The organism is Streptomyces sp. NPDC054887, from assembly GCF_053610585.1.
On the sequence record NZ_JBSGYQ010000029.1, the window covers coordinates 4,412 to 90,429 of the forward strand.

General features: G+C 72.8%; 85 protein-coding genes and 1 pseudogene. 49 read left to right on the forward strand and 37 right to left on the reverse strand.

Features of this window, described 5'->3' with window-relative positions; translation table 11 throughout:
* Together ACWGH0_RS17950 and ACWGH0_RS17955 are read left to right on the forward strand one after the other, a co-directional pair.
* A partial coding sequence (locus ACWGH0_RS17950) for a peptide-N4-asparagine amidase (RefSeq protein WP_453405113.1) occupies window positions 1-1,359 on the forward strand: 1,359 nt, incomplete at its 5' end.
* A 62-nt stretch (window positions 1,360-1,421) separates the two neighbouring features.
* Entirely contained in the window at window positions 1,422-3,068 is a 1,647-nt protein-coding gene (locus ACWGH0_RS17955; protein WP_453405114.1) for a GMC oxidoreductase, read from the forward strand.
* 74 nt (window positions 3,069-3,142) lie between these two features.
* On the opposite strand, the gene ACWGH0_RS17960 is transcribed toward ACWGH0_RS17955, so the two are convergent.
* The 4 genes from ACWGH0_RS17960 to ACWGH0_RS17975 all read right to left on the reverse strand — a co-directional run bounded on the left by ACWGH0_RS17960 (window position 3,143) and on the right by ACWGH0_RS17975 (window position 8,173).
* Window positions 3,143-3,622 (reverse strand): carboxymuconolactone decarboxylase family protein, encoded by a 480-nt coding sequence (locus tag ACWGH0_RS17960; protein WP_453405115.1) that lies wholly within the window; start codon window positions 3,620-3,622, stop codon window positions 3,143-3,145.
* The gene (locus ACWGH0_RS17965; RefSeq protein WP_453405116.1) at window positions 3,619-4,698 is read right to left on the reverse strand and encodes an NAD(P)H-dependent amine dehydrogenase family protein; all 1,080 of its coding nucleotides are present in this window, start codon (window positions 4,696-4,698) and stop codon (window positions 3,619-3,621) included. The genes ACWGH0_RS17960 and ACWGH0_RS17965 overlap by 4 nt, the downstream gene beginning before the upstream one ends.
* 76 nt (window positions 4,699-4,774) lie before the next feature.
* Window positions 4,775-7,705, reverse strand: a complete 2,931-nt coding sequence (locus ACWGH0_RS17970) for an FAD-binding and (Fe-S)-binding domain-containing protein (protein WP_453405117.1) — start codon at window positions 7,703-7,705, stop codon at window positions 4,775-4,777.
* A 15-nt stretch (window positions 7,706-7,720) separates the two neighbouring features.
* The gene (locus ACWGH0_RS17975) at window positions 7,721-8,173 is read right to left on the reverse strand and encodes a MarR family winged helix-turn-helix transcriptional regulator (protein ID WP_453405118.1); all 453 of its coding nucleotides are present in this window, start codon (window positions 8,171-8,173) and stop codon (window positions 7,721-7,723) included.
* Between the two features lie 166 nt (window positions 8,174-8,339).
* Here ACWGH0_RS17975 and ACWGH0_RS17980 point away from each other — a divergent pair, with 166 nt between their 5' ends.
* Window positions 8,340-10,151: an ABC transporter ATP-binding protein gene (locus ACWGH0_RS17980; protein ID WP_453405119.1), complete on the forward strand. Its 1,812-nt coding sequence runs from the start codon at window positions 8,340-8,342 to the stop codon at window positions 10,149-10,151.
* Window positions 10,152-10,246: 95 nt separating this feature from the next.
* Window positions 10,247-11,068, forward strand: coding sequence for an endolytic transglycosylase MltG (gene mltG, locus ACWGH0_RS17985; RefSeq protein ID WP_453405120.1), 822 nt, complete (start codon window positions 10,247-10,249; stop codon window positions 11,066-11,068).
* 117 nt (window positions 11,069-11,185) lie between these two features.
* Here mltG and ACWGH0_RS17990 read toward each other — a convergent pair whose 3' ends face one another.
* Complete coding sequence (locus tag ACWGH0_RS17990) at window positions 11,186-12,442, reverse strand: NAD(P)-binding domain-containing protein (protein WP_453405121.1); 1,257 nt, start codon at window positions 12,440-12,442, stop codon at window positions 11,186-11,188.
* Between the two features lie 75 nt (window positions 12,443-12,517).
* On the opposite strand from ACWGH0_RS17990, the gene ACWGH0_RS17995 reads away from it, so the two are divergent.
* From ACWGH0_RS17995 to ACWGH0_RS18005, 3 genes are all read left to right on the forward strand, one after another.
* A complete protein-coding gene (locus ACWGH0_RS17995) occupies window positions 12,518-12,808 on the forward strand; it encodes a hypothetical protein (protein WP_453405122.1) in 291 nt (96 codons plus the stop codon).
* A 155-nt stretch (window positions 12,809-12,963) separates the two neighbouring features.
* Window positions 12,964-13,386 (forward strand): secondary thiamine-phosphate synthase enzyme YjbQ, encoded by a 423-nt coding sequence (locus ACWGH0_RS18000; RefSeq protein ID WP_453405123.1) that lies wholly within the window; start codon window positions 12,964-12,966, stop codon window positions 13,384-13,386.
* A gap of 42 nt (window positions 13,387-13,428) precedes the next feature.
* A complete protein-coding gene (locus tag ACWGH0_RS18005; RefSeq protein WP_453405124.1) occupies window positions 13,429-13,980 on the forward strand; it encodes a DoxX family membrane protein in 552 nt (183 codons plus the stop codon).
* Window positions 13,981-14,154: 174 nt separating this feature from the next.
* Here ACWGH0_RS18005 and ACWGH0_RS18010 read toward each other — a convergent pair whose 3' ends face one another.
* On the reverse strand, window positions 14,155-14,577 hold the full coding sequence (locus ACWGH0_RS18010) for a WhiB family transcriptional regulator (RefSeq protein ID WP_453405125.1): 423 nt from the start codon (window positions 14,575-14,577) through the stop codon (window positions 14,155-14,157).
* On the opposite strand from ACWGH0_RS18010, the gene ACWGH0_RS18015 reads away from it, so the two are divergent.
* The gene (locus tag ACWGH0_RS18015; RefSeq protein WP_453405126.1) at window positions 14,468-15,652 is read left to right on the forward strand and encodes a zinc-dependent alcohol dehydrogenase; all 1,185 of its coding nucleotides are present in this window, start codon (window positions 14,468-14,470) and stop codon (window positions 15,650-15,652) included. The genes ACWGH0_RS18010 and ACWGH0_RS18015 overlap by 110 nt on opposite strands.
* Here the strand turns inward: ACWGH0_RS18015 and ACWGH0_RS18020 are convergent.
* From ACWGH0_RS18020 to ACWGH0_RS18030, 3 genes are all read right to left on the reverse strand, one after another.
* Window positions 15,649-17,262, reverse strand: a complete 1,614-nt coding sequence (locus tag ACWGH0_RS18020; RefSeq protein ID WP_453405127.1) for an alpha-amylase family glycosyl hydrolase — start codon at window positions 17,260-17,262, stop codon at window positions 15,649-15,651. The two genes, ACWGH0_RS18015 and ACWGH0_RS18020, sit on opposite strands and share 4 nt — an antisense overlap.
* Before the next feature lie 115 nt (window positions 17,263-17,377).
* On the reverse strand, window positions 17,378-18,256 hold the full coding sequence (locus ACWGH0_RS18025; protein WP_453405128.1) for a D-alanyl-D-alanine carboxypeptidase family protein: 879 nt from the start codon (window positions 18,254-18,256) through the stop codon (window positions 17,378-17,380).
* A 267-nt stretch (window positions 18,257-18,523) separates the two neighbouring features.
* Window positions 18,524-19,009 carry an Lrp/AsnC family transcriptional regulator gene (locus ACWGH0_RS18030; protein ID WP_453405129.1) on the reverse strand — a complete coding sequence of 162 codons (486 nt, stop codon included), beginning with the start codon at window positions 19,007-19,009 and terminating at the stop codon, window positions 18,524-18,526.
* Window positions 19,010-19,151: 142 nt separating this feature from the next.
* Here ACWGH0_RS18030 and ACWGH0_RS18035 point away from each other — a divergent pair, with 142 nt between their 5' ends.
* The 12 genes from ACWGH0_RS18035 (at window position 19,152) to ACWGH0_RS18090 (ending at window position 28,114) form a co-directional block, all read left to right on the forward strand.
* Window positions 19,152-19,481, forward strand: a complete 330-nt coding sequence (locus ACWGH0_RS18035; RefSeq protein ID WP_453405130.1) for a gas vesicle protein GvpO — start codon at window positions 19,152-19,154, stop codon at window positions 19,479-19,481.
* A gap of 92 nt (window positions 19,482-19,573) precedes the next feature.
* Window positions 19,574-20,017: a gas vesicle structural protein GvpA gene (locus ACWGH0_RS18040; protein ID WP_453405131.1), complete on the forward strand. Its 444-nt coding sequence runs from the start codon at window positions 19,574-19,576 to the stop codon at window positions 20,015-20,017.
* A 3-nt stretch (window positions 20,018-20,020) separates the two neighbouring features.
* Window positions 20,021-20,734: a GvpL/GvpF family gas vesicle protein gene (locus ACWGH0_RS18045; RefSeq protein WP_453405132.1), complete on the forward strand. Its 714-nt coding sequence runs from the start codon at window positions 20,021-20,023 to the stop codon at window positions 20,732-20,734.
* A gap of 25 nt (window positions 20,735-20,759) precedes the next feature.
* Complete coding sequence (locus tag ACWGH0_RS18050) at window positions 20,760-21,008, forward strand: gas vesicle protein GvpG (RefSeq protein WP_453405133.1); 249 nt, start codon at window positions 20,760-20,762, stop codon at window positions 21,006-21,008.
* Complete coding sequence (locus ACWGH0_RS18055) at window positions 21,005-21,601, forward strand: hypothetical protein (protein WP_453405134.1); 597 nt, start codon at window positions 21,005-21,007, stop codon at window positions 21,599-21,601. The genes ACWGH0_RS18050 and ACWGH0_RS18055 overlap by 4 nt, the downstream gene beginning before the upstream one ends.
* On the forward strand, window positions 21,601-22,749 hold the full coding sequence (locus ACWGH0_RS18060) for an SRPBCC family protein (RefSeq protein ID WP_453405135.1): 1,149 nt from the start codon (window positions 21,601-21,603) through the stop codon (window positions 22,747-22,749). Before ACWGH0_RS18055 ends, ACWGH0_RS18060 begins: the two co-directional genes overlap by 1 nt.
* A gap of 27 nt (window positions 22,750-22,776) precedes the next feature.
* Window positions 22,777-23,379: a gas vesicle protein gene (locus ACWGH0_RS18065; RefSeq protein ID WP_453405136.1), complete on the forward strand. Its 603-nt coding sequence runs from the start codon at window positions 22,777-22,779 to the stop codon at window positions 23,377-23,379.
* Window positions 23,376-24,284, forward strand: coding sequence for a GvpL/GvpF family gas vesicle protein (locus ACWGH0_RS18070; RefSeq protein WP_453405137.1), 909 nt, complete (start codon window positions 23,376-23,378; stop codon window positions 24,282-24,284). Before ACWGH0_RS18065 ends, ACWGH0_RS18070 begins: the two co-directional genes overlap by 4 nt.
* Entirely contained in the window at window positions 24,281-24,556 is a 276-nt protein-coding gene (locus tag ACWGH0_RS18075) for a gas vesicle protein (RefSeq protein WP_453405138.1), read from the forward strand. Before ACWGH0_RS18070 ends, ACWGH0_RS18075 begins: the two co-directional genes overlap by 4 nt.
* Entirely contained in the window at window positions 24,553-25,053 is a 501-nt protein-coding gene (locus tag ACWGH0_RS18080; protein ID WP_453405139.1) for a gas vesicle protein K, read from the forward strand. Before ACWGH0_RS18075 ends, ACWGH0_RS18080 begins: the two co-directional genes overlap by 4 nt.
* Before the next feature lie 261 nt (window positions 25,054-25,314).
* A complete protein-coding gene (locus ACWGH0_RS18085) occupies window positions 25,315-26,838 on the forward strand; it encodes an FUSC family protein (RefSeq protein ID WP_453405140.1) in 1,524 nt (507 codons plus the stop codon).
* A 259-nt stretch (window positions 26,839-27,097) separates the two neighbouring features.
* Window positions 27,098-28,114 carry a lactonase family protein gene (locus ACWGH0_RS18090; RefSeq protein ID WP_453405195.1) on the forward strand — a complete coding sequence of 339 codons (1,017 nt, stop codon included), beginning with the start codon at window positions 27,098-27,100 and terminating at the stop codon, window positions 28,112-28,114.
* 131 nt (window positions 28,115-28,245) lie between these two features.
* Here the strand turns inward: ACWGH0_RS18090 and ACWGH0_RS18095 are convergent, their stop codons facing one another.
* Entirely contained in the window at window positions 28,246-29,169 is a 924-nt protein-coding gene (locus ACWGH0_RS18095) for a sirohydrochlorin chelatase (protein WP_453405141.1), read from the reverse strand.
* 95 nt (window positions 29,170-29,264) lie between these two features.
* Window positions 29,265-30,299 carry an N-acetylglucosamine kinase gene (locus ACWGH0_RS18100; RefSeq protein WP_453405142.1) on the reverse strand — a complete coding sequence of 345 codons (1,035 nt, stop codon included), beginning with the start codon at window positions 30,297-30,299 and terminating at the stop codon, window positions 29,265-29,267.
* Window positions 30,300-30,523: 224 nt separating this feature from the next.
* Here ACWGH0_RS18100 and ACWGH0_RS18105 point away from each other — a divergent pair, with 224 nt between their 5' ends.
* Window positions 30,524-31,201, forward strand: a complete 678-nt coding sequence (locus tag ACWGH0_RS18105; RefSeq protein ID WP_453405143.1) for a uracil-DNA glycosylase — start codon at window positions 30,524-30,526, stop codon at window positions 31,199-31,201.
* 80 nt (window positions 31,202-31,281) lie between these two features.
* On the opposite strand, the gene ACWGH0_RS18110 is transcribed toward ACWGH0_RS18105, so the two are convergent.
* Window positions 31,282-32,367: a WD40/YVTN/BNR-like repeat-containing protein gene (locus ACWGH0_RS18110; RefSeq protein WP_453405144.1), complete on the reverse strand. Its 1,086-nt coding sequence runs from the start codon at window positions 32,365-32,367 to the stop codon at window positions 31,282-31,284.
* A 271-nt stretch (window positions 32,368-32,638) separates the two neighbouring features.
* Here ACWGH0_RS18110 and ACWGH0_RS18115 point away from each other — a divergent pair, with 271 nt between their 5' ends.
* The 3 genes from ACWGH0_RS18115 to ACWGH0_RS18125 all read left to right on the forward strand — a co-directional run bounded on the left by ACWGH0_RS18115 (window position 32,639) and on the right by ACWGH0_RS18125 (window position 37,343).
* Window positions 32,639-33,700 carry a hypothetical protein gene (locus tag ACWGH0_RS18115; RefSeq protein WP_453405145.1) on the forward strand — a complete coding sequence of 354 codons (1,062 nt, stop codon included), beginning with the start codon at window positions 32,639-32,641 and terminating at the stop codon, window positions 33,698-33,700.
* A 476-nt stretch (window positions 33,701-34,176) separates the two neighbouring features.
* Entirely contained in the window at window positions 34,177-34,611 is a 435-nt protein-coding gene (locus ACWGH0_RS18120) for a hypothetical protein (protein ID WP_453405146.1), read from the forward strand.
* 122 nt (window positions 34,612-34,733) lie between these two features.
* The gene (locus ACWGH0_RS18125) at window positions 34,734-37,343 is read left to right on the forward strand and encodes an alpha-L-arabinofuranosidase C-terminal domain-containing protein (protein WP_453405147.1); all 2,610 of its coding nucleotides are present in this window, start codon (window positions 34,734-34,736) and stop codon (window positions 37,341-37,343) included.
* Between the two features lie 54 nt (window positions 37,344-37,397).
* On the opposite strand, the gene ACWGH0_RS18130 is transcribed toward ACWGH0_RS18125, so the two are convergent.
* From ACWGH0_RS18130 to ACWGH0_RS18160, 7 genes are all read right to left on the reverse strand, one after another.
* Window positions 37,398-38,558, reverse strand: coding sequence for an aldose epimerase family protein (locus ACWGH0_RS18130; RefSeq protein WP_453405148.1), 1,161 nt, complete (start codon window positions 38,556-38,558; stop codon window positions 37,398-37,400).
* 21 nt (window positions 38,559-38,579) lie between these two features.
* Window positions 38,580-39,818 carry a multiple monosaccharide ABC transporter permease gene (gene mmsB, locus ACWGH0_RS18135; protein ID WP_453405149.1) on the reverse strand — a complete coding sequence of 413 codons (1,239 nt, stop codon included), beginning with the start codon at window positions 39,816-39,818 and terminating at the stop codon, window positions 38,580-38,582.
* A 5-nt stretch (window positions 39,819-39,823) separates the two neighbouring features.
* Window positions 39,824-41,344, reverse strand: a complete 1,521-nt coding sequence (gene mmsA / locus ACWGH0_RS18140; protein WP_453405196.1) for a multiple monosaccharide ABC transporter ATP-binding protein — start codon at window positions 41,342-41,344, stop codon at window positions 39,824-39,826.
* A 35-nt stretch (window positions 41,345-41,379) separates the two neighbouring features.
* Entirely contained in the window at window positions 41,380-42,486 is a 1,107-nt protein-coding gene (gene chvE, locus ACWGH0_RS18145; protein WP_453405150.1) for a multiple monosaccharide ABC transporter substrate-binding protein, read from the reverse strand.
* A gap of 6 nt (window positions 42,487-42,492) precedes the next feature.
* A complete protein-coding gene (locus ACWGH0_RS18150; RefSeq protein ID WP_453405151.1) occupies window positions 42,493-43,494 on the reverse strand; it encodes a hypothetical protein in 1,002 nt (333 codons plus the stop codon).
* Between the two features lie 155 nt (window positions 43,495-43,649).
* Complete coding sequence (locus ACWGH0_RS18155) at window positions 43,650-44,663, reverse strand: zinc-dependent alcohol dehydrogenase (protein WP_453405152.1); 1,014 nt, start codon at window positions 44,661-44,663, stop codon at window positions 43,650-43,652.
* A complete protein-coding gene (locus tag ACWGH0_RS18160; protein WP_453405153.1) occupies window positions 44,660-45,808 on the reverse strand; it encodes a mandelate racemase/muconate lactonizing enzyme family protein in 1,149 nt (382 codons plus the stop codon). The genes ACWGH0_RS18155 and ACWGH0_RS18160 overlap by 4 nt, the downstream gene beginning before the upstream one ends.
* Window positions 45,809-46,011: 203 nt before the next feature.
* Here ACWGH0_RS18160 and ACWGH0_RS18165 point away from each other — a divergent pair, with 203 nt between their 5' ends.
* From ACWGH0_RS18165 to ACWGH0_RS18180, 4 genes are all read left to right on the forward strand, one after another.
* Entirely contained in the window at window positions 46,012-46,782 is a 771-nt protein-coding gene (locus ACWGH0_RS18165) for an IclR family transcriptional regulator (protein WP_453405154.1), read from the forward strand.
* Entirely contained in the window at window positions 46,779-47,627 is an 849-nt protein-coding gene (locus ACWGH0_RS18170) for an SMP-30/gluconolactonase/LRE family protein (RefSeq protein ID WP_453405155.1), read from the forward strand. Before ACWGH0_RS18165 ends, ACWGH0_RS18170 begins: the two co-directional genes overlap by 4 nt.
* A 188-nt stretch (window positions 47,628-47,815) precedes the next feature.
* Entirely contained in the window at window positions 47,816-48,913 is a 1,098-nt protein-coding gene (locus ACWGH0_RS18175) for an NADH:flavin oxidoreductase/NADH oxidase (RefSeq protein WP_453405156.1), read from the forward strand.
* Window positions 48,914-49,110: 197 nt separating this feature from the next.
* A complete protein-coding gene (locus tag ACWGH0_RS18180; protein ID WP_453405157.1) occupies window positions 49,111-49,464 on the forward strand; it encodes an ArsR/SmtB family transcription factor in 354 nt (117 codons plus the stop codon).
* A 92-nt stretch (window positions 49,465-49,556) separates the two neighbouring features.
* Here the strand turns inward: ACWGH0_RS18180 and ACWGH0_RS18185 are convergent, their stop codons facing one another.
* Window positions 49,557-50,918: an FAD-dependent oxidoreductase gene (locus ACWGH0_RS18185; protein ID WP_453405158.1), complete on the reverse strand. Its 1,362-nt coding sequence runs from the start codon at window positions 50,916-50,918 to the stop codon at window positions 49,557-49,559.
* A gap of 135 nt (window positions 50,919-51,053) precedes the next feature.
* Here ACWGH0_RS18185 and ACWGH0_RS18190 point away from each other — a divergent pair, with 135 nt between their 5' ends.
* Window positions 51,054-51,554 carry a DUF6214 family protein gene (locus ACWGH0_RS18190; protein ID WP_453405159.1) on the forward strand — a complete coding sequence of 167 codons (501 nt, stop codon included), beginning with the start codon at window positions 51,054-51,056 and terminating at the stop codon, window positions 51,552-51,554.
* 15 nt (window positions 51,555-51,569) lie between these two features.
* Here ACWGH0_RS18190 and ACWGH0_RS18195 read toward each other — a convergent pair whose 3' ends face one another.
* A complete protein-coding gene (locus ACWGH0_RS18195; protein WP_453405160.1) occupies window positions 51,570-52,253 on the reverse strand; it encodes a DUF305 domain-containing protein in 684 nt (227 codons plus the stop codon).
* A gap of 177 nt (window positions 52,254-52,430) precedes the next feature.
* Between ACWGH0_RS18195 and ACWGH0_RS18200 the strand changes: the two genes are divergently transcribed.
* Window positions 52,431-53,918 (forward strand): LVIVD repeat-containing protein, encoded by a 1,488-nt coding sequence (locus tag ACWGH0_RS18200; RefSeq protein ID WP_453405161.1) that lies wholly within the window; start codon window positions 52,431-52,433, stop codon window positions 53,916-53,918.
* Here ACWGH0_RS18200 and ACWGH0_RS18205 read toward each other — a convergent pair.
* From ACWGH0_RS18205 to ACWGH0_RS18225, 5 genes are all read right to left on the reverse strand, one after another.
* Window positions 53,906-54,547 (reverse strand): TetR/AcrR family transcriptional regulator, encoded by a 642-nt coding sequence (locus ACWGH0_RS18205; RefSeq protein WP_453405162.1) that lies wholly within the window; start codon window positions 54,545-54,547, stop codon window positions 53,906-53,908. The genes ACWGH0_RS18200 and ACWGH0_RS18205 overlap by 13 nt on opposite strands.
* A 199-nt stretch (window positions 54,548-54,746) precedes the next feature.
* Entirely contained in the window at window positions 54,747-55,433 is a 687-nt protein-coding gene (locus ACWGH0_RS18210; RefSeq protein WP_453405163.1) for a phosphatase PAP2 family protein, read from the reverse strand.
* A 78-nt stretch (window positions 55,434-55,511) separates the two neighbouring features.
* Window positions 55,512-56,447: a M56 family metallopeptidase gene (locus tag ACWGH0_RS18215; RefSeq protein ID WP_453405164.1), complete on the reverse strand. Its 936-nt coding sequence runs from the start codon at window positions 56,445-56,447 to the stop codon at window positions 55,512-55,514.
* 84 nt (window positions 56,448-56,531) lie between these two features.
* The gene (locus tag ACWGH0_RS18220) at window positions 56,532-57,098 is read right to left on the reverse strand and encodes a DUF5134 domain-containing protein (RefSeq protein WP_453405165.1); all 567 of its coding nucleotides are present in this window, start codon (window positions 57,096-57,098) and stop codon (window positions 56,532-56,534) included.
* Between the two features lie 96 nt (window positions 57,099-57,194).
* Window positions 57,195-57,581 (reverse strand): VOC family protein, encoded by a 387-nt coding sequence (locus tag ACWGH0_RS18225; RefSeq protein WP_453405166.1) that lies wholly within the window; start codon window positions 57,579-57,581, stop codon window positions 57,195-57,197.
* 71 nt (window positions 57,582-57,652) lie between these two features.
* On the opposite strand from ACWGH0_RS18225, the gene ACWGH0_RS18230 reads away from it, so the two are divergent.
* The gene (locus ACWGH0_RS18230) at window positions 57,653-58,204 is read left to right on the forward strand and encodes a GNAT family N-acetyltransferase (RefSeq protein WP_453405167.1); all 552 of its coding nucleotides are present in this window, start codon (window positions 57,653-57,655) and stop codon (window positions 58,202-58,204) included.
* Window positions 58,205-58,255: 51 nt separating this feature from the next.
* Here the strand turns inward: ACWGH0_RS18230 and ACWGH0_RS18235 are convergent, their stop codons facing one another.
* Together ACWGH0_RS18235 and ACWGH0_RS18240 are read right to left on the reverse strand one after the other, a co-directional pair.
* On the reverse strand, window positions 58,256-58,939 hold the full coding sequence (locus tag ACWGH0_RS18235; protein ID WP_453405168.1) for a glycerophosphodiester phosphodiesterase: 684 nt from the start codon (window positions 58,937-58,939) through the stop codon (window positions 58,256-58,258).
* Window positions 58,940-58,977: 38 nt separating this feature from the next.
* Window positions 58,978-59,103: a hypothetical protein gene (locus tag ACWGH0_RS18240; protein WP_453405169.1), complete on the reverse strand. Its 126-nt coding sequence runs from the start codon at window positions 59,101-59,103 to the stop codon at window positions 58,978-58,980.
* Between the two features lie 294 nt (window positions 59,104-59,397).
* On the opposite strand from ACWGH0_RS18240, the gene ACWGH0_RS18245 reads away from it, so the two are divergent.
* The 4 genes from ACWGH0_RS18245 to ACWGH0_RS18260 all read left to right on the forward strand — a co-directional run bounded on the left by ACWGH0_RS18245 (window position 59,398) and on the right by ACWGH0_RS18260 (window position 63,344).
* Window positions 59,398-60,795: a DUF6421 family protein gene (locus tag ACWGH0_RS18245; RefSeq protein WP_453405170.1), complete on the forward strand. Its 1,398-nt coding sequence runs from the start codon at window positions 59,398-59,400 to the stop codon at window positions 60,793-60,795.
* Window positions 60,796-60,821: 26 nt separating this feature from the next.
* Window positions 60,822-61,589: an SDR family NAD(P)-dependent oxidoreductase gene (locus tag ACWGH0_RS18250; protein ID WP_453405171.1), complete on the forward strand. Its 768-nt coding sequence runs from the start codon at window positions 60,822-60,824 to the stop codon at window positions 61,587-61,589.
* Entirely contained in the window at window positions 61,586-62,671 is a 1,086-nt protein-coding gene (locus tag ACWGH0_RS18255; RefSeq protein ID WP_453405197.1) for a threonine aldolase family protein, read from the forward strand. Before ACWGH0_RS18250 ends, ACWGH0_RS18255 begins: the two co-directional genes overlap by 4 nt.
* A 73-nt stretch (window positions 62,672-62,744) precedes the next feature.
* A complete protein-coding gene (locus ACWGH0_RS18260; RefSeq protein WP_453405172.1) occupies window positions 62,745-63,344 on the forward strand; it encodes a transglutaminase domain-containing protein in 600 nt (199 codons plus the stop codon).
* An 8-nt stretch (window positions 63,345-63,352) separates the two neighbouring features.
* Here ACWGH0_RS18260 and ACWGH0_RS18265 read toward each other — a convergent pair whose 3' ends face one another.
* Window positions 63,353-64,075 (reverse strand): lysophospholipid acyltransferase family protein, encoded by a 723-nt coding sequence (locus ACWGH0_RS18265; RefSeq protein ID WP_453405173.1) that lies wholly within the window; start codon window positions 64,073-64,075, stop codon window positions 63,353-63,355.
* A gap of 239 nt (window positions 64,076-64,314) precedes the next feature.
* Here ACWGH0_RS18265 and ACWGH0_RS18270 point away from each other — a divergent pair, with 239 nt between their 5' ends.
* From ACWGH0_RS18270 to ACWGH0_RS18295, 6 genes are all read left to right on the forward strand, one after another.
* Window positions 64,315-64,641 carry a TlpA family protein disulfide reductase gene (locus tag ACWGH0_RS18270; protein ID WP_453405174.1) on the forward strand — a complete coding sequence of 109 codons (327 nt, stop codon included), beginning with the start codon at window positions 64,315-64,317 and terminating at the stop codon, window positions 64,639-64,641.
* A 204-nt stretch (window positions 64,642-64,845) separates the two neighbouring features.
* Complete coding sequence (locus tag ACWGH0_RS18275) at window positions 64,846-65,388, forward strand: flavin reductase family protein (protein ID WP_453405175.1); 543 nt, start codon at window positions 64,846-64,848, stop codon at window positions 65,386-65,388.
* A 201-nt stretch (window positions 65,389-65,589) separates the two neighbouring features.
* Complete coding sequence (locus tag ACWGH0_RS18280; RefSeq protein ID WP_453405176.1) at window positions 65,590-66,375, forward strand: electron transfer flavoprotein subunit beta/FixA family protein; 786 nt, start codon at window positions 65,590-65,592, stop codon at window positions 66,373-66,375.
* Between the two features lie 57 nt (window positions 66,376-66,432).
* On the forward strand, window positions 66,433-67,395 hold the full coding sequence (locus ACWGH0_RS18285; protein ID WP_453405177.1) for an electron transfer flavoprotein subunit alpha/FixB family protein: 963 nt from the start codon (window positions 66,433-66,435) through the stop codon (window positions 67,393-67,395).
* 163 nt (window positions 67,396-67,558) lie between these two features.
* On the forward strand, window positions 67,559-68,857 hold the full coding sequence (locus ACWGH0_RS18290; RefSeq protein WP_453405178.1) for a DUF6986 family protein: 1,299 nt from the start codon (window positions 67,559-67,561) through the stop codon (window positions 68,855-68,857).
* Window positions 68,858-68,941: 84 nt separating this feature from the next.
* Window positions 68,942-70,771 (forward strand): serine/threonine-protein kinase, encoded by a 1,830-nt coding sequence (locus ACWGH0_RS18295; RefSeq protein WP_453405179.1) that lies wholly within the window; start codon window positions 68,942-68,944, stop codon window positions 70,769-70,771.
* Window positions 70,772-70,916: 145 nt separating this feature from the next.
* Here the strand turns inward: ACWGH0_RS18295 and ACWGH0_RS18300 are convergent, their stop codons facing one another.
* On the reverse strand, window positions 70,917-71,906 hold the full coding sequence (locus ACWGH0_RS18300) for a LacI family DNA-binding transcriptional regulator (protein WP_453405198.1): 990 nt from the start codon (window positions 71,904-71,906) through the stop codon (window positions 70,917-70,919).
* A gap of 201 nt (window positions 71,907-72,107) precedes the next feature.
* Between ACWGH0_RS18300 and ACWGH0_RS18305 the strand changes: the two genes are divergently transcribed.
* Window positions 72,108-73,067 (forward strand): ROK family protein, encoded by a 960-nt coding sequence (locus ACWGH0_RS18305; protein WP_453405180.1) that lies wholly within the window; start codon window positions 72,108-72,110, stop codon window positions 73,065-73,067.
* A gap of 75 nt (window positions 73,068-73,142) precedes the next feature.
* A complete protein-coding gene (locus ACWGH0_RS18310) occupies window positions 73,143-73,661 on the forward strand; it encodes a tetratricopeptide repeat protein (protein ID WP_453405181.1) in 519 nt (172 codons plus the stop codon).
* A gap of 70 nt (window positions 73,662-73,731) precedes the next feature.
* Here ACWGH0_RS18310 and ACWGH0_RS18315 read toward each other — a convergent pair whose 3' ends face one another.
* Entirely contained in the window at window positions 73,732-73,920 is a 189-nt protein-coding gene (locus ACWGH0_RS18315; RefSeq protein WP_453405182.1) for a hypothetical protein, read from the reverse strand.
* Between the two features lie 262 nt (window positions 73,921-74,182).
* Between ACWGH0_RS18315 and ACWGH0_RS18320 the strand changes: the two genes are divergently transcribed.
* Window positions 74,183-75,220, forward strand: a complete 1,038-nt coding sequence (locus tag ACWGH0_RS18320) for an NUDIX domain-containing protein (protein WP_453405183.1) — start codon at window positions 74,183-74,185, stop codon at window positions 75,218-75,220.
* On the opposite strand, the gene ACWGH0_RS18325 is transcribed toward ACWGH0_RS18320, so the two are convergent.
* Both ACWGH0_RS18325 and ACWGH0_RS18330 read right to left on the reverse strand, forming a co-directional pair.
* Window positions 75,179-75,892: an MBL fold metallo-hydrolase gene (locus tag ACWGH0_RS18325; RefSeq protein WP_453405184.1), complete on the reverse strand. Its 714-nt coding sequence runs from the start codon at window positions 75,890-75,892 to the stop codon at window positions 75,179-75,181. The genes ACWGH0_RS18320 and ACWGH0_RS18325 overlap by 42 nt on opposite strands.
* 105 nt (window positions 75,893-75,997) lie before the next feature.
* Window positions 75,998-77,362 (reverse strand): M20/M25/M40 family metallo-hydrolase, encoded by a 1,365-nt coding sequence (locus ACWGH0_RS18330; protein WP_453405185.1) that lies wholly within the window; start codon window positions 77,360-77,362, stop codon window positions 75,998-76,000.
* Window positions 77,363-77,524: 162 nt separating this feature from the next.
* Here ACWGH0_RS18330 and ACWGH0_RS18335 point away from each other — a divergent pair, with 162 nt between their 5' ends.
* Window positions 77,525-78,739, forward strand: coding sequence for a geranylgeranyl reductase family protein (locus ACWGH0_RS18335; protein ID WP_453405186.1), 1,215 nt, complete (start codon window positions 77,525-77,527; stop codon window positions 78,737-78,739).
* 192 nt (window positions 78,740-78,931) lie between these two features.
* On the opposite strand, the gene ACWGH0_RS18340 is transcribed toward ACWGH0_RS18335, so the two are convergent.
* Window positions 78,932-79,381 (reverse strand): nitroreductase family deazaflavin-dependent oxidoreductase, encoded by a 450-nt coding sequence (locus tag ACWGH0_RS18340; protein ID WP_453405187.1) that lies wholly within the window; start codon window positions 79,379-79,381, stop codon window positions 78,932-78,934.
* Between the two features lie 125 nt (window positions 79,382-79,506).
* On the opposite strand from ACWGH0_RS18340, the gene ACWGH0_RS18345 reads away from it, so the two are divergent.
* On the forward strand, window positions 79,507-80,289 hold the full coding sequence (locus tag ACWGH0_RS18345; RefSeq protein ID WP_453405188.1) for a TetR/AcrR family transcriptional regulator: 783 nt from the start codon (window positions 79,507-79,509) through the stop codon (window positions 80,287-80,289).
* Window positions 80,290-80,528: 239 nt separating this feature from the next.
* Window positions 80,529-80,848, forward strand: a pseudogene (locus tag ACWGH0_RS18350) (LuxR C-terminal-related transcriptional regulator); the annotation flags it as partial.
* Here the strand turns inward: ACWGH0_RS18350 and ACWGH0_RS18355 are convergent.
* From ACWGH0_RS18355 to ACWGH0_RS18365, 3 genes are all read right to left on the reverse strand, one after another.
* The gene (locus ACWGH0_RS18355) at window positions 80,809-81,081 is read right to left on the reverse strand and encodes a DUF6332 family protein (RefSeq protein ID WP_453405189.1); all 273 of its coding nucleotides are present in this window, start codon (window positions 81,079-81,081) and stop codon (window positions 80,809-80,811) included. The pseudogene ACWGH0_RS18350 and the gene ACWGH0_RS18355 sit on opposite strands and share 40 nt — an antisense overlap.
* Window positions 81,082-81,190: 109 nt before the next feature.
* A complete protein-coding gene (locus ACWGH0_RS18360; RefSeq protein WP_453405190.1) occupies window positions 81,191-81,940 on the reverse strand; it encodes a maleylpyruvate isomerase family mycothiol-dependent enzyme in 750 nt (249 codons plus the stop codon).
* Window positions 81,941-82,093: 153 nt separating this feature from the next.
* Window positions 82,094-83,356 carry an MFS transporter gene (locus ACWGH0_RS18365; protein ID WP_453405191.1) on the reverse strand — a complete coding sequence of 421 codons (1,263 nt, stop codon included), beginning with the start codon at window positions 83,354-83,356 and terminating at the stop codon, window positions 82,094-82,096.
* 109 nt (window positions 83,357-83,465) lie between these two features.
* Here ACWGH0_RS18365 and ACWGH0_RS18370 point away from each other — a divergent pair, with 109 nt between their 5' ends.
* Together ACWGH0_RS18370 and pip are read left to right on the forward strand one after the other, a co-directional pair.
* Window positions 83,466-84,698, forward strand: a complete 1,233-nt coding sequence (locus tag ACWGH0_RS18370) for an ROK family protein (RefSeq protein ID WP_453405192.1) — start codon at window positions 83,466-83,468, stop codon at window positions 84,696-84,698.
* Window positions 84,695-85,663, forward strand: a complete 969-nt coding sequence (pip, locus tag ACWGH0_RS18375; protein ID WP_453405193.1) for a prolyl aminopeptidase — start codon at window positions 84,695-84,697, stop codon at window positions 85,661-85,663. The genes ACWGH0_RS18370 and pip overlap by 4 nt, the downstream gene beginning before the upstream one ends.
* Window positions 85,664-86,018: the final 355 nt, after the last annotated feature.

Here is an 86,018-nt window from a genome sequence, read left to right on the forward strand (position 1 = left end):
CCCCTGCCCCGCGAGGGTTTGGTCGCGGTAGGCATTACCGCCGGGCGCGCCCACCACACCTCCGGGGGGGTGTTGGGGCGGCGCACCTCCACCCCGCAGCCCTCGCCCGACGGCATCACCTGGTCCGTGGAGAAGGACGTCACGCGCTACAGCGACACCCTGCGCCGGGAGCAGCCGGTCGAGATGCTCATCGGCAACGTGGTCGACGCGACGTACACCGGCGTCATCGACGTCGAGGCGACGCTGACCTTCTACGCCGCTCAGGGCCGTACCCGGCCGGCCGACACCCCCGACCGCGTGCTCACCCTCGACGGCGAGTCCCTCACCACCCCCCGCAACTCCGAACGCGTCCTCGCCGAGGTGTACGCCACGGGCTCGGGCGGCGGCTGCGAGGAGTACTGGTACCTCTCCGCCCCCAAGGAGGCGCCGTACTCCTGCACGACGCCGGACGGCCCCTACCGGGAGGTGCGGATCAAGGTCGACGGGCAGCTCGCGGGCATCGCCGCGCCGTTCCCCACGGTCTGGACCGGCGGCTGGTCCAACCCCTTCCTCTGGTACGTCGTCCCCGGGCCCCGCGCCTTCGACGTCAAGCCGATCCGGTTCGACCTGACTCCCTTCGCCGGGCGGCTCAACGACGGCCGCCCGCACCGCGTGGAGGTCTCCGTCGTCGGCGTCCCCGAGGGGCAGACCGGCTGGAGCACCCCCGTCAACGTGCTGGTGTGGCAGGACAGGGGCAGCGAGGTCGTCACGGGCGGGCTGCTCCGCCACGACGACGGCGCACCGGTCAACTCCTCCGCGTACACCCCGGGTTCCGAGCACCGTGTCGACACCCGGGGAGGTCACCGGCTCACCGTCTCCGGCCGGGTCGACACCTCGCACGGCCGCGTCGTCACGACCGTCGACCGGACCCTCGCCCACACGTCGGTCCACCGCTGGACCGACGGCGAGACGCTCGACGCGCTCAAGGGCACGTGGACGGACCGCGAGACCGTCACCACCGACGGCCGCGGCCCGGCCACCGCCGTGCGCGCCCACCGCACGTACACGATGGACGGCACCACCACGCTCGGGGCGGGTGACCGGCTGCGGACCGTGATGGCGCTCGGCGACCGCGCCGACACCGTCGAGGAGCGCGGCGGGAAACGGGTGTCCTGGTCGCGGCTGGACGACACGTACACGGGCGACGCGACGTACACGGCCGGGGTCCCGCGCGACCAGCGGCACGCGGTCGGCACGTCGAGCGAGCGCTACCGGCTGTACGGGACGGCGGGCTGCTACGACCGCGCCGTCGAGACGGCGCAGGGAACGGTGACGCGGGACCGGCTGCTCTGCGACCGGAGATTACCTGGAGGTATGTAGTGACTTCGCATGCCGACGGCAGTAGAACCTGTTTCCGTTCACCCCTGAGTGAGGAACGTCACATGAGTAACAACCCCCAGTCCGATGCCCGTTCCAAGGGGTTCTCGCGTCGCGGGTTCATCGCTGGAACCAGTTCTATTCTGGGCGCGGTGGCCCTCGGTGGCCGTGCCGCCGCCGCCGAGCCGGGCGCCGCCCCGGCGGCCGCCGCCATCGCCCCCGGGGCCCACGTCCCGGTGCTCGTGGTCGGCACCGGATACGGCGGCTCCGTCGCCGCTCTGCGACTCGCCCAGGCAGGCGTGGACGTGCACATGATCGAGATGGGCATGTCCTGGGACACGCCCGGCCCGGACGGCAAGATCTTCGCCAACACGACCAAGCCGGACTACCGCTCCTTCTGGCTCCGTACCAAGACGAAACAGCCGCTCAGCAACTTCCTCGGCTTCCCGCTGGACAAGGAGATCCCCCGCCACACCGGGATCCTCGACGCCGAGGACTTCAGCGGCATCACCGTCTACCAGGGCCGGGGCGTCGGCGGCGGCTCCCTGGTCAACGGCGGCATGGCGGTCACGCCCAGGCGCGAGAACTTCGGCGGCGTCCTGCCGTCGGTGAACGCCGCCGAGATGTACGACGTCTACTACCCGCGCGCCAACGCCGGGCTCGGCGTCAACCACGTCGACCCCGCCTGGTGGGAGAGCGCCGCCTGCTACCAGTACGCCAGGGTCGGCCGCAAGCACGCCCAGCGTTCCGGCTTCCCGTTCGTCTTCGTGCCCAACGTGTACGACTGGGACTACATGAAGCAGGAAGCCGCCGGAACCGTGCCGAAATCGGCGCTCGACGCCGAGGTCCTCTATGGCAACAACCACGGCAAGAAGACCCTCCAGCAGACATACCTCGGCCGCGCGCGGGCGACCGGCCGGGTCACCGTCTCGGCGCTGCACAAGGTCACCTCCGTCACCCCCGCGTCCGGCGGCGGCTACACGGTCGTCATCGACCAGATCAACACCACCGGCGACACCACCGCCACCAAGAGCGTGACGGCGGACCGGGTGTTCTTCGCGGCCGGCAGCGTCGGCACGAGCAAGCTGCTGACCAAGCTCAAGGCCACCGGCGCGCTGCCCCGGCTGAACGAGGAGATCGGCAAGGGGTGGGGCGACAACGGCAACGTCATGTGCGGCCGCGCCAACCACATGTGGGACGCGACCGGCAGGCTCCAGTCCTCGATGCCCACGGCCGGCATCGACAACTGGGACGCCGGCGGGGCGTTCGCCGAGGTGGCGCCGCTGCCGACGGGGATCGAGACGTACGCCTCGTTCTACCTGTCCATCACCAAGAACCCGCACCGCGCCGAGTTCACCTGGAACGCCGCCGCCGGGAGGGCCGACCTGAACTGGCAGACGGCCTGGAAGCAGCCGTCCATCGACGCCGCCAAGACGATCTTCGACAAGATCAACGCGAAGGAGGGGACGATCTACCGGACGGACCTCTTCGGCCTGTCGAAGATCTGGGGCGACCACCTGACGTACCACCCGCTCGGCGGAGTAGTGCTCGACAGGGCCACCGACAACTACGGCCGTCTGCACGGTCACCCCGGTCTGTACGTCATCGACGGCTCGCTGATCCCGGGCAACGCCAGTGTGAACCCGTTCGTCACCATCACCGCGCTGGCCGAACGCAACATCGAGAGGATCATCGCCGCGGATCTGCGGTGACGTCCCACCGGGGCCGGCCTGACGCACCGGCCGGCCCCGGGTCCCGTCCCGGTCGCGGCCGCGCGCACCCGGTGTCAGTGCCCGGGCAGCACGCACACCGTGTCGAGCCCCAGCACGCGGTTGAGCCGGCCGAACGCCAGCCACGACCCGACGCACATGGTCAGTTCCACGATCTGGGTCTGGTCGTAGTGCGCCGTCATCCGCGTCCAGAACGCGTCGTCGAGGCCGTGGTGGTCCAGGGCGTACCGCTCGGCGTACTCCGCCGCCAGGCGGGTGCGGTCGTCGAACGCGTCGGTCGTGGGCCAGCGCTCCACCGCCCCGGCGAACTCCTCCTCGACCTTCCGCCCGTCCCGTTCGGTCCGCCAGTCGAGGCAGAAGGCGCACCCGTTGATCTGCGCGATCCGCAGCCGCGCCGCCTCGAACTCGCGCAGACCCAGGGTCGTGTGGGCGTACACCGCCAGCGAGAGGTCCGCGGCGGCGGGCCCGATGCCGGGGACCATCTCGCCCCACACGTACGCGATGGCGTCCTTGCCCTCGGGAATGTCGATGTTCATCGCCCGCTCCTCGTGAGCTTGCCGACCGCCGGGCGCAGGGGCACGTCCAGCGCGTCGTAGAGTCCCGGCTCCGCCTGTGCGAGCCAGTCGATCGCGCCCACCAGGCGGCCCACGGCGGTGGCGTTCCCGCCCGCCGACCGGTTCTCGCCCTCGTCGGTGGCCTCCACCGTGACCTCGATGCGGGGGCGGCCCTCGATGACCACCCGATGGGCCCCGGCGCCGTCCGGCGGTGTCGGCCAGTCCGGGGCGCAGGACGGGTGGATGCGGGTGACGTGCTCGATGACGATGCGGGGTTCGCCCGCGACGACGCCCTGCACCTCGAAGCGCACGGCCCCCTGGGTGCCCGCCTCGAACTCGCCCATCGTCCGGGTGGTCACCGTGGTGTCGAGGGGGCGCCGGTCCAGGGTCTCGCGGATCTCGTCCAGTTCGACGCCCAGCGCCCGGGCCATGAGCCGTATCTGCCCGCCCCACACCATCGTCGGAACCGCCGGCGCGAGCATGAGCGGCTCGTAGTCCATCGGCTGCCCCATGCCGACCAGGTGACGGACCGCATCGGGCTGGTCGTAGGTGGAGTAGTCGAAGATCTCCTGGCAGCGGATCACGTCGACCGTGGTGGCGAGTCCGCTGATCAGCAGCGGCAGCACGTCGTTGCCCCAGCCGGGGTCGACTCCCGAGACGAAGAGCGAGCCGCCGCCCTCCGCGACGGCGGCCAGCACGGGCTCGCGCAGCTCCGGGGGTGCGTTGCGCTGGTCGTACAGTGCGTACAGCGAAGGGCTGACGACCACCGCTCCGGCCCGGATCGCCCGCACGATGTCGGCGAGGGCCTCGTCGGGGCGGACGTCGCCGGACGCCGCGTACACCACGGCGCGCGGACGGGTGGCCAGCACCGCGCCGACGTCGTCGGTCGCCACGATCCCCAGCGGGCGGTCGAGCCCGCCGAGTTCGCCCGCGTCGCGGCCGGCCTTGGCGGGATCGTGCACGAGAACGGCCGCGAGCCGCAGCGCCGGATGGGCGTCGACGGCGCGGACAGCGGCGCGGCCGACATTGCCGGTTCCCCAGACCACCGTGTCAATCATGCGGCGGAGGGTAACGCGGTGGCCTGTCACTTCCCAGAGAAGCGACCGCACCGATCGAGCCGAATCTGATGGATCGTCACTTGAGTGGTCGCGTGACCCGCTCCAGCTCCAGCAGCACCGACCGGTAGGCGCGTCCCGTGGCCCGTTCCATGCCCACCTCGCACATCCGGTTCGCGGACAGGTACACGTCGTACGCGCGGGTCCCGACCTCCGCTCCCTCGCGCGCCGTCGCCGAGTCCGTCAGCTCCTTGTGCAGCATCCCCCGGTCACCGGCGAACGCGCAGCACCGTACGTCGTCCGGCACGACGACCTCCTCCGCACACGCTTCCGCGACCCTGCTCAGCGCCGCCTCGTCGCCCAGGTGCCGCATGGAACACGTCGGATGCAGGACGGCGGAGCCGGCCCTGCGCAGCACCCGCAGGCGCGGGAGCAGGTGGTCGGCGGCCCACACCACCGAATCGAGGACGGTCAGCTCGGCGTGCAACTCCCGGTTGGCGTCGGTGAGGTACGGCACCACCTCGTGCGCCAGGCCGAGCGCGCACGACGACGCGTCGACGACCAGGGGCAGCAGGCCGCCCGCCGTCCAGCCCCAGGCGGCCTCGACCACGCGGTTCGCCATGACGGCGTTGCCCGCCTCGTACCCCTTCGAGTGCCAGATCGTCGCGCAGCAGGTCCCCGTGACGTCGCCGGGAATCCACACCGGCCTTCCGGCGCGCTCCGACACGGCGACGACCGCCTGGGGGAGCGTCGGTCCCCGGTGACCCCGCGGCCCACCGAAGACGCGGTTCACACAGGCCGGGAAGTAGACGGCGTGCGCACCCGTGCGAGGGGTGCGGGGGAGGGGCCGGGCGGCGGCGCCGGGAAGCTGCGGCAGCCACTCCGGCACCAGGTCGCGGCGTACGGCCCTGCGGGCGAGGCCCGTGACCGCCCGGGCCTGCCGGTCACCGGCCCGGTCCGCGGCTGCCACGGCGAGACGCGCCGACGCCTCGACCGCCCCGAAGTGCCCGGCGGCCAGCGCGGCGAGGCGCTCCTCGCGCGGCGAGTGCCGGCGGTGGCGGAACTCCCGCATCAGTGCCCCGGTGTCGATGCCGACGGGGCAGGCGAGCATGCAGGTCGAGTCCCCGGCGCAGGTGTCCACCGCGTCGTAGCCGTACGCGTCGAGCAGCCCGGCCAGGACCGGCGACCCCGCTTCCTGGCGCATCATCTCCCGGCGCAGCACGATGCGCTGGCGCGGCGTGGTCGTCAGGTCGGCGCTGGGACACGTCGGTTCGCAGAAGCCGCACTCGATGCACGGGTCGGCCACCGGCTCGATGGCGGGGATCGTCTTCAGGCCGCGCAGGTGCGCCCTCGGGTCGCGGTCGAGTACGACGCGCGGAGCCAGGACGCCGCCGGGGTCGACGACCCGCTTCGTACGCCACATCAGTTCCGTGGCCCTCGGACCCCACTCCAGTTCCAGGAAGGGCGCGATGTTGCGGCCGGTGGCGTGCTCGGCCTTGAGCGAACCGTCGAAGCGCTCGACCGTGAGCCTGCAGAACTCGTCCATGAACGACGCGTAGCGCTCCACGTCCGAGGAGTCGGCGGCGTCGAAGGCCAGCAGGAAGTGCAGATTGCCGTGCGCCGCGTGGCCGGCCACCGCGGCGTCGAACCCGTGCCGTTCCTGGAGCCGCAGCAGCGCCTCGCAGGCCGCGGCGAGCCGCGAAGGGGGCACGGCGAAGTCCTCCGTGATCAGGGTCGTACCGGCGGGGCGCGCTCCGCCGACCGCCGTGACGAACGCCTTGCGGGCCTTCCAGTACCCCGCGATCGTCCGCGCGTCCCGGGTGAACGCGTTGGTCACCGAAGCGACCGGAGCGACGAGTCGAAGCCCGGTCAGCGCCTCGGCCGCCGCCCGCTCGTACGCCCCCAGAGCCGCCGCGTCGGGCGCCCTGAACTCCACCAGCAGCGCCGCCGTCTCCCGGGGCAGCCGCGCCCAGTCGGACGGCACGCCGGCAACGCTCACCGAGGCGCGCAGTGTGTTGCCGTCCATGAGCTCGACCGCGACGGCCCCCGCGTCGCTGAAGCGGGGGACGGCGGCGGCAGCGGCGGACAGCGTCGGGAAGAAGAGCAGCGCCGCCGACGGCACGCGGTCCAGGGGCAGGGTGTCGAAGACGACTTCGGAGAGGAAGCCGAGCGTCCCCTCGGATCCGACCATCAGCCCCCGCAGGATCTGCACGGGCGTCGTGCCGTCGAGGAAGGCGTCGAGCCGGTAGCCGTTGGTGTTCTTGATGGCGTACTTGGCGCGGATACGGGCCGTGAGCTCCGCGTCCGCCTCGATCTCCGCCTTGATCGCCATGAGCCCCGCGCACATCTCCGGCTCCGCGCGGGCCAGTTCCTCGTCGGCCGCCGGGTCCGCCGTGTCGACGACCGTGCCGCTCGGCAGGACGAAGGTGAGGGACGCCACGGTGCGGTAGGAGTCGCGGGCGGTGCCCGCCGTCATGCCCGACGCGTTGTTGGCCACGACGCCGCCGATCGTGCACGCGACGGCGCTCGCCGGATCGGGGCCGAGGACGCGGCCGTGACGGGCCAGGGCCGCGTTGGCCCGCACGACCGTGGTGCCCGGCCGGATCCGGGCGCGCGCGCCGCCGCCCAGGACCTCGACACCCGCCCAGTGACGGCGTACGTCGACGAGGATGTCCTCGCCCTGGGCCTGGCCGTTGAGCGACGTGCCCGCCGCCCGGAAGACGATCTCGCGCCCGTTGTCGCGGGCGTACGCGAGGACCGCCGCGACGTCGTCGACGTCCTCGGCCACCACGACGACCCGCGGTACGAAGCGGTACGGGCTTGCGTCCGACGCGTACCGCACGAGGTCGGAGACCCTCCACAACACCTTGTCCGGCCCCAGGAGCGCGGTCAGCCCGCTCCGCAGCGGCTCGGGCGTGCCGCCGGCCAGCTCGTCCGGCACCCGGTCGGGCGCAGGGGCGGACGGGGCGGAGGGGCGCAGCGCCCCCGGCTCGGGCTCCAGCAGCGGCATCCGGTCCCCCTCGGTTCAGCAGCGGCGCTCCGGCATCCCGTCGACCAGAGCGGACAGCAGGCCGCCGAGCACCTCGCGCTGAGCGGCGTCCAGTGGAGCCAATATGTCCTCCGCCGCGTCGCGGCGCGCGCTGCGCAGCGCGCGGAGCGTCGCACGGCCGGTGTCGGTCAGCTCGATCCTGATGACGCGGCGGTTGGTCGGATCGGGCACGCGGCGCACCCGGCCGCTCGCCTCCAGGCCGTCGACCAGCGTCGTCACGGCCCGGGGGACCACCTCCAGGCGCTTGGCCAGGTCGGCCATACGGGGCGGCTCGTCGTGCAGGTCGTAGTGCGACACCGTGCGCAGCAGGCGCGACTGGGCAGGAGTGATCCCGATCGGCTCCATCTGCTGACGCTGGATCCGGTGAAGCCGGCGCGTCAGCCGGAGGAGCTGCTCGGCCAGCAGGCCGTCGGCGTCTGAGGTGGTCATACCGGGAACGATATCAGGACCACGCTCACTGTGAACAGGGTCATTGTGAGCAGAGGTAACAATGGGCTAGGCTTCCAGAATCCGCCGCCTCTCCGACCCCCTCGCCGCCCACCTGTCCTTCTCACTCCGTCACTCCCTCACACCTCTCACCCTCCCGAAGGAGCCCATGCATCCCGACCGGCCCACGTGGACACCGCCGGCCCGCGATCCCGCGCAGCCGGAGGAGCCCGCGCAGGTGCGCCGCATCCTCAGGCTGTTCAGGCCCTACCGGGGCCGGCTGGCCGTCGTCGGCCTGCTCGTCGCCGCGTCCTCGCTGGTCGCCGTCGCCTCGCCCTTCATGCTCAGGGAGATCCTCGACACCGCGATCCCGCAGGGCCGCACGGGGCTGCTGAGCCTGCTCGCCCTCGGCATGATCCTGACCGCCGTGGTGACGAGCGTCTTCGGCGTGCTCCAGACCCTGATCTCCACGACGGTCGGCCAGCGCGTCATGCACGACCTGCGCACCGCCGTCTACGCCCAGCTCCAGCGCATGCCGCTCGCCTTCTTCACCCGGACCCGCACCGGCGAGGTCCAGTCCCGCATCGCCAACGACATCGGCGGCATGCAGGCGACCGTCACCTCCACCGCCACCTCGCTGGTCTCGAACCTCACCTCCGTCGTGGCCACGGTCGTCGCCATGCTGGCGCTCGACTGGCGGCTGACGGTCGTCTCCCTGCTCCTGCTGCCGGTCTTCGTCTGGATCAGCCGCAGGGTCGGCCGCGAGCGCAAGAAGATCACCACGCAGCGCCAGAAGCAGATGGCCTCGATGGCCGCCACCGTCACGGAGTCGCTTTCGGTCAGCGGCATCCTGCTCGGCCGCACGATGGGCCGCGCGGACTCCCTCACGAAATCATTCGCCGACGAGTCGGAGCGCCTCGTCGACCTCGAAGTGCGCTCGAACATGGCCGGGCGCTGGCGGATGTCCACGATCGGCATCGTCATGGCCGCCATGCCCGCCGTCATCTACTGGGCCGCCGGGCTGACCATGCAGACCGGCGGGGCGGCCGTCTCCCTCGGAACGCTCGTCGCCTTCGTCTCGCTCCAGCAGGGTCTCTTCCGGCCCGCCGTGAGCCTCCTGTCGACCGGTGTGCAGATGCAGACGTCCCTCGCGCTCTTCCAGCGGATCTTCGAGTACCTCGACCTGCCGGTCGACATCACCGAGCCCGAGAAGCCGGTCCGGCTGGATACCATCCGCGGCGAAGTGCGGTTCGAGGACGTCCACTTCGCGTACGACGAGAAGAACGGGCCCACGCTCACCGGCATCGACGTCACCGTCCCGGCGGGCGGCAGCCTGGCGATCGTCGGCGCCACGGGCTCCGGCAAGAGCACGCTCAGCTACCTGGTGCCCCGGCTGTACGACGTGACGGACGGCAGCGTCACCCTCGACGGCGTCGACGTGCGCGACCTGGACTTCGACTCCCTGGCCCGCGCGGTCGGCGTGGTCTCGCAGGAGACGTACCTCTTCCACGCCTCCGTGGCCGACAACCTGCGCTTCGCCAAACCGGACGCGACCGACGAGGAACTGCGCGCGGCCGCGGAGGCCGCGCAGATCCACGACCACATCGCCTCCCTGCCCGACGGGTACGAGACCCTGGTCGGCGAGCGGGGATACCGCTTCTCCGGCGGGGAGAAGCAGCGCCTGGCCATCGCCCGCACCATCCTGCGCGACCCGCCCGTCCTCATCCTCGACGAGGCCACGAGCGCCCTCGACACGCGTACCGAGCACGCCGTGCAGCAGGCCATCGACGCGCTCTCGGCCGGACGTACGACCATCACCATCGCGCACCGGCTCTCCACGGTCAGGGACGCGGACCAGATCGTCGTTCTCGACGGCGGCAGGACCGTCGAGCGCGGTACGCATGAGGAACTGCTCGCCCGGGACGGGCGGTACGCGGCCCTCGTGCGGCGGGACGCCCGGCTCTCGCCCGCCGTGACGTAAGCCTCCCGTCGCCGCCGCCCTTCCCCTGCGCTGGATGGCCGAGCGCGCCCGACGGGCTCCGGGGAACGGCGGCCGGGGCGGGTTAGCGTGCCCGCATGGAGAACGAGCCCGCACCGAAGCGGCCCGCGCCCGGCACCCGTCTCACGCGCCGCGGCCGGCTGCTGCTGATCATCGGCACGGCCGCCGCAGTGGCGACCGCGGCGGTCCTGGTGCCCCTGCTGCTGCTCCGGGACGGGAAGCGCGAGCCGCGGAGCCTGCTCGTCCCGGAGGGCTGGCGGTCCTCCCAGGTGTACGCGGCCGTCGACAAGGCGCTCGGCGTCGCTCCGAAGACCACGGAGAAGGCGGCGGGCGCGGCGCGGCTGAAGCTGCCGCCCGCGGCCGGGGGCAATCCGGAGGGCTTCCTCTTCCCGGCCACGTATCCCGTCGACGAGAAGACGACGCCGGCCGGTCTGCTCGCCTACATGGTCGACACGGCGGGCAAGAACTTCGGTGTCACCCCGGCGGCCTACCGGAACGTCGTCATCGCCAGCATCGTGCAGGCCGAGGCCGACACGGCCGAGGACATGGGGAAGGTGGCACGCGTCATCGACAACCGGCTCGCGCTGGGCATGCCGCTCCAGATGGACTCGACGATCAATTACGCCCTCAAGCGCTCGACCCTCGACACCACCCACGCGGACACGAGGATCAACACCCCGTACAACACCTACGAGCGCGTCGGCCTGCCGCCGACGCCGATCGGCAACCCCGGTCGCGAGGCAATGAACGCGACGCTCAGCCCGCCGCCCGGGAAGTGGCTGTACTTCGTCACCGTCGCGCCCGGGGACACCCGCTTCACCGACAGCTACGCCGAACAGCGCAGGAACGTCGCGGAGTTCAACGCGCACCGCAGAAGCGTCGGCAAGAACGGCGGCTGACCGCTCGCCGTTCCGCCGGGAGGCCGCGCCCTGCGGCCGGGGAGCCCTCGCTGTCCCACCGGGGTCGTGTCACCTCTTCCGCCGGGGGGACGCCCTGCACTCTCGCGGGGGAACCCCTCACCGGCCGACGGCGACCGGCTCCCGCACGGCCGCGGCGGGGTCCGCCGCCGCTTCCCGCCGCACGGCGCCGGAGCCGGGGAGCACGACCCGAGCCACCGGCGCCCCGGGCACCCCCGGCTCCGGTGACGACAAAGCCCCGGCCGCCACCTGTACGCCGCCCTCCGGCGCCTCGGCGCTCCGCGCCGCCAGCCGCTCCAGCAGGCGCATGATCTCCCGTACGGCGGCCCGGCCCGCCCGGTTGGCTCCGATCGTGCTGGCCGACGGGCCGTACCCCACCAGGTGCACCCGCTCGTCGTGCGTGGCCCGCGTGCCCTCCACGCTGATGCCGCCGCCCCGCTCGCGCAGCCCGAGCGGCGCGAGGTGGCCGATCGCGGCGCGGAACCCGGTGGCCCACAGGATGACGTCGGCGTCCACCGTGCGCCCGTCGGCCCAGGCGACCCCGTCCGGCGTAATCCTGTCGAACATCGGCGACCGGTCCAGCACCCCCTGCACGCGGGCCCGGGCGACGGCCTCGGTGACGGGAAGCCCGGTCACCGACACGACGCTCTGCGGCGGCAGACCGCGCCGTACCCGCTCGTCGACGCGCGCGACCGCCGCCCGCCCCTCGTCCTCGCCGAAGGGGCCGTCCCGGAAGACCGGCGGGCGACGCGTCACCCACGTCGTGCCCGCCGCGACGGCGGCGATCTCCATCAGGTGCTGCACGCCGGAGGTTCCCCCGCCCACGACGACCACCCGCTGTCCCGCGAACGCCTGCGGCCCCGGGTAGTCCGCCGTGTGCAGCTGCCGGCCGCGGAAGGTCTCCTGCCCGGGGTAGCGGGGCCAGAACGGCCGGTCCCAGGTGCCCGTCGCGTTGATCAGGGCGCGCGTCGACCAGACGCCCGCCGTCGTCTCGACGCGCAGCCGCCCGCCGTCGCCCTCGCGCACCGCCCGCACGTCCTCGGGCCGCCGTACCCGCAGGCCGAAGGCCCGCTCGTACGCCGCGAAGTACTCCGCCACGACCTCCGACGAGGGGCGGCTCGCGTCCGCGCCGGTCAGCTCCATGCCCGGCAGGGCGTGCATGCCGTGCACCTTGCCGTACGTCAGCGTCGGCCACCGGAACTGCCACGCCCCGCCCGGCCGGGGCGAGTGGTCGAGGACGACGAAGTCGCGTCCGGGCTCCAGGCCCGCGCGCCGCAGGTGATAGGCGCTCGACAGCCCCGCCTGACCGGCGCCCGTGACGACGACGTCCACTTCCCGCACCCCAGATTCGTTCATGTTTCTACTAACGGCGAGGCAAGTGCGGATCTTCCCGCCCCACGTAATCCCCGGGGATGTGGGTACGGTGCCGGAATGACGCCCGTCGCATACGTGTACCGCGTGGACGCCCCAGCCGGAAGCGCCGGATGGCGCCCCCTCGGCGCCCGCTACCGAGGCACCATCACCACGGCCACCCAACCCGAGGACGCCGAGTTCGTGGCAGCGGTGGTGGTGCGTGACCTTGCGACGGAGTGGGATCACGAGGGTTCCGGCGTTCATCACGTGCGCATCTGCGTGTGGCGCGACGCGGAGGGCGTGGGCCCCGAGGACGCCGAATGCACGGTGGAGGTCCAGCCGGACCTGGACACCCTGCCCGGCGCGTAGGCCCGACACTCCCCGCGTACGGCCCGTACGAGTACCCCCGCCCCGCCGCCGCCCGTACGGCGTACCGCCTCCTCCGTACGGCCCACCGCCCGCCGCCGGAACCGCAACCCGTGCCGTCCCGCCGTCCGGGGCGGCCGGTGGGTCATGATGGACGCATGTCCGACGTGTTCACCACCCGCATCCTGAACGTCACCACGGGCTCCGGCGAGACCGTGGCCGATCTGACGCCGCAGTGCGAGGAGTTCCTGCGACAGGCGGCGCGCGGCCGGGACGGCCTGCTCAACGTCTTCGTCCCGCACGCCACGGCCGGCGTCGCGATCCTGGAGACCGGCGCCGGAAGCGACGCCGACCTCCTCGCCACGCTGCACACCCTGCTCCCCGCCGACGACCGCTGGCAGCACCGCCACGGCTCCACCGGCCACGGCCGCGACCACGTACTCCCGGCGCTGGTGCCCCCGCACGCGACCCTGCCGGTCGTGGGCGGCCGACTGGAACTGGGCACCTGGCAGTCCGTCTGCCTGGTGGACACCAACAGGGACAATCCGGACCGTCAGGTACGCCTGAGCTTCCTCGGCTGAGGCGGCAGGCGTGAGCGCGCCGAGTCGGGGCACGCGGTCGGCATGCCTATTCTGAGGAAAGCCGCGCGTCCCCTGCTCGCCTCCGTCTTCGTCTCGGGCGGACTCCGTACCCTGCGCGACCCGCGCTCCGTGGCGCCCGCCGCCGAGCCGGTGGCCCAGCCGGTGGCGGAGCGCGTTCCGCAGCTCCCGGACGACACGGTCCGGCTCGTACAGCTCAACAGCGCCGTCCAGTTGGGGGCGGGGTTCCTGCTCTCCATCGGCCGCTTCCCGCGCGCGTCGGCGTTCGCGCTGGCCGCCTCGCTCGTACCGACGACGATCGATGGCCACGCCTGGTGGAAGACCGAGGACCCCGACGAACGGGACCGTCAGCGGCTGCAGTTCGTCAAGAACATGTCCCTCCTCGGCGGGCTGCTGCTCGCCGCCGCCGACACCCACGGGAAGCCGTCGCTCGCCTACCGGTCGCGGTCGGCCGCCTCTTCCGGCCGCCGCAGCGCCCGCCGCGCCGGGCGGGACGTGGGGTCCGCCGTCTCCGGCGCGGCCCAGAGCGTGCAGTCGGCGGCCGGCTCGGTACGCGACCGGCTCCCCGTCGGCTGACGACAGCCCGCGCGACCGGCGCCGGGCGCGGTTGCGGGCGACGGCGCTCGGCGTGGTCGCCGGCCGCCGCGCCCCGCATCGCGTACGGCGCCGTGGAGCTCCGGCCGACGGCTTGCCGCCGTTGCTTCGGCGTGCGCCGGACGTCGGGCGGCGGCCCGCTCGGCCACCCTCGGCTCAGCCCGCCCTCCGGCCGCCCCTCGCTCGGGCCCGGTGCAGGGGCAGACGTTCCTGTTCGCCCAGGCCGCCCCACACCCCGGAGCGCTGCCCCGAGCGCAGGGCGTAGGCGAGGCACTGACGGGTCACGGGGCAGCGTCCGCAGATCTCCTTGGCCGCGGCCTGCTCGTCCAGCGCGGGTCCCCTGACCCCCCGCGTACGTCGCGCAGCGGACCGGGCTCCGTGTGATCGTAGGGAGTGTGACCGCGTCGAATAACGACGCCCGCAGGGGGGACCCGGAACGTCGTAGAGACCTGGCGACGAGGAGGCGACGATGCGCGCACTGACATGGCAGGGACGGCGGGACGTACGGGTGGAGACGGTGCCCGACCCGCGGATCGAAGAGCCGACCGACGTGATCGTACGCGTCACCTCGACCGGCATCTGCGGTTCCGACCTGCACTTGTACGAGGTCCTCGGCCCTTACCTCGACCCGGGGGACGTCCTCGGCCACGAGCCCATGGGCATCGTCGAGGAAGTGGGCCCGGGGGTGTCCAACCTGACGGCCGGCGACCGTGTGGTGATCCCGTTCAACGTCTCGTGCCAGCACTGCTTCATGTGCGAACAGGGCCTGCACTCGCAGTGCGAGACCACCCAGGTGCGAGAGCGCGGCATGGGCGCCTCGCTCTTCGGATACACCAAGCTGTACGGTCAAGTCCCGGGCGGACAGGCCGAGTTCCTGCGGGTTCCGTTCGGTGACAGTCTGCCGATCAAGGTGCCGCAGGGCCCGCCGGACGAGCGTTTCGTCTACCTCTCCGACGTGCTGCCCACCGCCTGGCAGGCCGTCGAGTACGCCGCGATCCCGCCCGGCGGCACGGTGACCGTGCTCGGCCTCGGCCCCATCGGCGACATGGCCGCCCGCATCGCCCTGCACCGGGGCGCGAGCCTGGTCGTCGGCGTCGACCTGGTGCCGGAACGGCTGAGCCGCGCGGCGGCCCGCGGCGTCAAGGCGCTCGACCTGCGCAGTTACGGCAAGGACCTCCCCGACGCCATCCGCGACCTGACCGGCGGCCGGGGCACCGACTCCGTGATCGACGCCGTCGGCATGGAGGCCCACGGCGCGCCCGTCGCCAAGGCCGCCCAGTGGATGACCGGCCTGCTCCCCGACGCCGTCGGGCGGCGGCTCATGGAGAACGCCGGACTCGACCGCCTGCACGCCCTCTACACCGCGATCGACGTGGTGCGCCGGGGCGGCACCATCTCCCTGTCCGGCGTCTACGGCGGCATGGCGGACCCCATGCCCATGCTGACCCTCTTCGACAAGCAGATCCAGCTGCGGATGGGCCAGGCCAACGTCAAGCGCTGGGTGGACGACATCCTGCCGCTGCTCGACGACGCCGACCCGCTCGGCGTCGAGGGATTCGCGACCCACTCGCTCCCGCTCGCGGACGCCCCGAAGGCGTACGAGACGTTCCAGGCCAAGAAGGACGGCATGGTCAAGACGCTGCTCAAGCCCTAGGCGTGCGGGCCGAGGTCGAAGACCCCGTACCCGAAACCGTCGGCCGTGACGGCGCTCTCGTCGACGCGTACGCCCGAGACCTCCACGGGCCGGGGCAGCACCCCGCCCCGCACAGCGGCGGGCGCGGCGACGGTGGCCGCGTCGCGGCGCGGGTTGACGACGACCAGGTAGCGCCCGCCCCGGAGGTGGACGAACGGGTGGCCGTCGTGCAGGACGGCCACCGTCCCCGCGCTGCCGAGTTCGGGGGCGGCCCGGCGCAGGGCGATGAGGCGGCGCACCAGGTGCAGCAGCGAGCCCTCGTCCCGGCGCTGCGCGGCCACCGTCGGCCGGTCCGGGTCGGGATCGAGCGGCAGGTAGAAGCGCTCGGGCGGGGCGGTCGAGAAACCGGCCCCCGGGCCGGCGTCCCACTGCATGGGGGTACGGGAGCCCGCGCGGTTGTAGCGCGGCCCCAGCACGCTGCCCTCGGTGTCGGGCAGGCCGGGAACGAAGCGCATGCCGATCTCGTCGCCGTAGTAGATGGCGGGCAGGGTCGGCCAGGTGAGCTGGAAGGCGAACGCGGCGGGGAGCTGCTGCGGCGTGCGGGGACCGCAGTTGAGGCGGGCGAAGTCGTGGTTGGAGGTGGGCAGGGCGGCGAAGCCGCGCCCGGCGACGACGTCGGCCGCTTCCCGCCACGCCTGCACGAACGGGCGGGGTGAGCCCTTGCCCTCGGGATCGAAGAAGCAGTCCACCGGGTCCCAGTCGTCGCTGTCCGTGCCGTGCCGGTTGTTCCACAGCGAACGCAGGGGCCGGCCTTCGGTGGGGCCTCCGAACTGGAGGAAGAAGTCGCCGTGGAAGCCCGCGGGTACGGACACCGCCGGGTCGCCCCACTCCGACAGCAGGACCGCCTCGGGGTGCGCGGCGTCCAGCCAGTGGCGCAACCCGGTCCAGATCCGGGACGTCTCCACCTTGCCGGGGTCGTCCTTGACGAGCGAGGCGGCCATGTCGACGCGGAAGCCGGCCAGGCCCAGGCCGAGCCAGTGGTCCATGATCTCGCGCAGGGCGGCACGGTTGGCGCGCGGCCCGGCGGCGTCGACGGGCCGGCGCCACGGTTCGGCCGGATCGGCCCTCGCGTAGCCGAAGTTGAGGGCCGGCTGGGAGTCGAAGAAGTTCGGCAGGTACGCACCGGGGCGGGCGCCGGGGGAGGCGACGAACCCCGGCGGGGGCGGCTGGGTGCCGTCGGTCCAGATGTAGCGGTCGTCGGCGGGGTCGTCGGCGGAGGCGGTGAACCAGGGGTGCTGGTCGGAGGTGTGCCCGGCGACCAGGTCGAGGAGTACGCGGATGCCGAGGCCGCGCGCCTTGTCGACGAGTGCGGCGAGGTCGTCGTCGGTGCCGTAGCGGGGGGCGGGCGCGAAGTAGTCGCTGATGTCGTAGCCGGCGTCCCGGAACGGCGAGGCGAAGCACGGGTTCAGCCAGACGGTGTTGACGCCCAGCCAGGCGAGGTGGTCGAGGCGCCGCGTGATGCCGTTGAAGTCACCGATGCCGTCGCCGTCGGAGTCGGCGAAGGACTGGGGGTAGATCTGGTAGAAGACGGCGTCGGCAAGCCAGGCCGGGGTGGGTCGGAACGCTGTCATGAGCGGGGGTGTCCTTCCCTCGTGGTCAGTGCGCCGCCACCGACCATGACACCGCGACGCCCCGGCCGGGAAGTGCCCGGCCGGGGCATCGGTGGTGCGGGTGAACCCGGGACGGCTAGTCCTGCTGCGCGCCCGCGGGGAGCGTGCGCAGCTTCATCGTGGTGCGCGTGTTGAACGCCCAGTCGAGCATCCTCTTGGCGTCCGTGTAGCGGTTGGCGTCGTTCAGGACGACCCCCACGACCGTCCGGTCGCCCCGCTTCGCGGCGAACACCAGGCAGGGCCCGGCGACGGACCCCGTACCGGTCTTGATGCCGATGGCGCCGCTGTACGAACCGAGCAGCTTGTTCGTGTTGTACCAGGTGTAGACCCGGCCGTTGGTGGCCGTCTGCTTGGTGCTCTTGGCCTTGACGACCGTCCCGAAGGTCGAGCTCGCGAGCGCGCGACGCGCCAGCTTGGCCGAGTCGCGGGGCGTCGTGAGGTTGTTGCCCGCCGCCGAGATGCCGTCGAAGGAGTCGTACTTGGTGTTCGTCATGCCCAGCGAGGCGGCCTTCTTGTTCATCTTGGAGATGAACGACTTCTTCCGGGCCGTCTCGGTGGTGCCCGTGCCGAACGTGTCGGCGAGGGCGTACGCGGCGTCGCAGCCGGACGGCAGCATCAGCCCGTACAGCAGCTGACGCACCGTGAGCTTGTCGCCCCGCTTGAGGTCGGCCGTGCTCGCACCGTTACGGGCGACGTAGTCGCGGTAACTCTGCTTGACGGTGACCAGCTTGTTGAGGTTGACGCCGCTCGTCTCCAGCACCACGACGGCCGTCATGATCTTCGTCGTGCTGGCCATCTGCCGCTTGGTGTCGGCGGACTTGCTCCACAGCGTCCTGTTGGGCTTGCTGTCGAGCAGGAACGCGCCCTTGGCGCTGACGGTGGGACCGGTGACCGCCTGGGCGGTCGCCGTCGGTGTGATCACCGCGAATGCCGCCGTCGACGCGACCAGCGTCATCCCCCACCGGCGGACTGCTGTGCCCCCTGATCTCACGTATCGCTCTCCGTTTCATCAACTGCGCAAACAATGTCGAACGGCATGTTCGCATCAGGTACCGGGCGGGGGAACGGTGGGGTGCGTGTGAAGTTGCGGTGACCGGTCCGCCTCGCCGTGTGCCCGGGGAAGACGCGGGGCGCGCCCGTCCCGGTTCCGGCCGCGGCGGTTCCCGCGCGTCCCAGGGGCCGAACTCGCCCCGCGCGCACGGGACAAGAGAGACGGCCGAGGTCAGCGCTGTGCGGCCGCGGCCGACCGCCCCACCGCTTCGACGAGCGGGAGCAGCCGGTGCGGCACCCGTTCGCGCAGGGCCACCTCGGTGCGCGTCCGTACGACGCCGGGGATCTGGATCAGCCGCTGGATGACGTCCTCCAGGTGTCCGGCGTCCCGCGCGGCCACCCGCGTCAGCAGGTCGCCGCCGCCCGTGATGGAGAACGCCTCGATGATCTCGGGCACGGCCGCCAGCGCGTCACCCACCTCGTCGAGATGCCCCTGGGTGACTTCGACGTGGACGAAGGCGAGCACGGGGTGGCCCAGGGCGGCGGGGGAGAGGGTGGGGCCCGTACCGGTGATCACGCCGTCGCGCTCCAGCCGGTCGAGGCGGGCCTGGAGTGTTCCGCGGGCGATGCCGAGGAGACGGGCGTACTCGCGCACACTCGTGCGCGGCTGCTCGATGAGCAGCCGCAGGATGCGGGTGTCGAGTTCGTCCACTGCCATGTTCCGTCGGTCTCCTTCTGGGCCTGCCGTCCGGCCGTAGACCCTACCGAGCCGAGGACCTCCCACCGAGCGACCGATCCACTGTGTCCGATAGGATGCAAATTAGCGTCATATGTACTACTTCGAGTTGCTTAGGTAGGACATGGCCCGGGAACACGACGAAGACGAAGAGCGGCCCCGCGAGCGCGCCCGCGAAGGGCGTCCCAAACGGCTCTCGGCGCCCCGGGCGATGCGTTCGGCCACGCAGCAGCTGGAGGGCCTGCTGGGCAGAGCCCCCGAATCCGTCTCGGCGGTGCGGCCCACCGAGGACGACGGGTGGGAGGCCGAGGTCGAGGTGCTGGAGCTGGAGCGCATCCCCGAGACGACGAGTGTGATGGCCAGCTACCGGGTCACGCTCGACGCGGACGGCGAACTCATGTCGTACGAGCGGATCCGCCGGTACACGCGCGGTCAGACCGACCGACGGGCCTAGGCGGCCCGGCCGGACGCCGGTGGTGCCGTACAGGTGAACACAGCGGGACAGGGCGTGCGCCGGTTGCGGCGCCGCCCATGAAGGGAGGCGCCATGACTGTGGTGCCGCAAGGCGGCGGAGGCGGCGTGGCCCAGGGCGGTGGCGGCGGCTCCGGGTCGCTGTACGACGTACTGGAACTGATCTTGGACCGCGGACTCGTCATCGACGTCTTCGTCCGGGTCTCACTGGTGGGCATCGAGATCCTGAAGATCGACGCCCGTGTCGTCGTCGCCAGCGTCGACACCTACCTGCGCTTCGCCGAAGCCTGCAACCGCCTCGACCTGGAGACGGGACGCAAGGCGCCGAGCCAGCTCACCGACGTCGTGGGCCAGGTCACCGAGGGCGGGGCCAAGGGCAAGAGCAAGGGCGCGCTCACGGGCGCGGTGGAGGCGTTCACCGACTCCCTCCACCAGGGCCGTGAGGAGGAGCGCGAGCCGGCAGAGGAGCGGGAGAGGTCGCGGCCCTCGCGCCGCCCTTCCCGGCACCGGGAAGAGTGAGCCATGGCGGTCTATGTCTACGCGATCACGGCTGAGGCCCATCCCCAGCGCCTGGACGGCCTGAACGGCGTCGGGAACCCGCCGGAGGAACTGCGTACGGTCGACGGCCGGTCGCTGGTCGCGGTCGTCAGCGACGCGCCCGAGGGGCTGAAGGCCAAGCGGCGTGACGTACTGGCGCACCAGTCCGTGCTGGAGCGGCTGATGGCCGACGGCAGCGTGCTGCCCCTGCGCTTCGGGGCCCTCGCGCCCGACGACGACGCGGTGCGGCAGGTGCTGGACGAGCGGGCCGACGCGTACCTGGAACGGCTGTCGGAGCTGGACGGCTGTGTGGAGTTCCATCTCAAGGCGTCCGTCGCCGAGGAGGCGCTGCTGCGGGACGTCCTGCTCGAGTCGGAGGAGGCACGCCGGCTGAACGAGGACGTCCGGGCCGGCCGGGGCGGTCAGGACATGCGGATGGCGCTCGGTGAACTGGTCGCCGCGGAGGTCCAGCGGCGTCACGAACTGCTCGCGGCGGAGACGGTGGAGGCCCTGCGGCCGGCGGCACGGGACGTCGCGACGTCCGAGCCGACCGGCGACGACTTCGTCAGCGTGTCGTTCCTGGTGGAGCAGGCGCGGCAGAACGAGTTCCTGACGGCGCAGAAGGACCTCGCCGACCGGCGTGGCGAGGACTTCGCCTTCCGCCTCCACGGGCCGCTGCCGCCGTACAGCTTCGTCTAGTCGACTTGTCGCGGGAGATGCGGCCATGGGCTTGCTGACTCAGATCCTGACCTTTCCGCTGGCCCCCGTCCGGGGCGCCGGGTGGGTGGTGGAGCAGGTGGCACGCGCCGCCGAAGAGGAGTTCTACGACCCGGGGCCCGTGATGCGGGAACTCGCCGAACTGGAAGAGGCGCTGACATCCGGCCGGATCGACGAGGAGACCTTCGACCGGCGCGAGGACGAACTGCTGGAGCGGCTCGAGGAGATCCGCCGCTATAGGGAGAACCCACGATGAACAAGGCGACAACAGGCGCGGCGTTGCTCGGCGGTTATCTGCTGGGCCGGACGAAGAACGGGAAGCTCGCCCTGGCCGTCGCGGCCTGGGCGGTCAAGAGAAACGTGGACACCAAGAAGCTCACCTCCGCGCTCGTCGGCTCACCGGTGATGGACGCCGTCGGCGAGCAGGTGCGCAAGGACCTGCTCAACGCGGGCAAGGAGGCGTCTTCCGCCGCCGTGGACGCGGTGACGGGCAAGCTGGCCGACACCCTGCACGAGCGGACGATGGGCCTTCGGGAGGAGACGTCCAAGACCCTGGGGACGGTTACGGGGAAGGACGAGCCGGAGGAGCCCGAGGAGTCGGAGGAACCGGAGGAGCCCGAAGAGCCCGAGGAGTCGGAGGAACCGGAGGAGTCCGGGGAGGAACCGGAGCGGGAGCCCGAGGCCGCAAGGAAGCGGGACACCGCGTCCGAGGACGGGCCGGAGGCGAAGAAGCCCGCCAAGGTGCCGGCCCGCAAGGCCGCCAAGTCGGCGGGCAGAAGGAAGCCGGCGTCCCCCTCCGCGCAGAGCGGTGAACGCACCGGCACCGGCACGAAGAGGAGGTCGGAGTGATGGCCGACACCAAGAAGACGGGTTTCGCCGGCGAGGCGGGCAATCGGCTGATGGAGGAGGTTCAGCAGTACCTCCAGGCGCGGGCCGAGCGGACCGTGGCCTCCATGGGCGAGCGCCTGGGTGAGGCCACCAAGCAGCTGGCCGAACCCGGAGGCTCAGTCGGCAACACCCTCTCCACTCTGGCCAAGGGCGGCAAGCAGCTCAGTGAGGGCAAGTCGCCCGCGCGGGTCGCGGGCGGAATGGGGGTCTCCCACATGGTCGGCGGTCTGAAGGACAAGGTGAAAGGGCTGTTCGGAGGCCACAAGGGCGGCAAGGGCGAGACCCGGACGAAGAGCGTCGTCATCATCGAGGACATCAACGTCGGCGTCCCCGTGCGGCAGGCCTACGACCAGTGGACCCAGTTCCAGCACTTCAGCCGCTTCGCCAAGGGCGCGGTCAATGTGGAACGGTCCGACGACACCACCTCCAACTGGCAGGTGAAGGTCGCCAAGTCCAACCGCAGCTGGAAGGCGAAGATCACCGAACAGGTGCCGGACGAGCGCATCACCTGGACCTCCGAAGGAGCCAAGGGCACGACCAAGGGCGCCGTCACCTTCCACTCGCTCGACGACAACCTCACCAAGGTGCTCGTCGTGGTCGAGTACTTCCCCAAGGGGCTGTTCGAGAAGACCGGCAACATCTGGCGCGCCCAGGGCCGCCGTCTGCGGCTCGACCTCAAGCTGTTCCGCAAGTTCGTCACCATGCAGGACGAGCCGGCCGAGGGCTGGCGCGGCGAGATCCGCGACGGCGAGGTGGTGCGCGGGCACGACGAGAACGTGGAGGAGGAGGAGAAGGACCGCGAGGGGGAGGACGAGGGCGAGGACGGGGAGGACCACCGCGACGAGGCGGACGACGAGGACGCCGACGAGGACGCCGACGAGGACTACGAGGGGGACGAAGAAGGCCACGACGGTCAGTGGGACGAAGGCGGGGACGAGCACGGCGACGAGGAGGACTGGGAGGGCGAGGAGGAGTCCCAGGACGAGCCCGCGAAGGCGCGTGACGAGGACTCCGGCGACGAGCCCTACGACGACGAGGAGGAGCCGTACGACGACGAGGAACCGTCCGAGGACGAACGTCCGCGCCGCCGCACCGCCGGTAGGCGCTGAGCAACGCCGGATCGAGGTCGAACGGCCGTGACCGAACCAGCCACAGGCAACCTCGGCTCCTTCGAGTCGAGGGCGACCCCCGCGCCGTACGGACAGGGCACGTCGGCCAACCTGGCCGACATCCTGGAGCGCGTACTGGACAAGGGCATCGTGATCGCCGGTGACATCCAGATCAACCTGCTCGACATCGAACTGCTCACCGTCAAACTGCGCCTCCTCGTCGTCTCGGTCGACAAGGCCAAGGAGATGGGCATCGACTGGTGGGAACACGACCCGTCCCTGTCCTCCCGCGCCGAGGGCGGCGCCCGCGACCTGGCCGAGGAGAACCGGCTGCTGCGTGAGGAGATCGCCGCCCTGCGCGACGCCCGGGAACTCCCGCCGGCCGACCGGCGGCCCGTCGAGCGGACTGTCCGGCGGCGGCCCGCCGAGCGGGCCCGGGAGAGGGCGCCCGAGCGGCGGCGGCCCGTCGAGCGGGCGGGGGAGGCGGCGCCGGAGCGTGCCACCGAGCGCCGGCCCGAGCGGACGCCGGAGGGCGCGCCGGAACGGACGCCCGAGCGGCCCCGCCGCAAGGCCGCGGGGTCCGAGCCCGCCCGCCCCGCTGAGAAGCGGCCGCCCAGGACCGAGCGATGACCGGCTCCACCGAGGACCGGGCATTGACCGGCTCCACTCCGCCCACCGGATCGGCCGCGACCTCCGCGACCTCGGAGAGCTCCGCGACCTCCGCGACCGTGACCTACGTGTACGGCGTGGCGGCCCCGCGCGACGGTTTGCGCGAGGCGGTGGCGTCCCTGCGGGGCGTGGCCGACGCGCCGGTGCGGCTGGTGACGGGGGAGGCGGGAGGCCCGGCGGCGATCGCCGGCGACGTCCCGGCCCGGGACTTCGAGGCGGCGCCCCTCGCGGCCCATTTCGAGGACCTCACCTGGCTGGAGGCGGTGGCCCGGGCGCACCACGGCGTCATCGACGCCGTGGCGGCCGGCGGCACCGTCCTGCCGCTGCGGCTGGCGACCATCTACCGCGACGACGACCGCGTACGCGCGATGCTCACGGCCGACCGCACCGCGTTCGAGCGCCGCCTCGCCCGCCTGGCCGGCAGCGTGGAATGGGGGGTCAAGGTGTACTTCGCGCCGCCGCCGGAGCCGGCCGCCGCCACGCCGCCCGCCTCCGGGGCGGAACTCAGCCCGGGACGGGCGTACCTGCGCAGCCGCCACCGCGAGCGCGACACCCGCCAGGACGCGATCCGGGCGGCCGCGGAATCCGCCCAGCGCGTCGAGGCCGCCGCGCGGGCCCACGCGGTCGAGCAGGCCCGCCACCGCCCGCAGCAGGGCCCGCTGGCCGGCGGCTCGGGCGACAACATCGTCAACGACGCGTACCTCGTGCCGCGCGAGGGGGCCGAGGACTTCCGGCTCGCGGTCGAACGGGCCGCGGCGGAGTCGGGCGCGATCCGCGTGGAGATCACCGGCCCGTGGGCGCCGTACTCCTTCGCCGCGTCGGGGCTGGACGACAGCGGCGCACAGGGCCCGGAAGTGATCGTGTGACGGCCGCCGACCGCGCCGCGCCCGGCCCCCCGGACCGCCCCCCGCTGCCCGACCGCCAGGTCGCGCTCATCGACCTGCTGGACCGCCTGCTCACCGGAGGCGCCGTCATCACGGGTGACATCACCCTCTCGATCGCCGACATCGACCTCGTACGCATCTCCTTGCGCTCCCTCATCACCTCCATCAGCGCCGAGATGCCGGCGCCGTGGCCACCCGGTGGTGGCCCCGTCACAGCCCTGCCGCCGCCGGACGACGGCATCCGCCCGCCATGACACCCGACGCCCGGGACACGCCCGGCCCCCGTGAGTCGCGCGATTCGCGGGATACGCCCGACCCGCGGGACACCCCCGAGGCCGCGGACGCCCGCAGCCGCTACGACGAAGTGGCCGACGCGGCCGGCCGTGCCTTCCGCCTGTTCCCCGCCGCCCCGCAGGACCTTCCCCGGCCGGGGCACGAGCGCACGCCCCGTACCGGCGCCCGGATCAACGCCGACCCGGACACCGTCGAGCGGGACCTGATGAAACTGGTCCTGACGCTCGTCGAGCTCCTGCGCCAGCTGATGGAACGCCAGGCCATGCACCGCGTGGACGCCGGTGACCTCACCGAGGACCAGGAGGAGCGCCTGGGCATGACGCTGATGCTCCTCCACGACCGCATGACGGACCTCTGCGACCGCTACGGCCTGACCATGCAGGACCTCAACCTGGACCTCGGCCCGCTGGGCACCCTGCTCCCGCCCGCCGAGCCGCCCCCCGGGCCGCCCGGCTGACGGCGTACGGCACCGGGTGCGGCGGGGCCACTCGCGCACCCGTGGTCCGTTGGCCCGCACCGGATCAGTTATCCCCGGTTTCCACTGGGCCAATGGCACAGCGCGCAGGGTCCGACTTGAGCCATGCGGGCGGCAGATGTTCTTATGGGTGGGTCGATGGCGCCGCGGACTCCGTGGCGCCTTTTTCATGTCGGTGCGGCATCGCAGCGATGTCGGGAACGGCATCCGTGCGATGTCAGGGCGAAGGCGGGGCGGAAAGCAGTGCTGAAGAGGATGTTCGTGGTGCCGGACCCGGGTCGGCTGCGGCTGCGCAGCGCCACCCGGTCCGTCCTCGGCGTCGGGTTGGCCGTGGCCGTCTGCGGCCTCACCGGACACACCCTCCCCGCGGTCATCACCGGCGGCCTCGCCGCACTCCTCGCCCTGTTCACGGTCACCGACGCCACGGTCCGCTCCCAGGTGCTGAGCACGGCCCTGCTGCCCACCGTCGGCTTCCCCGTCCTCGCTCTCGCGGCCGGGCTGCACGACACCCCGCTGCTGCGCGACGCGGCGTTCCTCGCGGTCGCCGGGCTCGGGGTGTACGCCCGGCGCTGGGGGCCGCGCGGCCACGCGCTCGGCGTCTTCGCCTTCATGATGTTCTTCGTGGCGCAGTTCCTGCACACGGTCCCCGGCCAGCTGCCCGGCCTGTACTCCGCCGTCGCGCTCGCCCTGCTCGCCTCCTCCGCGGTCCGCTTCGGCCTGTGGTGCTACGAGCGACGCCTGCCGCCGCCGACCGCCCCCGCGCTCCCCGGAGGCACGGGCCTGGCGCGTCCCACGACCCGCCAGGCGGTCCAGGTGGCCGTGGCCGGCGGATTCGCCCTCGTGGTGGGCCAGGTGCTCTCCGAGGGGCGTTGGTACTGGGCCGTCGGCGCCGCCTGGTGGATCTTCGTGAACACCTCGTCGCGCGGCGAGACGCTGCTCCGCGGCTTCCGCCGGGTCCTGGGAACGGTCGTCGGCATCGTCGCCGGCCTGCTCCTCGCCCTGCCGCTGCACGGCGCGGTCGCCCCCACGGCGGCCCTCGTGGCGGTGTGCGTCTTCGGGATCTTCTACACCGCACCGGTGTCGTACAGCTGGATGATGCTCGCGGTCACCCTGATGGTGTCCCTGCTGTACGGGCTGCTGGGCGCCCTGGCGCCGAGCCTGCTCGCCCTGCGGCTCGCGGAGACCGGCGTCGGCGCCCTTGGCGCGGCGCTGGCCGTGACGTTCGTGCTGCCCATCACGACGCACTCCGCCACCCACGCCTGGATCGAGCGGGCCGTGCACAGCGTGCACGACTGCACCACCACCGCGGCCCGCCGGCTGGCCGGGGACCCGGACGCCGACCCCGCGCCGCTGGCCGCCCGGCTCGAGGTCGTGATCGGCCGCGCGCGCCTCTCGCTCGCCCCTCTCGTCCACCCCCTCAACCCGCTGCGCGCCCGCAAGGCCCGTGCCCGCCAGGTCCTCGCCCTGTTGGACGACTGCGCCCGTGAGGTGCGCGGGCTCGCCTCCGTCGCCGCCGACCCGCAGGCGTCGCACGACGCGCGCCTGGCAGCGGCCTGCTGGCGCGTCGAGGCCGCGGTCGAGGCCCTGGTGTCGCCCGGCGGCCGGCCGGCCGCCGCGCCCGGCCCCGAGGCCCGTACGGTCGCGGAGCCGCACGACCACCCGACCGCCGAGGCCGCCCTGCGCCACCTCCACGGCCTGGAGAAGGTGCTCACCGAACTCGCCGCGCCCCTGCACAGCTCCCCGAACTCCCCGCTGGTCGGATCCTGAGCTTCTCCCCGTCCCCGCCGGTCGGCTCCTGAGCTCTTCGGAATCCCCGCTGGTCGGGATCATGAACGGCGGACTTCCCGCCGCCGGCTCCTGACCCGCCGCGCCGCCCGGGAGAATGTCACCGGGCCTCGCGGCCCACGCAGCCCGCACGGCTGTACGCGATCACATGGCGGAAAGGGGCTCCACGGTGAGCAGCAGCAACGAGGCCGAACCGGTTGCCGGACGGGCGCAGGGGTCCGGGTGGCCGGTCCGGGCGTTCATCGGGTCGTTCACCTCGGCGGGCGGCCGCGGCATCACCGCCGCGGACGTCGACCCGGATACGGGCGCGCTGACCCTCCTCGGTTCGACCAGTACCCTCGCGGACCCGTCGTTCCTGGCCCTCGCGCCCGGCGGAACGATTCTGTACGCCGTCAGCGAGACGGACGACGGAGCGGTCGCGGCGTTCGACGTGTCCGCCGGCGGCGCCCCGCTCCCCGTCGGGGACCCGGTCCCCGTGGGCGGCGCGGCGCCCACCCACCTCGCGCTCGCCGCCGGGCACGTGGTGACCGCCAACTACGGTTCGGGCAGCCTCACGGTCCTCCCGATCGGCGCGGAAGGGGCCCCGGAGGCCGCCACCGGCGTACTCCACCACCGGGGCAACGGCCCTGATCAGGACCGCCAGGCCGGGCCGCACGCGCACCAGGTGCTGCCCGATCCCACGGGGCGGTGGGTGCTCAGCGTCGACCTCGGCACCGACTCGGTACGGGTCTGCGCCCTCGCGGCGCCCACCGGCACCCTGCGCGTGCACACCGAGACCACGCTGCCGGCCGGCAGCGGCCCGCGTCACCTCGCCTTCCACCCCGGCGGCGGGCACGCGTACGTCGTGGGCGAGCTGGAGCCGGCCGTCACCGTATGCCGCTGGGACGCGGAGTCCGGAGTCCTCGTGGCGCTCGGTGAGGCCCCTGTGGTGGCGCCGGGCACGCAGGGTCCGACGTACCCCTCGGAGGCCGTCGTCGCCCGCGACGGGCGCTTCCTCTGGGTGGCGAACCGGGGGCACGACAGCATCGCCGTGCTCGCGCTGGCTCCGAGCGGCGCCGTGGCGGACTTCGTGACGACCGTGGACTGCGGCGGGCACTGGCCGCGCGACCTCACCCTCGATCCGTCCGGGCGCAGGCTCTACGCCGCCAACGAGCGCTCCGGCGACGTCACCTGGTTCGACATCGACGAGGAGACGGGCATACCGCGCCGCGCGGGCTCCGTCGAGGCGCCGGCGGCGTCCTGCGTCGTCTTCGGCTGAGAGCGGGCCGCGTCCGCCGGGGCGTCCCTGGACGCGCCCGCACGCGGGCGAGCGGAGGACGAATCACGGGCCAACGGCCGAGGGCCCGCGCCGGACGACCGGTGCGGGCCCTCGGGGTCGCTCGGGGCGGCTCAGTGGGCGGGCATGCCCTGAGCCGGCTGCGGAGCGATGCCCAGCGCCGTCGTGTAGTGCGACAGGGCCAGCTTGCCGATCGCCGGGTAGGCGCCCAGCGGCTCGGCGGTGGCGCAGTCGGCCTCCTTGACGGCCGCGTCCAGGAGGCTGTCGGGCACCTCGGGACCGATCGCGTACGGGGCCAGGGCGAGCAGCGTCGAACCGGAACCGCGCAGCTGCTCGGCCACGGCGGCCACCGATCCCTCCTCGTCGAGCGCGGCGGCGATCACCGGTACGGCGAGTCGCGCGGCCAGCAGCATGCCGGTGATCCCGGCGGCCTGCACGGCCTCGTCGCCGCCCACGGTGGCCAGGATGATGCCGTCGGCCGCCGTCGCCACCGTGAACAGCCTGGCCCGGTCGGCGCGGGAAAGACCGGCCTCCGAGAGGCGCACGTGCAGGGCCTCCGCGAGCAGCGGGTGCGGGCCGAGGACGTCGGTCAGCTCGACGGCGGCGCGGCTGTCCATGACGGCCTGCCGTATCCGGCGCATCAGCGCGTTCTCCGGGCCCGCGAGCAGCGGCACCACGACCGCCGAGGGGCCCTGCGGCTCGGCGGCCTCACGGCCCGCGGCGCGCGCCTGCTCGTAGCGGGCGGTGCGCTCGGCGGCGGTGTGCGCCAACACGCTTTCGAGGGCGGGGTACTCGTCGTTGTCGCCGTCGAGGTACCCGATCCTGGCATCGAGACCGGGCAGCTCGGAACGGGCGATGCTGACGACTTCCTCCGCCAGGCTGCGCGACGCGCTGCCCGGGGTGCCGGGGACGGCGAGGACAAGCGCGGGCGCGCCCTCGGGAGCCACCACGGGTTCCGGCCGGCGGTGCCGTCCGGACTGGCGTGGTCGCGGCATTCGTACAGGCAGGCCGGATGCGGGCCCAGTGGGGGAGCTCATGGCGCCGCATGCTACTGGGTTTGTGTGCTCGGCTGTTCGGGGAGGGGGCGTTGCAGCGGTGTCTGTCCGTATTTATCCCGTGAGTCGCTATGCGTTCAACTGCCCTGCTCTGTCGGCAGGTGCAGCAGCCGCCCGTCGACGGGCAGCCGCAGGCCGTCGGTGGCGAGCGCTGCGGCCACGCGTACCGCTCCCGCCAGCGGATCTCCCGCCGCCGGGACGGCCCGTGCGTGCGGCCGCCGCTCGGCGAGCGCCGCCCGCAGCGGTACGAGCAGTGGCTCGCCCATCTTGAACAGGCCGCCCGTGAGGGCGATCTCGCACTCTCCGTCCGGGCACACGGCGTCGGCGGCGTCGGCGATGTGCCCGGCCGCCTCCCGCAGGATGCGCGCGGCGACCGGATCGGCGGGTGCGGCCGTCGCGCAGCGGGCCACTTCCGGCGCGAACGAGGCCAGCACGGCGGGGCGGTCGGTACGCGGGTAGAGCAGGCCGGGCAGTTCGGCGGCGGGACAGAGCACCGCCTCCAGGCGGGCCAGCAGCGCGGGGGAGCCCCCGCGGCGCCCGTCATGGGCGCGCATCGCCGCTTCCAGTCCCGCGCGGCCGATCCACGCACCGCCACCGCAGTCACCCAGCAGATGCCCCCAGCCGTCCGCCCTGCGCCAGGCGGTCAGGTCCGTGCCCAGAGCGATCATGCCGGTGCCGGCCGCGACCACCGCTCCCGGCCGCAGGCCGAGCGCTCCCGTGTACGCCGTCACCGCGTCGGCGGCCAGCGCGAGACGCCGTACGCCCAGGGCGCCCGCCAGGGCCTCGGGCAGCCGCGCGCGCAGGTCGTCGCCGAGCGTCGCCATGCCGGCCGCGCCGATCGCGACGGCGCCGACCGTGACGGGGGGAGCGGCGGCGTTCCCCTCGCCGGCTTCGCCGAGCAGCGCGCGGGCCATGGGGAGCAACTGCTCCAGCAGATGCGCCGCGTCGATACCGGCGGGGCCGGTGCGCACCGGCTCGCGCGACGAGGTGACCTTGGCGCTCTCCGGTGCGGACGCGTCCGCCAGGGCGACCCGCAGCCCCGAACCGCCGGAGTCGACCCCGAGCACCCAGGGCGTGCCGGCGGGACCGGAGGTGCGGGGACGTAGCGTCATGGACCTACTCCAGGCAGACGAGCAGCGACGACCGCACCCTATCCCCCGGTCACCGCACCGGCCCCGGCCCGGCCCGCCGCCGCACGACCCCGCCGCGCCGCCGCCCGCCGCACCGTCGCGCATCGCGCCGCCGGGGCCCGCGCGGCCGCCGGGCGGCCGGGCACCTGCCCACCGCCACGGACGGGTTGGGGCGTGTGCGGGTCGCACCAGTAGAGTGACGCGCCGTGGCAGCACTACCGTTGAACCAACTTGTCGAGCCCGGCTGGGCGGACGCCCTGCGCCCTGTGGCGGGGCGCATCGCGGCCATGGGCGACTTCCTTCGCGCCGAGATCGCGGCGGGCCGCACCTACCTGCCCGCCGGACCCGACGTCCTGCGCGCGTTCCAGCAGCCCTTCGACGAGGTACGGGTGCTGATCGTGGGTCAGGACCCGTACCCCACGCCGGGCATGGCCATGGGGCACAGCTTCTCGGTCGCGCCGGACGTGCGCCAGTTGCCCGGAAGCCTGGAGAACATCTTCCGAGAGCTGCACACCGACCTCGGACTGCCCCGCCCCTCCAACGGTGACCTGACGCCCTGGACCCGGCAGGGCGTGCTGCTGCTGAACCGCGCGCTGACCACGGCTCCCCGCAAACCCGCGGCCCACCGGGGCAAGGGCTGGGAGGAAGTCACGGAGCAGGCCATCCGCGCCCTGGTGGCGCGCGGGAAGCCGCTGGTGTCCGTGCTGTGGGGCCGGGACGCCCGCAATCTGCGGCCCGTGCTCGGCGACCTCCCGGCCGTCGAGTCCGCGCACCCGTCACCCATGTCGGCCGACCGCGGCTTCTTCGGCTCGCGGCCGTTCAGCCGCACCAACGACCTCCTCGTCCGCCAGGGCGCGCAGCCGGTGGACTGGCAGCTCCCCTGAGCCGGGGACGCGTCCCGAACCACGGTGAGCGGGGGGAACCGCGATGCGCACGGGAAAGGCCCGTGCGCACCCGCGGTGGCTCAGCCGATGACCGCCGCCCGTACGCAGAGCACGTCCGGCAGATGCGATGCGAGCATCCGCCAGCTGTCGCCGTCGTCCGCGCTCGCGAAGAGCTCGCCGTTGCGATTGCCGAAGTAGACACCCGCCGGGTCCGCGTCGTCCGTGCACAGCGCGTCGCGCAGCACCGTCCCGTAGTGCGCCTCCTGCGGCAGCCCGGCCGACAGGGGCTCCCAGCTCGCCCCGGCGTCCGCCGTGCGGTAGACCCGGCAGCGGTTGCCGGCCGGCACCCGGTCGGAGTCCGCGGTGATGGGGAAGACGTACGCCGTGTCGGCGCGGTGCGGATGCGCGGCGGCGGCGAAACCGAAGGTCGAGGGCAGCCCCGCCCCGATGTCCGACCAGTTGGCCCCGGCGTCGTCGCTGCGGAACACCCCCCAGTGGTTCTGGAGGTACAGCCGGTCGGGATCGGCCGCGTCCTGCGCGATCTTGTGCACGCACTGGCCGAACTCCGGGTCGGGGTCGGGCAGGAAGACCGCCGACACCCCCTTGTTCGACGGTGTCCAGCTCGCCCCGCCGTCCACCGAGCGGAACACCCCGGCGGTCGACACGGCCACCGTCACGGCCCGGGCGTTCCGGGGGTCCGTGATGATCGTGTGGAGCCCCTCGCCGCCTCCGCCCGGCACCCACCGCGAGCGCGTGGGGTGCTCCCAGAGCGGCCGGACGAGCTCGAAGGACTCGCCCCGGTCCTCGGACCGGAACAGCGCCGCCGGTTCCGTTCCCGCGTACACCACGTCGGGCGCCTCGGCCCCGGCCGGACGCAGCTGCCAGACCCGCTCCAGCGAGGTGTCCGTGAACTCGGGGAACTTCACAGCGGGTTGCTTCGGCTCGACCCAGGTCGTGCCCAGGTCGTCGGAGTGGAAGACCGACGGGCCCCAGTGCGCGCTGTCCCCGCCGACCAGCAGCCGGGGGACCGGGCCCCGGGTGTCGATGGCGATCGAGTACACGGCCTGCGCGTTGAAGTGGGGTCCGTCGACCTCCCAGTCGCCGCCGCGCCTGCGGCCGATGAACAGACCTTTTCGTGTACCTACCGTGAGCAGTACGTCGGTCATGGCCGACACCTCCAGGACGCCGTTGTCTCAGATACGGGCCAGTGTGCACCCGACCACTGACAGTGGGCCCCAGCAGCGGCGTCACCGCAGGTCGGACGGCACGTTGGACGCTCGAACCCAGTCGGCCGCCATGGCGGAGTACCGTCGCCCGACGGGGCTGGAGAACGCGCCGGCGGCCGGTCGCGCACGAGGAAATGGAACCGCACGGTACGGAACGATCGTTTATAACAGCGGGAGCGATCAGCGGTACCGAAGCGAGGGGAGTGCGCCGGTGACCAACGGTGCGGTACGGATCGACGGGGACAGTCTGCTGCTGCCGGGCGGGGTACGGGTGCGTTTCGTGCGTACGCTGCGCCTGCCCGAGAAGGGAACGCACTCCCTCCCGCCGGGCCTGGGCCACTTCCCGCTGCGCAGGGTCGAGGACTACGCCGCCACGGTGCCGCGGGAGTGGCTGGCCAGAGGCGGCGTGATGCTGCCCGTGTACCTGCGCGAGGCGATGTGGCTGAGCTTCGCCGGCACCGTCGAGCCGGGCGCCCTCCAGGTGGCGGTGGGAAAGGTGTGCGCGGTCTCGGGCAAGCCGTGGAACAGCCGGTTGTCGCGGGGGCCGCAGAACTACCTCGTGCTGCCGCGCCAGCCCTGGCTCGACGGAATCAACTCCGGTACGGGCACGGTGCGGCAGTTCGTCGCGGTGCCGCTCGGACTGGGCGCGACGGTGGAGGGCCAGGTCACGGGCGAGGAGAAGTGGGGCGGACTGCAACTCCAGTCGTGGCCGCTCGCGGAGGGGCCCCTGGCCGCGTGGCGGGAGGAGCAGCGGCGGGCGGCGGAGCGCAGGGCCGCGATGCCGCCGCAGGCGGTGTACGGCGCGCCCGCTCCGGGGGCCCCGATGCCACCCCCGGCCATGATGTCCGCGCCCACCGGCGGCTATGGCGCCGCACCCGCGCCGCGGGCCGCGGCGGCGATGGGGCTGGGCGTGGGCGGTTCCATGCGCCAGGAGGTCTACAAGGACGACCGGCCCGCATCCGACTGGGCCGCCGAGCCGGCGGGCCGGGTCTTCGTCCACCTGGTCACCCCGCCGGAGTGGCGGCGGATCACGGGGGAGGAGCCGCCGCCGTCGCCCGTCGACCGGGCGGCGTACACCCGGGCGGGGCTCCCGTGGTTCGACTACTACGACGCCGACGGCGAGGACCTGGCGCCGACGGACGCGCTGGGCGGCGTGAAGCCGGTGGGTGAGTGGCTGGGCGACGACCACACACCGTGGCAACAGCCGTCCCCCCACCAGATTCACCCACTCGGCGACGCACCGGGCAAGCCGGTGACGGACGGCGACTGGTAGCGCGGCGAAGCGGCCGCGCCGGCGCGGGCGGCCGAGAGCGGGGAGTCCGCCGACGGTTCGGAGTGCCGCTGTCCCGTACTCCGAGCCCTCGGCCCCCCCCGGACCGAGGAACGGCAGAGCCCGTCGAGGCGGCGGCGGGGAGCGCTGCGGTCCGTACTCCGAACCGGCAGCCCGCACCGACATCGGATGCCGCGCGTAACGGGTCGGGCGACGGGTCGGGCGGGGGCGCTGCCTGCGCCACGCCACCGCCCGGCCGTTCACGGCGCCGCCGACCCCCGCGCCGGCGTGTACGCCCGCGGGGTCGCCGGCGGCCCGCCCACGACGCCGCGCCCCCCACCCGCCACCGAGGCGTACCCGGGCCCGCGCCCCCCGCGCCCGTCGTGCCCCCCGAGCCGTACCCGGGGGATCATGGAGGCCGGCCCCGCAGCGGCCATCGGCTCGGTCGCCGTGGGCGCGCGCGTTTGAGGAGAGTGAACATGCCCGACATCCGCCTGCACACGCCGGACGATCCCGCGGCCCTCGTGGAGGTCGCCCCGGGCCCGGCCGGCGACGCGGAGGCGGGGCAGGTCCACATCGGCGTACGGTCCGGTCAGGGCGTACAGGCCGGTCAGGACGTACGGGCCGGCCAGTACGTCCCCCTCGTCGCAGCGCCCGCGCAGGCGCGGGAACTGGCCGCCGCCCTGCTGCGGGCCGCCGACGACGCCGAGGCGCGGCTCAAGGACACCTTCCCCACCGTCAAGGCGGGCGAGCTGCGGCGCGGAGACGTGCGGACGGGGGAGCGCGTGATCACCGTGGAACGCGTCAGGGCCGACGGCGACACCGTCCACGTCACCTGGGCGTCGGACGGCGGACGCCAGTGGACCCAGAGCTACGCGGCGGACACCGACATCGCCCTGCGGCGACGCGCGTAACCCGCACCGCCGAAAATCCCACTCCCGCAGGGGAGTTGACCTGTCATGCGCACCTGCCTATGTTCACGTTCGGGATTGTGGTCAACGCCCGATATTTCGAACGAGCAACACCAGGAGCCCGTATGCGCAGTAACAGAAGGGGCGGACGCCGGCTCGTCGTCGCGTCCGCGGTCCTCACCGGCCTGACGGCCGCGCTCGTCGTCGCACCCACCGAGAAGCCGGCCGCCGCAGCGGTGGAGGCCGCCGTCGGAAGAAAGGCCGCCGAAGCTGAGCCCGTCGACTACTCGATCAGCGTCGACCCGACCCGCACGGGCCCGGCGATCGACGACTCGATGTACGGCGTGTTCTACGAGGACATCAACCACGCGGCGGACGGCGGGCTGTACGCCGAGCTCGTGCAGAATCGTTCCTTCGAGTACGACCCCGCCGACAACCGCGCGTACACCCCGCTCACCTCCTGGCAGGAGACCGCGAGCGGCGGAGCGGCCGGCACGGCTCGCGTCGTGGACGACGGCGAGCGCATGAACCCGCGCAACCGCCGCTATCTGCGGCTCGACCTGTCCGGAAACGGCGGTGGCGGCGCGGCGTTCGGCGTCGCGAACACGGGCTACAACGAGGGGATCGCCGTCCGCGCCGGCAAGAAGTACGACTTCTCGGTCTGGGCCCGCACCGACCGACCCGGCAGCGGCACGCCGCTCGGCGTGGAACTGCGCGCCGGGGACGGCGGCGCCACCCCGCTGGCGAAGCCCCTGCGCATCACCGCACGCGGCGACCGCTGGACGAAGTACACCGGAACGCTCACCGCCCGCACCAGCAGCGGCGCGGGGCGGCTCGCCGTCACCGCCGCCGGCGGCGGCACCGTACGGCTCGACATGGTCTCGCTCTTCCCCCGCGACACCTACAAGGGCCGGCCCAACGGGCTGCGCAAGGACCTCGCCGAGAAGATCGCCGCCCTGGAACCCGGATTCCTGCGTTTCCCGGGCGGCTGCCTGGTGAACACCGGCAGCCACGAGGCGTACGAGGCGCCGGACTTCGAGCGCAGGCGCTCCTACCAGTGGAAGGACACCGTCGGCCCGGTCGAGGAGCGGCCGGTGAACGCCAACTTCTGGGGCTACAACCAGACGTACGGCCTCGGCTACTACGAGTACTTCCAGTACGCCGAGGACATCGGCGCGATGGCCCTGCCCGTGGTCCCCGCCCTCGTCACCGGCTGCGGTCAGAACAGGGCGACCGACGACCCGGCACTGCTCCGCCGCCACATCCGGGACACACTCGACCTCATCGAGTTCGCCAACGGTCCTGTGACCTCCCCGTGGGGCAGGAAGCGCGCGCAGATGGGCCACCCCAAGCCCTTCGGCCTCACCCACCTGGAGGTCGGCAACGAGGAGAACCTCCCCGACGAGTTCTTCGCGCGCTTCACCGCGTTCCGCGAGGCCATCGAGGCCGAGCACCCCGGCATCACCGTCATCAGCAACTCCGGCCCCGACGACAGCGGGACCGTCTTCGACCGCGCCTGGCAGCTGAACCGCGACGCCGGCGTAGCCATGGTCGACGAGCACTACTACAACAGCCCGCAGTGGTTCCTGGAGAACAACGAGCGGTACGACGCCTACGACCGCGAGGGCCCCAAGGTCTTCCTCGGCGAGTACGCGTCGCTCGACAACCGCTTCTCCAACGCCCTGGCCGAAGCCGCCTTCATGACCGGCCTCGAACGCAACGCGGACGTCGTCGAGCTCGCCTCGTACGCCCCGCTCCTCGCCGACACCAACGACACGCAGTGGCGGCCGAACATGATCTGGTTCGACAACACCGCCTCCTGGGGCAGCGCCAGCTACGAGACGCAGAAGCTGTTCATGAACAACGTGGGCGACCAGGTGGTACCGAGCAGGGCGTCCGGCTCCCCCGCCGCGACCGGCCCCATCACCGGAGCCGTGGGCCTGTCCACCTGGGCCACGGCGGCGGCGTACGACGACGTGAGCGTCACGTCGGCGGCCGGGGCCGGACTCTTCGCCGACGACTTCTCCGGCGACGACAGCCGCTGGACCAGGGCTGCCGGCACCGGCTCGTGGTCCGTGCGGGACGGGGCGTACGTCCAGTCCGACGTGTCGGCCGAGAACACCCTCGTCACGGCGGGCGACCCGGCGTGGCACGACTACGACCTGAAGCTCAGGGCCACCAAGCAGTCCGGCAAGGAGGGCTTCCTGATCGCCTTCGGGGTCAAGGACACCGGCAACTACTACTGGTGGAACCTCGGAGGTTGGAACAACACCCGTTCCGTCGTCGAGAAGGCCGTGGGCGGCGCCAAGCAGACCCTCGTGGAGCGCGGTACGACGATCGAGACCGGCCGCGCGTACGACGTCAGGGTCCAGGTACGCGGCCGGCAGGTCACCCTCTTCCTGGACGGCCGGGAGTGGGGGAGCTTCACCGACGACAAGGCGGCCGAACCGTTCCGCCAGGTCGTCACCCGCGACAAGGCCACCGGCGAGCTCGTCGTCAAGGTCGTCAACGCCCAGGACGCGCCCGCCCGTACCAAGATCGACCTCGGCCGGGAGACCACCGTCGTGTCGCCCAGGGCGCGTCTGACCACGCTCCAGGGGGCGCCCGACGCCGTCAACACACCGACCGACCGGCCGATCAAACCGGAGCGCTCCACCCTCGACGGGGTGGACAACACCTTCACGCACACCTTCCCCGCCCACTCGGTCACCTTCATGCGCATCAGGACCGACTGAGACCCCGCGCACGCCAAGGCCCCCTGCCGCCGGCAGGGGGCTTCGGCGCGCGGATCAGCGTGCCGAGAAGGCGTGCACCGTGGTGGAGCGGTACGTCGTTCCCGGGCGCAGCACCGTCGACGGGAACGACGGCTGGTTGGGCGAGTCCGGGAAGTGCTGCGACTCCAGGCACAGCCCGTCGCCCTGCCGGTACAGCCGTCCCGACGTTCCCGCGAGTGTGCCGTCGAGGAAGTTGCCGCTGTAGAACTGCATGCCCGGCTCGGTCGTGTGCATCCTCATCACCCGCCCGGATTCCGGATCGCCGAGGGTCAGCGCGTATCCGGGCTTGGCGGTGCTGCCCTTGTCCAGCACCCAGTTGTGGTCGAGCCCTTGTCCGTACAGCACCTGCTGGTGCGGTACCCGGGCCCGCTCGCCGATCGTCCTCGCCCGCCGGAAGTCGAACGGCGTTCCCGCGACGCGCGCCAGCTCGCCGGTGGGGATGAGCGTCGAGTCGACGGGTGTGTAGCGGGAGGCGGCCAGCTCCAGCGTGTGACCGTCGACGGAGCCGCTCCCCTCGCCCGCGAGGTTGAAGTACGTGTGACTGGTGAGGTTGACGACCGTCGCCCGGTCCGTGGTGGCCTCGTAGTCGATCCGCCAGGCCCCGCGCGCGGTCAGCGTGTACGTGACCTTCACCTTCAGCGTGCCGGGGTAGCCCATCTCGCCGTCCGGACTGGTCCGCCTCAGCACGAGCCCGTGGTCGGCCCCCCTGCTGAAGGGCTCCACGTCCCAGATCTGCTTGTCGAAGCCCTTGTCGCCGCCGTGCAGGCTGTTCGGGCCGTCGTTCAGGGGAAGCTGGTACGTGCGCCCGTCGAGCGTGAAGCGGCCCTTGGCGATGCGGTTGCCGTAGCGCCCGATCAGGGCTCCGAAGTACGGCGACCCGGCGACGTAGTCGTCGAGGTTGTCGAAGCCCAGCGAGATGTTCGCCGCCGCTCCGCGCCGGTCCGGGACCTCCAGCGACTGGACGATCCCGCCGTACGAGAGAACCTTCAGCCGGGTCCCGCCGTTGGCGACGGTCCAGCGGTACACCTTCGTGCCGTCGGCCAGCCGGCCGAAGAGTTCCCGTGCGGCGGGCTGTGCCGATGGGGCCGCGTACGCCGTGCCCGTCGCGGCCAGGCCCGCGGCGGCTGCCGCTCCCGCCGCCGCTCCTGCCAGTACCGTGCGTCTGCTCGTGCTCATCGTGGTGTTCCCTTCGGGGAGTTATGAACCGACCTTGCGCTTGTTCCACACGTCGAACCCGACCGCCGCCAGCAGCACCAGACCCTTGATGACCTGCTGGTAGTCCGTACCGATGCCGACCAGCGACATGCCGTTGTTCAGCACGCCCAGCACCAGCCCGCCGATGATCGCGCCGAAGACCGTGCCGACGCCGCCGCTCATCGACGCGCCGCCGATGAACGCCGCGGCGATCGCCTCCAGTTCGAAGTTGACGCCGGCCTGCGGTACGCCCGCGTTCAGCCGGGCCGCGTACACGACCCCGGCCAGGGCCGCGAGCACGCCCATGTTCACGAAGACCAGGAAGGTGACGCGCTTGTCCTTGACGCCCGACAGCTTCGCCGCCGCCTGGTTGCCGCCCAGCGCGTACACGTGCCGTCCGACGACCGCGTTGCGCATCACGAACCCGAATCCGATCAGCAGCACCGCGAGCAGCAGCAGCACCACGGGTACGCCCCGGTAGCTGGCCAGCGTCAGGGTGAAGGCCAGGACGGCCGCCGCCATGGCCGCGCACTTGGCGAGGAACAGCGACCGCGGCAGCACGTCCAGCTCGTAGTTCAGCTGCCTGCGCCGGTCGCGGACCTCCTGCGCCAGCGCGAAGACGAGCAGCACGAGCCCCAGCAGCAGGGTGAGGTTGTGGTAGTTGGTGTCCGGGCCGAGGGACGGGAGGTAGCCCGTGGAGATCTTCTGGAAGCCCTCGGGGAACGGGCCGATGGAGCGCGAGCCGAGGAAGATCTGCGTACCGCCCCTGAAGAGCAGCATGCCGGCCAGTGTGACGATGAACGACGGGATGCCGACGTACGCGATCCAGAAGCCCTGCCAGGCGCCGGCGACGGCTCCGATGACCAGCGCGATCACGGTCGCGAGCACCCAGGGCACGTCGTGCTCGACCATCATCACCGCGCACGCGGCGGAGACGAACGCGGCTAGCGAGCCGACCGACAGGTCGATGTGGCCCGAGATGATGACGATCATCATGCCGATGCCCAGGACCAGGATGTAGCTGTTCTGGAGGACCAGGTTGGTGACGTTGTTCGGCTGGAGGAGTACGCCGTCGGTCCAGATCGCGAAGAGTACGACGATCAGCGCCAGAGCGATGAGCATGCCGTACTGGCGCATGTTGCGGCGCATGGTTTCCAGCAGCAGCGTGCTGACCGCGGAACCGCGCGGTCCGGGCGGAGCGGTCTGCCGCCCCGGCTTCTCGGTGGTGACCGGGCTGCCCATCGCTCTTACCTCTTGTCCATGGTCATGTGACGCATCAGTACTTCCTGGGTCGCGTCCGCGCGCTCGATCTCGCCGGTCAGCCGGCCGGCGGACATCGTGTAGACGCGGTCGCACATGCCGAGCAGTTCGGGGAGTTCGGAGGAGATGAACACGACGGCCTTGCCTTCGGCGGCCAGGCGGTCGATCACGCTGTAGATCTCGAACTTCGCACCGACGTCGATGCCCCGGGTCGGCTCGTCGAGGATCAGCACCTCCGGCCCCGCGAAGATCCACTTGCTGAGGACGACCTTCTGCTGGTTGCCGCCGGAGAGCCGGCCCACCTGCTCGAAGACGGTCGGCGCCTTGATGTTCATGCTGCGGCGGTACGACTCCGCGACGCGCGTCTCCTCGTGCTCGTCGACGACGCCGCGCCGGGCCACCTTGGGCAGGGCGCTCAGGGTGATGTTGCGGCCGATGGTGTCGATGAGGTTGAGCCCGTAGTGCTTGCGGTCCTCGGTGACGTACGCGATGCCGTGGCCGATCGCCTCCGGGACGGTCCTGGTGCGGATCTCCGCGCCGTCCTTCAGGACGGTGCCGCTGATGTTCCTGCCGTACGACCGTCCGAACACGCTCATCGCGAGTTCGGTGCGCCCTGCCCCCATCAGTCCGGCGATGCCGACGATCTCGCCCCGGCGCACGCTAAGGGAGACGCCGTCGACGACCTTGCGCTGCTGGTCGATGGGGTGGTGCACGGTCCAGTCGCGGACTTCGAGGGCGGGGTGGGCGCCCGGATCCCCCTCGTACGGGGTCCGCTCGGGAAAGCGGTGGTCGAGGTCGCGGCCGACCATGCCGCGGATGATCCGCTCCTCGGTGGTCTCCGGAGCCCTGACGTCCAGCGTCTCGATGGTCCGGCCGTCGCGGAGGATGGTGACCGAGTCGGCCACCTCGGCGATCTCGTTGAGCTTGTGCGAGATGATGATCGAGGTGATGCCCTGTTCCTTCAGCTCCTTGATCAGTCGCAGGAGCTGCGCCGAGTCCGCGTCGTTGAGCGCGGCCGTCGGCTCGTCGAGGATCAGCAGCTTCACCTCCTTGGCCAGCGCCTTCGCGATCTCGACGAGCTGCTGCTTGCCCACCCCGATGTCCGCGACGCGGGTCTGCGGATGCTCGCGCAGGCCCACCCGCCGCAGCAGCGCCGCGGCGTGCTTCAGCGTCTCGTTCCAGCTGATGACCCCCCGGCGGGCGTGCTCGTTGCCGAGGAAGATGTTCTCGGCGAGGGAGAGGTACGGCACCAGGGCGAGCTCCTGATGGATGATCACGATGCCGTGCGCCTCGCTGGCCCGGATGTCCTTGAACGCGCAGTGCTCGCCGTCGAAGAGGATGTCCCCCTCGTAACTGCCGTGCGGATGCACGCCGCTGAGGACCTTCATCAGCGTCGACTTCCCGGCGCCGTTCTCCCCGCAGACCGCGTGCACCTCGCCGCGCGCCACCGTCAGCGTCACGTCGGACAGCGCCTTGACGCCGGGGAACGTCTTGACGATCGAGCGCATCTCCAGGACGGGCGGCGCCGGTGCCGGCCCCGCCGTCACAGGTCGCTCGCCTTGATGTAACCGGAGTCGACGAGAACGGACCGGTAGTTGGTCTTGTCGACGCTCACCGGGTCGAGCAGGAAGGCGGGCACGACCTTCGTCTCGTTGTCGTACGTCTTGGTGTCGTTGACCTCGGGCTTCTTGTCGTTCAGTACGGCGTCGGCCATCTGCACGGCCTGCTTGGCCAGCGCCCGGGTGTCCTTGTAGACGGTCTGCGTCTGCTGCCCGGCGATGATCGACTTCACCGAGGCCACCTCGGCGTCCTGCCCGGTGACGACGGGGTACGGCTTGGCCGCCGTCCCGTAACCGTCCGACTTCAGCGCGGACAGGATGCCGATGGAGATGCCGTCGTACGGGGAGAGGACGGCGTCCACGTCCTGCGATCCGTACGCCTTGGTGAGCAGGTCGTCCATGCGCTTCTGCGCGGTCCCGCCGTCCCAGCGCAGGGTCGTGACCTGGTCGAGCTTGGTCTGGCCGCTCCGCACGACGATCTTCTTGCTGTCGATGTACGGCTTGAGGGTCTTCCACGCGCCCTGGAAGAAGTAGCGGGTGTTGTTGTCGTCGGGCGAGCCGGCGAACAGCTCGACGTTGAACGGCCCCTTCTTGCCGCCGTCCTCGAGCCCCAGCTTGTCGATGATGTACGTCGCCTGGAGGACTCCGACCTTCTCGTTGTCGAAGGAGGCGTAGTAGTCGACGTTCGGGGTGCCGAGGACCAGGCGGTCGTAACTGATGACCTTGACGCCCTGGTCGGCGGCCTGACGCAGGACGTCGCCCAGCGCGCGGCCGTCGATGGCCGCGACCACCAGCACGTCCACGCCCTTGGTGATCATGTTCTCGATCTGTGAGACCTGCTGGTCGACGTCGTCCTCGCCGTACTGGAGGTCCGTCTTGTAGCCGAGCTTCTTGAACTGCTCGACCATGTTGTTGCCGTCGGCGATCCACCGTTCCGAGGACTTCGTCGGCATCGCTATGCCGATCGTGCCGCCCCCGCCGGACTTCTTCTCCTTGCTGCCGCCCTCGGCGTTCTGTCCGCAGGCGGCGAGGGAGAGGGCGAGTGCGGTGGCGGTGAGGGCGGTAGCGGCCCGGGATGTGCGTCGCATCATGACGGATCAGTCCTTCGCGGGGGTGGTGGCGGTGGCGGCGGTCGTGGTGGCGGGGAAGCGGTGGAGGGGGCCGGGCAGCCGGGAGCCGAGCGGCGACATCCCGCCGTCGGCGCCGTGGCGGGCCAGGAGGTCGAGTACGAGACGGCCGCGGCGGACGCGCTCCCGGGCGCCGGCCAGGGCGGTGTCGCGCAGCTGCGCGCCGTACGGGTAGATGCCGGGCGACTTGGACAGGCCGAACTTGAGGTAGAGGGGCGCGCCGCGGCGGATCAGCTCGGCCGTCTCGTACATGCGGACGTAGCCGCCGAGGTCGTCGGGCGCCTCCACGTAGAGGTCCATGGGCGCGCGGCTGGCCCGGCGGATCTCGGTGAAGTGGGCGAGGGCGAGGTCGGAGGGGATGTTGACGGAGTCCGCGCCGAGCCGTTCGTAGACGGCGTACGAGGCGGGGTTGACCGGGCCGATCAGCGCGGACACCTTGAGAGTGGTGTCGGCGGGCAGCAGCCCGTCCGCGCGCATCCGGTGCAGCGTCCACAGCACGCCCTCGTCGGCGACGAGCAGGCACTTCACGCCGAGCGCGGTGGCCCGCAGGGCGTCCTCGACGCACCCGGCGAGCGCGTCGTGGCCACGGGCACGCAGCCCGGCGCCGCCCGAGTCGGTGCGGGTGGCGGCGCCGATGTCCCAGGTGCCCCGCGGCCCGGTGAACAGGCAGAGCTCGATGTCGCGTTCGGCGCAGGACTCCACCATCTCGGTGATGTCGCCGTCGGTGAGCATCCAGACGCCGCTGCCCTGGCTGATCCGGTGGACCGGTACGTCGAGCCGCGCGCTCTCCTCGAGGACGACGGCGAGAGCCTCGGGGCCCTCAACGGACGGGATCTCCGTACGCCAGGTGCCCCCGTCCGGGAAGGCGTGCGGGGAGGTGTCGGCGGGGTTGTCGTCCGGGGCGGCGTGCCCCAGGCGGGCCAGGGCTTCGGCGCCGGGGCGGCGGGGGGTCGACGGGGACGGGGCTGTCACGGGACTCCTTGGTGGCGGTTCGGTATGTCGGACGAGGTTCGGGTGCGTGGGTACGGCGATGCGCGTCCGCTGTGCGGGGCCGGTGCGCTCCCCGTGGGGGAGGCCGGGTTCCGTGTGTCCGGCCGGAACGCGGGACGGGGCAGGAGCGCGCCGTCCTACGGGCGGAGCAGCACCTTCCCGGTCTTCGGGTCGCCGCCGCCGACCAGGGCGACCGCGTCCGTGAACCTCTCCAGGGGGAACTCGTGCGTGATCAGCGGCGCGGGGTCGATCAGACCGGCGCCGAAGGCCCGTACGGCGAACGACCAGGCGGAGGACGGCGCGCCGAAGACGGACCGCACGGTGAGCTGGCTGAGCGACAGGTGCACCGGGTCGATGCCCGCCGCCCCCGGCGCGAACATGCCGGTGAGGACGACCCGGCCGCCCCGCCGGGCCAGCAGGCACGACGACGCCGCGGTGGACGGCGCTCCGGCGGTCTCGATCACCAGGTCGTACCGTCCGGCCCGTTCGGCGGCCTCCTGCGGCGACAGGGCGTCGCTCGCCCCGAACTCCAGGGCCCGTACGCCCCGTTCCTCGCGGGGGTCGACCACGGCCAGCTCGCCGGGGCTCCCGGCGGCCAGCAGCTGGACCGCCAGCAGTCCGAGCGTGCCCGCCCCCACGACCGCCACCCGCTCGCCCGCCTCGGCGCGCCCCGCCCGTACGGCGGCGGCCACCACCGCGGCGGGCTCCAGCAGCGCGGCGGCCCGCAGGTCCGCGTCGTCGGCGAGCGGATGCAGCAGCCGGGCCGGCACGACGACATGGTCCGCGAACGCGCCGGGCCGGGTGAAGCCCGTCTCGTCGTACCCGGCCGTGCACAGTGACGTCTCGCCGCTGCGGCACCGCGCGCACGTGCCGCACGTACGGAACCCCTCGGCCACCGTCCGGCGCCCCACGAGCCCGCCGTCGACTCCCGGACCCGCCGCCTCCACCGTTCCGGACCACTCGTGCCCGGGAACCACCGGATAGCGCACGTACGCCGCGTCGCGACGGCCGTCGTACACCTCCCGGTCGCTCATGCAGATCCCGGCGGCGGCGACCCGCACCAGGACCTCGCCGGGTCCCGGCTCGGGCGGCGGCCCGGTCACCAGCCGGTGCTCCCCGGGCCGCTCGACCACGAGCGAACGGCTGCTCACTTCGGCCGCCTCCGCTCCCAGCCCTCGGCCCACAGGTCGAACCGCGCCTGCTGCTGCGGGAACTCGGCGGCCGCCGCCACGTCGAACTCCACCCCGAGGCCGGGGGCCTCGGACACCGCGAAGTACCCGTCGACGACCTCGGGCGCTCCGCGCACGACCTTCTTGATCTCCGCGTCCGCGAAGTCGTTGAAGTGCTCCAGGATCTTGAAGTTGGGCGTGCAGGCGGCCAGTTGGAGGCTCGCGGCGGTCAGCACGGAACCGCCCACGTTGTGCGGCGCCACCTGCACGTAGTGCGTCTCGGCCGTCGCGGCGAGCTTCCGGGCCTCCAGGATGCCGCCGATGTGGCCGACGTCCGGCTGGATGATGTCGGCCGCCTGCGACTCGAACAGCTCGCGGAACTCGATCCGGTCGTGGATGCGCTCCCCGGTGGCCACCGGCATGTCCACCTTGGCCGCGACCTTCTCCAGCGCCTTGAGGTTCTCCGGCGGAACCGGCTCTTCCAGCCAGGCCGGCCGGAAGGGGGCCAGTTCGTGGGCGAGGCGGACCGCCGTCGCGGGGGAGAAGCGCCCGTGCATCTCCAGCATGAGCTCGGCCTCGGGGCCGATGGCGTCCCGTACGGCTTCGATGAGCGAGACCGCGTAGAGCGTTCCCGCGTGGTCGAGTTCGTAGTGGCCGGTGCCGAACGGGTCGATCTTCAGTGCGCGGTAGCCCCGGTCGACGACCGCCCGCGCGGCCTTGTGGTACGCCTCGGGGGTGCGCTCCGTGGTGTACCACCCGTTGGCGTACGCCTTGACCTTGTCGGTGACCTTGCCGCCCAGCAGCTGCCAGACCGGGACGCCGAGCGCCTTGCCCTTGATGTCCCAGCAGGCCATCTCCACCACGGCGATGCCCGACATGACGATCTCGCCGGCCCGCCCGTAGTCGCCGTACTTCATGCGGCGGACGAGGTCCTCCACGGCGAAGGGGTCGGACCCCGCGATGTGGTTGGCCTCGGCCTCCCGGAGATAGCCGACCAGCGCGTCGGTGTGGCCGAGCATCCTGGTCTCGCCGACGCCCGTGAGGCCTTCGTCCGTGTGGACGACGACATAGGTGAGATTGCGCCAGGGTGTCCCGACGACATGCGTGCTGATTCCCGTAATACGCAAGGCAGTTGCCCCTCGGATCTGTTCGAGATTTCGTCACACGTTCGAAATGCTGGCGTGACCGTAATCAGCACCTCAAGGGGGTGTCAATGGCTTGCGCAGGGTCAGGTGCTGCCCATTGCCGGGCGAACGGGCGTGTGGTTAGCCTGTGTTCGTCATACCGGCCAATGGTCGGGGTTTCGAACGGAAGGGGTGGGTGGCCGATCATGGGACGACTGGTCCCGGCGGTGACGAGGTCGCTGGACATACTGGAGCTGTTCCTGGAGGGGGACGGCACCCTGTCCGCGCCGGACGTCACGCGCAAACTCCAACTGCCCCGCACCACCGTGCACGAGCTGCTCACCACGCTCGCCGCGCGCTCCTACGTGGTGCCCGTCCCCGACCAGCCCGGGCGCTACCGGCTCGGGGTGCGCACGTACCAGCTCGGCAGCCGGTACGCCGAACAGCTCGACCTCGCGGCGGAGGGGCAGCAGGTGGCCCGCGAAGTGGCCGAGACCTGCGACGAGACCGTGCACGTCGCCATCCTGGAGGACGCCGACGTCATCTACATCGCGAAGGTGGACTCCACGCACGCCGTGCGGATGGTCTCGGCCGCCGGCCGCAGGCTGCCCGCGCACTGCACCTCCGTCGGCAAGATGCTGCTCGCCTCGCTGCCGGAGGCGGAACTCGAAGCGCGGGTCGAAGGCCGGTCCTTCGCCGCCATGACGCCCAACAGCATCACCGATCCGGGCGCTCTGCGCTCCGCCCTCGCCGAGATCAGGGAACGCGGCCTCGCGTTCGAGCACCGGGAGTCGAACCCGGACGTGAGCTGTGTGGCCGCGCCGGTGCGCGACAGCGCGGGGCGGGTGGTCGCCGCGCTGTCCATCTCCGTGCCCATGATCCGGTGGAGCGAGGCGCGGGAGGCCGAGCTGGCCGAACTCGCCGCCAAGGGCGCGGCCGACCTGTCGGTCCGCCTGGGGCACCGGGTCCGGCCGTGACGCGGCAGGCCGTACGGGTCGCGGTGCGGGAACGGGCGGCCCTCGGTGAAGGGCCCACCTGGGACGCGGCGGCGGGCCGGCTGATATGGGTGGACATCCTGTCCTCGCGCGTCCACACCTACGACCCGGTGAGCGGCCGCCGTACGGTCATGGCCACCGAGCAGCACGTCGGCGCGGCCAAGCCGCGCGCGGGTGGCGGCCTGGTCGTCAACCTCCGCGACGGAACGGGCCTGTACGGGCCGGACCTGTCCTTCTCGTGGCTGGTGCGCGACCCCGCGCCGGGCCGCCGCGGCAACGACGCGGCCGTCGCCCCCGACGGGGCGCTGTGGGCGGGCACCATGCGGTACGACGAGGCGCCGGGCGGCGGCGGCCTGACCCGGATAGCGCCGGACGGCACGGTGGCGCGGGCCGCGACCGCGGCGGTCAGCAACGGCACGGGCTGGAGTCCCGACGGGCGCCTCATGTACTACGCCGACTCGCCCACCCGCCGCATAGACGTCTTCGACATGGCCGGCGAGCGCGCGGTGAACCGGCGCGCCTGGGTGACGGTCGAGGAGGGAGCGGGTTACCCGGACGGCCTGACCGTCGACGCCCAAGGCTGCGTCTGGGTGGCGCTGTGGGACGGGGCGGCGATCCGCCGCTACACGCCGGACGGGCGGCTCGACCGGGTCTTTCCGCTGCCCGTGCGCCGGCCGACGGCCTGCGCTTTCGGCGGGGCGGGCCTGAGTGACCTGTACGTCACCACGGCAGCCGTCGGCCTGGCCCGCCCCCACCCGCTCTCCGGCTCCCTGCTGGTTCTGCCGAGCGCGGGCCGGGGTCTGCCCGGCACGGCCTTCGGAGGATGAGCCGGAGGGCGACGGGAGTGCGACCGGACTCGTTGTACGAAGGGCTTCGTAATTGGATGGCCGTCGTAGTACGGTGGGTCTCGTAGTACGGCGACTCTCGTAGTACGGCGCGCTTCGTATGACGAAGTGCGGCGTACCCAGCGTACGAGCCGTCGGCCCAGCCGTACCCCGCTGAAACGGAGTCCTTCGTGAGTGCCCTCTTCGAGCCGATGACCCTGCGTTCGCTGACGGTTCCCAACCGCCTCTGGATGGCCCCCATGTGCCAGTACAGTGCGGACGCCTTCGGACCGGACGCCGGAGTCGCGGGCGACTGGCACTTCGCCCACTACGGAGCCCGCGCCGCCGGCGGCACCGGTCTGATCCTCGTGGAGGCCACGGCGGTGAGCCCCGAAGGCCGCATCAGCCCCGCCGACCTCGGTATCTGGAACGACCGCCAGGCCGCGGCGCTCCGCCGCATCACGTCCTTCCTGGAGCAGCAGGGCACGGTCCCGGGCATCCAGCTGGCGCACGCCGGCCGCAAGGCGTCCACGGACCGCCCCTGGCGCGGCGGGGCGCCCCTGATCGACGACCCCGAGGCATGGCAGCCCGTCGCGCCGAGCCCCTTGGCGTACAGCGAGACCCATGCGGTGCCCACCGAGCTCACGACCGACCGGATCGAGGAGCTCGTCGGCCTGTTCGCCGACGCGGCGCGGCGGGCCCTCGCGGCCGGCTTCAAGGTGGCCGAGATCCACGGCGCCCACGGCTACCTGATCGGCGAGTTCCTCTCCCCGCACAGCAACCGCCGCACCGACCGCTACGGCGGTTCCTTCGAGAACCGCACGCGCTTCGCCCTGGAGGTCGTGGACGCCGTGCGGGCCGTGTGGCCCGACGAACTGCCGCTGTTCTTCCGCATCTCGGCCACCGACTGGCTGACCGAGAACCCCGAGGACGAGCGGACCGGCTGGACCGGCGACGACACCGTCCGCTTCGCCCGGGAACTGCGGGCGCACGGCGTCGACCTGCTCGACGTCTCCTCCGGCGGACTCGCGCCCGCCGCGCGGATCCCCGTCGGTCCCGGCTACCAGGTGCCCTTCGCCGAGCGGGTCCGCGCCGAGACCGGTATGCCCGTCGCCGCGGTCGGCCTGATCACCGACCCCGTGCAGGCCGACAAGATCCTCGCCGACGGCCGGGCGGACGCCGTACTGCTCGGCCGGGAGCTGCTGCGCGACCCCTCGTTCGCCCTGCACGCCGCACGTGCGCTGGGCGGCGAGGTGCACGTGCCCGACCAGTACGGCTGGGCGGTCTGAGCGCGGTGCGACGCGGACGGTGCGTGCGTCCCGCCGCACCGTCCCGGCCGTTCCCGGGAACGTCGATACGCGTTCCCCGGCATGTGTCGACGCCGTTCCCGGGAACGCCGGGAAGCGCTCCCCGGCACGTCCAGAAGACGCCCCCGTAACTACGAAGGGCGTCGTACGATAGGTGCCCCGGACGAACTGGAGACGTCGTGACCACCGCCACGAGCACGCGTGAACTCGCGCACCCCACGCGCGACGAGATCCGTCTCGAAGGGGTCCTGCACGCGCTCTCCGACCCGATGCGTCTGCTCATCGTGCGCGAGATGGCGGTGGCCGAGACCGACCTGGCCTGCTCGTACTTCACCCTCCCCGTCACGAAGTCGACGACCACCCACCACTTCCGGGTCCTGCGGGAGAGCGGCGTCATCCGTCAGGCGTACCGGGGCACCGCCAAGCTCAACGGACTGCGCCGCGAAGACCTGGACGCGCTCTTCCCCGGCCTCATCGAGCGGGTCCTGGAGGCGGCCGCCCTGGAGGCGGACCGGCTCGGCACCGACGGCTGACGGCGCCGCGGGCGCGGAGAGCGGCTCGGGCGTGGCGCGGCGGCACGCCGGTTCCGCTCCACCGCCGCCGCCCGGCGCTCTCCGCCCGGCTGTCAGCCGCCGCCGTGCGCGGCGGCCAGCAGGCCCGCCCAGTCGTGGAGCTTCACCGACCGCCGGCCCAACGAGACGCCCAGCGCCGCCTCCGCCGCCTCGATCGCCCGCCAGTCGTCCCACACCACCGGCCGGACGCCCGACTCCCGCAGCGCGGCCAGCGGGTCGTCCGCGACCGGGCGCCCGGCGAGCGCCCCCGCGTCCGCCAGGAGTGAGGCCACCGTCTCCTTGGCGCACGGCCGGTTCGTGCCGATGACGCCGGTCGGGCCCCTCTTGATCCAGCCCGCCACGTACTCGCCCGGCGACGCCGCACCGTCCCGCAGGACGCGTCCCGCGGCGTGCGGCACCGTGCCGTTCCCGGGATCGAACGGCAGCCCGGGAAGCGGCGCTCCCCGGTAGCCCACCGACCGCAGCACGAGCTGCGCCTCGATGTCCTCGTACGTTCCGGTGCCCCGAACGCCGCCGCTTCCGTCGGGCACCGTGCGCTCGAAGCGCACGCCCGCCGTCCGCCCGTTCTCCTCCAGTACCTCCACCGGCCGCAGGAAGAACCGCAGCCGGATGCGGCGCGCCCGCTGCTCGCCGTCACCGGCGGCCCATGCCCTCAGCACCTCCACATTGCGCCGGTTCACGGCCGGCAGGCCGGCCGCGGCGGCCGTCGCGGGATCGGCGTACGCCGGGTCCAGGGCGAGCTCGTGCGGCCGTACGACGACTCCGGCGTCCGGCAGCGTGCCCAGCTCCCGCAGCTCCTTGGTGGTGAACTTCGCCTGCGAAGGCCCGCGCCGCCCCACCATGTGCACGTCGCGCACCCGGCTGTTCGCCAGCGCGTCGAGCGCCGGCTGCGGCACGTCGGTGGCCAGCAGCTCGTGCGCGCTCCGCGCCAGGATCCTGGCCACGTCCACCGCCACGTTCCCCACCCCGACGACGACGGCCGAACGCGCGCCCAGCACGAAGCCGTTCGCGGACGCGTCCGGGTGCGCGCTGTACCAGGAGACGAAGTCGGTGGCGGACCAGCTGCCCGGCAGGTCCTCCCCGGGGATGCCGAGCCTGCGGTCGGTCGCCGCCCCCACGCAGTACACCACCGCGTGGTAGAGCTCCCGCAGCCGTGCGCAGGTGAGGCCCGCCGCGCCCACCTCGGCATGGCCGACGAAGGTGATCCGCTCGTTCTCCAGAACGGTGCGCAGGCTTCCCTGGAGCGACTTGATCTTCTCGTGGTCCGGTGCGACGCCGTAGCGCACCAGTCCGTACGGACACGGCAGCCGGTCCAGGACGTGCACGTGCACGTCGGGCACGGCGTCCTGCTGTACGAGGGCCTGAGCGGCGTAGACCCCGCTGGGGCCCGAGCCGATGACTGCGACGCGAAGCACGGGGGCTCCTTCCCGCAAGGGTCTCCAGCATGGCACCGATCGGCGGGCCGGGGGAGATGCTCTGAGGGAGTGCCTTGCAGCGTCCCGCGTGCGCGCCGTGGCGGGCCCCGCGCGGGGTGGGGTTATCTTCTCACCGTGCTGGAAAGTACCTTTTTTGACGTTAACAACCATTATGAACCGAATGCGGTCGCGCCGGAACGGCCCGCCTGGTTCAACGTCCGCCTCACCTTCGCCGACGGTGCCCGGATCGACGTGCTCGCCGAGATGTCCGAGCGGCGGATCACGGTCGAGGAGGTGCGCGCGGACCTGCCGCTGGACGGCTTCACGGCGTCCGCCGAATGGGTCGAGGGGCCGCTGGGCGGTGGCCGCCGCGTGGTCGACGAGGCTCCCCGGCCGGCCGCGGAGGCGGTGCCCGAGCCCAGGCAGCCGCCCGCCGGCCGGGCCCGCCCGGCCTGGCCCGGCGGCCGGGCCGGCCGCCGCATCGCCGCCGAGGCGTACCGGGCGGCGCAGCAGGCCGGGCAGGATCCGGTGCTCGCCGTGATGTGCGCGACGGGGCGCAGCCGGCGCAGATCGCTGCGGCTCATCGCGGGCGCGCGCGAGGAGGGCAGCCTGCCCCCGCGCCGCCACCGCCGTTAGGGGCCGCGGAGCCGGCTACCGCATGTCGCGCATCCGGCCGATCTCGGAGGTCTGCTGCGCGATCACGTCGGTCGCCATCTCCTCGACCTGGACGTTGTTCCCCTGGGTGAGGACCTCGGTCGCCATCGCGACCGCCCCCTCGTGGTGAACGATCATCAGCTTCAGGAAGAGCCGGTCGAACTCCTCGCCCTCGGCGGCGCGCAACTTCGCGAGCTGGTCGTCCGTGGCCATGCCGGGCATCGACCCGTGGTCGTGCCCGCCCTTGTGCTTCTCACCGCCGTTGTTGGCGAGCCAGCCCCGCATGGCGTCGATCTCCGGGCGCTGGGCGGCGGTGATCCGTTCGGCGAGGCGCTCGACCGGCGCCGACCGGGCCCGCTTCGGGGCGAGTTCCGTCATTTCCAGCGCCTGCGCGTGGTGCTCGATCATCATGCGCGCGTAGCGGAAGTCGGCCCCGTTGGGGGAGCCGTCGGGCAGCGCTTTCGCCGCCTCCTGCGCGGACATCGTTCTGGCGGGCTCACCGGGCCTGCCTGGAGCGACGACCGAAGGGCCGCCGTCCGCCCTGCTCCTGGGCGCGTCCCCGGCGCCGTCCGAGTCGCACGCGCCGAGGCCCAGGACGGCGACCGCCGCCCACACGGCGGGGGCGGCCGCGCGGACGATCCCGGGTCTGCGGACGCGTGTGGTCTGGCGGTGGATCAGCACGGCGACCTCCTGGGGCACACGGGGTGATTGATGTCCGTTCTTAGCACGCTTCCGAACACCGGTGATCAGAAACTTTCATTACGTTGTCGTTGCCATCTGTTGAGATGTGCATGCAAACGACGATACTGCCGGGGTGTATCAACCGTTCAACTGCGAACGGATACAAGGGAGGACGCAGTGACCTCGTTGCACATCACCCGCGTGCGGCGCAGACGCCTGGGCGTGGCGACAGCCGCGGCAGGGCTCATCGCCACGCTGCTGACGGCCGGCCCCGCGGCCGCGATCCCCGACCCGGGGGACGCGCCCGCGAACAAGAAGAGCCTGACGACCTCACAGCAGGCCGAAGCCAGGGCCGCCATCGAGAGCGGCGAGATACCCGGCGTGGACGAGATCGTCCACAGCGAGAACATCGAGCACCTGGTGAACGTCCCCAAGGACGCCATCAAGGGCACCAACTCGGACCTGGCGTTCCAGGGCAAGTACGCCTTCTCCGGAAACTACGACGGCTTCCGCATCTTCGACATCAGCAACCCGAAGGCCCCCAAGACGGTCTCCCAGGTGCTGTGCCCGGGTGCGCAGAACGACATCTCCGTCTCCGGGGACCTGCTCTTCCTCTCCACGGACTCCTCGCGCAACGACAACTCCTGCGCGAGCACCTCGCAGCCGGCGACGGAGAAGTCCTCCTGGGAGGGCATGAAGATCTTCGACATCAGCGACAAGAGCAACCCGCAGTACGTCGCCGCCGTCGAGACCGCCTGCGGCTCGCACACGCACACCCTGGTGCCCGAGCGCCGCAACGTGTACGTGTACGTCTCGTCGTACTCGCCCAGCGACACGTTCCCGGACTGCAAGCCGCCGCACGACGGCATCTCCATCATCAAGGTGCCGCGCGGCGCTCCGGAGAAGTCGGCGATCGTCGACTTCCCGGTGCTCTTCCCGGACGGCGGCAACCCGGGTGCGCCCACCAACCCGGGCGTCTCGAAGACCACCGGCTGCCACGACATCACCGTGCTCCCCTCGGAGGACCTGGCCGCCGGCGCCTGCATGGGCGACGGCATCATCTTCGACATCGAGGACCCGGAGAAGCCGCGGGTCATCGACCGCGTCCAGGACAACGTCAACTTCGCGTTCTGGCACTCGGCGACGTTCAACCAGAAGGCGAACAAGGTCGTCTTCACCGACGAGCTCGGCGGCGGCGTCGGCGCGACCTGCAACGAGGCCACCGGCCCCACGCGCGGCGCGGACGGCATCTACGACATCACCGGCAAGGGCGACCAGCGCAAGCTGGTCTTCCGGAGCTACTTCAAGATCGACCGCCACCAGGCGGCCACCGAGAACTGCGTCGCCCACAACGGCTCGCTGATCCCGGTCAAGGGCAAGGACATCATGGTCCAGGCCTGGTACCAGGGCGGCGTCTCCGTCTGGGACTTCACCGACTCGGCCGAGCCGAAGGAGATCGCCTTCTTCGAGCGCGGCCCGGTCAGCGCCACCTCCTCGGTCACCGCCGGTTCCTGGTCGGCGTACTACTACAACGGCTACATCTACTCGAACGACATGGCGAAGGGCTTCGACGTACTGAAGCTCAACGACAAGCGCACCGACGGCGCCAGGAAGGTCCGGCTGCACGAGCTCAACGTGCAGACGCAGCCCGACTACCGCCGCTGACCCGCGGTCAGCGTCAGCGTGCCGCCCGGCGGTTCTCCGCCCGGCGGCACGCCGAGCTCCCAGTCCAGCCCGTACCGCTGGAACAGCTCGGCGCGCAGGCTGGGCAGCGGCATCGGCGCTCCCGGCAGCAGCAGGGCGAACACCGCGCCCATCAGCAGGGCGCGCAGCAGCGGGTAGTCGGCGTCCACGTCCGCCGAACCGTGGCGGACCACCACGCCCCGCAACAGCTGGGCCAGCCGCTGCTGTTCCGGACACTGCACGAAGCCCTCGGCCTGGAGGATGCCCGCCATGTGCGTGCGCATGAGCACCGGGTGGTCGCGGGCGAGACCCAGTACGGCGTCGATCGCGCGGGCCAGCAGTTCGCCGCCGTCCTCGGTGCGCGGCTCGCGCTCCAGGGCCGCTCCGAGCGTCCGGTGCATCAGGCGGTGGACGGCGGACTGGAGCAACTGCCTCTTGCCGGGGAAGTAGTACGACACCAGTCCGCGTGCCGATCCGGCCCGGTCCGCGATGTCGCCGAGCGTCGTCGCCTCGTAGCCCCGCTCCCCGACGAGCTCCACGGTCGCCTGAAGCAGCCGCTCCCGGGAACGGCGACGCAATTCCTCGTTGACCGATGCGCTGCGCGGGGACATGCTGTAACTCCTGCGTTGACTGGCCCGGAGCCAATATACTCAGTGGTCCCACGACAGGCGCCTCGCCGGGCCTGGTCAGTGGGCTGACCGTCTGTATCCGGCGGCGCGGGGGACCGCCGGATGCAGACGCCTTCGCGTGCCGGCAGCCGTACGCGGCCACCTGGCCGGCGCGCGGCGCGGCCCGGCAGCGCCCCCGGGGTCAGGCCGACGGCTCCTCCCGGGAGGCGGTCACGCGGCCGTGGGCCACCACCGACAGCGCCACCACGGCCGCACCCAGCAGCCAGCCGCCCAGCACGTCGGTCACCCAGTGCACCCCCAGGTACGCCCGGGTGAGACCGACGCCGATCCAGGACACCGTCCCCACCACCAGGACGGCGGTCCGCAACCGGGTGCCGGCGCCCAGCACCCCCAGCAGCCACACCAGCAGCCCGCAGGTGACCATCGCCGTCATCGCGTGGCCGGACGGCCAGGCCGAGAAGTGGGCCGAGTCGACCGGATCCGGCCACACCGGCCGCTCCCGGCCGACCGCCGCCTTCAGGGCCTGTTGCAGGATCGCGCCGACCACACTGGTGACGGCGATCCACAGCGCCAGCAGCCGTTCCCCGCGCCGGAACAGCCACACGCAGACGACGGCGACCAGGGCGCGCATCGTCCACGGGTCCCACACCCAGTCGGACAGGATCCGGTTGGTGCGGGTGACGGCGGGATGGTCGACCGCCGAGTCGTGCAGCGCGTCCCCGACGGCGCGGTCCATCGAAACGAGTGGTCGCCACTCCACGGCGACGAGCAGCAGCAGGGCCGCGGAGAGCGCGGTGAGCACGACGGCGGCGACCACGGCCGTGGAACGGGCGGGACGGGACGGAGGGGCGAGCTGGGAGGAGCGCATGGGAAGATCCTCGCCCACCGCCGTCGCCGGAAACCAGTTCGTACGTCGTCGAGCGGCGCCGTGCGCCCGGCCGGGCGGCTACCCGAGCGCGCTGAGCCCCGGACCGAACGCCACAAGCAGCGGTACGGCCGGCACCAGCGAGGCGGCGGCGGTCAGGCGCAGCCGGCGCCCTGCGGTGAGGCGGGGCGCCGCCGCCAGCAGCCGGTCGACGCGCCGCGGCAGCTCGGCGTGCGGAGTCGGGCACGGGCCGAACACGCCACGGTCCTCGTTCAGTTCGACCAGCGCGAGCGCGATCGTGAGCCGCCCGAAGCGCCGCGAGGCCACGTCGTCGGCGGCCAGCTCCACCAGCCGGTGCATCTCGTCCCGGAACGCCGCGAACACCGGGACCTGCGGGAAGCCGATCGCGAGAGCAGACGCGCAGTGCAGCAGCCAGTCGTGCCGGGCCCGCACATGGCCCTGCTCGTGCGCCAGTACGGCGTCGAGCTGGTGCCCCTTCAAGCGCCGCAACGCGGCCGTCGTGACGACCAGTCGGGGCGTGGCGCCGGGCAGCCACCACGCGTCCAGGCGCTCGCCCTCGAGTACGACGAGCCGGTCGCCGCCGGCTTCCTCGCCGGGCAGCAGTGGGGCGCGCACCAGCATTTCCGCGCGCCGCTGTGCGCGCCGTACGCTCGCCCGGCGGATCTCCCGGGTCAGCATCGCGGCGGTCCACGCCGCGCCGCAGGCCAGCAGTACCGCGATGACCGCCGACCAGGGCCCGTACGCGGCAAGGGCGTACGCCTCCACCACCCCGTGCGGGGCCGGTGCGAAGATCTGGCCCCGTACGGCCTGCCAGGCGGCGGCCGCGCTGAAGGTCATCGACAGGCCGAAGCACAGCAGCACACCGGCCACGACGCACTGCCACACCCACAGGGCCACCACGGGTTCGCGCTCCCGCCAGTCGGCGCGCGACATCAGCCGCGGGGCCGCGACGGCGGCGACGACACCGAGCAGCAGAAGTGCGAAGGCAACCGTCATGGCCGCCAGCCTATGAGCGCGGCCCTACTCCCGGGTATGGTCCCGGACCGCAAGTGACGCAGCACACGCTCGCGCGCGCGTCCCTCAGAGCGTGACCAGCATGGCGATCATGCCCAGCCCCATGGAGAGGCGGCAGGCCAGCGCGAGTTCCGGCCGCGCACCCCAGGCGACCGCCCCGCCGGGTCCCGCCCGCCCCGCCTCGACCGGCAGCAGCCGCACCCCCGAGCGCAGCACGTACGCGACGTAGTACAGCAGCAGCGCGCCGGTCAGCAGCGGGACGCCGCCCGCCGCGTACCCGGCCGCGTGCGCCCGGTGCCCGGCGCCGCCCCCGGGCGCCATCACCAGGGCCATGTAGACCATCGCGAGCGACCCGACCACGTGGTGCGCGTGCACGGCGCCCGTCCGCGCCTGCCACAGCCCCCGCAGGGCGGCCCCGCCGAACACGGCGGCGTACAGCGCCCAGCCCCACGCGGGAGGCGCGAGCACGGCGGCCGGCACCGCCATCGCGGCCATGCCGAACCCCATCAGCGCCTCACCGGCGGCCTCCTCGCGGTGCTGCGCCCCGCCGCTGCGCAGACGCAGCAGGCAGTACGCGCCGGTCGCGGCGCACAGGGCCACCAGCAGCCACCCGGACATCGTCTGTCCGTGCACGGCGTACCTCCCCCATCGACGGTGTCCGTCCCGTCGATTCCCACGCGCGCACCCCTGTACGCGAGCGCACTGGGGTGCGGGGGGCGCGCGCCGGGGTCAGGGGCGGTAGCGCAGGGGGTGGTCCGCGGGCACCTCGACGACCGCGATGCGCACGCCGTCCGGGTCGCTGATCCACATCTCGATCAGCCCCCAGGGCTCCTTCACCGGCGGGCGCAGCACGTCCACGCCGCGCGCCGACAGCTCCTCGTACGCCGCCGCCACGTCCGCGACCTGGAGCCACAGCTGGAGACCGGGGGCGGGCGGTGTGTCGGAGCGGCCGGAGACCTCCAGGAAGCCGCCGCCGAGGAAGTACACCGTGCCGCGCTCCGGGCCCGTGCCGAACTCGCGGTACACCGCGAGGCCCAGCGCCTCTCCGTAGAACGCGCGGGAGCGTTCCGGATCCGTGGGCCGCAACAGCGTTCTGCCGCTCAGTACATGCACCATGCACCCGGACATTAGCGCGGGTTAGGCTCGGGGACGCCCGACCCGACGTACAGATCTGGAGAGCGCCCCTCATGGAGACCACCCCGCGCCCGGCCGCCGCAGAGCTCACCTTCCGCGACGCGACACAGGCCGACGCCGACGCGCTCGTGGCGCTGATCGAGTCGGCGTACCGGGGGGACGCGAGCCGCGCCGGGTGGACCACGGAGGCGGACATCCTCCAGGGGCAGCGGACCGATCCCGAGGGCGTGCTCGATGTGATCAGGTCGCCCGACAGCCGGCTGCTCACGGTCGAGCGGGACGGCGAGCTCGTCGCGTGCTGCCAGCTCGAACACCGGGGCGAGGCCGCGTACTTCGGCATGTTCGCCGTGCGCCCCCACATGCAGGGAGCCGGGCTCGGAAAGGTGATCATCGCCGAGGCGGAACGGACGGTGCGGGAGGTCTGGGGCGCGCGCGAGATGCACATGACGGTGATCTCGGTACGGGAGGACCTCATCGCCTGGTACGAGCGGCGCGGTTACCGCCGTACGGGCCGGATGACCCCCTTCCCGTACGGCGACGAGCGCTTCGGCGTCCCGCAGCGCGACGACCTCCAGTTCGAGCTGCTGGTCAAGGCGCTGGCCTAGGGGCGCCCGCGGCGGGCGGGGGCCCTCGCGCGGGCGCCGCGCCCGCCGGGCCTACGCCGTGAAGCGGCCGGTGCGGCGGATCTCCGGGTAGTCGGTCGTCGCGCCGTCGAGTTCCAGCGCCCGCGCCAGCCGCAGGTGGTCCTGCGTGTTGACCACCCAGCCGATGACCCGCAGCCCCCGGTCGTGGGCGCGCTCCACCGTCTCCAGCGTCAGCCGGCGGATGTTCAGCGCGAGCGTCGCCGCGCCCACCGCCTCGGCGCGGTCCACGACGTCGCTGCCGTAGCGGCTGGCGACGAGGACCGTCCGTACGCCGGGCACGAGCGACGCGATCTCGGCGACCGCCTCGTCGTGGAACGACGACACCTCCACCCGGTCGGCCAGGTCCCGCCGGTGCATCACCTCGGCGAGCGCCCGGGCCGCCGCCACGTCCTTGATCTCCGCCTGGAGCGGCGACCTCACCGTGTCGAGGACCTCCTCGAAGAACGGGACGCGCTCGCCCTGCCCGGCGTCGAGGCCGCGCAGTTCGGCGGCGGTCAGGTCGGCGATCGCGCCCCGGCCGTCGGTCGTGCGGTCCACCTCGGCGTCGTGCATGACCACGAGGGCGCCGTCCTTGCTCAGATGCAGGTCCAGTTCGATGGCGTCCATGCCGGCCTGCTCGGCGCGGACGAAGGAACGGAGGGTGTTCTCGGGCTCGACACCCATGACCCCGCGGTGACCAATGGTGAGGAAACTCAAGGCAGTCTCGCTTCCGTCGACAGCGGCTCCCCGGCAGCCTAACGGCCCGCTTCCAGGAGGGAACCCGTCTCGCGCGGGGAAGCGGACCGCTCCGCCCGGGTGCCGGCGATGCCGAGGATCAGACCGGTGATCAGGGCGGCGACGAGGACTGCGCGGGTGCTCACCCGCCCGTCCTACCGCCCCCGGGCGCTGTTGCGCCAACTCCGTCACCCGCGCGGGGCGGGTCCGGTCGCATGTTGACGCCGTGCCCACCCCCACGCCGCCCCGCCGAGCGCCGCCGGGTGGTGGTCGCGGAGCGCCACTGGCTGGCAGAAGCAGTCGCCCGTACGACGCGAGACAGGAAGATCGGCGGCGATCAAGGGGGCTGGGCAGGATAATTTACTGAGGATGGGCTTGAATGGGAGAGCTGAAGACCTATACGGTGCCTTGACGCGAGGTTCTCCCGTGGAGGAAGTGACATGACGGAAATTCTTGTGCAGGACACAGTCGCCGACGGCATATCCGATGCCCGGCGCGTGGTCGAGCACGATGCCTGGCTCGAGCTCAAGAATGCCGTGGAGGCGATCCGGCCCTGGCAGTCGGCGGACGGGTCCATCGACCTCGACGCCGAGGGCGCCCCGGCACGCGCCACGGCCGAGGCGACCGTCGGCCGCGTGATCGGCGCCGTCGACGCGCTGTCGCCGCTGCTGCCGCACGACGCGGCGTACCACCGCGCGCTCGTCGCCGACCTGCGCAAGTGGGCCGACGGCGGCTTCGCCGTCCCCGACTTCCTGGACTCGCTGCTCGCCTTCCAGCCCGCCCAGCAGCGCGCGGACGGCCTCCAGCACCTCGTCGTCTTCCCCATGTACACGCAGAACGGCAACCCGGACCGCAACTTCGAAGCGGTCGTCCTGCGCATGGTGTGGCCCGAGTGGCTGTCGGAGCTGGAGCGCACGCGCTACGACAACCCGCTGTTCCTCGGCATCACCTTCGAGGACTTCACGCCCGGGTACGACACCCACTCCGCCGTGCTCTTCCCCGAGACGATCGCCGTCCGCGAGGCCCCCGAGCGCTTCACCTGGGGCGGCATCTTCTGCGACCGCGAGGCCGCGCGCTTCCGCCGCGTCACCGAGGCGGCGGTCGACATCCTCGGCCTCGACCTGCCGGAGGACATCCGCGCGATGGTCTCCGACCAGAAGCGCTGCCAGGACGCGTTCGTCCTGTGGGACATGGTCCACGACCGCACCCACAGCCACGGCGACCTGCCGTTCGACCCCTTCATGATCAAGCAGCGCCAGCCGTTCTGGATGTACGGCCTGGAGGAGCTGCGCTGCGACCTCACCGCCTTCAAGGAGGCCGTGAAGCTGGAGGCCGAGGGCAACGCCCACGGCCGTGACGTCCAGTACGCCGTGCTGTTCGACCGTATGTTCCGCTTCCCGGTCAGCGGCGACCGCAACCGCAACTACGACGGTCTCGGCGGCCAGCTCCTCTTCGCGTACCTGCACAAGCACGACGTGGTGCGCTGGACCGACAACACGCTGAAGATCGACTGGGAGCGCGCCCCCCAGGTCACCAACCAGCTCTGCGCCGAGATCGAGGACCTCTACCGGGCCGGCATCGACCGCCCGAAGCTGGTCCACTGGTTCGCCGCGTACGACCTGGTGTCGACGTACCTCGCCCCGCACCCCGGCTCGCGCTGGGCCAAGGGCCCGGACGCCCTGGACCTGTCGCTGCCGCCGCGCAAGCTCGTGGACGATGTGCTTCCGGACGAGTTTCCGCTGAGCATGTTCTATGAGGCCCTTTCCAAGAAGCTCAAGAACGTGATCGCCGCCACCAAGGGGATCACCGCGACGAGTGCCGAGCGGGTGGCCGCGTGAGCCATCGCGACCAGGAGGCGACGACCATGACCAGCAGCATCGGCAACAGCAACGGGGGATCGCTGGAAGGCGCTGTGGTCGCGGTGGCCGGAGCGGGCGGGCCGGCCGGCCGCGCCACGCTGCTCAGGCTGGCCGAGGCGGGCGCGACCGTGGTCGGCGCCGACGCCGATCCGGCGCGCCTGGCGGAGGCGGTCGACGCCGCCCGGTACGCGCACGGCGGCGCCACCGTCACCGGCGACACCGTGGACCTGCTCGACCTCGGCGCCACCCGCGAGTGGGCGGACAAGACCGAGAAGGAATTCGGCCGCATCGACGGCATGGTCCACCTCGTCGGCGGCTGGCGCGGCAGCGCGACCTTCGCCGAGACCGACCTGGCGGACTGGGACCTGCTCGAGAAGCTGCTGATCCGTACGGTCCAGCACACCTCCCTCGCCTTCCAGGCGCCGCTCCTGCGCAGCGACCGAGGCCGCTACCTGCTGATCAGCGCGGCGGGTGCGTCCAAGCCCACCGCCGGCAACGCCGCGTACTCCGCCTCCAAGGCCGCCGCCGAGGCGTGGACCCTGGCGCTCGCGGACGCGTTCCGCAAGGCGGGGGGCGAGGAGGGCCCCCGTACGGCGGCTGCGATCCTGGTCGTCAAGGCACTGGTGCACGACGCGATGCGCGCCGAGCGCCCGAACGCGAAGTTCGCGGGCTTCACGGACGTCAAGGAACTGGCCGAGGCCATTGCCGGGGTCTGGGACCAGCCCGCCAGTGAAGTGAATGGACAGCGTCTGTGGCTGACTCCCAAGCCGTGAACCCGGATCCGACGCACGCGGCGAAGACCGACGCACGCCGGCACCACGACCCGCGGGTGCGCGGCTTCGCGAGCGACAACTACGCCGGCGCGCACCCCGAGGTGCTCGCCGCCGTCGCCCTCGCCAACGGCGGCCACCAGGTCGCCTACGGCGAGGACGACTACACGCAGAACCTCCAGCGGATCATCCGCAGCCACTTCGGCGGACGGGCCGAGGCGTTCCCCGTCTTCAACGGCACCGGCGCGAACGTGGTGGCCCTCCAGGCGGTCACCGACCGCTGGGGCGCGGTCATCGCCGCCGAGTCGGCGCACATCAACGTCGACGAGGGCGGCGCCCCGGAGCGTATGGGCGGGCTGAAGCTGCTGACCGTACCGACGCCGGACGGCAAGCTCACGCCCGAGCTCATCGACCGGCAGGCGTACGGGTGGGAGGACGAGCACCGGGCGATGCCGCAGGTCGTGTCGATCACCCAGAACACGGAACTCGGCACCGTCTACACGCCCGCCGAGATCCGCGCGATCTGCGAGCACGCGCACGCCCACGGGATGAAGGTGCACCTCGACGGGGCCCGGATATCCAACGCGGCGGCCTCGCTCGACGTACCGATGCGGGCCTTCACCAACGCCGTGGGCGTGGACATCATGTCCTTCGGCGGGACGAAGAACGGCATGCTGTTCGGCGAGGCGATCGTCGTCCTGAACCCCGACGCGGTGCGCGCCATGAAGCACCTGCGCAAGCTGTCGATGCAGCTCGCCTCCAAGATGCGCTTCGTGTCGGTGCAGCTGGAGGCGATGCTCGCGCGCGACCTGTGGCTGCGCAACGCCCGCCACGCCAACGCCATGGCGCAGCGCCTGGCCGACGGCGTCCGCCAGGTGGACGGCGTGGAGATCCTCTACCCGGTCCAGGCCAACGCCGTCTTCGCACGCCTGCCCCACGACGTCAGCGAGCGGCTGCAGAAGCTCTACCGCTTCTACTTCTGGGACGAGGCGGAGGGGGACGTCCGCTGGATGTGCTCCTACGACACCACGGAGGACGACGTGGACGGCTTCGTGCAGGCGCTCAAGGAAGAGATGGCCAGGTAGCGAAACTGCATAGATATGCGCCCGACTGGAAAGTCATTGACTTCCGGTCGGGCGCATACCTACGCTCTGACGCATGGAGCTGACCCAGCAACACCCTGAACTTTCCGCCTACTTGGCCGCCGACAACGCCATCGACCACGAGCACCCACGCGTGCGGGAGACGGCCGCACGACTGCGCGCCCAGGCGCCGGGTGCATACGCATACGCCGAGGCGGCGTACACGTTCGTACGCGACACCGTGCCGCACTCCCATGACGCGGACGACCCGCGCGTCACGTGGCGCGCCTCGGACGTGCTCGCGCTGCGCACCGGCATCTGCTACGCCAAGGCCCACGCGCTCGCGGCCCTGCTGCGCGCCGAAGGCATCCCGACCGCCCTGTGCTACCAGCGGCTCACGGACGACGACGGCTCCGCTCCGGCGATCCACGGCCTCGTGGCGGTCAGACTCCCCGGGCGCGCCGACTGGCTGCGCCAGGACCCCCGGGGGAACAAGCCCGGCGTGGACGCGCGATTCTCCGTGGACGGCGAACGGCTGGCCTTCGCGGCCCGTCCGGAGCTCGGCGAAGTGGACTACCCGATGCTGTACGCCGCGCCCCACCCGGCGGTCCTGGGCGCCCTGCGGGCCGCCCCGGACCGGCCGTACCTCTGGCGGACTCTGCCCACCGCCCTCTGACCGTCCGGTCAGCCGGCCTCGCGCACCTGCGCGGGCGTGGGCGCGGAACCGCCGAGGTGGGCCGGGACCCACCAGGTGTCCTCGGCATTCTTCGGGCGCACCGGGTAGGCGCGCTGGGCGGCTTCCAGCAACTCCTGCACCCGGCCGCGCAGCCGGCGCGTGATGGCGCCGGCGAACTCGTCGGTGGGGGCTTCCATCGGCTCGCCGACCCGTATGGTCACCGGGATGTGGTTGCGGCCGAAGTTGCGCGGCCGGCCCTTGGTCCAGATCCGCTGGGTGCCCCACAGCGCCATCGGGATCAGCGGGACGCCGGCCTCCTGGGCCATGCGCGCCGCACCCGACTTGAAGCTCTTGAGCGTGAACGACTCGGAGATCGTCGCCTCCGGGAAGACGCCGATGATCTCGCCGGAGCGCAGCGAGTCGAGGGCGTGCGCGTACGCCGCCTCGCCGCGCTTGCGGTCCACCGGGATGTGCTTCATGCCCCGCATCAGAGGACCGGAGACCTTGTGGCGGAAGACCGAGTCCTTCGCCATGAAGCGCACGAGGCGCTTCTGCGGCAGCGCGCCGAGGCCCGAGAAGATGAAGTCCAGGTAGCTGATGTGGTTGCTCACCAGCACCGCGCCACCGGTACGGGGGATGTTCTCAGAACCCTGCGTGTCGATCTTCAGGTCCAGCGCCTTGAACAAGGTGAGAGCGGCACCGATGACCGGTCGATAGACGAGTTCTGCCATGTCAGGGGGGACCCTTCTGTGCCCGGGGAGGGCTCTCCCGGCGAGGTTACGCGGCCGTAGGTTTAGCCGCGTTGGGCAGATCGTGCCCCATGAAAGGCCGAGTAGCCAGTCCTGACGGCGTTCATGGGCGAGATTCTCGTCACGTGCGGAAACATGGGGAATCGTCGCGCTGCGGTGAGCGCTGCGACCAAAGTGGGGGAACAAGGCAGGAAGAGCGGCGGCGGACAGGGAGGCGGCAGATGCCGGAGCACGACGGCGGCAAGCGGTTGAGCGCCGCTGAACTGGGCGCCGTGACGGGTGCGCGGGCGACGCTCGTGCAGTTCTCCAGCGCGTTCTGCCAGCCCTGCCGCGCCACCCGCAGGACGCTGGCGGAGGTGGCGGACATGGTGGAGGGCGTCGCGCACGTGGAGATCGACGCGGAGGCGCGCCTCGATCTCGTACGCGAACTGGGCATCCTCGCGACCCCCACCGTGCTCGTGCTCGACGCGAGCGGCAGGATCGTGCGCAGAGCCTCCGGGCAGCCGCGCCGGGCCGACGTCATCGCCGCGCTCGGACACGCCGTATGAGGGCCGTGGCCTGGGTCCCATCCCGCGGAGCCGGCTTGACCGCACCGGTCGGTGGTCGTCAATCTGACCGTGTGCCGTCAGAACTCCTCCTTCACAAGCGGGTCCACGTGGACCTGGCCCGCAACGCGAGCGCGCGCTGTCCCGGTGTCTGAGCACGGACGGGCCCGCACGCATCACCCGCAGAAGGACACGAAGGGCATCCCCATGACGGTTTCACCCCACCTCGCCGTGCCGCGCCAGTCGCGGTCCGGGACCCCGCGGCAGCCTCTCGAAGGCTCTCCGGAGCTGCTGCGGTCGGTCTTCCGCCGGCACGCCGCCGGCGTCGCCGTGATCACGGCCCGGGGTGAGGAGCGCCCGGTCGGTTTCACCGCCACCTCGCTCAGCTCCGTGTCCGCCGATCCGCCGATGGTCTCGTTCGGCGTGGGCGCCGGCTCGTCCAGCTGGCCGGTGCTGGCCGAGGCCGGGTACGTCGGCGTCCACATACTCGCCGAGGATCAGATGGAGCTGGCGGCCACCTTCGCCCGCAGCGGCGCCGACCGTTTCGCGCCGCCCACCCGGTGGCGCACGGGGCCCGAGGGGGTGCCCGTACTGGACGGAGTGCTGGCGTGGCTGGTGTGCCGTGTGGTGGCGCGCGTCCCTGCGGGGGATCATCGGATCGTGCTCGGCCAGGTCGTCGCCGGAGACCCGGCGGGAGCCGGCCGGCCGCTGCTGTACCACCAGGGACGCTTCAACGCGCTCAGGGACTGAGAGTTCCCCGTCCGCGCCGATTACTCAGCGTTGGCAAGGTCACAGTTCAAAGCGCTTGCTTACGGGGAACGCTCTGGATGTACTGACGAGTAATATTCCAGTCGGACCGGGGTTGGCCCCGACCGGGATCCGCCCCTTCAGGCGCCTATGCTGCCTGCAACGAGGCAGTCAAGAAATAGACGATGCAGTAGGAGAGCCGGCGTGAGCTTGAGGATCGTTGTCTGTGTGAAGTACGTGCCCGACGCCACCGGCGACCGGCACTTCGCCGATGACCTGACCGTCGACCGCGACGACGTCGACGGCCTGCTGTCGGAGCTCGACGAGTACGCCGTCGAGCAGGCGCTGCAGATCGCCGACGAGGCCGACGACGCGGAGATCACCGTGCTGACCGTCGGCCCCGAGGACGCCAAGGACGCCCTGCGCAAGGCGCTGTCCATGGGCGCCGACAAGGCCGTCCACGTCGAGGACGACGACCTGCACGGCACCGACGTCATGGGCACCTCGCTGGTGCTCGCCAAGGCCATCGAGAAGACCGGTTACGACCTGGTCGTCTGCGGCATGGCGTCGACCGACGGCACCATGGGCGTCCTCCCGGCGATCCTGGCCGAGCGCCTGGGCGTCCCGCAGGTCACGCTGCTCTCCGAGGTCTCCGTCGAGGACGGTGTCGTCAAGGGCCGCCGTGACGGCGACGCCGCGAGCGAGCAGCTCGAGGCCGCGCTGCCGGCCGTCGTCTCCGTGACGGACCAGTCGGGCGAGGCCCGCTACCCGTCCTTCAAGGGCATCATGGCCGCCAAGAAGAAGCCGGTGGAGTCCCTGGAGCTGGACGACCTGGAGATCGACGCCGACGAGGTCGGCCTCGCGGGCTCCTGGACCAAGGTCGAGTCGGCCACCGAGCGCCCGGCGCGCACCGCGGGCACGATCGTCAAGGACGAGGGCGAGGGCGGCAAGCAGCTGGCCGAGTTCCTCGCGGGCCAGAAGTTCATCTAGGCCCGCGCCCCCTCATACGCCCCCAGATTCTTCGCACTCGCAGGAGATTGAAGTCCCATGGCTGAAGTTCTCGTCTACGTCGACCACGTGGACGGCGCCGTCCGCAAGCCCACTCTTGAGCTGCTGACCCTCGCCCGCCGCATCGGCGACCCGGTCGCGGTCGCGCTCGGCAAGGGCGCCGAGGACACCGCCGCGGCGCTCGCCGAGCACGGCGCCGTCAAGGTCCTCACCGCCGACGCCCCCGAGTTCGCCGACTACCTCGTCGTACCCAAGGTGGACGCGCTCCAGGCCGCCTACGACGCCGTCTCCCCGGTCGCCGTGCTCGTGCCGTCCTCCGCCGAGGCCAAGGAGATCGCGGCCCGCCTCGCGGTCCGCATCGGCTCCGGCATCATCACGGACGCCGTCGACCTGGAGGCCGGCGACGAGGGCCCGGTGGCCACGCAGGCCGTGTTCGCCGCCTCGTACACCACCAAGTCCCGTGTCTCCAAGGGCACGCCCGTCATCACCGTCAAGCCGAACTCCGCGCCGGTCGAGGCCGCCCCGGCCGCCGGCGCCGTCGAGGCGCTCTCCGTCTCCTTCGGTGACAGCGCGACCGGCACCAAGGTCGTCTCGCGCACCCCGCGCGAGTCCACCGGCCGCCCCGAGCTGACCGAGGCCGCGATCGTGGTCTCCGGCGGCCGCGGCGTCAACGGCGCCGACAACTTCCACATCATCGAGTCCCTGGCCGACTCGCTCGGTGCCGCCGTCGGCGCCTCGCGCGCCGCCGTGGACGCCGGCTGGTACCCGCACTCCAACCAGGTCGGCCAGACCGGCAAGTCGGTCTCCCCGCAGCTCTACATCGCGTCCGGCATCTCCGGCGCGATCCAGCACCGGGCCGGCATGCAGACGTCGAAGACCATCGTCGCCATCAACAAGGACGCCGAGGCTCCGATCTTCGACCTCGTCGACTACGGCGTGGTCGGCGACCTCTTCGAGGTCGTCCCGCAGCTGACCGAAGAGGTCAACGCCCGCAAGGGCTGACCTGGCCGGCAGCGTGAGCGGTAGCACCCCCCGGGGCCGCGCGGTGATCTTCACCGCGCGGCCCCGGCCGCTTTCAGGAGACCATTGACGCAGGTCACGACCGGCCGTTAACTTCACCATGCGGATTGTTGCTTCCGCGCAGCGGAAAACTGGAGGGTTGGTCATGGGTCAGCAGGAGAAGGTGGCGACAAGCCTCACGGGCGCGGTCAGCGAGGGCATCAGCGCCTCCCTGGTACCGGTCGACGAGGAGCTCGCCCGCCGCTACCCGGGCGACCCCGGCACCCGCCAGCCCGTGCACACCGTCTACGTGCCCGGCGACGTCTTCGCCGCCGACACCGTCCGCTCCTGGGGCGACCAGGCCCTCGCCGCGCTCGACGAGCACGCCCCCGACGCCGCCTCCTTCGCCGCCGTCCTCGGGCTGTCCGACGACCTCGCCGGCCCGGTGTACGACCGCGTACGGGCCAAGCTGGAGCGCGAGCCCGTCGAGGACCTGCGCGTCGACTTCGAGGACGGCTACAGCGGAAAGGGCGGGGCCGAAGAGGACGCGGACGCCGCCCGCGCCGCCCGGCTGATCAGCGAGGCGTACGCGAACGGCACGGCCGCCCCCTACATGGGCATCCGCATGAAGTGCATGGAGGCCGCCGTACGCGACCGCGGCATCCGCACCCTCGACATCTTCCTCACCGGCCTGATGGAGGCCGGCGGGCTGCCCGACGGCCTGGTCCTGACCCTCCCCAAGGTCACGTACCCGGAGCAGGTCACCGCGATGGTGCGCCTGGTCGAGGAGTTCGAGAAGGCGCGGGGCCTGGACGCAGGCCGCATCGGCTTCGAGATCCAGATCGAGACCAGCCAGTCCATCCTCGCCGCCGACGGCACCGCCGCCGTCGCCCGGATGATCGGCGCCGCCGAGGGCCGGGCCACCGGACTGCACTACGGCACGTTCGACTACAGCGCCTGCCTCGGCGTCAGCGCCGCCTACCAGGCCAGCGACCACCCGGCCGCCGACCACGCCAAGGCCATCATGCAGGTCGCCGCGGCCGGCACCGGCGTACGCGTCTCCGACGGCTCCACCAACGTCCTGCCGGTCGGCGCCACCGAGCACGTCCACGAGGCCTGGCGGCTCCACTACGGCCTCACCCGCCGCGCCCTGGCCCGCGCCTACTACCAGGGCTGGGACATGCACCCCGCCCACATCCCGACCCGCTACGCGGCCGTCTTCGCCTTCTACCGCGAGGGCTACGAGCAGGCAGCGGCGCGCCTGGCCGCGTACGTCAACCACGCCGGCGGCGACGTGATGGACGAGCCCGCCACCGCCAAGGCGCTCAGCGGCTACCTGCTGCGCGGCATCGACTGCGGCGCCCTCGACACCGCCGAGGTCGCCCGGCTCACCGGCCTCACCCGCGCGGACCTCGACGGCTTCGCGTCGCCGCGCCGCGGAGACCTCACGGCAACGGCCAAGTAACAGCCCCCGGACGCCGTCCGGCGCCGTCACCGCCGCCCCGTACGCTGTACCCGATCTCAGTCGGAACACAGGAACGGGGCAGCGGTGGCTACGGGGGAGAACGAGCGGTTGGCCGGCCGCTACAGAGTGGTGGAGCAGCTCGGGCGCGGCGGCATGGGCGTCGTGTGGCGCGCCGTCGACGAGGTGCTGGGCCGCGAGGTCGCGGTCAAGGAACTGCGGACGTACAACGACTCGTCGGCGCCCGAACTCGACGGCCTGCGGATCCGGATGCAGCGCGAGGCGCGGGCCGCCGCCCGCGTCCGCCACCCCGGAGTCATCGCCGTCCACGACGTCGCCGAGCACGACGGCCGCCCGGTCATCGTCATGGAGCTCGTCGACGGGCCCTCCCTGGACGACGTCCTGACCGAGCGGGGACTCCTGGAGCCGCGCGAGGCCGCGTCCATCGGCGCCAAGGTGCTCGAAGCGCTGGCCGCCGCCCACCGGGCGGGGGTGCTGCACCGCGACGTGAAGCCGGGCAACGTACTGCTGGACCGCACCAGCGGCCGGGTCGTGCTGACCGACTTCGGCATCGCCGCGATGGACGACCCGGGCGACGGTTCGGCGACGCACCTGACGCGCAGCGGCGAACTGGTCGGCTCCCTCGACTACTTGGCGCCCGAGCGCGCCCAGGGGCAGGAACCGGGGCCCGCGTCCGACGTCTGGGCGCTCGGCGCGACGCTGTACGCCGCGGTGGAGGGCGGTTCTCCGTTCCGCCGTACGTCGACCTGGTCGACGCTGACCGCGATCGTCGCGGACCCGCTGCCCGAGCCGCGCCGCTCCGGGCCGCTCGGCCCCGTACTCCAGCAGTTGATGGACAAGGACCCGGCACGCCGCCCCGACGCCCAGCAGGCCGCCCTGCTCCTCGCCGCCGTGGCCGCCGGTGAGGACACGACGGCCCTGGCGGGCGGTGTCCGGGGCGGTGGTGCGCCGCGCGAGGAGACGGTGTGCGACGTGCTGCCGCACCGGCCGGAGGGCTTCGGCCCCGCGACGCCGGGCGCGCCGCCCGCCCAGCCCGCGCCCCCCGTTCAGCCCGTTCAGTCCGGCGAGCCCGTTGCGGTCGCCGCCCAGGCCGCCGTGACCGGCGCCTCTCGCCGGGGCCGCGGGACGGGGAGCGGCAGGGTGGCCCTGGTCGCGGCCGGCGTGGTGGCGGTCCTGCTGGCCGGCGGCGGCGCGACGTACGTCCTCACCGGCGGTACGGAGCAGCAGGCCGCCGCGCGGGGCCAGGAGGCGGAGGAGAACGCGGCGGGCCGCAGCCTCGACGGCAGTCCGGTGGCGGGCGAGTCGTCCACCGCGAAGAAGCCCGGTGGCACCAAGCAGGCCGGGCAGGCCGCCGACAAGAGCGCGCGGCCGGACGCGAAACCCCCGGCGGACGGTGACGGCGACGGCGGCGGTGCCAAGGACGCCGACGCCGAGGGGGACGACGGCAAGGACTCCACCGGCGGGGACTCCGACGACGGGGCCGCCGGTACGAGCGGCTCCTCCGACGGCTCGGCGAGCACCGGCGGGGCCGGCGACTCGGGCGGCTCCTCGTCCGGCGCGACCGGCAGCGGCGGTTCGACGGCCACGACCGGCGGCGGCGAGGCCGACCCGGAACCCGTCTGCCACGGCATCGGCGGCGGCAAGTACAACTGCACGGTGTGGAAGACCGCGAAGTCGTACACGGCGGCCGGGGCCGAGGCCGGCGTGCTCAACGCGGGCACCAACTACTTCTACTGCCAGCAGAACCTGGGCCGCCGGGAGACCGACGGCCAGTGGACGAACGTCTGGTGGGCCAAGACCGACGACGACAGCGGCAACGCGGGGGTGTTCGTCAGCGACGTCTACATCCAGGGCGGCGCCAACGACGCACCTGTCCCGGGCCTCCCGGTGTGCTGAGGCCGCCCGATGCCTCACGCCCGACGCCTGACGCCCGACGCCCGTTCCTGGGCCGCCGGTGTGCCGGCCCGGCGGCCGTCTCGGGCCGCCGCTGGGCCGGTCCAGGCTGCCGCGCCCCCTCGGCCGGCGTCCGCGGCGTACCGCCTCAGCCCGTCCACGGCGGGATCTCGCCCGATCCGCGCGCGATCAGGCGCGTTGGCAGCTCCACGCGCGCGGGTGCGTCGTCGGCGCCGTCGAGGCGTCGGAACAGGCGGTCCGCCGCGGTGCGGCCCAGGAGCGTGGCGTCCTGCGCGACGACGGTGAGACCGGGCCGCAGCAGGTCGGCGAGTTCGATGTCGTCGAATCCGACGAGGGCCACGGGACGCTCCCGGCCGGCGAGGACCCGTACCACCGTCACCGTCACCCGGTTGTTCCCGGCGAATACGGCGGTGACGGGCTCGGGGCCGTCCAGCATCGCGGTCACCGCGTCCCGCACGCGCTCGGGGGCCGTGCTGCCGAGCGACACCCACGCGTCGTCCGCCGCCAGCCCGGCGTCCTCCATCGCGGCGTAGTAGCCGCGCAGGCGCTCGGCCGCGGTGTGGATGCGCGGCTGGTCGCCGACGAAGCCGATACGGCGATGACCGTGCGCGATCAGGTGGGCCACGCCCTCACGCGCGCCGCCGAAGCTGTCCGACAGCACCACGTCCGCGTCGATCCTGCCCGCCGGGCGGTCCACGAACACGGTGGCCACGCCCGCCGCGATCTCCGGCTCCAGGTAGCGGTGGTCGTCACCGGCGGGGATCACGATCAGCCCGTCGACGCGCCGGGCGCAGAGTGCGAGGACCAGTTCCTGCTCGCGCGCGGGGTCCTCGGCGCTCGATCCGTTGATGAGCAGGGCACCGTGCGCGCGGGCGACCTCCTCGACGGCGCGGTTCAGCGGCCCGTAGAACGGGTCGGCGAGGTCTTCGAGGACCAGGCCGATGCTCGCGGTGCGGCCCTTGCGCAGGACGCGCGCGCTGTCGTTGCGGCGGAATCCCAGCGCCTCGATCGCCTCGTGGACGCGCTTCTCGGTGTCGGGCGTCACGCCCGGTTCGCCGTTCACCACGCGCGAGACCGTCTTCAGGCCGACTCCGGCGCGGGCGGCGACGTCCTTCATGGTCGGCCGGTTGCCGTAACGGAGCTCGGAGCGGCTTTCGGTCTCGGCCACAGTGTGATGTCCTCTTCGTAGTCGGATGCGATCAGTGCGTAAGGGTGTGGCATCGAGCATAGGCCCTGGACAACGTTGTCAACTGGCTGGAGACTGGCTCTGACCTGCCACACCCCTGTCCCGCCCGTCCCGCCTGGAGAACCCACACCGATGCACACCGACCTCGTCGCCGCTCTCGACATCGGCGGCACCAAGATCGCCGGCGCGCTCGTGGACGACGGCGGCCGGATTCTGCTGCGTGCCCAGCGGCCCACGCCCGCCCAGGAGGACGGCGAGAGCGTGATGCGTGCCGTCTCGGAGGTGCTGGACCGGCTGAGCGCGTCCCCGCTGTGGGAGCGCGCCACGGCCGTCGGCGTGGGCAGCGCCGGCCCCGTGGACGCCTCCGCCGGCACCGTCAGCCCCGTCAACGTCCCCGGCTGGCGGGACTTCCCGCTGGCCGACCGGGTGCACCGTACGGCGGGCGGCCGCCCGGTCACCCTCGTCGGCGACGGCGTCGCCATGACGGCCGCCGAACACTGGCAGGGCGCGGCGCGCGGGCACGACAACGCGCTGTGCCTGGTCGTGTCCACCGGCGTCGGCGGGGGTCTCGTCCTCGACGGCCGGCTGCACCCGGGGCCGACGGGCAACGCGGGCCACATCGGCCACATCAGCGTCGACCTCGACGGCGACCCGTGCCCCTGCGGATCGCGCGGCTGCGTCGAACGCATCGCCAGCGGCCCCAACATCGCGCGCCGGGCGCTCGAACAGGGCTGGCGCCCGGGGCCGGACGGGGACGCCACCGCCGTCGCCGTGGCGGCGTCCGCCCGCGCCGGTGATCCCGTCGCCGTGGCGTCGTACGGACGCGCCGCCCAGGCCCTCGCCGCCGGCATCGCCGCCACCGCGACGCTCGTCGAGATCGACATCGCGGTCGTCGGCGGGGGAGTGGCGGGAGCGGGAGACGTGCTCTTCGCACCGCTGCGCCGGGCGCTGCGCACGTACGCCGCGCTCTCGTTCGTGCAGCGCCTCGACGTCGTGCCGGCCCTGACGGGAACGGACGCCGGGCTGGTCGGCGCGGCGGCCGCCGCGGTGCTGGGCGGGAAGCCGGGCGAGGCGGCCACGTGCGTCGGCTGACCGCGCGTCAGGGGGCCGGTCCGCGCCGGCGACCGGACCTTGCCGCGGTCGCCGCCGCCGTGCGAGCGTGGCCCCGTGAACGGTGATCAAGAGCGGGACGCGACCCTGGCCGCGGCCGTACGGCTGCGCGAGGAGGGCCGGGCCGGCGAGGCCCGCGTCCTTCTGGTGGACCTGGCCGAGCGGTTCCCCCGGGACGCCGAGATCGCGTACCAGACCGCGTGGGCGCACGACGTGCTGGGCCTGGAGCGCGAGGCCGTCCCCTTCTACGAACGGGCGCTGGCCGTCCCGGGCCTGCCCGCAGCGGACCGCCACGGCGTCTTCCTCGGGCTCGGCAGCACCTACCGCGTCCTGGGCTCCTACGAACAGGCCCTGCGCACCCTGCGCCTCGGCCTGGCGGAGTTCCCCGGCGATCCGGCTCTGGAGTCCTTCCTGGCCATGGCCCTCTACAACACCGGCCAGGGCCGCGAAGCCGTACGGACGCTGCTCAGGACCCTGGCGGCCACGAGCGGCGACCCGGGCGTGCGGCAGTACCGCCGGGCGATCGAGCAGTACGCCGACGACCTCGACGCGACGGAGGGCGCGCCGCGGGTCTGACCGCCGCGCACCGGCCGAGGCGAAGGGCGTACCCGGCCCGCGGCGCCCGGCGGCGTCCCGGCGCGGTCCGCTAGCCCCGCCCCTGCGAGCCGGCCTCCGACGCGCGCTGCGCCACGACCACCAGGAAGGCGTCCGCCTCCAGGTCCATCACGACCTCCGCGGGACACCCCTCCGCCCGCCGGGCCAGGGCGAATTCCTCGGCCGGCCAGCTGCCCCTGGGGCCGCCGGCCGGGAACTGCTCCAACACCGTGCGACTCATCGCGCACCCCGCTCCCGTGTCTGCCGAACTCCTGCTCCAGTTGCCCCAACGAGACTCCGCGCGCGTGCGTCACGGTCCCGCGTCCCGCCGGGGCGCCCTCTCCCTGTTCGACGCCGCCGGTGCCCCGGACCGTTGCCCCTGGCATGCAACAGCAAGGGCACGGTTGTGTGCCCAAACGGTCGCGGGCACCATGCGGTGACCCCGGGTTTCCGTGGCACGGTGTCGCGGGCAGGCCACAGGGGGCGACGGAAGAGGGGGAACCGTGATCGTCTGGATCAACGGTGCGTTCAGTGCGGGCAAGACCAGCGCCGCGCGCGAACTGATCGATCTGATCCCGAACAGCACCTTCTACGACCCCGGACTGATCGGCGGGGGACTTCGACACCTACTGCCGCAGAAGCGGCTGGCGGAGGTCGGCGACTACCAGGACCTGCCCATCTGGCGCCGGCTGGTCGTGGACACCGCGGCCGCGCTGCTCGCCGAGGTGGGCGGCACCCTCGTGGTGCCGATGACACTTCTGCGCCAGGAGTACCGTGACGAGTTGTTCGGCGGGTTCGCCGCCCGGCGCATCCCCGTCTGCCACGTACTGCTCACGGCGGACGAAACGATCCTCCGCGGACGGATCGCCGCCCGCGAGAAGCTGCCCGACGACCCCGAGGGCAGCGAGCGCGTACGGCAGTGGGCGTACGAGCACATCGAGCCGTACCGCGCCGCGCTCTCCTGGCTGGCCGCCGACGCCCACGTCGTCGACACCAGCGCGCTGACCCCCGCCGAGACGGCCGTACGGATCGCCGAGGCGGTACGGACGGGGGCCGCAGGGAGCTGCGAGATCGTGCAGACGCCCGAGCCGACGGCCGAGACCGTCGCCGCGGGCGTCCTGCTCTTCGACGAGGCGGACCGGGTGCTGCTCGTGGACCCCACCTACAAGCCGGGGTGGGAGTTCCCCGGCGGGATCGTGGAGCGCGGGGAGGCGCCCGCGCGCGCCGGCATGCGGGAGGTCGAGGAGGAGGTGGGGATAGAACTCGCCGATGTGCCGAGGCTGCTGGTCGTCGACTGGGAGCCGCCGAGGCCGCCCGCGTACGGCGGCCTGCGGCTGATCTTCGACGGCGGCAGGCTCGACAGCGCGGCGGCGGGCCGGGTGGTCCTGCCCGGCTCCGAACTGCGCGGCTGGCGCTTCGTCACCGAGGCGGAGGCCGCCGGACTGCTGCCGCCGAACCGCTACGCGCGGCTGCGCTGGGCGCTGCGGGCCCGGGAGCGGTCAGCCGTGCTCAATCTGGAGGCCGGAGTCCCGGTCGGCTGATGCCCGCAGAACGGCGGCCGTGCCGTCCGTCAGGGGGTCTCCGTGGCCGAAGCAGGCGACGGCGGGGTCGAGCGCCGCCAGGCGGCGGAACGACGCCAGGGCCCGTTCGCGGTCCGTGTTGAAGACGCCGAGCATGACCCGGCCGACGCCCGCGACGCAGTCGCCGGTGAACAGCACGCCGTGCCGCGGCAGGTGCACCCCGATGCTCCCGTCCGTGTGCCCCGGAGCGTGCACGACCCGCGCACCGTCGCCGAACCCGAGCAGATCGCCGTCCTCGGCCTCCCGGTCCACCCGGGTGGCCGGGGCCGGCGGCACGGTCAGCCCGTGGGCGTACAGCGGGCGTTCCCAGTCCAGCAGCACGGGCTCGGGCACGGGCTGCTCGCCGCGGATCACGGGGGCGTCCAGCCGGTGCGCGATCACCTCGGCGCCGTACCGGCCGGCCAGCTCACCGGCGGCGCCGACGTGGTCCCGGTGGCAGTGCGTGAGGACGATCCGGCGGATGTCCCGCGGGCGAAGCCCCAGGCTCCGTACCGCCTCCTCGATGCCGGCCGCGGCGTCCTTGTCGCCCGCGTCGATCAGAGTCAGCTCCGCGCCGTCGCGCCAGAGGTACGCCTGGCCGACGCGGAAGCGGAACATGTGCAGGCGGCCGGGGACTACTTCGACGAGATCCATGCGGCGAACGTACGACGGGCCTGCCGTCCGCCGCACGGATCTACGCTGTCGGCGATGTCCGCCCAGCGCTGAAGTGCCGGCCGGTCCGGTGACTGCTGAGAGGGCCTAACCCTTCTGCGAACGCGCGTAGTTGGCGAGGAACAGCGCCTCGGCGACGGACATCCGCTCCAGCTCCCGCGGCGAGACGCTCTCGTTCACCGCGTGGATCTGCGCCTCCGGCTCGCTCAGTCCGACGAGCAGGATCTCGGCCTTCGGGTAGAGCGCCGCGAGCGTGTTGCACAGCGGGATCGAGCCGCCCATCCCGGACGTCTGCATCTCCTCGCCCGGGTACGCCACGCGCATCGCGTCGGCCATCGAGGTGTACGCGGGGCTGGTCACGTCCGCCTTGAACGGCTGGCCCTGGCCCACCTGCTCCACCGAGACCCGCGCACCCCACGGCGTGTGCGCGATCAGGTGCGCCGTGAGCAGCTCCGTCGCCTCGGCGGCGTCGTGCCCCGGCGGCACCCGCAGGCTGATCTGCGCCCGAGCGCTCGCCTGGAGGGACGGGGTCGCGCCGACCACCGGCGGGCAGTCGATGCCGATGACGGTGACGGCGGGGCGCGCCCAGATGCGGTCGGCGACCGTGCCGCTGCCGATCAGACCGACCCCGTCGAGGACCCGCGCGTCCTTGCGGAACTCCTCCTCGGGGTAGTCGAGGCCGTCCCACGAGGAGGCGGCGGTCAGGCCGTCCACAGTCGTGGACCCGTCCTCGTCGCGCAGCGAGGCCAGCAGCTGGATGAGCGCGGCGAGCGCGTCGGGGGCCGCGCCGCCGAACTGGCCCGAGTGCAGGTTGCCTTCGAGGGTGTCCACCCGCACGCGGAGCATGGTCATGCCGCGCAGCGTCGCGGTGACCGTCGGCAGGCCGACGCGGAAGTTGCCGGTGTCGCCGATGACGATCGTGTCGGCGGCGAGCAGCTCGGGGTGCGCCTCGGCGTACTGCTCCAGACCGCCCGTACCCTGCTCCTCCGAGCCCTCCAGGATCACCTTCACCGAGACCGGTACGCCGCCGTTCGCCCCGAGGGCGCGCAGTGCGAGCAGGTGCATGATGAAGCCGCCCTTGCAGTCCGCGGCGCCGCGCCCGTACCAGCGGCCGTCGCGCTCGGTCAGCTCGAAGGGCGGCGAGACCCACGCGGACTCGTCGAGCGGCGGCTGCACGTCGTAGTGCGCGTACAGCAGGACGGTCGGCGCGCCCGCCGGGCCGGGCAGGAATCCGTACACCGACTGGCTGCCGTCGGGGGTGTCGAGGAGAGCGACGTCCTGGAAGCCCTCGGCGCGCAGCGTGTCGGCGCACCAGACGGCGGCCGCCTCGCACTCGCTCCTGGGGAACTGCGCGGGGTCCGCCACCGACCGGAAGGCCACCAGCTCGGCGAGCTCCGTCCGCGCGCGGGGCATCAGCGAGGCGATGGTCTCTGCTATCGGTTCGGCGGTCATGGGCACGCTCCTCGTGAGTGCGACGTTGTAGTGCCGGTATGTGTTCGTACGGGGTGGCCGACAAGCACCGACCGATCCTCCCACAGCGAGATCGGCGGCTCCTGCGCCGTAGGATGCGTCAGCAGTACGGATCACCGGGCGGATCAGGAGCAGAAGCACATCGTGAGCAGCGAGAACGCAGACGCCGGACGTGAGCGCGACGAGCCGGTGTGGGACGTGGTCGTGGTCGGCGCCGGTCCCGCCGGGGCGTCGGCGGCATACGCGGCGGCGGTCGCGGGACGGCGCGTACTCCTTCTGGAGAAGGCGGAGCTCCCCCGCTACAAGACCTGCGGCGGAGGCATCATCGGGCCTTCGCGCGACGCGCTGCCGCCCGGTTTCGAACTGCCGTTCAAGGACCGGGTGCACGCCGTGACGTTCTCGCTGGGCGGCAAACTCTCGCGGACACGCCGGTCGAAGCAGATGCTCTTCGGGCTCATCAACCGGCCGGAGTTCGACGCGGCCCTGGTCGCGGAGGCGCAGAAGGCGGGCGCCGAGGTGCGCACCGGAGTTACGGTGGCGCGCGTCGAGCAGCACGGCGCGGCCGTGCCGGACCGGCGCACGGTCGCCGTCGTCCTGGCGGGCGGCGAGACCGTGCTGGCGCGGGCGGTCGTCGGCGCGGACGGCAGCGCGAGCCGGATAGGGGCACACGTCGGGGTGAAGCTCGACCAGGTGGACCTGGGCCTGGAGGCCGAGATCCCGGTGCCGGAGACGGTCGCCGAGGACTGGGCCGGGCGGGTGCTCATCGACTGGGGCCCGATTCCGGGCAGTTACGGCTGGGTGTTCCCCAAGGGTGAGACGCTGACCGTCGGGGTCATCTCGGCGCGCGGCGACGGGGCCGCCACCAAGCGGTACCTGGAGGACTTCATCGCCCGGCTGGGGCTGGCCGGCTTCGAGCCCGCCGTCTCCTCGGGGCACCTCACGCGGTGCCGCAGCGACGACTCGCCGCTGTCGCGCGGCCGGGTTCTGGTGTGCGGGGACGCGGCGGGACTGCTGGAGCCGTGGACCCGCGAGGGCATCTCCTTCGCGCTGCGGTCCGGGCGGCTGGCGGGGGAGTGGGCGGTGCGGATCGCTGAGGCGCAGGACGCCGTGGACGCCCGCCGGCAGGCGCTGAACTACGCCTTCGCGATCAAGGCCGGCCTCGGCGTGGAGATGGGCGTCGGACGGCGGATGCTCGCGCTGTTCGAGCGGCGGCCGGGGCTGCTGCACGCCGCCATAACCGGATTCCGGCCCGCCTGGAAGATGTTCGCCGGCGTCACGCGCGGGTCGACGACCCTGGGCGAGATCGTACGGACGCGCCCGGTCGTCCAGCGCGCCCTGAGCGCGCTGGACAAGGCGTAGGCGGCTGGGGCGGCGTGGACGGCGCGGCGGGCTCGGAGGCTCAAGGGCCGTCGGGTCGTCGGGCCGTCGGGCCGGTTCGGCCGGCTCAAGAGCCGTCGGACGGTCGGTCGGCCTGCGGCCGGGCGGGCGCCGTAGGCGGTGTGGGCGGCGCGGCGGCTGCGGGACGCCCGAGGAGCGAACTCTCCTCCCTCGTCAGGTACGCACGCTGATGCGGAAGACGGGGTGGTCGGGGGAGATGCGGCGCAGCTCCTCGGCGGAGGACTCCGGGCCCACGCCGCCGAAGAACACGCCGACCTCCGCCTTCCAGCGCTTGAGGTAGGCGCGGAGCAGTTCGGGCTTTTCGTCGTCGGGGACTTCGGTGGCGGTGAAAGTTTCGGCCTTCTTGCCGAGGTGGAGTTCGCCGCCGCCGGCCGCGCGCATGTTGTGCGTCCACTGGACGTGCCCGCGGGCTGCCACGAGGTACGTCGCGCCGTCGACGATCAGCGGATTGACCGGGGTGCGGCGCCATTCGCCGCTCTTGCGGCCCCGCACCGCGAGTTCCTTCGCGCCGCGGATGCTGAGGCCGCGGCGCGTGAGCCAGGCGACGGTGCGGTTCAGGACCTTCACAGTGAACCAGCCGGGCTTCTGTACGTGTGCGGACATGGACTCCCCCTCGTTTCGTGAGCACTGCTCTCGCTTGTGAGCAGTGTGCACGCGATCGCTGATCCAAAGCAAGAGCAGTGCTCTCATTCCCGTGCGGTGCTCTCGTCATGGCACACTGCTCTCCCATGAGCACGATGCGCGGAGCCAGAGAGCGAGCCCGGGCCGAAGTCACGGCCGCCATCAAAGAAGAGGCCCGCAGGCAGGTCGCGGCCGCCGGCGCCGCCGAACTCTCCCTGCGCGCCGTCGCCCGCGCACTCGGCATGGTCTCGTCCGCCCTCTACCGCTACTTCCCCAGCCGCGACGATCTCCTCACCGCCCTGATCGTCGACGCGTACGACGCCGTGGGGGAGGCTGCTGAAACCGCCCTGGTCCGGCAGCCCGCCTCCGCCGCCCACACCGCCCGCTGGACGGCCGTCTGCCACGCCGTACGGCGCTGGGCGCTCGCCCACCCCCACGAGTACGCCCTGATCTACGGCTCGCCCGTCCCCGGCTACACCGCCCCCATGACGACCGTCGGCCCCGCCTCCCGGGTCGGACTGGCCCTCGTCTCCGTCGTCCGTGACGCCCACCGGGACAACGGCCTGGCCGTTCCGCCCCTCGACGCGGCCCTCGGCGCCGAGGCCCGGCGGCTCGCCGCCGATGTGGCGCCCGACCTCCCGCCGTCGGTCGTCGTCGCCCTGGTGGCCGCCTGGTCGCAGCTCTTCGGCCTCGTCTCCTTCGAGGTCTTCGGCCAGTTCAACCGGATCGTCGAGGACCGCGACGCCTTCTTCACGCACGCGGCCGCCACCCTCGCGCACGCCGTGGGCCTGATCACCAGCGGTACCGCACCCAGCGGTACCGCACCCAGCGGTACCGCACCCAGCGGTACCGCACCCAGCGGCACCGCACCCGGCGGCCCGGGCGCCTGACCCGCTACGCGTTGTGTCCTGCCACCGGCGCAGTGCCGTATGGGCGGCAGGGGAAGTGCCCCGCGCGCTGGGTGACGAGGCACCCGCTCGCCCGTGGCGAGGAGGCACCCGCGCGGCTCAATGGCGCAGAGGCACCCGGGCGTGCCCGTGGCGAGACGCCGGCCGCGCGGCTCAGTGCCGCGCGGTTCAGTGGGGCAGAGGTACCGCGACGACCGCCGGGCGACGAGGTGCCGCGCGGGGAGGCCGTGGTCGCCGGGGACGCACTGTTGTCGCCCGGCGTGACGCGCCGACTGATCGCGGAGGTCGCGCCCCGTTCCAGGGAACCGGCCGGGGACGGGGCCGGCCCTGGCCGAGCTGACGGACCGCGAGCGGGGGGTGATGGCGCTGGTGGGCACGGGCCCGTCCAACGAGGAGATCGCCGGCCGTCCGGTGGTCAGCCCGCTCACGGGCGAGGACGCGCGGCAGCCGGACCGTGGTCACGCTCGGGTCCCGCGACCGGACCCAACTGGCCGTACTGGCCTACGCGTCGGGCCTGGTGCGCCCCGGCTGGCTCGGCTGAGTGCCGGGCGCGCCGCGATAACCCCACAGCACGTGCACCACCCGTACGACGAAGACGAGCGCGGCCGCCGCGCCACCGGCCAGCAGCACGGCCCGGCCGGGGCCCGACGAGGCGAGCAGCCACGGGGCGGTGACGGCGGCGAAGGTGGCGGCGGCCAGAACCGCCGCGCTCAGCACGGCGTAACCGATCTCGATCGTCATCGCGTCGCGCTGCGCCTGCGTCCTCGTCCCCATGCGGCCCAGTCTCACAGCGGGCGCGGCCGGCGGGCAAGCCCGCGACGGCCGCCTCCCCGCCTGCTCCGCCGTACCGGTGGACCGATCTGCGGCGCGACGGGCGACCCGGTCAGACGATGTGCGACGTCTCCCGCCACAGGCGGGCGATCGCGTCGTCGCCCGACACCGTGATCGCGGACAGCGGCAGCCGGTTCCACAGCGTCAGGTAGAGCGCCTCTGCGGTGCCGCTCATCTCGCAGTCGGCGGCGCTCTGCGCGGCGTCGTCCGTGGTCCGCTCTGTACGCGGCGGCCCGTCGCCGAGGCGGACCGTCCACACGTCCGCCGAGTCCGTCGGCCGTACGCGCAGGACCCGCGGCTCCCCGGTGCGCACCCGGCTGCGGTCCCGGGCGTGGAAACCGCGCAGCAACTCGTCGATGCCGTCGGCGGAGAACGCGCTCGACAGGGGGGAGAACCCCGCGCCCAGCGCCGACTCGGCGTCCACCCGGTGAACGGCCGTCTCGTGCGCCTGCCGCCGGGCCCAGAAGGCGAGGGGGGACGGGGCGGGCAGGAAGGTCCAGCACTCCGTATCCTCCGGGGCGGCGCGCAACGCGGCCACGAGCGAGGCGTGGCCCTCGCGGAACCAGGCGAACAGCGCGTCGCCGTCCAGGTCCGGTTCGCTCTCCTCGGGACGGAACGTCGTATGCCCCGCCGTGACGAACGCCGCCGCCCAGCGGTGGACCACGCCTGTGTGCCGCAGAAGGTCGCGGACCTGCCAGCCCGGGCAGACCGGCACGTCGGCGTCCGGCCCCGCCTTCTCGGCGGCGGCGGCCAGCAACTGGCCCTCGGTTTCAAGCGATTCGATGAACTCGGCTGTCTCCATACGGGAGATTGTGACAGCGGACCGCGCCGTCGATCACGCGTTCCCCGGACGGGATGTTCGGGCCGGGACGCGGTGGAGAAGCCGCACGAACCACCCGAGCGCGAACGACTGGACGAGCACCGAGAGCGGCAGGACGGTGCAGAAGAGCACGACTCAGCCGTGTCTGTGCGCCGCCGCGTCCCGGGCCGAGTACCCGAGCAGAGCGGCTGCTCCGGCGAGCACCGCCACCGTCGTCAGGGCGACCGGGAGCGAGAACCAGTCGGCGAGGAACCCGATCACGGGCGGGCCGACGAGCATGCCGCCGTAGCCGAGGGTGGACGCCGCCGCGACACCGCTCGGGCCGGCGATCGCGCCCGCCCTCGCGACCGCCACGGGGAAGATGTTCGCGAGGCCGAGCCCGGTGACGGCGAAGCCGAGGAGCGCGAGCCAGGCGGCGGGCGCGAGCGCGCCCAGCAGCATGCCGACGGTCGCGAGCGTTCCGCCCGCTACGAGGGTGCGGGTCTGGCCGAGCCGTTCGAGCTGTGCGGTGCCGCTGAGCCGGCCCGCGGCCATGGCCAGCGCGAAGAGGGAGTACCCGGCAGCGGCGACGCCCGGGTGTGCGTGTAGGTCCTCCTGGAGGTGCAGGGTGCCCCACTCGGCGAGCGCCCCTTCGCCGTACGCCGTGCACAGGGCGATCACACCGAAGAGGGCGACGGCTTTACGGGCCGTTCCCCGGAGCGGCTGCGGCGCGTTCCCGAGTGCGCGCCGCGCACGTTCCGGGGAACGGCCGGCGGAACGTTCCCGGGAACGCGCCGGCCCGGGCACAGGACGGCGCAGCAGAGCGGGCCCCGCAGCGGCGGTGACGACGAGCCCGACGCCCGTGAGAGCCAGCAGATGCGAGGACGCGGACAACTGCCCCGCGACCAGGCCGCCCAGGCCGGCACCCGTCATGCCGCCGAGGCTGAAGGCGGCGTGGAAACTCGGCATGACGGGGCGCCGCAGGGCCACGACGAGGTCCACCGCGGCGCTGTTCATCGCGACGTTGATGCCGCCGTACGCGGCGCCGAACACCAGCAGGACGAGGCCGAGCGCGAGTGTCGAGTGCGTCTGCGCGGGCAGCGCGATGCTCAGCGACAGCAGTACGCCGCAGGCGACCGTCACCAGGTGGCTGCCGAAGCGCCCGCACAGCCGCCCGGTGAGCGTCATCGTCACGACCGCGCCCCCGGAGACGCCGAGCAGGGCGAGACCGAGGTCGCTCGCGGAGGCCCCGGTCTGCTCCTTGATGGCGGGGATGCGGACCACCCACCCGGCGAAGAGGAAGCCGTCGAGGGCGAAGAACACGGTCAGGGCGGTGCGGAGGCGGGACAGGGAGGCGGTTGCGGGGTCGCCGCTCCCGCTTCCCCGTACGGCCGTCCGTAGTTTGTTTAGGTGCGGCACAAACTCAGCATAGGGGTGGCGTCCCGTTTCGGACAACACGAGTGGCCGGCGCGGCCGGCCACCGGAGCCGGGCCCGGACGATCTTCACCGGCATGCGAGACTCGCCCTCATGAACGGGAAGGCGACCACCATCAGAACGCGGCTCGAAAGAGGCCGGAGCGCGCTCGGGCCCGCGCTGGAACTGGTGCACACCGGACGGGCGCCGACCCGCGCCGTCCTCACCGCCGAACTCGGCGTCACCAGGGCCACCGCCGGGGCGGTCGCCGCCGAACTCGAAGCGCTGGGACTGATCCAGGTCGACTCCCGGCCCGGAGCGGCGGCGGGTTCGCAGGGCCGCCCCTCGCACCGCCTGGCGGTCAACGACTCGGGCCCCGTCGTCCTCGCCGCCCAGATCCACGCCGACGGCTACCGCGCCGCGCTCGTCGGCCTCGGCGGCCGCATCGTCGCCACCGCCCCCGGCCGCAAGACGGTGTCCGCCGACCCGGCGCAGGTCCTGGGCGCGGTGGTCGACGCCGGAGCCGCCCTCCTGCGCGAGAGCGGCCGCCGCTGCGTGGGTGCGGGCCTCGCCGTGCCGTCAGCCGTGGCCGAGCCCGAGGGCACGGCGCTCAACCCCCTGCACCTCGCCTGGCCCGCCGGTTCCCCCGTCCGCGACATCTTCGCCGGCCAAGTGCGCGAGGCGGGCATCGTGGGCCCCGCCTTCGCGGGCAACGACGTCAACCTCGCCGCGCTCGCCGAGCACCGGCACGGCGCGGGCCGCGGCGCGCAGCACCTCCTCTGCGTCGCCACGGGCCACCGCGGCGTCGGCGGCGCGCTGGTCGTCGACGGCCGCCTGCACACCGGCAGTTCGGGCCTCGCCCTGGAAGTCGGCCATCTCACCGTCAACCCCGACGGCCGCCCCTGCTACTGCGGCGGCCGGGGCTGCCTCGACGTCGAGACCGATCCGCTGGCCTTCCTCACCGCGGCCGACCGCGCCCCCGGACCCGAGACCTCGCTGCTCCAGCAGTCCCGCGAACTGCTGAGCGGCCAGTACGACGACCCCGCGGTGCGCACGGCGTGCGAGGAACTCATCGACCGGCTGGGGCTCGGCCTCGCCGGACTCGTGAACATCCTCAACCCCGACCGGATCGTCCTCGGCGGCCTCCACCGCGAACTGCTCGACGCCGACCCCCAGCGGCTGCGCGCCGTGGTGGCCGACCGCAGCCTGTGGGGGCGCAGCGGCGGCGTACCCATCCTGCCGTGCACGCTGGACCACAACAGTCTCGTCGGGGCGGCCGAGTTGGCGTGGCAGCCGGTGCTCGACGACCCGCTCGCCGCGCTCGCCGCCTCGCAGGGGCCCGCGTGAGCGCGGCGTACCCGGACATCGGGCCCCACGACCGGGGGATGCTCGACGTCGGCCACGGAAACCTCGTCCACTGGGAGGTCTGCGGCGATCCGGCCGGCAAGCCCGCGCTCGTCGTCCACGGCGGCCCCGGCTCCGGCCTCGCCCCCGGCGCGCGCCGGTACTTCGACCCCGAGCGCTACCGGACCGTCCTCTTCGACCAGCGCGGATGCGGCCGCAGCACCCCCCACGCGAGCGACCCGGCCACCGACCTCACGCACAACACCACGCACCACCTGATCCGCGACATGGAGCGGCTGAGGGAGCACCTGGGGATCGACCGCTGGCTGCTCTTCGGCGGCTCCTGGGGGTCGACGCTGATCCTCGCGTACGCCGAGAGCCACCCGGACCGGGTCTCCGAGATCGTCGTCTCCGGTGTCACCACGACCCGCCGCTCGGAGATCGACTGGCTGTACCGGGGCGTCGCGCGGTTCTTCCCCGAGGCATGGCAGCGCTTCCGTGCGGGCGTTCCCGGGAACGTCCGGGACGGCGACCTGACAGCGGCGTACGCACGGCTCGTCTCGGACCCTGATCCGGCCGTACGCGAGAAGGCCACCCTCGACTGGTGCGCCTGGGAGGACGCGGTGCTCTCCCTCGAACCGAGCGGCGACGCCCACCCGTACGGCGACCGCCCCGACGCCGAACGCGTCGCCCTCGTGCGCCTCGCCTCCCACTACTTCGCCCACGGCGCCTGGCTGGAGGAAGGGCAGCTGCTGCGCGACGCGGGACGACTGGCAGGGATTCCGGGCGTACTGCTGCACGGCCGCCACGACTTGAGCAGCCCCCGCGACACGGCCTGGGAACTCGCCCAGGCATGGCCGGACGCCGAACTCACCGTGGTCGACGACGCGGGACACAAGAGCAGCGAGACGATGCGCGGGCTCGTGATCGGCGCGCTCGACCGGTTCGCCCGCACGGCCGGCCACTGAGGCCCGTACCGGCCCGGTCAAGGGCCCGCCTCGGCCGGCCGGAGCAGCCGCACGGGCCCCGCCCGCGGGGCACGCGCACCCCTCCGGCCGTACGACGACGGGGACCCTCTCCAGGGAGCGACGCTCGGAGTCACAAACAACGAGAGCGCGCCGAGGAGCTGACCGAGATGAACGCCCTGGCTACGAAGGACCCGGCCCCTGGATCGTCCTCGTACCGCTGTTCCGGGCGGCCGCCGCCCTCGGCGTCACCGGCCTGCTGCGCCGCACCGGCCTTCGGCGCGAGCGGTTCGGCCGCGGCGTGTGAAGGACGGCGCCGCACGACAGTGGGCCCGTTCCCCGGCACGTGCCGGGGGAC

Coding starts and splice junctions, on each gene's coding strand:
- ACWGH0_RS18340 (WP_453405187.1), bottom strand. CDS start 79,381: ATGTCCGCACACGTACAGAAGCCCGGCTGGTTCACTGTGAAGGTCCTG.
- ACWGH0_RS18250 (WP_453405171.1), top strand. CDS start 60,822: ATGACCAGCAGCATCGGCAACAGCAACGGGGGATCGCTGGAAGGCGCT.
- ACWGH0_RS18120 (WP_453405146.1), top strand. CDS start 34,177: ATGCCCGACATCCGCCTGCACACGCCGGACGATCCCGCGGCCCTCGTG.
- mltG (WP_453405120.1), top strand. CDS start 10,247: ATGGAGAACGAGCCCGCACCGAAGCGGCCCGCGCCCGGCACCCGTCTC.
- ACWGH0_RS18020 (WP_453405127.1), bottom strand. CDS start 17,262: ATGACAGCGTTCCGACCCACCCCGGCCTGGCTTGCCGACGCCGTCTTC.
- ACWGH0_RS17965 (WP_453405116.1), bottom strand. CDS start 4,698: ATGATTGACACGGTGGTCTGGGGAACCGGCAATGTCGGCCGCGCCGCT.
- ACWGH0_RS17960 (WP_453405115.1), bottom strand. CDS start 3,622: ATGAACATCGACATTCCCGAGGGCAAGGACGCCATCGCGTACGTGTGG.
- ACWGH0_RS18080 (WP_453405139.1), top strand. CDS start 24,553: ATGACACCCGACGCCCGGGACACGCCCGGCCCCCGTGAGTCGCGCGAT.
- ACWGH0_RS18215 (WP_453405164.1), bottom strand. CDS start 56,447: ATGACGGTTGCCTTCGCACTTCTGCTGCTCGGTGTCGTCGCCGCCGTC.
- ACWGH0_RS17955 (WP_453405114.1), top strand. CDS start 1,422: ATGAGTAACAACCCCCAGTCCGATGCCCGTTCCAAGGGGTTCTCGCGT.
- ACWGH0_RS17990 (WP_453405121.1), bottom strand. CDS start 12,442: ATGAACGAATCTGGGGTGCGGGAAGTGGACGTCGTCGTCACGGGCGCC.
- mmsB (WP_453405149.1), bottom strand. CDS start 39,818: ATGGGCAGCCCGGTCACCACCGAGAAGCCGGGGCGGCAGACCGCTCCG.
- ACWGH0_RS18245 (WP_453405170.1), top strand. CDS start 59,398: ATGACGGAAATTCTTGTGCAGGACACAGTCGCCGACGGCATATCCGAT.
- ACWGH0_RS18330 (WP_453405185.1), bottom strand. CDS start 77,362: ATGACCGCCGAACCGATAGCAGAGACCATCGCCTCGCTGATGCCCCGC.
- chvE (WP_453405150.1), bottom strand. CDS start 42,486: ATGATGCGACGCACATCCCGGGCCGCTACCGCCCTCACCGCCACCGCA.
- ACWGH0_RS18000 (WP_453405123.1), top strand. CDS start 12,964: ATGTCCGACGTGTTCACCACCCGCATCCTGAACGTCACCACGGGCTCC.
- ACWGH0_RS18045 (WP_453405132.1), top strand. CDS start 20,021: ATGGCGGTCTATGTCTACGCGATCACGGCTGAGGCCCATCCCCAGCGC.
- ACWGH0_RS18325 (WP_453405184.1), bottom strand. CDS start 75,892: ATGGATCTCGTCGAAGTAGTCCCCGGCCGCCTGCACATGTTCCGCTTC.
- ACWGH0_RS18130 (WP_453405148.1), bottom strand. CDS start 38,558: ATGAGCACGAGCAGACGCACGGTACTGGCAGGAGCGGCGGCGGGAGCG.
- ACWGH0_RS18305 (WP_453405180.1), top strand. CDS start 72,108: ATGCACACCGACCTCGTCGCCGCTCTCGACATCGGCGGCACCAAGATC.
- ACWGH0_RS18165 (WP_453405154.1), top strand. CDS start 46,012: ATGGGACGACTGGTCCCGGCGGTGACGAGGTCGCTGGACATACTGGAG.
- ACWGH0_RS18230 (WP_453405167.1), top strand. CDS start 57,653: ATGGAGACCACCCCGCGCCCGGCCGCCGCAGAGCTCACCTTCCGCGAC.
- ACWGH0_RS18005 (WP_453405124.1), top strand. CDS start 13,429: ATGCCTATTCTGAGGAAAGCCGCGCGTCCCCTGCTCGCCTCCGTCTTC.
- ACWGH0_RS18360 (WP_453405190.1), bottom strand. CDS start 81,940: ATGGAGACAGCCGAGTTCATCGAATCGCTTGAAACCGAGGGCCAGTTG.
- ACWGH0_RS18300 (WP_453405198.1), bottom strand. CDS start 71,906: ATGAAGGACGTCGCCGCCCGCGCCGGAGTCGGCCTGAAGACGGTCTCG.
- ACWGH0_RS18025 (WP_453405128.1), bottom strand. CDS start 18,256: ATGACGCTGGTCGCGTCGACGGCGGCATTCGCGGTGATCACACCGACG.
- ACWGH0_RS18100 (WP_453405142.1), bottom strand. CDS start 30,299: ATGACGCTACGTCCCCGCACCTCCGGTCCCGCCGGCACGCCCTGGGTG.
- ACWGH0_RS17970 (WP_453405117.1), bottom strand. CDS start 7,705: ATGCCGCTGCTGGAGCCCGAGCCGGGGGCGCTGCGCCCCTCCGCCCCG.
- ACWGH0_RS18205 (WP_453405162.1), bottom strand. CDS start 54,547: ATGTCCCCGCGCAGCGCATCGGTCAACGAGGAATTGCGTCGCCGTTCC.
- ACWGH0_RS18225 (WP_453405166.1), bottom strand. CDS start 57,581: ATGGTGCATGTACTGAGCGGCAGAACGCTGTTGCGGCCCACGGATCCG.
- ACWGH0_RS18070 (WP_453405137.1), top strand. CDS start 23,376: ATGACCGGCTCCACCGAGGACCGGGCATTGACCGGCTCCACTCCGCCC.
- ACWGH0_RS17995 (WP_453405122.1), top strand. CDS start 12,518: ATGACGCCCGTCGCATACGTGTACCGCGTGGACGCCCCAGCCGGAAGC.
- ACWGH0_RS18125 (WP_453405147.1), top strand. CDS start 34,734: ATGCGCAGTAACAGAAGGGGCGGACGCCGGCTCGTCGTCGCGTCCGCG.
- ACWGH0_RS18265 (WP_453405173.1), bottom strand. CDS start 64,075: ATGGCAGAACTCGTCTATCGACCGGTCATCGGTGCCGCTCTCACCTTG.
- ACWGH0_RS18355 (WP_453405189.1), bottom strand. CDS start 81,081: ATGGGGACGAGGACGCAGGCGCAGCGCGACGCGATGACGATCGAGATC.
- ACWGH0_RS18315 (WP_453405182.1), bottom strand. CDS start 73,920: ATGAGTCGCACGGTGTTGGAGCAGTTCCCGGCCGGCGGCCCCAGGGGC.
- ACWGH0_RS18270 (WP_453405174.1), top strand. CDS start 64,315: ATGCCGGAGCACGACGGCGGCAAGCGGTTGAGCGCCGCTGAACTGGGC.
- ACWGH0_RS18110 (WP_453405144.1), bottom strand. CDS start 32,367: ATGACCGACGTACTGCTCACGGTAGGTACACGAAAAGGTCTGTTCATC.
- ACWGH0_RS18260 (WP_453405172.1), top strand. CDS start 62,745: ATGGAGCTGACCCAGCAACACCCTGAACTTTCCGCCTACTTGGCCGCC.
- ACWGH0_RS18210 (WP_453405163.1), bottom strand. CDS start 55,433: ATGCGCTCCTCCCAGCTCGCCCCTCCGTCCCGTCCCGCCCGTTCCACG.
- ACWGH0_RS18285 (WP_453405177.1), top strand. CDS start 66,433: ATGGCTGAAGTTCTCGTCTACGTCGACCACGTGGACGGCGCCGTCCGC.
- ACWGH0_RS18055 (WP_453405134.1), top strand. CDS start 21,005: ATGAACAAGGCGACAACAGGCGCGGCGTTGCTCGGCGGTTATCTGCTG.
- ACWGH0_RS18035 (WP_453405130.1), top strand. CDS start 19,152: ATGGCCCGGGAACACGACGAAGACGAAGAGCGGCCCCGCGAGCGCGCC.
- ACWGH0_RS18290 (WP_453405178.1), top strand. CDS start 67,559: ATGGGTCAGCAGGAGAAGGTGGCGACAAGCCTCACGGGCGCGGTCAGC.
- mmsA (WP_453405196.1), bottom strand. CDS start 41,344: ATGCGCTCGATCGTCAAGACGTTCCCCGGCGTCAAGGCGCTGTCCGAC.
- ACWGH0_RS17980 (WP_453405119.1), top strand. CDS start 8,340: ATGCATCCCGACCGGCCCACGTGGACACCGCCGGCCCGCGATCCCGCG.
- ACWGH0_RS17975 (WP_453405118.1), bottom strand. CDS start 8,173: ATGACCACCTCAGACGCCGACGGCCTGCTGGCCGAGCAGCTCCTCCGG.
- ACWGH0_RS18040 (WP_453405131.1), top strand. CDS start 19,574: ATGACTGTGGTGCCGCAAGGCGGCGGAGGCGGCGTGGCCCAGGGCGGT.
- ACWGH0_RS18015 (WP_453405126.1), top strand. CDS start 14,468: ATGCGCGCACTGACATGGCAGGGACGGCGGGACGTACGGGTGGAGACG.
- ACWGH0_RS18060 (WP_453405135.1), top strand. CDS start 21,601: ATGGCCGACACCAAGAAGACGGGTTTCGCCGGCGAGGCGGGCAATCGG.
- ACWGH0_RS18050 (WP_453405133.1), top strand. CDS start 20,760: ATGGGCTTGCTGACTCAGATCCTGACCTTTCCGCTGGCCCCCGTCCGG.
- ACWGH0_RS18275 (WP_453405175.1), top strand. CDS start 64,846: ATGACGGTTTCACCCCACCTCGCCGTGCCGCGCCAGTCGCGGTCCGGG.
- ACWGH0_RS18095 (WP_453405141.1), bottom strand. CDS start 29,169: ATGAGCTCCCCCACTGGGCCCGCATCCGGCCTGCCTGTACGAATGCCG.
- ACWGH0_RS18010 (WP_453405125.1), bottom strand. CDS start 14,577: ATGCCGGTCGAGGTGACGCGTACGATCACGTCGGTCGGCTCTTCGATC.
- ACWGH0_RS18370 (WP_453405192.1), top strand. CDS start 83,466: ATGAACGGGAAGGCGACCACCATCAGAACGCGGCTCGAAAGAGGCCGG.
- ACWGH0_RS18030 (WP_453405129.1), bottom strand. CDS start 19,009: ATGGCAGTGGACGAACTCGACACCCGCATCCTGCGGCTGCTCATCGAG.
- ACWGH0_RS18345 (WP_453405188.1), top strand. CDS start 79,507: ATGAGCACGATGCGCGGAGCCAGAGAGCGAGCCCGGGCCGAAGTCACG.